Below are 115,343 nucleotides of genomic sequence, written 5' to 3' on the forward strand. Positions count from 1 at the left end.
ATAAGATTTGTTAAAATTTATGGTCGGCAAGATAGAGAAATCGGCATGGATACTAGCACCTGAATCATTAATTAACGACCGTAAGGAATGGATCACATCGTTAAAACAATCGTTAAAATCTAACTCCTCAGTATGAATGGTTAATATATCTTTTTGACTCAGATCTTCAACATAACCGTTTAACGTATTCTTTAAATTTTCAGTAGCCAGCTTAAGTACTTCTATAAATTCTAGTGTCTCCTTATCTTGAATTTTAGTTGTGTCCAGGATATTAAAAACGGAAAGTAAATTGTTAACAGGCGACCTCAAATTGTGGGAAGTGGTATAATTTAATTGCTTCAGGTTATTATTTACCTGTGTTAAATTGGCTAGTAGGTTATTTCTGTCTTCTTCCGTTTTCTTTTTGTGAGTAATGTTTTTAGCAATGGCAAAAACCAGCTGTTCGGTATCTAAAGGCATAGAAGTCCAGGAGAGCCATACAATCTCTCCGCTTTTGGTTACATAGCGGTTCTCAAAATTTAAAAGTGGTTCATTCCTGGTCAGGTTCTTACGGTTTTCGGCAGTAATCAGCTTGTCGTCAGGATGGATAAACGTATGTATGGGTACAGCAAATAGTTCTTCATTGGTGTAGCCCAGTGTTTTGGAAACAATTGGATTTATTCTTCTAAAGTATCCATCGTACCCGGCTACACATAGCAGGTCGGCAGATAACTCGAAAAATACTTCCAGGTTAAAGATCCCATTATTATCCACGTTAGTAGTATTAACTATATAAGTCATTTGTTAACAAAGTTATATATCTACATAGAGGTAGGGGATACCCGTTGTAAATCGCTCGGTATTGATGTAATTCAGTATTGATGTAATATTACCAATATAAAAACTATGAATCGATATTTTATATGAATTAACGAGAATGTGTGGAGATTTAACTCGATTATTAGCGATGTTGGAGAAAGGTTGAGGAAATTTCTGGATGGTGATTAACGTAAGATGCGGTAATATATAAACGCAGGGCGACATGAATGCGATTATTTAAGGAATGCAGGATTTTTTGTTAAAAAGTTAACTGGCTGATATAGAGAAAAAAGGCTGTTTTTCGGTATTAAAGACGAATTATTTATGAAAATTGGCTTCAATAAGTTTGCGGCAATTTGATTTTTTTATATCTTTGCGCCCTTGGTAATTATAACTGAATGTTAAAATGAAATATAATTACTGCAATGTTAGCAATTGTGATTTTAAATTCTAACTTTGCAATCCCTTCGAAAAAGGGAAAAAAGGAGATACCAGTTTCGGGGTGTAGCGTAGCCCGGTATCGCGCCTGCTTTGGGAGCAGGAGGTCGTAGGTTCGAATCCTGCCACCCCGACAAAATGCTTAGATGAGCATTTTAAAATTGACCAGTAAAACAGATACCATTTCGGGGTGTAGCGTAGCCCGGTATCGCGCCTGCTTTGGGAGCAGGAGGTCGTAGGTTCGAATCCTGCCACCCCGACTTTAAACGTGCTAACGCATACTAAAAGCCCTTAAAATCAATGATTTAAGGGCTTTTTTAATTTATTTTCAGCCAACTCATATCAAGTTTTATCAAAGAAAATGTGCCCTATTGGGTGCTCCAATCTAATTATTTATATTTGGGCACAAAATGGTAATAACTTGTTGATTATAAATAGATTACTTAATTTATTTTGTCTTGTTTTTGTCGACTTTGTGCCTTGTTCAAATATGGGCACAAAAATCTTTGAGCCAAAGAAAGACATTGTTAAACAAATTTTATTGAAATGAGTATGCAATCGGTACCGACAACTGTTCAGTTTATGGCAACAAGCAATAACTTCTTTGGTACTTCAACCGCATACGCACTATTTTTATACATTTGGATTGAGGAGCCTTAGTGGGAAACCACGGAAGATGGATATGAAACCTTGCGTATTTTCTTACGATGTTCCCAAAATCTGTTTTTCTTGGAAAGACAGAGGCGAATATTTCGAATTGGCCTATCGGTTTAAAGTTGGAAATAAGATAATGAAACCTTCGCTGGACAATACCATTTTTTTTATCAATGATGAAGCAGATCCAATGACCTTTTATTTGTTTGCTTCATTTTCTGATTGTTAATTACTTCATTTTTTGCAGAGAGGAAGTTTAAGATTTTTGTGCTTAAAGCACATTTTAACAAGGATTTTAATGGGTTTTTTACGCAACTTAAGAAAGTATATGAGTTTTGTTGAGTTCGAGTTTGGTTGAATTTTGCCGTTAACCAAATCAGGTTTTAGGCCAAATTTAATTTTAAAGACTACAAAATCATAAGATAGTTATTTAGTACTATTTAAGCAGTTAATTATGGAAATGGATCTCTTAGCCTCTTCATCTAAATCAAGATCATATCCTAAAATCTAATAATTTGTTATCTTTATCATCTTAGGTTGTTAACGCTATAGTATGAAAAAAATCAAATCCATCGAAGTAAGAAATTCTAGATTCTACCAAGATTTCCGTATAGAATTCTCAGATAAGTTGACTTGTATTATGGGGGGGCGTGGTACAGGTAAAACAACTCTTCTAAATTTCATGAAAGTGGCCTTGGGATATCCTGATTTTGAAGATAAGCAACTTGGTAACTTACTAAGAAGTAATCTTGGCGCCGGCACAATTACATTAGAAATCCAAGGAGAGACCAATCAAATTTACAACTTAGTTAAGACTTTAGAAGATGCGCCCCAATCTTTTATTTTACCAAAATTAGATTTTATTCCACTTAGTAAAATTTTCAACGACATTGAATGTGATTTTTATGAAGCGGGGCGCATCGAAGAAATCGGCCGTAGTAGTAGAGATCGCTTAGCACTGATTGACAAAAAAATAAAAAATGAAATATCAGTTTTGATGACCTCGATGAAAAATATGCAAATAGAGTTAGAAAGTAATGCTCTAGACATCAAATCATTCAGTAAGAAAATCAAGCAATTCGACGATGTACTTAGTCAATATTCGGATGTCGAACTTGAATTTGAAACATTCAAGAAACAAAAGCCTCTCGAAATAGGTGAAACGGAAAATAAGACTTTTGAAGATGCGGATAGAAATGAGGGAATAAGACTACAAGAGACCAGATTTTATAATCGTTCCGTAGATGTCTTTAAAAAATTCCAAAAGGATTTGGTTGAAACATATAGGCCATTAAAAAATTTTATTGACAGTGAAACTCAAAATCCAGAGGTTTTCCAAAATTCTGGATTGATGAAAGAGGCGCAAGAATTAATGACTAAAACGGTTGAAGATATAAGGCAAGCATTTGGCAAAGTCGCTGGGATGGTTAAAAATAAGCAAAACGATCTTGATATTTCATTTAGTAAGCTTATAGATATTCATACTGAACAGCAAGCTAGTTTTGTTACGATTAAGCAACAATTCGATCAAAATAGAGAGTATATAAATAAGTACAATCTACTTTCAAAACGAATTACGGACAAATCTATCTTGATGAAAGATCAAGACGACATGGGTAAACGTTTGAAGCAAGTTAAAGAGGTACGCAGCCAATTGCTCGAAAGATTGAACGAATACAAAAAGTCAATTTTCGGACTCCGATTAAAAACCGTTAATGAATTAAATCAAATTTTCAATAACGAGGTTGTTATCACGTTAACATATGCTGGAATCCGAGATGATTTTCAAGAAAAGCTTCGATCTGCGCTGAAAGGTTCAGGAATTCAGTATAATGTGATTGTCTTGAAAATAGCTGAAAGATTTACTCCTGAACAATTTGCCCAAGTCGTTCATGATAGAAATGCGTCTACATTAATGTCAATTAAAGAAATTGACCAAACTCGTGCTCTTTTGATTATTAGTACACTTTACGAAACTGAATTGTTATATGAAATAGAAACAATGTATTGTGACGATCTACCAGAGTTTAAACTCAAAATTGCAAGTGATTCCGCTAATCTTGAAAATAATTATCGACGTACTGATGAGCTTTCTATGGGGCAAAGGTGTACTACAGTTTTGCCAATAATTTTTGCAGTATCGACAAATCCACTGATTATTGATCAGCCAGAGGATAATTTAGATAATAAATATATTACTCAAAGTATTCATGAGACAATCAGGCAACAAAAGACAAATAGGCAATTAATATTTATCACACACAATCCTAATATACCTGTACTTTCAGATGCCGACCATAATATCTTTCTCGAGTATGAAAATAGGCAATCAAAGATTCTACATGAGGGTACAATTCTAGAAGTTAAGCAGGATATAATAAACTTATTGGAAGGAGGAGCTCTTGCTTTTGAACGTAGGATGGAAACTTATGGCTATGAAAATAATTTGTAGCTATGAATAGTCAAGAAAACAAGACTCTCCTAACCAAGGTTCAGGAAATGGAAAAATTGGCTTTTAAGAATGAAGCGCCAGATATGTCAATTGTTCATGAAATTGCTGAAGAACTTAAAGCACTTCCCAAAACAAGGCGTAATTTTTTTTATGATTATGTTGAAGGTCTAAAAAACAGGCTGTTTAAATTTGGAATTGGCTCTGATTTCTTAGATTTAAACTCTTTCCAACTAGCAGTCGAAGAACAAGAAGCGAGTGCATTGCCACAGCCATTGATTCCTGTAGAAGCAATATCGAAAGTATCTGCCATTCAAAACAATGAAGTCATTCAAATAAAAGGTTATAAAGAAACTTTTATTGAGCTTATTAACCATTTACAAGATGAACTAAAATCAATTAAAGGCTACTTTTTTCTCCAATTGCAGAGAAACGAAAAAGCTCATTATGCCCCATTGATTCTACATGATGATAAATGTTTTTATCATTCGATTAAAAAGAAATTGCAATCTGTCGTAGAAAACTGCGAGTGCCATTCTTTAGAAGTTTACAAAAAGCAGATTGAAGAAGGAAGTTCAGTAAACGAAAACAATGCGGTTTTACTAATCCTTTCTACGAAAATTAATGATAAAACTTTTTTAGATGAAGTTAAATCCAGTTTAGATTACATTATTAGTAGCTATGATGACTATAGCTTTATTACATTAAAACCGACTGAAGAGCTTAAGAAAACTGATTTTATCACCAATAACGACAAGACTAGTTTTTTAGCAGAGATAGAATTTGTAACATCTACTTTTTTAACAAATGCAGATCTTTCAAATGAAGAGGAAAAATTGGTGAAGAGCCTTTTTAAGCATATAAAGTCCAGCCCTATATTAGAATATAAAATTCTAAAAGGTGGTAAGAGTGGTTCAAAAGTATTAGAAATAAAGCCTAAACTAAATTTTAATAATGAAATTGCTAAACGTTATGTGACTAAGTTCGGAAGGAAGGATGGAAATGAAAAGATTAAAAGGGAAATGGAGGCTTACTCGGAACATATAGAAAACTATGCTACGGGTTTATATGACTCTGCTCACTATCAGGAGACATCCAGTATGGAAGGCATGAAATATTCTTACGCATCAAAAGATGCAGTTCAGGCTTCATTTTCTTACGCTACTATACTAGAAAATTCTGAAAATAAATTTTATTCTGAACGAGCAAATACAATTGAAAAGTTGTTCGATTTGCAACCTTTCAATATGTGGCAAGCTTCTATTGAAAAAGGTCAGTTTTCTGTTAGAGAGTTATATGAACGATTTATAGTTCCTGAAAAATTTATTAAGGCAGTAATGAAGGTCAAATGCTTAACCGAACAAGAAGTTGAAGACACAGAACTTATTAAAACATTTAAAGAGGTATTTGAATACAAATTAGAAACAAATAAAAAGGTATGTCACGGTGATTTGCATTCCGAAAATTTTTTTATTGACTCAAATGGCATCTATTTAATTGATTTTGGATTTACGGGCACACTCCATTCATTGGTAGATCACACTGCTTTAGAGTGCAGTATAAAATTCAAACATATACCATTTTATGTTGACATAGAAACTCTAGTAAATATTGAAAATCAACTTACAAGTGACGATTCTTTCAATCCATCATTTCAAGCTATTTGTCCAAGAAAAGATGTAGAGGATTATTTCGAAATTATTAATAAAATAAGAGTGAAAAGTAGCTCGGGGCTATCTGTAAATCCATCTAGTAGACTGGAGTATTTGATTTCACTTTTTGTTATGACATGTAGGCAAGTCCAGTACTCAGATTTAAATCAACTTTATGCGCTTAATTCGGCAGAAATCATTGGTCAAAGGATAAAACAACTCATCGCTAAATAATAACTCAATTTTGAAGACTTAGCAAACATTGATTTAAAATGCAGTAATTTACTTTGGCCTAAATATAATCTAACGACGTGATAAGAAAAATAACACTCTCAATACTTCTCATAACTACATTCTATGCCCTAACTGGGTGTAAAAGTGGTATCAACAAAGCTTTCAAATCAATACAACAGTCAAATGAACGATCAAATCAAATATTGATCGATTCAAATAAAACTCTATTAACATCTATAAAACAACTCAACAATAAAATTTTCGTAAACCAAGCAGATTCAATAAACAATGCTAATTATGGTCTCAATGTTCTAGTTGATACCTACAAAAAGGACATAAGCAATCTTGCCCTAGTCCATAAAGATGAAGATGTAGCCTATGAAGTTGTAGCAACGCCCGATTTGTTAAAGGGTGTGCTGATATCCGCAAGTATGGAGGTCAATAAACAAGTTTCAAAAATAAGCCTAAAAGTAAAAAATGCTAGTTTGGATAGCTTGCTAACTGAATTGCATCTCGTTAGCATGGATGAAGATTATTTTGAAAAAACTTTTAAAAACGTTCCATCGGCAAATGCGCTAGCGATTTTGTCGAGTTTGCAAGTTAAAAGCTCTGATGCATCCAATACAGCGTTACATTTAATTTTGTCGTTAAGCAATGAAAATCCTAGTATTGATGTTTTACCAGTTCGGAAATGAAACGCAGGAAGTATTTTTTCATCGTGCTGGCTATAGTTGTCTTTTCAATTACATTGTTTATTTTGTACAAATGGGTTCTGCATGAATTTGCACAATCGTTTTACAAAGGCTATCTCGTTGGGTAGCTAAAATTGTTTGATTCGTGAAGCCGTAAATGATAAAAGCCACGCTAAAAATTGAAAAACACAATTTCCAGTTTAATAATAAAAAGAAAGATGTATTATTTAATGTTTAAATATTACCATTACATTTTAATTTCTTAATATGACCATAAAAGAAGCAATTTTAAAAGTTTTAGAAGAATATAATGGCTCACTGACCTATCTGCAAGTGCTTGAGAAGGTTGATGAAAAAGAATATATAGATTGGAAAAATGCTAAAACTCCTGGAGATACGATAGCTGCACAGTTAGGGCATTTCATTCGTCAGAATGACTCGAGGATTAAGAGGATAAAAGGCAAAAAAGGTTTCGAATACTACTCTACAAAAAATGAGAAAGATATAAATTTAACCCAGATCATTGATGCTGAGAAAGCACCCGCAATAAGCAACCAGATAAAAAGTTATCAGGAACGCCATCTCCATAAGCTACTAAGTAGCTATCTGAAAAGTCAGGAAATAAATTGTAAAACAATATTTCACGAAAAATCTGCAAATAGCAGGGACGATCATCAAAAATGGATTCATCCAGATATGATTGGAATTGATTTCTTAAATCTTAAGAATAAATCCAGTAATGCACTGATGAAATTAATTAATAAGGCGGATGCTTTTAATTTGATATCATATGAAATTAAAAAAGAAATCAAAACCGATTATGAGCTAAAGAAGTATTTCTTTCAAGCAGTTTCAAATTCCAGCTGGGCGAATTATGGATATTTAGTTGCTTTCGATATTAGCAAGAACCTTATAGATGAGATGGAAAGATTATGCCAATCTTTTGGTATTGGAATTATAGAATTGAAGTCAAATCCTTATGAAAGTAATGTTTTGTTTGTTTCAAGATATAGAGAGCTAGACTTCAGGACTATAGATAAACTTTGCGAAATTAATGGTGATTTTGAAAGATTTATGAGCCAGACTGAAACGTTGCTTAGTGCAAGCGAGAAATACTTGAATGCGACTAAAAAAGAATTTGAAGAATTCTGCGATGTCTATTTTAAAACAGATTCTGAGATTGAAGTATATTGCAAAGAAAACTTTATTCCTTGGGAAGAAGAGAAAGAAGTTTATTAACTCTTATTTTAGGATTTACATCAATGGAATTTAACTATTCTATCAACACAAACAGAAGTTTTGCAAATTCATTGTTCCATACATTTGTTGTCTTGGCAATGATGGTTCTTCCTAATCCCACTTTTGGCCAAAAATCTTTGGCCAAAAAAGCTTTTGTCCTAAATTGTAAGCAAGCTGAAAAGAAGTGGAAGTTATTATCATTTGAAGGATATAAGGTCAACTACTTTTTTCTCAACAATAGTTATAAAGAAACAGATTCTAATGGGGTAGATAGTTTTACAGGAACAGTGCTAATGGATATCGACAAAAATACTATAGATAGTTTAACTGGTATAAAGATGTGCTATTTGATTAGCAAGAAATTAGGTCTTGAGGAGTTTACAGTGTTTAGGACATGTCAGGCCTATAAAATCTATATTTCATCTACTGGCTACAAGAATGAGGACGAAAAAACCTATTTAATAAATAACTATTTTGGTACTTATATTAGACCTCTGAAAAAAGATTGATAAATGTTTCTATAGAAGACTTGGCTTACATCTTTTAGAGGCAAGAGGGAATTGAAATATTTTAAAGATTTGAGTTTATAAAATGATGCGGTAACATGAACCTCACAGAATTAATTTCTGCCATAGAACAGAAACATAAAAACGATGGAATTGAAGTAAACCCACCGGCTAGTCAACAACAAATTGATGACTTTCAGCGAAAAATAGGTTTTCCGTTGCCTCATGATTTTATTGAGTTCTATAAAATTTGCAATGGATTTTATTGCAACGAGGATATTTTCAATATGAAATCAATTGAAGATATGTTGGAAGATCCAGATGATTATGTTCACAGCTGGTTTTATTTTTCAGATTATATGATCAACTCCGATTTGTGGTTACTAAGGCTTAATTCAGATGGACATTATGAAATATTTAATGTTAGCGACATAGAAATTGTTTTAACATCATCACTAAATGAATTTTTGGAACACTTTCTTCAAGGAAATGTATTTGATAAAGGCGGACTATATGACTGGCAGGAAAAGCTCAAAACTAGTCTAAAGTTGAAAGATATCAGTCACAGGGAAAATATTACTTTAATTGATATTATTAGAGAGTATCAAAGTTTGGCAGATAAGGCAGTTCAAATTTTTAAAAAGAAATACAAAGTTGATAATATCCTGGAAGCTTGGCATAGCCGTGTTTACGAACGAACAGGAAAGCTGATTGAAGAAGGGCTTTACTTTTATGCCTTTCATGGTATTGGTTTAAAGGCACATTTCAAACATAAAATTGTTGATTTTGATTTTGCATGGTTCCCTGAACCACGACATGACGGCTTCGATTTATGGAGATTAACAAGCTTTATAGAAAATCAACCTAATAAATACCCCGATTACCAAGATAAGAGGAAAGTCGAGAAAGAATTTACCCAACTCGTAAATGAGGGAATTATCGCAAAACCGATACTCGATCAATCAACAACGCTATACTTTTTTAAAAATACTTTAGATGAATCACAAGCAATTGATGAAGCGATAAGGTCAAATTTAAATAGCTATAATTCGCAGTATAGGGAGAGAAACTGGTTTCAAAAGCTATTTGGCATCAAGTAATATTCATAGATATAATTAAGACAAAAAATCATTTAATAGTTTATGATCAGAATTACAGCTATTATATCAATCTTTCTCTTCGCCTGCTATGGAATAGTTGGCAAAGAAAACAATGACAAAAACAGAATGAAATTTTAGAGCAATTAGACTTAGCATTCAACGGCACACCTTCAAAATACTATCCATTAGGACGCCCAGAAGATATCAAGTACAACTTTATCTCGAACATGGATATTTCGAAACAGCAGGAAGTAAAATTTATTTATATGCGGACAAAGAGAGGTGGGCAATCGTTTTTGAAAAAAGTGGCTACCAAAATAGAGGCACATCTGCTGAAATAGAACTGAATTACGTCGGGGATTGTGTTAACTACCCTGTTGATGCGTATCCCGGATCCAACATGCAATATCGGACAAACAGAGGCCGTATCTTTTTGATTTTTATAGGAACAATCATGGCGTTGGCAATTTCCCTTTGGGGAAACTACTCCTTATTGGTTAATAAATCAGCACTGCATGATAACGACATTAAATTCAGGATGGTTAGGCAATTGATGCCAGAACAGACATTGTTTATCGATTCACTTTATTACAAAAATTCCGATAGTTTGGAGATGAAAGTAGAAGAATTGGAATCCCGCCAGATTGCTATTCAGGTAGCTAGCGAAGCGGTTAAACAGAAAAAAGAAGAAGCAGAGAAAGCGGATAAAGAACTAAGACAGCTTAAAAAAGGAAACAGGATGAAGTAGGCGAAAGTATTTCGCTTTATTCCCCTCGCTCATTTGTGGCCTGCAAAAACCAGAGGTTTTTGCTTTGGTGTTTACGGTGACAATTTCCAAGGCTCCGCGGTTGGAAAACCGAGGGTGAATTCCAAGTAGGCAAACCGTTGCAAGAATTTGTTAAGGTTTACTATTTAAGAAATAAAGTTCGTTTTTACGGTTACCCGTATTCATTTGTAGTGAGAAATGAAGTTTTTTACATTTCATTTATTAATAAATCATTATGACAAAAGTAGCTGCATTTCATTCAATTAAACAAAATGTTTACCACGACAACAACAAGTGTACAGAAGGTAACAACATTGAAAAAGAAAATTTGCGCCAAGGAACTGGCGGTAAAGCTAAATGTTCTCATTGCATTAGACTGAACTAGTTTAATCATTAGCCCTTAATCTTTGACTGCCCTTGGCGATGAACCAAGGGCTTTATTAGTTAATATAACACTGTATAGAGAAATAGAATAGCAAATTATTTCTACATCTTATTGATTAAAAGGAACTTGTATAATAAAATCAAATTGATTATATTTGTACTATAAGTTCATTGAAACATCAAAAACAGATAAAATAAACAAGCCAAATTGTGCCGAAACGTATCTAACGATATGTGCCCAATTAGGTGCCCATTTTATTTTTTATCTTGATAAGTGATTATAAATCAATATTTTAAAGGTGAAAAAAACATCCTGCCACCCCGATTTCTTTTTTGTTTTATCTAAATCCTTTTTAATCAGATATTAAATTCACTACAACGTTTACTGATGACTTTGCAACTGCTAAGAAAATAAGAGAAACTTATCAATATTGGAACTGTACTCGTTTCGGATATTGTCAATAATGGTGTTGATGACAGTTTCCTCTTTTTGCCATCGATGTGTTTCATAAGAAGTCTGAATGAAAGTTTATCGCAGCTCGACCTAACATGAAAACCAGTTAATCTGGTGTAACGGTTTCTCCAGGCTTTACTATTTTTAATCTTTGATTTACTTTTTTTTCTTTAGCCAATATGCCTAGAATAGTCTCTGATTCTGATAAAGGTTCATCTGCCATATCAAAAGTGCCGTAATGAAACGGAACCATCATTTTTGCCCGGGTATCATTGAATGCCTGAACAGCTTGCTGGGGATCCTGATGGTTGGGCGACATAAACCACCGTGGCGAGTATGCACCAACCCCAATCAGAGCAACATCTATATCGGGAAACAGTTTGCCCGCTTCCTTGTAGTGACTTCCATATCCGGAATCGCCTCCGTAATAGATTGTTTTCCGCTTGCTTTTTAAAACGAAAGCACCCCACAAACGTTCGTTGACATCGTTGATAGAGCGTCTTGAACTGTGTCTTGCAGGTAAAAAGATAATATCTATATCATCATCGAGCTTATATTGCTGATACCAGCCAGCCTCCTGCACTTTATGATTCCCGACCCATTTGCTTAGTAAACTTTTCATGTTTAATCCCGCAAGGAATATCGCAGCAGGATTCTGACTTTGAATAATTTTTAAACTGGACTTGTCGCAATGGTCGTAATGGGAATGCGAAATCAATACATAATCGATATTCTTTAATTTGGCCGTTTCGATTGGGAATTCTGTATAACGGGTATGCAACGAAAGCTTACCAAAAATAGGGTCAATTAAGATTTGCTTACCATTTAAACGAATAAAAAACGTGGAGTGCCCCAGCAATACGATCACATCCTCTTTTGTATGGAGGAAGCTGTCATCTTTCACCACCTGCATTTGCCAGGTATCGTTTTTCTTAGTTTGCTTCTGTGGATTTTTTTCAAACATCCATTTTAAAGCATCACCAAAACTTTGCGTGCCCGGAAATTCGTGGTTCATGAAACGTCTCTTTTTATCCAGAGGAGTACCTTTCCAAGATGGCAGAATGGTTTTCAAATCCGGGTTGCTAATTCGGGAGACCACAACGGGCACTTCTGGTGAAGGCGCTCTGAATATCTTACAGGATATCATAATTGTTGCCGCCAATGCAGCTGATATTAAAAACGCGCTCTTGTTCATCTATTTTATCTTTAAATTTTAAGGGATATTTCAGCCAGACCAATACCAACAGCAAACGCTTTCAACTTGATATTGTGCGCTCCACCGCCGTTTTGTATGCTTTAGAATGCTGTGATATCGTTTTTACCCCTTACCTAATTTGTTATTGGTAGACCTGGATCTAATATACGTTCTGTAAGCAGATGTTGTACAATTATACCAATTGCATAGTTACTTATTGCCTTTTGAAAACGGGTTAAATGAGATACCCACACTTGCGTAAGGTGCCGGATCTGTTTTTGTTTTTTTAATTCGAGTACGGAGATGGACGATTTGGAAATATCTTTGTGTTGTAGATAGCGCGTAGAAACGGAAGGGCTAAAATTCAACTTTGGCTAGTGCTTGCGATAGCTCCCATAATTTTAAAGAAACTTTTAAGTCCTCCGCCTGTGACGGTATTTTTGCGGCAGATGGATAGCCCCGGGTCTCCATCATTTTATCCGGCCCATAATAGAAACCACCTTTAGCCTCTGGAGAAGTGGCTGCATATAGTGTTGGCAAGGCTCCCTGTGCAGATGGCTGGAATAAAAACGGTAGAAAAGTTCTCGCCATTCCTGCGGCACTCCATCGCCCTGCACCGGTAATAAGTAGATTTGTCCGGGAAACACCTGGATGGGTAGCCATACTCAGTATACCCCAGCCATGCTTTTCACTTTTTCGCTGAAGTTCTAAAGCAAACATCAGGTTCGCAAGTTTTGCCTGACTGTATGCTTTCCCTGGAGCGTACGATGATTCTGATTGAAGATCATCAAAGTTGATGATCCCTTCACGATTTGCTATGCTTGAAACGGTTACAACACGGGCATCAGATGATTTACGTAATAATGGAAGAAGTTGTGCTGTCAATGCAAAGTGACCAAGATGGTTTGTGCCGAACTGTAACTCAAACCCATCAGCCGTTTCGAGCCGTTTGGGCGGTGTCATTACACCCGCATTATTGATCAGAAGATCTATGGCTTGCCCGTTTGAAATCATTCTTGAAGCAAAGGCTTTGACTGACGATAGGTTAGCAAGGTCTATTTTTTCAAAACTCACTTTTGCATTAGGGTCAATCTGATGAATTTTAGCAATTGACTCAGCCCCTTTTTGCGCGTTACGCCCCATCATTATTACATTCCACCCTGAAGATGACAATGCCAATGCATCTTCATATCCAATTCCTTCCGTACTGCCCGTAATGACAGCTAAACCACCGTTTCTTGGAGGAATATCAGCAACTGTCCAATTTTTAGTTCCGTTTTGCATTTAAATTGTTTTTCTTAATGCAAAGATGGGCTGCAATTATAGGACAGATGTAGCCAAAAGTCGTATTGTTGTAGTACAAAGTAATGTATTGACGAAGACATTGATGATTTGCCAGTTTATTTCATGGGTAATCGACCACTTCATGGAGGGCTTGTACAACATTCAGCTAATTTTCAGTTTTGTTGAGCCTGTTGGGTAACCTTAAAAGCTTATCGTTCATGTATAATAGAACCTCTGATTACTGAACAACAAATAAAACCCGGCCTTTATTGGTATATATCGCTGGTATACATTTCTTTGAAACAGTAAGACAATAAGGAGATGGAAGTATTCGATGTTAAAATCCGGTTTTAGATGCCTTTCGAATATCGCTTGGGCTTTTGACCAAGATGTTCTTCAAAAACCTTGGTAAAATGGCTAAGACTGGTAAAACCAACATGATGTCCAGCCTGCGAAACGGAAAATTTTTTCTCTCTGATTAGGTATGCCGCTTCCATCATTCTGAAATATTGATAATAGTTGTAAATACTTTTACCAAATATTTGTTTAAAGAGCTTTTTCATTTTGCTCTCGCTCATACACGCAGATCTGGCCAGCTCTGATAAGTTTGGTGACTCGCTAAAATTCTGGATTAGAAGTCCTCTTATATCGTAAATCACTTTTACATCCTCATTGTTAAATGGATAATTGAAAATATCTTTTCTTTTTAATAAGACCTGAAAAAATAAATAAATCATCTCTTCCGCTTTAACTCTGCAGTAAAAGAGACTGAGGGGGTCAGTTGTCTGCACTTTTTGCAGCTGGTTGCCGATCACTTTTATTTCCACTGGTAAGATCTCTTCAAAATGAAAAGGTTTATCCATTGAAAAGATGGGTTGTAGCTGCGAAATCATACTTTCGTCAGCATAGAGCATCTTTTTTAATAAGCTGACATCAATAATGATAATTATTAAATCAATATAGGTATTGGCAGGATATATAAATTCAATTTTAAAAGCTGTTTGGGACACAAACACAGATGGTAATTGTTTTATAAAATTACTGTCTTCAGGGCGATCATGAAACACATTACGAAATCCAAAGCTGATTATTTCTTCTTTCTCCACGGAATGACGTTCAAAAGTTACCAACTCGTATAGAACGCAGCGAACGATGATCATCTTCATAGACGAAGAAAAGTCGAACCGTTTGATATAACCACTTCCTAAACCGTCGGGAATAACGATGGTATCATCTTCAATTGTGGTTCCAATCACTTTAGCCACAGCATCCAGGTCATTGTTAGATCCTGAGATATTAATATTCATATGAACCGTATTGGATTATTTTTATGTCTAAAGTAGTTATTTTTATCTATTTAAGTTCAATAAATTTGCGTTATTCCCAAAACGATCGGTTCCTTCTATCACTTAAATATCCCCATCTATTTAAAACCAAAGTATATCTTAAAGCCATATGTTAAACAAACGAAATTAAACCATGTATATTAAACAAAACCAGGCGGAACAGTGCAGCATAACATTGGACTATCCTACAATGTCTTTAAGCAGAAACCAAAAGGCTACTTACTGCCACGGTTTACTTCAGCTAACAATTATGAAATATATTTTGAAAATTACCGCAGTAATAGCCGCGCTGATATTGATTTTCGGTACAGTAGCTTATTTCGTTGTGAATTCGGGTGACAATATTAAGCCACTTAACCTATTAGCTAACAGTTCACTGTGGTCCAGGCATCCTACCCGCCAGCCAATCCTGATCAAAAACGTGACCATCGTCGACACAAAAACTGGAAAACTTCTGCAGAACATGGATATTTTGCTTGCTGATGGCGAAATTCGTAAGATATCGCCAACCGGGCAGGTAGCTCCTCCACAGCATGTGCAGGTAGTTGAAGCATCTGGCAAGTATGTTATCCCCGGGCTAATAAATATGCACATGCATGTAATTGACTACCCGAACCCATCAGAAAATATGGCGCTCATGTTAACGAACGGAATTACCGGCTTTCGCCAAATGAGTGGATCATCAGAACTTTTAAAGCTTAGAAAAGAACACGGACTCTCCATTCAAGAACAGCAACCGGCTATGTTTGGGATGCCTGGCAGTGTATTAACACCAGTAAATACGCATAACATAAAAGCAGCACAGAGAAATGTACGCCAACAAAAAGCTGAAGGGGCTGATTTTATAAAAATAGGAATGCTATCTCCCAATATCTTCTTTGCAACTTTATCTGAAGGAAAACGCATCGGGATTCCAGTACTGGGACACGTCACTGCAGATGCGAATATGATCGCGGCCTCAGACTCAGGGTTCAGGAGCATGGAGCATCTGGGACTAAATTATGGAGAATTGACCGCTTGCTCTACAGAAGAATCTGATTTGAGAAATATGGCGCCTAAGGAACCTGCAATACTACATTACCTGCCTGCCTTTATGGATAAGTTGTCTATGAAACTATTGCAGAAAACCTTAATGAACCCGGCGGTTGGAACCTCCGACAAAGAATATCAACGAATCAGCCGTATCGTTCGTACTTTCAGCGAGGCCAAAGCAAGGAAAAACGCGAGGAGATATCTGGCCAACGGCACCTGGCAGTGTCCTACAGTGTCTCATTTACGACAATACCAACTGGCCTTCTTACCGGAAATAAAAATGGAGCCAGGTTATAGCTATGACAATGCAAAAAGAGAGCAAAAACACAAAGAGGTTACCGAAAAATTTGAAAAGGAATTAACTCCCGAGCGAAAGGAAATACTAATAAATGCGTATAATCTTCAGTTAAAGCTTGTGAAAATATATGATACCATGGGTATAAAACTTCTGGCAGGCACGGATGACCAAAACGGCAATGCGCTGCAGCTTGAGTTTGAAGAGTTTGCCAAAGCAGGTTTGTCCCCACTACACATTTTACAAACAGCAACAACTAATGCCGCAGAATTTATAGGCCGCACAGCTGATATGGGTACCGTAGAGCAAAATAAAATTGCAGACCTGGTACTTCTTGATGCCAATCCGCTGGAAGACATACGGCATTTGCGTAAGATTAACGCAGTAATACGTAACGGTTATTTTTACAGCAAAGAAGAATTAGCCGATTTAAAAACAAAAGCATTGAAAATGTTAAAGTAAATAAGTGATAGAACAGCGCAATGCCAGACTATTTTCCTATGTGGTTCTTTGTTTTATCTTTGCACGGAGATGAAAAGTGAGCGAATTAAGGAAATCTTCGGAGACATTGATATTTATTTATTTGATCAGCTGACGAAAGGCACCTACGATCAGTGTAACACTATTTTAGATGCTGGCTGTGGAACAGGCAGAAATTTGGTTTACTTTTTAAAGAGTGATGCTCAGGTGTTCGGTGTGGATATGAGTGAGCAGGCGATAACGCAACTTAGAAACCTGGCTGCTACAATCTCGGAGCTTAGCCCGGAAGAAAATTTTAAGGTGGCAAATGTGGAGGAACTTCCCTTTGAAGACGAAAGTTTTGATCTGGTGATCAGCAGTGCCGTACTTCATTTTGCTAAAGATCTTAACCATTTCGAAGCCATGCTCAATTCGATGTGGCGCGTCCTTCGGCCCGGAGGATATTTCTTCTGCCGTCTGGCCTCAGAAATCGGCATTGAATCTCTGGTTGGTTTCATTGGGAACGGAAGGTATATCCTTCCGGATGGATCAGAACGGTTTTTGGTCAATCAGGAAATGTTGGTTCGCTTCACTAAGAAATTAGGCGGGGAACTCCATGAACCCATAAAAACCACCAATGTACACAATATGCGGGCCATGACCACCTGGTGCGTGCGCAAATAGCGCTTGTTTAGCAATATAGTTCAGAACCCCTTTCAGAAGTTAAAAGCCGCTGATCAAAAAAGTCCTCAGGCCATACATACCGTAGGTGAAAGGGGTGCTGAACGTATTATGAGGTTGGCATTATGCCAAAAGTTCCTTCATTCCAAATGCGGTCAAAACTTTTCCATATTCAACTTTTACAGCTTTGTTAGCCGCTTCAATAATTTCTCCTGTGGATGAGTCAACAACTGTTCTCAATGGCCTTTGTCCCTTTGGTAAATTGATCAGGTTTACTACTGCATCTGCAACATCCTGAGGATTAGGTTTAGCAGTTTCAAACATCTGACCAATGGCACCAAACATTTTATCCGGAAATTCAGCTATCGCTTTATAATCGTCAACAACTGATGTATCAGAACCAAATTGAACCTTTTGGGACATTTCAGTAGGAAAGGCTCCGGGTTGAATAATTGCTACATCAACACCTAAAGGTCGTGATTCATAATGTAAGCCTTCACTTAAACCTTCCAGCGCAAATTTTGAAGCGCTGTACACTGCTGAAAAAGGCGCAGCGAATCTACCCCAGCCGCTGGAAACATTGATGATCAAACCTTCCGATTGTTTACGCATAAATGGTAAAGCCAATTTCATCAGTCTCCAGGGAGCGATCACATTGACATCAAACATGCGCTGCAGATCAGCAGGAGTAGCACTTTCAGCCACGCCAAACATCGCAATACCTGCATTATTTACCAATACATCAATTGTTCCTTCTGCAGCGATGATGGTGTCGATCGCATTTTTCACACTGTTCTCGTCAGTGAGTGACACATCCAGTACGGTTACATGCTCTACCTGGGCCAGGGCTTTTGCCTGATCAGCATTCTTTCCGTCGATATCTCTCATGGTGGCATAAACTTTATGCCCCAAAGCGGCAACACTATTGGCCGTAAGCCATCCAAAACCACTATTTGTTCCTGTTATTAATACGACTTTTTTGTCCATTTTTTTGTCTGTTTAAATAATGATACAAATGTCGATATCAAAAAAAAGAAACCATTTACCATATGGTAAAAAGCAATTTTAACGGATGTTTTTTCTTATCCTGCTTAATGATTGTTGGGTAATTCCAAGGTAAGAAGCGATATAAGACAGAGGAATACGATTGACAAGGTTGGGGAAATTTTCGATAAAGGATAAATAACGCGTAGTAGCATCTTCCGAAACCAGCGGGCTTCTTCTTTCAATTGTTTTTAACAAACAATTTTTTAATATCAATCCTGTAATATTGTCCCAGCCAACAATGGTATTTCCGATGTCGTCCCAGTCTTTCTTTGAAAAAACAAGCAATTTGCAGTCGGTAACTGTCTGTATGTACTCCGAAGCTACTACTTGTGCCTCAAATTTTTGTTGGTCTGAAACAAAATTGTTCTCGTCAATGAAGTGATGGGTAATCTCCTGGCCTTTATTGTTGTAATAGCAGAAACGAACAATACCTTCGAGAATAAACCCAACTTGCCTGGGGATCTTTCCCGCTTCCGAAAAATATTCGTCCTTATGAAGTTCCAGCATTTTTGCCTTGCTCATGATGAGGTCTGTCTGCTGCTTGTTCAGATTGCCAAACTGTAATACGTAATCAATAAAAGCTTTCATAGTCGAAAGGTAGTAGTTATTGTTAGCAGTTTATTTACCATATGGTAAAAACGTTAGTGATTTCTTATCCTACATCAATTATAGTTACGTGAAATAGCTGCACATTTGTTTAACCAACAAAAGCAAAACTTAAAACTAAGAACATGAACACAATCACAACAAAAGACGGTACCGAAATTTATTATAAAGACTGGGGAACAGGACAACCACTTGTATTTCATCATGGCTGGCCATTGTCTGGCGATGATTGGGATGCGCAGATGATGTTTTTTCTTGAAAAAGGATATAGGGTTATCGCGCACGACCGCAGAGGTCACGGAAGATCAAGCCAGGTTTCGGGCGGACATGATATGGATACTTATGCTTCTGACGTGGCAGCACTTACAGAGGCGCTGGATCTAAGAGATGCCATACATATCGGCCATTCAACAGGCGGTGGAGAAGCCATTCATTATGCAGCAAATCTTGGAAAAGATCGCGTAGCCAAAGTGGTATTGATTAGTGCCGTAACGCCACTGATGGTGCAAACAGAAAATAATCCAGATGGTGTACCAATGGCTGTATTTGATGAAATACGTCAGGGAACTGCATTTAACAGACCACAGTATTTTGAAGATTTTACCATCCCATTTTATGGATACAACCGCGAGGGTGCTAAGATATCACAAGGTGTAATAGACAACTGGTGGCGCCAGGGAATGATGGGAAGCGTAAAAGCACATCATGACGGCATCAAGGCATTTTCAGAAACAGACTTTTCCGAAGACCTTAAAAGTGTAGATATTCCAGTACTGGTTTTACATGGTGAAGATGACCAGATCGTTCCATTTCCAATCTCTGGAGCAAAGGCCATTAAATTATTGAAAAAGGGAACGTTGATCTCTTATCCGGGTTTCCCTCATGGTATGCCCACTACTGAGGCTGACACCATCAATAAAGATCTTTTAGCTTTTATACAATCTTAAACCCGATAATAGGTTCGTTTATATTAACGGACCAGCAGATAAAAACAGAATCCAGTGGTGAGCGCCACTGGGTTCTGTTTTACGCTAACTTCCCGGATCTGCATCTTTTCTCAATCCTTCGGGTCGTCTCTCTCATCAGGTTTCTCGTCTTTCCCCTTACCAGTTTCATCTGCTGCCCGATTTCCGAGTAGTTCGATAAGTGCTTTAGCAGTAGGTCCTGCGGAAAGCGGGTTTTGGCCGGTAATGAGCAGACCATCGTGTTCAACATGTGAAAGAAACGGAATAAGGGCTGTTTTTACTGCTGCACCTAATTCTTCCAAACGGCTTTGCAGCAGATAGGGCACATTGCCACTTCGCCCAACCATGCTTTCTTCGGTATTGCTGAATGCGGAGATGGTTTTACCATTTAGTAATCCGGGTCTATGCCGCTCTGCACTGATCAGCGCCGCAGGTCCGTGACAAACCGCGCCAACAGGTTTGCCTGCATCCAGGAAATCCAGTATCAGAAGTCCACTGTTGTTGTCAACTGCCAAATCCCAGATCGGACCGTGCCCGCCTGGATAAAATACCGCGTCGTAATCCGTGTGCCGGATCTGGTCCAATACGGTAGTTTGTGAAAAAGCTGTTTTGGCGGACTCATCATCCTGGAAACGGCGGTTAGATCCGGTAATATTTTCCGTCAGTTCACTCATCGGGTCAACAGGTGGCCTGCCGCCTTTAGGGCTGGTCAGGGTTACCGTGTATCCGGCATCAATGAATTCGTAATAAGGGTCAGTAAACTCACCCAGCCAAACCCCTGTTTTGCCATCGGTATTTTCCATCGCACTGTGCGAAGTCAATACCATCAGAATATTTTTCATATCAATCTTATTTAATATCTTCCGGATCGAGTTCATTGCCTTCCTCATCTACCTGCTGGTGTTCGTCCCAATTCGCGTCTTGTGTATTTTTGGATTTTTGTTCAGCAGTTTCGTCAGTTGATTGCTGTGCCTGCTTATCTTTTTCTTTAGGATCTGTCATGATGATATATTTTAGTTTCAATAGATAACAATGCAGCGCGTTAAAGGTTCGTTAAACTTAAGCCCTAAAAATTATATGGTAGGTATGGTACCTCCGTCAATTACGTATTCTGTTCCCGTTAAGTAAGCTGCGCGTGGCGAAACCAGGAAACCGACCAGCTCAGCAACCTCTTCCGGCTCAGCAGGTCTGCCCATAGGTATACCACCTAAAGAGTCCATTACACCTTCTGTTGCTTTTTCAATACTAACATTTGCGCTTTCTGCTAAGCGCTCCATCATCCTGATCGCAGAGGTAGTTTTGATCCAGCCCGGGGACACGGTCAGCACGCGCACGCCTTTTGGTGCAACTTCGTTTGACAAGCTTTTACTGTAATTGATCAACGCGGCCTTAGCTGCAGCATAAGGTAAGGTAGAATCATATAAAGGAAGCCTCCCTTGTATTGAAGCAATGTGGATGATACACCCCGAAGCCTTTTTCAGCATATAGGGTAACAGTCCCTTATCGAGCCGGATAGGTGCCAGTAAATTGGTCTGCAGGGTATCTTCCCAGTGTTTGTCCGTTAGTGCACTGAAGCCTCCTCCTGGAGTTTCAGAGCCGCCCATGTTATTGATCAGAACATCAACTCCGCCAAATTCTTTCATAATCCGGTCAATCACCTGTGTGGTTCCGGCAGCTGTACCCAGATGAGCTGCGATAAATGTAAAACTATTATTCATCGTTTCAGGTTCGTTACGGGCAGTAATAATGATTTTGGCTCCCGCCTGGGCAAGCCGTTCTGCAATCGCTTTACCCGCACCCTTAGTGCCGCCGGTAACCAATGCAATTTTCCCTGAAAGTTCGTTGTTGAAATTATACAGATTCATATCTTTTGTTTTTATAAGACAAAATTGGACGATATGCGCTGTTCAAACAAGTACGGAAAAACGATTCAATAGGGATAAATTTATCCGTATGGACGTATTCACAGCAATACACTATCTTCGTAAATGGCTTATCAAAAGAAATTACAACCGTCGCTAAATTGTGGGCTTGATGTACTTGGAGAAGTACTTTACGGTAAATGGAAAATACGTCTGTTATACTTTATTCATGAAGGTCATAAACGACCCGGTGAATTACAGCGTAAGATTCCCGACGCATCGAGACGTGTGCTGAATATGCAGCTGAATGAACTGGAGGCACATGAATTGGTAACGAAAAAGATCTTTGCCCAATTGCCGCCTAAGGTAGAATACGCGTTAACGGATATGGGCATTAGCCTGATTCCGGTAATTCATGCACTTGGCGACTGGGGCGACGAAAACCAGGAGCGTTTAGTACATGCGATTAGAAGGGCGGCTCAGGTCAATGGCACCGTTGATGAAATGAATAACGAGTTATAGATGAGTACAATACGTTACTTTACTTCGTCAGTCAACGGATCTGGTGCTGCCGGATGGGCAGGGTCATAAACCGCTACGCCTACTTTTGAATCTGCACAGCCATAATATAAATACCATTTATTTTTGAACCAGGCCATCCCTTCTATAAAAACAGTTCCGTTAACATATTGGCCGCTTTTTTCGAAAGCCTCCATAGGTCGTAAAAAGGGAACATTCAGCCGGTCTAAAAGCTGGGTAGGGTCTGATTTGCTAAAAAGCATTTGACCGGCACAGTATGCGTTTCCATTAAATCTTCGGTCGCCAGCATCACCAGGACGGTTTTTGCCATTATACAATAAGATGATTCCTTTTTCAGTGAGTAATGCCGGAGGGCCGCATTCGGTTAAGCCGCTATCAAAATGACCTGGCCTGGTTGAAGCGAGTATTTGAAGTTCACCGTTTTTATCTACAATCGGAGACCAGTCTGTTAAGTTCACAGATGTTGCACCGTATACAGCCGATTCGCCCCAATACATAAAGTACTTACCGTTAATCCTGGTGATCACCTGCTTATCGCCCTTGATCCTGGTTAGGATCGATGCCGATTTATGAGAGATATTAAAGAATTTACCATTATAGGCTTTTTGAAATATCGGGCCTTCCTTTTTCCAGTTGATCAAATCTTTAGAAGTAGCCACGCCGAGTCTCGGTGTTTTGCGGTTCCATTGGGTATAAAAAACAACGTAAGTGCCGTTTTCGGTAACAGACACCCTCGGATCTTCACAGCCGCCCGGCCACTCATATTCTTTTTGCGAATCATCCGCCGGAAAAAATACAGGCTCAGTTTTGCGTGTAAAATTTAAACCATCTGAGCTTTCGGCATAACCGAGGCGCGATGTGCGCGAACCTATTCCTTTTCCAAAGTTATCCTCAGAACGGTACAATACGATTATCTTACCGTTTTTAACAGCGGCGGCTGGATTAAAGGTATCATTAGCTTCCCAATAGATTAATTTTTTACTCATGGGATCGTAAAATTCAGAGGCAGGGTTTGGCGATATGATTGGATTGATTCCTGTGGGCCTGGCAAATCCCCCTAGTGCCCATGCTGGTAGTACATTCTTATCTTGCGCGGTAGCAAGCTGGGTAAATAAAAGGAGCGTAATTAGCCAGGTTAGTTGCTGTAATGATCGGTTCATTTATTTAGATGCTAAAAGATGTTTGGTATTTTATGCCTTGCGTTTAATGATGAATGCATGATGTACGGTGTCCATGCCGATTTTTGGGTAATAGTTTATAGCTTCGGGTGCTGCAACCAGTAGCAGCATACATTGGTCACCTATGGCTTCTTTAGTTAATGAAACCAATTTTTTCCCGATTCCCAGCTTTTGATATTCTGCGCTGATGGCAAGATCCGAGAGGTAGCAACTGTAGTTGAAATCAGTTAAAGCCCGAGATATCCCAATCAGCAATTCTCCATCCCAGGCGGTCAGCACCAAATTGGAGTTGGCAAACATACTGGCAATTCTTTCCGGATCATCAATAGGCCTATTGATTCCAGAGCTGCGGTAAACGGATATGATAGCATCCGTATCTGGGATTAGGTTAGTTTTGTAGACGAGGTTCATGGAATAAATGTACGTTTTTAAATTAAACGTCACATAGGTACAATTTTACCCTTCTCTGCAGGTGTAATTTTGCATATTTTGCTATTTATGAATTGCTTACAGATTGGTACTTAATTTTATTACTCGGCTATAAGATCGGGGCCATCAAAATAAGATAGCTGCCTTTCATACCGCTTTTTAAAAGATGCATCTTTCCCACTATCAGTTTTTGAAACTAAAATGAATAGTTGGGCAGAAAGCCAAAAGTAAAATAAGAAACAGTCTGATCCTTGAAATGTATAAGGGATCAGTGCAAAAGTATAAATCACCGTGCACACTTAATCCCACCTTTGCTTTACAATTAAAACATAAAGCAAAATGAATAAGACCGTATTAATAACAGGAGCATCATCAGGATTTGGAAAGGCAACCGTTAAATTATTTCATAACAAGGGTTGGAACGTAATTGCTACTATGCGTTCACCTGAAAAAGAAAACGAATTATCCGCGCTTGATAAGGTACTGGTTACCCAATTGGATGTTACCAGTAATCAAACCATACAAAATGCCATTCAAGAAGGTATAGCAAAATTCGGGCACATTGATGTGCTGGTAAACAATGCCGGATACGGTGCAATGGGCGCACTGGAAGCTGCCAGTGAAGAAGAAGTGAAAAAGCAATTTGATGTCAACTTTTTTGGACTAATAGCCGTAACAAAGGCCGTTTTGCCAGGGATGCGCCAGCAAAGATCAGGTATCATAATCAATGTTTCTTCTGTTGGCGGAAGGATCACTTTCCCGTTTGCCTCTCTTTACCATGCAACCAAATTCGCAGTAGAAGGTTTAACGGAATCTATGCAGTACGAATTGAATCCATTAGGCATCCAATTAAAGGTCATTGAACCGGGTGGTTACAGGACTGAGTTTGCCGGCCGTTCCATGTCTATTTTTGGAGGTAATGGAATGGAAGATTATCAACCTGGATTTGATCAGTTCATGAATATGTTTGAGCACTGGCCGATGTCTGAAGATCTTAGTGAAGTGGCCAGTGCCATTTATGAAGCCGCTACAGATGGAACAGAAAAATTGCGTTATCCTGTTGGCCATGATGCCGTACAATTGATCGGGACCAGACACCAAATGGATGATGTTGATTTTAAGAAAATGATGGTGGCCCAAATGGGCATGTAAAAAATATGGCTGCCCAATTTAGGCAGCCATATTTTTATACTAACTTTAAAACAGAATCATAACATGTCTCCAAAGTACCACGACCTTCAATCAATCAGTGACCTGCACAAGCTGGTCAACTATTCCCCACCAAAACACCCGTTGATCAGTGTGATTGATCACAAAGACTTTTACGCAAAGCGACCTGCAGAGGAAGCGCTGTACCGGTTTGGGTTTTATACCATTTCCTGCAAAAAGATGGAAGGCATGTTGAAGTATGGCAAGGGATATTACGACTTTAGTGAAGGATCCTTGCTGTTTACCGCCCCGGATCAGGTAATCGCTCCAGGTTTAGATGTGACTGTTGAAGAGGGCTGGGCGCTGTTTATTCATCCGGATCTGATCCATGGAACTGATCTCGCGAAGAAGATGCATCAGTATTCCTTTTTTAATTATGAAGCCAATGAAGCCCTGCACATTTCGGAGGAAGAAAAACTAACCATTGAAGATGGTATAGCGAAAATTGAAAGAGAATATTCACAAAATATAGATAAGCATTCGCAAGGCCTGATTGTAAGTAATATAGAACTCCTGCTAAATTACTGCAATCGTTTTTACGACCGGCAATTCTATACCAGGGCAAAAGTTAACTCAGACGTTGTGCAGCAGTTTGAAAAGTTGCTGAATGATTACTTCTCGCAATCTTCTCTGATTGATGTTGGGTTGCCAAATGTTAAATATTTTGCTTCACAACTTCATCTTTCCCCCAACTATCTGACAGATCTGCTGAACAAATTCACAGGCAAAAGTACGCAAGAGCACATACACCATGCGCTCATAGATAAAGCCAAAACGTTGTTGTGGAGTACAGATCATACCATCAGTGAGATTGCCTATGGGTTGGGATTTGATCATCCTTCACATTTTACCAAGATCTTTAAATCAAAAACAGGGAAATCTCCCAGCGAATACAGACACCTCAATTGATCTGGTTATATGATGGTGTACCAGCATTATTATCTTTGCCGGTAGCCAGCCTGGATTGAATAAAAATGTTAAACATCAGGAAGAAGCATGATCAACATTTGGTATTCCAGAAATACATTGTACAGCAAGCCAAATAGTAAACAATACCACAACAGATCAATTTGCTTTCTCAATTTAATCCAGGCTACGATTATAATAAACAGTGGGAGCGTAACGATATAAATGAGAAAGATGTTAAAAATAAAATCGAAAGTTTCGGTATAATGGTCTGTGATGAATACGGCAATGCCGATATGCATTAGCCAGACAAAGAAGGGAAGGATAAAGCATAAAAGATATTTCCAGACCAGTTTTATTTTCAATACTTCCGGATAGGCAGCACGATAGTTTCTGATGATCAGTACAATCATCAACACCGCGAGGGCCGTCAAAACTCCAAGCTGAATATACTTTAAAGTAATTGTATCTGCCCGGGTATTAATCCTGTTGGAAGAAATCAGCTTGTCAGTATCAAATTTCTGAATTTGAGTTCTTTCACCATTAACAAATGTCTTTTTAATAACGGTAGTGCTTGCTGTATCCAGATAAGTCCATACAGAATCTTCAATTCCATTTTTATAAAAACCTGTTATAAGTAAGTGATTTCCACTTTTCCTAATAAATTTACCATCCAAACGCGCTCCCTTAAATCGGAGTAAGTCCTGGTAACCTGGTGTTCTTAGCGTGAGAAAAGTAATCTTATCAAACGGCATTTCGCCTTGAATGGCGGGCATCTGTATGGGTATGTCCTTATCTATTTCTGTAAGGAAAAGGTTTTTATTGTAGTCATCTGATTTAACAGGCCGTTTGGTGGTTGTTATTTGATTAACTTCAACCACAGTTAGCGAATCAAAGCGATGGATAGTATATTCACCTTCATAGTCATTTGAATCCAGTAAAGCCTTTGAGTTAAAGAGTACGTACTGTGGTTGATCGAAAGTTTGAACATATCTTGGCATGCTAGTCGCACAAAATGCAAAAAGTACCACTATCGAAATCACATAGGGATGGATGAATTTGAGGTAAGGGGTAAAATCAATTGCTGTAATACGACGATTTACACTGTACCAGGCCAGTGGCAGAATGACCATAGCCACTAGATCAGTAGGGTCCACTATTCGTTGAACAGGCCAGAAATGAGCGCTGAAAAAATCAATAAATGTAGTAGCACAATCACTTTTCCAATAGGTAAACAATAGTCCGGTGAGGAAAAATATGAGCAACTTACGTTTAGGAAGTAAAGCCGACCAAAAAATAGGAAAGATAAATAACCCGCAAAAATCCGACAGTTTTCCTGTAAGAGTATTATGAAAAGCTCCTTTCAGGTAAAAATCGTTGACCATGAGCAGTAAAAGACAAGTGATGAAAGGTAAGGTAGTTAGCGGTTTTAATTGATTGGACATACGCATACTTAATTGGCTTTTCAATTGATACCGAAAAATAACTTTGGTAACCCATTTTATCAGTATCCTTCATTTTATCCTGGTAATAGTGAAATTATAAAACAAATGGTCTGAAAATTAGGTTCAATAAACTAAGAAAACTACCAGCCATCGATGCAAACCTAACACTTCCGGTTACTACTCTTGAAATATTTAAATGAGGCACAATATTTTGATTTTGAGAGAAAACGTGTGGAAGGGTATGAGAATATGAAGAAATCAACCAAATAATAGATACTTAAAGACTTATGAGAATAGAACTTCGAAAATCAACCTTAATATTATTGATGATGCTGGCATCAGCATCGCTTTACGCACAACTGCCGGAAGAAATACAGTGGAAATATCTGGTTAAAACTTACACGCCTGATAGTAGCCAAATGGTGCTTAGTCTGAACGGAAAACCACTGGATGGGAAATACAAAATCCCATTGGATGAGAATAGTTTTGCCTTATACACGATAAAAGACGGGATGATTAACGGGCAGGCCTTTTGGTATTCCAATGGTGGTCATTTAGAAGGTAAGCTCTATTACAAAAAGGGTGTAAGGGATGGCGTGAAAGAGAATTATGATAGCGATGGTAAGGTTTGGCTGCGCCAGGAATATAAAGATGGTAAGCAGCACGGCATTAATGAAATGTACGGTAATGGAAAGCTTGTCAATAAAACTGAATACAAAAATGGGAAGAAACATGGCTGGCATTACTCATACACGGATGAAAGGGTTACAACCGAGAGTTATTATGAAGATGGCATGCAGAATGGAGCTTACAAAAGTTACATGAGGGATGGTAAGCTTTCTATAGAAGCAAACTATAAAGATGATCAAAGACATGGCTTAACAACCATGTACGCAAATGGAGTCAAAAATATGGACTTTAACTATGAAAATGGCCAAAAGAATGGAGTTTCACATATGTACAAGCCTGATGGAAGCGTTATTTTTGAAAGCTATTATGTACTCGATAAAAAAGTAAGCAAGGCTGATTTTGAGAAATATCAGGAAGATTTAAAAAGGAAAACGGGAAAGAAATTGTAAGAACAAATTGTGGAATTTGAACTGATTAACTCGTTTTTGAAAAAATAATTTATGAGGAATACCTTGGTTCTGTAATATCTGATCATATATAAACTATTAATCGGTAATTAATAGTTTGAAATTTATATATTTATCTAACTTATGAATTAAATTAATAATTAACGATGGACAAAAGAGAGTACACGCTCAACGAATTTATTCTGGAAGCAGCAGAAGATCCCAATGAAAATGATTTCTTTGAATTAGAAAAACCAGCTTTACTGGAGGTCAACCTTAAAAACCAAAAGATCATGGCTAAGGCAGGATCAATGGTCGCCTACATTGGTAACATTGATTTCAAAAGAGAAGGTATGTTAAGTAAAGGACTGGGTGGATTGCTGAAAAAAGCAATATCCGGCGAAGGTACCTCTTTAATGTACGCCACCGGAAGCGGAAAGTTGTATTTGGCCGATGAAGGTAAAAAGGTGAAAATTATAAAACTGCAGAATGAAGCCATCTTTGTAAACGGAAACGATGTTCTGGCAATGGAAGAAAGCATTACAAATGAGATCAAAATGCTAAAAAGCGTAGCAGGAATGATGTCTGGCGGTCTGTTCCAGGTAAGGCTTTCTGGATCTGGTTACATTGCGATCACTACTCATGGAGAACCAATTCTACTTAAAGTAACTCCTGGTCAGCCCGTTTTTACCGATCCAAATGCGACCGTAGCATGGTCTGAGAACTTATCTCCACAAATAAAAACCAACTTAACCTTCGGCTCATTCATTGGCAGAGGTAGTGGCGAATCCTTTCAGCTCGAATTTATTGGCGAGGGATGGGTTTTGGTACAACCCTACGAAGAGGTAAAGTACGCGGCAAAATCTTAAGCTAAACAAAAGCGTTTCAGAATATTCTGGAACGCTTTTGTTTTAAAATGATAAATATTAGAAAAAACCCGCAACAGCATGTGGCTGGTTTTATTCTGTATGGGTGATTGATTCAATTAAAGCTTTATCGCAGTACAGGTGAGTACAGGATGGAAAATTGGTTTAAGCTTAATATTTTAGACTGAATAAGCGTTTCTTAAACCTGATAACCAATTTAACCAAATCAATATGCGATCCACTACTTCTATTAAACATGCTAAATGGTTTGCTAAAATCCTCCTGGTTTTTCTCTTCGCCGCTGTTACAGAAGATACACAGGCTGCTGGTTCTGATAAGATTGATCGTAAGGCGCTGGTAAGCCGTCACAATATAACAATCACTGATAAAAATCTAAAAGGACCTACACAAGTCGGCAATGGCGAGTTCGCCTATGGCTTCGATATCACAGGCATGCAAACCTTTACTGCTGCCGGAAATACCATGTCCAACTGGGGATGGCATGAGTTTCCTCTGCCAACAGCCGAAAAACCTACTGACTTTAAAGGCGGTAATTGGGACACTCAGGGAAGAATGATCCGTTATGACGTGTTCAACCCTTCACAAAATAAATTAATGAACTGGATGTGGGGCAATCCTCAACGGCTAAATTTAGGCAGATTCGGACTGGTACTTAAAAAGAAAGACGGTTCGCAAGCGGTATTGGCAGATCTGCAAAATGCCATTCAGCAAGTTAACCTGTGGACAGGCATTGTAACAAGCACTTTTGAGCTGGAAGGTAAAAAGATCAAAGTAACTACAGTAGGAGATCCTAAGCTGGACGCAGTAGCTGTGAAAATAGAGGCGGATGAACTGGGTGATGGCCGTATAGGGGTTTTTGTAGAATTTCCATATGCTTCCAGAGGTGAATTTGGTAATGGCGCAGATTGGAATAATCAGGATAAGCACCAAACGGATGCCATCTTGAAAAGTGATCATGCCAGCTTTCACCGCAAACTGGATAACGCGGAATATGATGTGAAACTACAATGGAAAACTAGAGCGAGTATTAAAAACACCAGAACCCATCGATATGAACTGACGCTTTCCGGAAATGAACCACTGGAAATTGGGATCTCATTTACTAAGATACCGGTTCAAACTGCATTGCCATCTTTCGATAAAACTCAGAATGAAAGCATTAAAAAATGGGAGAAGTTTTGGAACAGCGGTGGGGCAATAGATTTATCGGGCAGTAAAGATCCAAGGTGGAAGGAACTGGAACGCCGTATTGTGCTGTCGCAATATACAATGGCGATGAATGAGGCTGGCTCACTGCCTCCGCAAGAGAGTGGCTTGGTGAATAATGGCTGGTATGGCAAGTTTCACTTTGAAATGATCTGGTGGCACAGTACACACTATGCGTTATGGAACCGCTGGTCGCTGGTTAATCCTGGCTTGGATGTTTATGCTGATCATTTGGAATCCTCAAAGGAAAGAGCAAAAAATCAAGGTTATGAAGGTGCACGATGGCCTAAAACGATTGGCGATAAGACCAGGTGGGAGTGGCCAAACGAAATCAATCCGCTACTGATCTGGCAGCAGCCTCATCCCATTTTCTTTGCAGAACTGGATTACAGGGCACATCCAAATGCAAAGACATTGGCAAAATGGAAGGATATTGTCATGCAATCGGCCGATTTTATGGCTTCTTACGCATTTCTTAATAAAGAACAGGACCGTTATATTTTGGGTTATCCGCTACAGGTTGTTTCTGAGAATGCCGACCCGCGTACTACTTATAACCCAACATTTGAACTGAGCTACTGGCGTACGGGCTTGCGACTGGCCCAGGAATGGAGAAAGCGGTTGGGCATAGAAGAAAACCTGAAGTATGCAGAGGTGCTGAATAAACTATCGCCACTTCCTGTAAAAGATGGTTTCTATGTGTCCTGGGAGAACATTAACGACATGTGGAAGAACTATACATTTGAACATCCTGCACTTATTGGCGCCTATGGTATGCTTCCCGGTGACGGTGTGGATACAGCGACGATGAAAAGAACGTTAAAGAAAGTAGGAGAAACCTGGAAATTTGACCACACCTGGGGTTGGGATTTTCCTATGCTGTCTATGTGTGCTGCCAGATTGGGAGCGGGTGATAAAGCCGTCGACTATTTATTAAACTACCCGGGTTTTAGACTCGAAGAACATGGTTTGGTAGATGGAGGTGGTCCATTTCCTTATTTTCCGGGTAATGGTGGTTTACTTTATGCTGTCGCTATGATGGCTGCCGGATGGGATGGTGCCCCCGGTGGCAATGCCCCCGGCTTCCCTAAAGATGGATCCTGGACCGTTAAATGGGAGGGATTGAAAAAGGCACTTTGATATTAAATCCCTTAAATAGCTATAAAACAGATCTTATTTCTCTATATTGGCTTACTACTTAACTCAAAATTATGAAACTCTCCCTATTGTTTTTGCTGCTATGCTGCTTTACCGCATCCAATGCCCAGCTGTTAAAGCTCAAAAAGAAGCAGAAATTCAGCTATGAAGTTACCCGTTCAGATTTCATGAACAGCAGTCAATCCAGTATAAATCATACGTATAAAACCATCAATTTAGAGGTCGTAAACGCATCCGGAGGTGAATATTTACTTAAAGTAACCGAACCGATCCTCATAGAATCGACCTTTGGTAGGATCATAAACAGCAATTTACCGCTTAAGGAGCAAGACATCACATTTTCATCTGTCATGAACAAGATTCTGAGTGCCTCTGTTTATTATGTCAGAATAGACGAACATGCCAATATAAAGCGTATTGTTGGAGTTGACAGCATCAAAGAAAATATATTAAAAACGCTGAACGAGTTCAATGTGACTACGGGTATAGATCAAAAAATCCTGAGCGAACAGGGATTTAAAGACAGGCTGAGAATTATATTTCCAAATATGACGGTCATGGATAAAGACAGTGCCAGTTATGCAAAAGGTAAAACGGATGGGTTTGGATTTATAAATAATGCATCCGTAAAAAAAGAATATGAAACCCTGGATACCAATCGTTTTGTACAGAAAATTAGCAGAGATTCGAAAACAGGTCTGCTGGTTAACTTTCTATCAAACAACGAGTGGGTCACGAAGATGATCAGCAATGGGATTGTCCGTTATACAAGATCTGTTAAAAAAGTGAATTTACAGTCGTCAACGATAAAAAAACTAGGTTCAGGCCCGCTATTGTTGACGGAGACTAAGAAAACTTTAGACCTCGATAATTATTATACCCCGGCGTATGCCGCAGCAAGAAAAGTAGAAGACCTTAAAAATAAATTTCTCCAAAATAACGGAAAACCAGGGATGGATAAAGAGATCCAGCAGGAGCTGGATGTAATGGATCAGTCCTTTTCAAAATCTGACTATCCCTATTGGGCAGCACGTGTCGAGATCGCCGGCTACATTCATGACGAAAATTATAAGAACTACTACAGTATGGTGCCATACGAATACTTCAGGAGGGATTTCTTTGTCATGCAGAAAATGCTTTATGAATTCAGGGACAACAATACTGAAAAGCTCAATACAGGCTTAAAGATCGTTTTCACGAAATTTGCGGAAGACAGCAAACATGGGTATCCGTTAAATGTACATATATTGGATGAATTGGTTCACAATGCCATGGCGGAGAAAATACGGACGACCAGCCAGGCAGATTCAATCCAGGCCATGCTCAATTTAATCAAAGGGACAGAGCAGCTGCAAATCAGCCAGGTAAATACTTTGTTTGCGGGTCTTAAGGCGTATGCAGAAGCTAAACTCGCCAGTAACGAAAAAGAGCTTACTGCCTTGGCTAACCTACCGCTCAATGGGGTTTATGATAAGCATTCCAGATACCGTTTGCTGATCTATGATGAGATGACAAAAAAGAAGGTGTCAGATTCTATCCGGAGTACCTATCTGGACTATACCATTGAACAGCTTAAAAATGAACTGTCAGATCAATCGTTAATAGAACAGCTGTCCATCAATCGTAAATTTCTTTCTGATGCCTATTACAGAAAAAGCACGTCAGATCAAAAGTCACGCGCTTCTTACCTGGGCCTGGCAAGCGACTATATGCCCAGTCTGAGCGACAGAACAAATGGAAGTGGAGAACTGGACCGTGAATTTGCGTTCCTGCCTGAAATAAACTATACCCAATTATTACTTGCAGAATCGGGCAATGGAAAAATGTCAGAAGCGCAAAAACTGGAGAAATTTGTAGACCTGGTTATCCTTGAGCCTGAACGTTATGCCGCCCTGAAAGAAAGCTATCATCGGGCATTTCCAAACGGTAATTTTAAAGATTTTTTTAATAAGGCACTTAAAACAAAGCTTCCTCAAACACCTCCTTTTGAACTTAACGAGATCTCAGGTAAAAAGCTCAGCAATAAAGACCAGCAGCGCAAGTTTATCTTTGTTGATTTCTGGGGTACCTGGTGTGGTGCCTGTATTCAGGAAATTCATAAAATAGATGCCCTTTATCTGACTAATAAGCAACCTGAAAAATTAATGGTTACTACCATCGCCTGCCTCAACAAAGAAGAAGATGTTAAAGCATTTATGAAGCAGAAAAAATACAGTTACCCGGTATTGATGTCTTCCGGATTTACAGAGCAGGACTTTAAAATAAGTGCTTATCCTACTAAACTCCTATTGCTTCCAAATGGCGTGTATGTGGATATTCCTTTTAACAACGATTACCAGGCGGTATTGGATAAATACATGAATTGGGATATTTAATAACTATAAAAAGCGCAGCTTTTCCTCTTCCAGATCGAGGTAATTGAGCTGTTTTCGGATCACATCTTCATCAAGGGTCTCTTCTTCACTGTTTTTCTTCAGCAGCCATTGTCTTTGCTGATTGATCAGATCAAGATATACAGCTTTAGACTCTTTAGCTAAATGACCATCATCAGCCAGCTGATCCTTGCTTTCCCACTTTTTTGCAACCTGTTGAAGAAAGGGCTGCTGGCTTAACTGTTCTTTGTAATTTGTCTTTAAATGGGACAGTGCGAATTCGGCCATTTGTTTCCGGATCAGTGCATCTGCCTCTTCTTCAGGTAGGGTATTGTCAAAGTTAGGCAGCCTGATCTTTTTAAGGAGGTAAGGCAAAGTAAGTCCCTGCAATAACAAGGTAACCAGAATAACAATAAAGGTGATGAAAAGGATTAGGTTACGCTGAGGGAATGCTGTGCCATCTGCCAGGTGGACGGGTATTGATAACGCAGCTGCCAATGATACCACACCCCGCATACCTGTCCAGCCGAGAACCAGGGGAACCTTGTAACCCGGATTTCTATCATCAGCCACAGTAATAAAATTTCTGGCAATAAGTGTAACAAGGACTGCCCCATAGGCTGATAACATTCTGCCCACTATTAAAACAGCAGTAATCAATAGACCATAACCAATAGCAGAAGAAATACTGACCTCGCCAAGTCCGGCTGTAATTTCCGGAAGCTCCAGTCCGATAAGGGTGAAAACCAAACCATTTAATATAAAACAGAAACTTTCCCAGACATTGACTCCCCGCAGACGGGAACTGTTGCTTAGAAAAACGTGCCGCTTTTGTGATAACAACAATCCTCCGCTTACAACCGCCAGTACACCAGAAGTATGGACTTCTTCTGCAGCAATATACATAAGGTAAGGCGTGATAATGCTCAGTGCAGTATCTGTATTTGCATCTGTCGGCAAATATTTATGGATCTTCATAAATATGAAGCCTACTGCCAAACCGATACCAACACCACCGATCAGCATCCAGGAGAAACTCAGTGCAGCCTCAGTCCAGATAAACTGGCCGGTAGCCACTGCAATCAATGCAAAACGGAAGATGATCAGTGATGAAGCATCATTTAGCAGGCTTTCACCTTCCAGCACGGATGACATGCGTTTGGGTACCTTAACAAACTTCAATATTGCACTTGCGCTTACCGCATCTGGCGGGGAGACAATACCGCCAAGTAAAAATCCCAATGCCAGCGAAAAGCCCGGGATAAAATGATTGGCTGCAAAGGCAATCGAGAGTGCCGTAAGAAATACCACTACAAAAGCAAAGCTGCCGATGATACGCCGCCATCTCCAGAGCTCTTTCCATGAAATGGCCCATGAGGCTTCGTAAAGCAAAGGCGGCAAAAAAATGATAAAGATCAGCTCGGGATCAATATGAACTACTGGAAAGCCGGGAACAAAACTAATGCCCAGACCGGCCACAACCAATAGGACAGGATAAGCCACCTTTATTTTGTTGGCCAGCATAATGAGCAGTACAATCGCTACAATAAGCCCCAGGTAAAATGGAAAGTCTTCCAGCATTTAATGTTTTTGTCCTTTGTTGATTTTAAATAAATGTAATATTTGGGGAAACAGCGCATCCATACTTTCCGCTACACCGCTTTTTGATCCCGGAAAGGTAAGCACAAGTGTTTCGCCAATAAACCCTGCAATGCCCCTTGATAACATCGCATAAGGCATCCGTTCCTGGCCATATCTCCGGGCAGTTTCCATAATACCGTCAATCTTGCGCTCAATCAATGGGGCAATGGCGTCCGGAGTAACATCTCTGGGAGATAATCCTGTTCCACCGGTAAATAGCAAAAGCTGGTGCTCCGGCCCCGAAAGTGCTGCTGCCTTTTCGCGGATCAGGTCAGCATGGTCCGGTAAAATTTCATAATGGATGGTATCAATTCCGAATTGCTCCAGTCTGGAGATTATGGCCTTGCCGGAAACGTCTTCAGCATTCTTTTCAAAAATAGAATCAGAGCATACGATAACAGCCGCTTTAATTTCCGGGAACAGGGAGTTTTTAAGATCTGATTTTCCGCCAGACTTTTTAAGCAGGCGTATATTCTGGATCTCAACACCTTTGTCAATCGGTTTAAGCATGTCATACATGGTGAGCGCTGTTACAGACGCACCATGCATGGCTTCAACCTCAACACCGGTTTTGTAAATGGTATGCACTTCAACGGTTATAATAATATTGAGCCCCTCAATTTCATAACTGATCGCAGTATATTCAATAGGGAGCGGGTGGCAATCCGGAATTACATCGCTGGTTCTTTTTACGCCAAATAAACCTGCCGCACGGGCAAATTCAAAAACATCCCCTTTAGGTATTTTTCGTTGTATAATGGCATCCACAGTTTCCTGTTTAGAAACTTTAACCGTTGCCGTTGCAATAGCGATCCTTAGCGTGCTCGATTTCTTTGTTATGTTTACCATGTCAGATGTTCTCTTTCCATTGATGCGTATCGTTATCGAATAGTTCTTTACCCCAGATCGGTAGTTCTGCCTTTAACCGTTCAACAAGCTCTGAACACGCATCAATTGCAGGTTTTCGATGTGCCGATGAGGTAAATACAAACAAGCAGATCTGTCCGGCTTTGACTGTGCCAAGGCTATGGTATACATGCATACAGTTAAGGGGATATTTCTCAAAAATATCTTCACGGATCTGATGCATCTTTTCTAAAGCAAGTTCTTCATAAGCGGTATAAGCAATGGCATCAACAAGCTTGCCGTCTACCTCATCCCTTCTTACCTGCCCCATAAATATACTGTGACCGCCAATTGCTGTTTTTGAACCGTGTTTGGCGATGCTGTCGGCTATGAATGCCGGATCAATTGGTCCGGCAACAAATATGTTCTTGATTTTTTTCTCGCTCATATCAGGTCGTTGAAAAGTAATCTCTCCATTTAATGATCCCGCCTTTCAGGCTGTATAAATTTTTACTGTCACCATATTTCTCCTGCAGTGCTTCGGCTGCGGCAACACTTCTTATTCCATGCTGACAGATCAATACAATATTTTCTGCATCAATATCAGCCAATAGAAAATTGTCAAATTCAGACATGGGGACCTGGGTAAATATTTCTTTGTTTAAAATAGGAACCTCATGGCGTTCACGCACATCGATGAGTAATACTGATCTTTCCTGCTGCAGTGCCTGCAGCTGATCCGCATTGATTTCTGTATAACCTGTAGATAACCCACAGGAGTCCTGGTATTCCATTTTTAGAAAGTCTGTTTTAGTTTTTGGCAGTGTATAATCCTGGGCTGGGCTGATGCTCATTTTATACTGTGCCTGTGTTAATAAATTGTAGTGCAGAAGTTCGTTAATTAGCGGCTTTCCGATGCCTGTGATTAATTTAATGGTCTCTGCAGCAGCCATAGTCCCTATAATTCCAGGTAGTACACCTAAAACTCCATTTTCGGCACAGTTTGGAATTTCTCCTGCTCCTGGCTGCACAGGAAACAGATCCCGGTAATTCGTACGCAGACCCTGATCATCAGCAACATTAAGTATGGCCAGTTGTCCCTCGTATCCCGAAACGGCAGCAAATACCAAAGGTTTGCTGAGCAGGGCGCAGGCATCATTGATCAGGTATCTCGATTCAAAGTTATCCGTTCCGTCCAGAATAAGGTCATAGTTTTCCAATAGGTCCAGTACATTATTTTTGGTAACAGAAATGGGATAGGTAACGATATCAATCCCGGGATTCATCTCCCGTAGTCTATTCGCAGCAACAGCTGTCTTTAACTGCCCTACATCAGCAGTGCTGAACAAGATCTGGCGGTGTAAATTGGATAAGGAAATGTGATCATCATCAGCAATACCGATGTGGCCCACACCTGCGGCGGCAAGATACTGAAGGGCCGGACAGCCAAGGCCACCCGCTCCAATGACCAGCACTTTTGCAGCTAACAACCGAAGCTGCGCTTCTTTACCAAATCCACTGAGGATAATCTGCCTGTTGTATCTTTCTGATTCCATTATATTTATCCTCCGGAAAATGGCGGCATGATCGCTACAGTATCGTGGTTGGCAATTTCACAATTTTGCTGAACAATCTGCTTGTTTAGGGCCAGTTTATATTTCATGCCCGATAATTTAGGAAAGGAACTTTCCAGGTATACTTTCAGATCATCGGTATGGGTAATGCCAGAAATCTCAAGCTTTTGAGGTTTTATAAACTCAGATATCTTTCCAAAACTAATGATCTCAATTTCCATAGTGCTAATTTATAACTTTTCCCTGATCCGGACACGGCCTTCACCTTTGTATTTGCAGATCCAAAGAATAAGGTGGAGCGTATGGATGCAATTTTAATCCGGTAATAGCATCACAGTTACCGAATCTCCGGCGTTAAATTCCTGCTGCTCTTCATTTAATAGTATGAGGCAATTTGCTTGTGCAAAAGAACTTAAACGGAAAGATTCCTGCGCATTTAGCGGAGTTGCTTTGCCATGCTCATATTTACCCTTTAAGAAGTGAGTGAGTCCGGCCGGCTTTTTATGATCCTGACTAAGTTCTGCTGTGATCTCTTTTACAGTGTTTTGTTTTTGCGATAGATCTTTTAGCGCAGGTAACACATAATTGTAATAACAGCTCAGCACGGAGGATGGATTTCCCGGTAATCCGAAGATGAGTTTCTGATCCTTCCTGCCAAAAAATAGCGGCTTGCCAGGCTTTTGCTTTACTTTATGGAATATTTGTTCAATGCCGCATCGCGTTGAGGCTTCAATCACAAAGTCGTAATCTCCTACACTTACCCCGCCGGTAAGGAGAACAACATCACTATTTTCTAACGCAGACTGGAGGATGTTTGTTAATATCTCCAGGTTATCATCGGCCTCCATAACTTCGACCATATGAATACCTTCGCCTTTTAAGGCTGCAGAAAGGGAGTAGGAATTGGATTCATACACCTGACCAAGGCTCAATTCGAGTCCGGGTTGCTGCAGCTCTTTGCCGGTAACGATAATGGCCACTTTTGGCATCGGGAAAACCACAACCGTTGTAATACCAATTCCAGCAAGAAAACCAATGGCTGCAGGGCTAAGCAGATTTCCTTGCTGCATGGCAAGTTCACCGGCTTTAACCTCAGAGCCTATACCACGCACATTTGATCCCAACCGGAGCTGCACATCGTGAAGAATGATCTTGCCATTGGCCTTACTGATCTTTTCCTGCATAACCACGGTATCTGCCCCGTCTGGAAGCGGTGCGCCTGTAAATATTCTGCTGGTTTCACCGCTTTTAATGGGAAAGGAGTGAGGTGTTCCCGCAGCCATTTCGCCAACCAGGTTCAGCTCCTTTTTATGGTCCTCAAAAATAAGTGCGTAACCATCCATAGACGACTGCCTAAACGCAGGAATGTCATAACGGGCAAAGATATCCGCTGCCAAAACATATCCGGAAGCATCTTTTAGACTTACCTCAATGGGCATCAATGGCGTGGTACATTCAGAAATCAGTTGTTTGGCTTCACTAACAGTTATCATATTTAATTTATCCTCCAATGGTAATCATTGATCTGTTATGGATTAAATCGGCTTCAAGTTTTTCAAAATGAGTGGTTAACTGACCACCAAGTTCTTTTTTCTTGCTCCATATAGATGCCCTGATCAGCGGAAGCACGTCTTCCTGTTTTCTCAGTGCACTGAGCAGATCGGTTTCGCCATCAGAAAAAAGACAGTTTTTGAGTTTCCCATCTGCCGTTAGCCTCATCCTGTTGCAGGTGCTGCAAAAAGGGGCAGTCATGGTACTGATGATCGCAAATGAACCTTCATGTCCCGGGATCATAAAGCTTTTAGCCGTATCGTTTGGTTCCGCCTTAACAGGAAGCACAGTAAAATCCTTTTCTATGGCCGCCAGGATCTCTTCCAGCGAGAACATCTTGTTACTTGTCCATTTGTTTCCGCTAAATGGCATAAATTCAATAAAGCGGATCTGTATGGGATTGTGTTTGGTCCAGGTGATAAAGTCCGTAATTTCCAGATCATTAAGACCTTTCATAACCACCATATTGATCTTCACTTTGATCTTGTGCTGTAAAAGCAATTCAATGTTTGCCCGGATCTGGTGAAACAGGTCTCTGCGGGTAATCATGAAAAACTTCTCGGGCTGGAGTGTGTCCAGGCTAATGTTTATGGTTTTTATCCCTGCTTCTTTTAATACAGGCAGCATCTCAGCAATGCGTGTCCCATTGGTGGTCATGACCAGTTCTACAGGAAGCTTTCCCAGCGCAGAAATGATCTCCGCAGCATCTTTACGTACCAGGGGTTCTCCGCCGGTAAGCCTTATTTTTTTTACCCCTTGCGCGACAAATATTTTCGCAAGCTGAATGATCTCCTGGGTCTGCATGAGCCTGGATGCAGGGGTAAAGTCATATTCCTCTTCAGGCATACAATAAAAGCAGCGAAAGTTACAGTTATCGGTTAGCGATATCCGCAGGTAATCATGCACACGTCCAAAAGAATCCGCTATCATTTATTGTGAATTAAATTAGTATAATCTGTTTCCGTATCGATATCAATATGACCAAGCTCAAACGCAATGGTGTCAATGTCGTCAGGATGTTGTTTAAGTATATGTTTTGCACCATGATTTCCGGTTAGCGATAAAAGCTGATGAAAATACTTTTTGTTAAACAGTACGGGGCTGCCTATTGTTTGTGCATAACTGCTGGCAACCATGCTTTTACCATTGAGTTCGCGCTGGGCAACGAGTTTTTCAAAAATAGCATGGGTTATAAAGACCTGATCAGCAACAGCAATGATTACATTTTGGATGTCCGGTTGGCTATTTAACAGGGCCAGGATCCCGGCAGAAATACTGGATGACATACCATCCTGCCAACGCTCATTGATGATGCAGGTGATGCCTTCCTGGCTTTGCTGTTCTAAAATAGTATCTGAATATGCACCAAGAACGACAATGACAGGTTTATAAGTCGTTTTTAAAGCTTCATCACAAACAATTTGCAGCAGTGTTTTACCCTGGTACGTTAAAAGCTGTTTAGGCTTTCCCAGTCTGCTGGAATTGCCGGCAGCCAGTATGATGATGCCCGTACTCATAAGCTGGCTTTAACCTGCTGGAAGTGAATAGATTCTTTTTTTTCTTTCAGGAACCTGGCAGATGCACCGGTAAAAACGGATTTAATTTCTGAAATGATAGAAATGGCGATCTCTTCGGCGGTCTCCGCACCAATGTCAAGTCCCACCGGGCCATGTATTCTGGATGCGTGTTCCGGAGTATTCAGGTTCAGTTCATCCAGCATTCTAACCAGTTTCTTTTTAGGTCCCAAAGTTCCGATGTAAGGAGCCTTAGTGTTTAAAAGAAAATTTAGTAATTCAGTGTCATAGTTATAGTTGTGCGTCATCAGCACAAAAGCAGTTTGTTCGTCGATCTCAATTTGTGATAAAAGCTGGGCTGGCTTAACCACCAATACCTGGCTGGCGTTTGGAAAACGTTGTGAAGACGCATGTGCCGGTCGCCCGTCAGCAACAATTACATTCCAGCCCAGTAGGTAAGCTATTTCAGCCAAAGGCTGCGCGTCATTTCCAGCACCTGCAATAACCAGTGAGATAGGCGGTCTAATAAATTCTAAGAACGCATCTACAGGTCCGCTTTCCAAAGTATAAACTTTAAAAGCTGTAGTTTTATTAGACAGTGCTTCGATTGAATCTTCAATAATCTCCTTATGAAGGAGGACAGGAGCTTTTGATTGTAAGCTTTTTTCCCGGTAAAGCATGCTGGTTCCTGGATGCGTTTTACTTTCAAGTGAAAATAAGGTGGTCAATACACCATTTTCCCGTTCGCGATGTAATGAACTTAAGAAAGAGATTGGGTTATGTTCATCTGATGAATTAATGGGCTCAAAAAGAATATGGACAATGCCATTACATCCAAGCTGCACACCAAATTTTGCATCATCTTCATCTGTTGTATCATACGTAACCAATTTATTCTCTTGTTGTACAATGGCAGAAAGTGCTTTTCTCAACGCATCGCCTTCCAGGCAGCCACCGCTAATTGCACCAGTCAATTGGCCATCTTCTGTAATGAGCATTCGCGCACCAGGCCGCCTGTAAGAAGATCCTTCAACTTTTACAACAGTGGCAAGGGCAGCACGTTTATTTTCTTTTTCTGCTTTTTGGTAAGCCTTAAGTATATCAGCGATTTCTTTCATAGAATAATCAATGGATACTGCAATTTAACCATTTCAATACACAGTACCGATATTTCATTGATTAAATTATCCTTGATACTGATTTACAGTCAATCTCTTTTTTCAAAGGTAGGAGGTATGAATTTACTTTTTTACGATTTTCATGCAGATGCTTATGAAACAGAAGGATACAGGAAATAAATTATATGGAATTTAAAGCACGCTCGATGTAAGGCTATTTATAAAATCTTTAGCATCTTTAACACGCTCTGGAAATAAAATCCTGCCTTTTAGTTTATCTGCAACTAAAGATAATAGTTGCGCATCGGATAGTTTAATAACGCCTATTTTGGTTTCTTTAATTTTCATATAGTAAAATTAATATTTTTTAGTTAAAAGTACCGTATCGTATAGTATTTTCTTTTATAAAATCTTCAATTATAACACTTTTTATGGTTTTAACACCACCAAAGAATGCGTAATCCTTAGTAAGTTCGTCGTAGTTTTTATTCACATATCTGGTATAAGACTTAATTCTGCGATTCTGATTTTTACATATATCTTCACACCGTTTCCTGCAAGTTGACTTACACGTCTTGTGAAAATCAGGATTACTGTCACTCCCTTGGACAATTATTATTGATCCAGGAAATGCTTTGAAAAAAATCGGCACAGTGCTCAATACGGTATTAAATACTTTATAAATATCAACATTGTTAGTATTTACCTTGTCGTCAATTTCATCAATATCTAATTGGTAGTCGCCAAACCCCAGATTATATATTTTCTGTTGATAAATGTTACTGTTATACATATAATGAACAGCCTTTACTACATCTTTTTTGCCTTTGCTAATGAAAAAATATTTTATACCTTTTTCTGATTTATCAGATTCCTTATATTCATAAGATGAAAGTAAAGCCATTGATTATTGGGTTTCACTAACTTATATAATATTTTGTTCAAGTGGTGACTTTTAGAAAAAATAACTTATACAGGTGCAAGCTTTACTTCCAGAGCTTTAACATGATCCCGGTATACAAACTTAATACCCCGGCAACATAGAGAAACAATTCAAACTCAGTTTCCGGAAAACGACGGGGCGATTGAAAAACATAAGCACCAGCCAGCAGGAACAGCAAAAGCGCAGTGCTCAAAGAAAGTATACCCTTTTGAATCACATTTAACCCCGCAGGAATAACAGTTTCGACTTTTTCAGTATGCTCAAGTGTAAACCCCAGATGATCTGATAACATTTTCAGTGTATACATTCTCGGCAAAACCTCTGCATTCTCAATGCGCTGAATAGATCTGAGACTGATCCCTGCAATCACTGAAAGTTCTTGCTGGGTATATTTCTTTTGAAGCCGGTGCGCTTTAACCAGTTGTGCGATCTCTTCTACGTTGCTGCGGTCCATAATGGATTAATTTAGGTGACACTTTACGCCATTTAAACGCCATTTAACATGGCGTACAAGAATTAGATTTTGCGACAATATATTTGTTACATGACAAATAAAGCCATGAATTTTAAAGCCGGGCCCTTCATTAAAAGTATACTGTTTATTGGACTTTTTATCATGTTGCTGGTTATAGGCTCCATCATACAAAGTATGCTCCAGCCCGAAAAATCAATGCTGATCTATGGGTTTATCGGCATATTAGCCGGACTTTTAACCGTATGCATATTTTTAAAAGCAGAAAAAGAACCCTTTGCATCTTCCGGATTAACAGGAGAAAGGAAAACACCGGTCAGATTTGTGTATGGTCTGCTAATTGGAACGGCAATCTTTGCAGCTATGATCTTTGTGCTTTTAAGCTGCACTTCCCTAAGCATTCAGTACGATCCTAAAGGGTTTAATATACAATCTCTGCAAACTTATTTGCCACTTATACCCCTGGTGCTCATGGAAGAGATCGGGTTTAGATCTTATCCGCAAAAAAAGCTGAATGGTGCATACGGCGTTTGGATCAGCCAGATTGTTGTTGCCGCTGCATTTGGTTTGTATCACGTTTTAAATGGGTGGACACTTTACATGGCATTCACAGGAACATTTGTTTGGGCATTTGTATTCGGGCTTTCTGCACTGTGGTCAGGCGGTATAGCTATGCCCACCGGAATACATCTGGCAGTAAATATACTACAGAATTTAACCGGGCTAAAGGGAGGGGAGCACTCCGTTTGGAAAATAGTGGATACAACAAATGCAGCCCAATCCGAAATGGGGAAAACGGAATATGCCGGACTTGTTACACATGCTTTCCTGCTGCTGGCCGCTTTATTGGCAACAAGCTGGTATATTAAACAAAGAAAACAGGCTGTCTGTCAGGCAAAAAAATGAAAAGGATTTAATGGAAAAGATCTAATAGGTCAATCCGAATTCTTCCAGTTTCTTTTTGGTATCCTCATAACTTGTATGATAAATACCACGAACACCCAGTCCCTCTGCAATCTGTACAAAAAGCATGCGGTCGTCAATATAAATACTTCGCGAAATGTCACTCTGCGAAATGTCAATGGCTACCTTAAAAATATCGGCATCTGGTTTACGGAAATGAACAAAGCTGGAAGAGATGAAAAAGTCTATAAATTCGTTAAGACGAAACGTATTGATGCGGTATTGGTTTAGTTCCCTGCCTTCGTTGCTGATTACTGCAACTTTTAGATTGTACTTCTTTTTTAAGCCGCAGATCAATTCGATCATATCGTTGTACGGAAGAGATTTACTGAACATGAACTCTTTAAACTCAATCCTGTCGAAGTGGCGTTCCTCATAGAAAACGAGCCGGTCTAAATATTCATCAAGTGAGATCTTTCCAACTTCATACGTGTCAAAAGTCAGATGATGCCTTTCTTCAACTTCAACCAGGTCCAGGTGGAAGCGCTGTGCGGCTTCTGCCCGTGCAGCCCTGTCCCAGCCGTTAGTAAGCAATACACCGCCAATATCAGTAAATAAGGTAGTAATTTGTTGATCATTCATATTTGTTCAATTTAGAATATCGTTCTGCAATGTTGAATTAGTCAGCAATAAAATAATCGTCGGATGCATCTGCTAATGGTATGTAGACACGGATCCATTCCGGGTTACCAATAAGTTCCCAGCTATGTCCTTCACCCAAAGTGTCTGCAGCAATTAAAATAACACCGGGCTCAAGGATAAAAGTATCTCCATTGCTCACCCTGAATTTAAGTTTACCTTTTAAGGTGATCACATATTGCCTTCGGGGAGCCGGATGAGTAAGATGTTCATAGCTTACATCGGTCTTCGTAAAAAAATGGGTTGCATCCAGGTGCTTTCCAAGCGGGATTGATCCAGTTTCAAAACTGCAAAGCTGGTTGACGGTATTGATTAAACGAATTGCTGGTAAATAACCTTCATGAATTGGGGATGTGGCAGGATCAGTTGTCATAGTGGCTGCAAAATAGGGAATAATAAAAGATCACCCCAATTTAAATTACAAATAATCACAGTCCAGCCCCAGAAGCATGTGTTCCAGGATCGGTTCACATTTTTCACGGCAGCAGGGATAAAAATGCCCATGTTTCCAGGTATCAGATTTTGGTGATTGCCCCCACCAGAATTCAGCAAGAGCAACAGGTTTCATTTTGTGTTGAAATGCATATTGCAGCAGTTTAATGCCTGCACATTCTCCAGCCCCGGCAGGGGGGTTCTTGTGGGTAAGGCCTTTGAAAATATCAACGAGGCTTTTTTCTGCACCCGCCTGATTTAAGAAATGATAATGTTCAAAGATCTGCGTCTGCAATGCAACGGAATGCGCCTTCCTAAATCTTTTTAAGCGAACTAAGGTTTCTGCGGTTGTTCCAGGCGTTAGTTTAAGGGTGTTAATTTCTCCGCTAAGCCTGGCCAGTTCCTGCATGCCCAGGTTCAAGAAGCTGTTTTCTGTTAACAGGTCAAAAACCGGGGGAACAAATTTAGTGTACTGGTTTGTACCTGCCATCTTACCGGAAAATGCGGATAAGTACCCGATCTCATGCTGTGGTGTTTCAACAACTAAGACCCCAAACATCTTTCCAATAACGGTTCCTGTATTGTGCGCTGCAAGTCCAAAGTTATGCTTCCATTCTTGTTGAGTATTTAAGTACTGCTGTAACGAGTTGGCGGCCAGCAGGCAGAGCGGATGTGGTTCATTGCCAAGCATTAATGTAAACCTTTCAGGTAACACCGCGTGATCTGCATCATCTTTTAGCGATATGACCGGGTACGTCCCTGGGGGTGTTCTCAAAGACGTTCTCAATGACGTTCTCAATAACGTTCTCAATGGCGTGAAAAATTGAGACTCAGCGGCTACAACAGGAATCACCAGGTTAGGGAGATTAGGATCTGGTTCTTATCTAAGCAAACGGTGCATAGCAGTTTTTTAAATAAGAACAGCGCGGCATTGGAAATGGTCATTGCGTAGGATCAATGTTATAAATTGGAAAAATGCAAAAATAGCGATCCTTACTTACTTTTTATGAAGCATGCTGATGAAAAGATCTAATATTGTATTTTTGACAATAAAAAGCAGGTTAGCACAACCTGATTGAACTATAGTATAATAAAATGGGTTTTATAATAGATATTGAAGACATCATCAGCATGCTGGTATCCATCATTTGCGGAGGGATCATCGGTTTTGAACGCGAGTATAAAAGCAAATCGGCGGGTTTTAGGACCATAATCCTCATTTCACTTGGCTCAACCATATTTACCATCGTATCCAGACACGGTGCCGGTGCCGACGATCGCATCTCTGCCAACATCATTACCGGCATCGGCTTTATCGGGGCTGGTGTTATTTTTAAAGACCAGATCTCTATACGTGGTCTAACTACGGCCGCCGTGATCTGGACCTCTGCAGCCATTGGTATGACCACAGGGATAGGATACCATACGTTAGCCGTGGTATTTACCATAATCACACTTGGAATCCTGTTGATGGTCAGTAAAATTGAAAAACTGATCGGAAAGCTTCAAAAGCAAAAGATCGTTAGTGTAACCTTTAGAAATCCGGAGTTTAGCCAGATTACGGCATTAGAAATGAAATTGAGATCTGACGAGTTAAATATTGACCGGCTTGAAGTGAGTAAGAAAGATGATACCATTACTGTAGTGTGGCAGGTATCAGCTAAAAAAAGACAACTGATCCAGTTGAGCGAAACGCTTGCCGGCATTCCGGACATTATTAGCTTTATGTAGTTAAATAAACGCAGTTATTATAGTGCCTATTTTCATTTCAATTACTTTTTATATCTTGCATTAAAATTGTCTTTATCATTTTGCAAATCATATTTACCAATAGTGCTATATAAAAAATGTTAACAAATATTCTCGAATGGAGTGGTTTCAGTTCACTGGTTGAGGCATCTCCAATGCCTACCGCAATCTATGAAGGACCAGATATGATCATTAAAATAGCCAATCAGGCTATGCTTGATCTTTGGGGAAAAGATGCTTCCAGCATAGGAAAACCATTAAGTGTGGCTGTTCCTGAATTGGAAAATCAGCCTTTTTTCGGGCTATTGGCAGAAGTATTAAAAACCGGTGTTACCTATCAGGCTAAAGAAGACCGTGCCGATCTGATTGTAAATGGAAAAATACAGACCTTTTATTTTACATTTACCTATAAGGCAATAAAAGATGCAGAGGGAAAGACTGTGGCGATTTTTAATACCGCTGCAGACGTTACTGAACTGGTAAATACCCGTAAACAAATTATAGAAACGAAGGACAGGTTATCTTTTGCCCTGCAATCTGCAGAGGTTGGTACCTGGGACCTTGATCCCATCAATAACCACGTGGTTTGGGACAACAGATGTAAGGAGCTGTTTGGGTTTTCAGGCGATACGGAGGTTTTATATGCAGACGTATTGAACTGTATCCATCCGGAAGATGAAGACCGCGTTCAGCAGGCAGTAGCAAAGGCAATTGATCCTGCCAAGACAGGTGCTTATGACATCAGATATAGAACAGTTGATCGAAACCATCAGCAGATTCGATGGGTCCATTGTAAAGGAAAAGCCTATTTTAACAAAGATAACGTCGCTTACCGTTTTGCAGGAACTGCAGTAGACATTACTGCTGAAGTGTCTGGCAGGAGACGCGAGCAGCAGCTGCTGAGCCTGGTTGATCACAATATCGATCACATGTCCATTGCAGATATGGACGGAAATCTGATTTACATGAACAATGCAGCACGCAGGATGCTCGGGGTAGATCAGAATGCAGACATTGCTCAATATTCAGCGATAGATTTTTATACCCCTAAAGAATTGGCCAGGGTTCAGGGTGAAATTATTCATGCCATTAGTCACCAGTCAGGCTGGCAAGGGGTCATCAGTCTCAAAAACCGGTTAACGGATGATCACATTCCTTGTCAGGTAAATTATATTTTGATTAAAGATCCTGTATCAGGAGAAGTAATCGGAAGGGGCGCCACCGCAAGAGATCTGAGGCCGGAATTAAAAGCCAAAGCAGACTTACAAAGACTGGCCACCATTGTAGAAATAAGCGAAGATTTTTGTAATTACTGCGATATTCAGGGAAATACCATTTACCTGAATCGGGCCGGAAGTAAACTGATCGGGCTTTACAATGATGATGTACACACAAAAACGTTATACGATTACCACACCACCTCATCAAATCAGCTGATCAATGAGGTCGTTCTGGATGAATTAAAAAGATCAGGAAAATGGTCAGGACGGCTGGAACTCATTCATCAGGAAACAGGAGAGATCATACCCATTCATAAACAGATGTTTATGATCTATGAAGAGATTACCAATGAACCGGTTGCCATTGCAGGTATTGCACGCGATCTCCGGCCTGAAATTGCCGCGCGAAGACTCATAGACGAAAAGAATGCAGAACTCAATAATCTGGTTAAGGAACTGAACTTCCTGGCAGATTCACAGCCGGCAGTGGTATGGACCAGTACCCCTGACGGGAACCTGGATTATATCAATCAGCGCTGGTCAGAACGTGGAAGCATTCCTGTAGAAGAAGCACTCGGTTCCGGATGGACAACCACCATGCACCCGGATGATGTTCCGGTAACGGTAAAGACCTGGGAGTATTCACTGGAATCCGGAGACCCTTACCAGGCAGAGTTCCGGTTAAAGGATAAAGATGGAAACTATCGCTGGTGGCTCGTTCGGGCATTGCCTTTAAAAGATGAAGATGGTAACGTCATCAAGTGGTATGGTTCTAATATGGATATTAGCGACCAAAAAGAACTCGAGAAACAAAAAGATAATTTCCTTGCCGTTGCCAGTCATGAATTAAAGACCCCGGTAACGAGTATTAAGGCCTATGCCCAGGTGATGGAAACACTGTTCCGCCGTTCCGGTGATACCAGAAATGCAGATCTCGTTGGTAAAATGGATAAACAGGTAAACCGCCTGAACAGCCTGATCGGAGATTTGCTGGATGTAACCAAGATCAACAGTGGCAGAATGCAGTTTAACCACACTACATTTGATTTCAATGAGCTGGTAGAAGAGATCTCAGAAACCATTCAGCTGACAACCCAAAAGCACATCATTCACCGGGAACTAAAATATAACCGGCCAATTACCGGTGATAAGGAACGGATCGGGCAGGTAATTGTAAATCTGCTAAGCAATGCCGTGAAGTATTCTCCGGATGCAAACCGCATTGTGGTCTATACCGAAGATCAGGGGAGCAATGTGCAGCTTTGTGTTCAGGATTTCGGAATAGGGATCAGTAAGGAAAAACAGGATAAGGTTTTTGAACAGTTCTACAGGGTTAGCGGTACCAGGGAGCATACCTTCCCCGGACTGGGGCTCGGGCTTTATATTTCTTCAGAAATTGTAAAGCGGATGGGAGGGGAGATCTCCGTAAAATCGGTAAAAGGGAAAGGATCAACTTTTTGCTTTACCTTGCCGATAGAATAATTTAGTGCCTAAAAAGACATCTTAAGAATAGAAATGGCCAACGAGATAAAAAAAATATTTATAGCTGATGATGATGAAGCCATTGTGGACGCTACCGTGATGATGCTGGAAGTGATGGGCTATGAGGTAAAATATACATTTAATGGGGCAACAGTTACCGAAGCCATTAACGATAGGCCAGACCTGGTGCTGCTTGATATATGGATGTCTGGAATAGACGGGAGGGATATCTGTAAACAGATCAAAGCCAACCCGAAAACCAGCCAGATTCCGGTGATCATGGTATCTGCAAGTCGTGATATTGCCCAATCTGCCCTTGATGCTGGTGCAGATGGATTTTTAGAAAAACCATTTGAAATGGATGCGCTGATCAATAAGATCGAATCGCTGCTTACTTAATATCCTGCATAAACTGGGTTGGCGTTTTGCCAAATTCCTTCTTAAATGCCTTGGTGAAATAGGATTGTGTCTGGATGCCGATCCGGTACATGACCTCCGTGAGCAGTACATCTTCCTGCGTCATGATCTCAATCGCTTTTCTAAGCCGTATAGAACGGATAAATTCACCAATGGACTGACCGGTTATGGTCTTGATCTTTTGATAAAGCTTGGTTCTGCTCATCCCAATCTCCGTGCATAAATATTCAATATCCAAATCCGGGTTGATCAGCTGATCGTCAATAATGCGCAGCAGTTTACTCATAAAATCCCGGTCCCTGGAAGAATGTACCAGGTCGATCAGTTCGGTCCGGTGGTCTTTAGAATAATGGTCTTTAAGCTTTTGCCGCTGCTCAAATATATTCTTAATCGTAATCAGCAGCAGGTTGATGTTAATTGGTTTGGTAAAATAAAGGTCGGCACCAGATTCTATACCTTCAATTTCTGCTTCTATGCCATTTTTAGCGGTGAGCATCAGGAAAGGGATGTGGCTGGTCTCCAGGTCTTCTTTCAAGAGTTTACAAAACTGGGTACCCGTCATTCCAGGCATCATGATGTCACTGATCACCAGGTCAGGAAATTCCTCTTTCGCCTTATTTAAACCGGAAAATCCATCTTCTGCTTCTGAAATGTGATAAGCAGGACTCAGCGTATCTTTTAGAAAAGAGCGGAGTTCCTCATTATCGTCCACAATTAAGATATGCCTGGTGGTTGCAGCTTCAGTACTGATGGCTGCATTTTCAGCAATAGGAATAGGGTCAGATTTGTAGCTGATGCTTTCCAGGCGCGTCCCGCCCTGTTCACTGCTTTGTCCCCAGAGTTCATCCCTGCTGTAATCGTATTTACTGCAGGGTAAGCCAATGATGATTTCGGTTCCCTGGTGTTTCTCACTTGAAACCAGGATCATCCCTTTATGCAGCATGGTCAGGCTTTTTACAAAAGCCAGGCCCACACCAGAGCCCAGATGTGATTCGGTAATTCTATAGTAGCGTTCAAAGAGATGGTGGATCGAATCTTTAGAGATCCCTATTCCGGTGTCGGCCACCCGGATGTATACCTGTTTCTGAGCGGTATAGTTACTTTTAATATGCAGCTGGTTTTCAAAGCAAGGGCTAAAGTTATCGAGGGATGTTAAGATCTCCAGCGTAACCTCACCACCGGGTTTGGTATATTTTAACGAATTGTTGATCAGGTTTAAAATGATCTTTTCAATCACATGCCTGTCAAACCAGGTATCAGTATCCGGCAATCCGGTTTTTTTAACGGTAAAGGTGATGTCTTTTTCAAGCGCCATTTCGTTAAACTCTTCGGCCACCTCATCAATGAACAGGTTGATGTTTCCCTGGATCACTTTGAGCTTAAGTGCGCCAGACTCGATCTTTCTAAAGTCCATCAACTCATTGATCAGGCTTAACAAACGGTTGGCATTGCGGTATATGGTACGGTAGTAATTTTGAAAGGCAGCCTTAGAATCTTCTTTTAAAAGCCGGTCAATCGGCCCCAGGATCAAAGAGAGCGGGGTTCGGAATTCATGAGAGATATTGGTAAAGAACTGCAGCTGGATCTGGTGCATCTCTTCCCTTTTCCGTTCTTCCAGTTCCCTGATCTCCAGTTTCCGCTTAAAGCTGAGCAGTACATAGGTAATTAGCAACAGAACAGCAACAATAAGCGTCCTAAACCACCAGGTAGACCAAAAAGGCGGCGATATCACAATCTGAACAGACGTGCCTGCAGCATTCCAGTTGTTGTCATTATTAGAAGCCTTTACCTTAAACGTATAGGTTCCTGGATCCAGATTGGTATAAAAGGCTTTTTTAGCACTTCCAGCATAACTCCAGTCCTTGTCAAAGCCTTCCAGCTTGTAAATGTATTTGTTGTTTTCAGGAGCCGTATAATTTAATCCCGCAAAGCTGAAAGAAAAGGTAGACTGGGTATGGGAGAGCTCGATCTTCTTCGTAAAGCTAATGTCCTGGTCTAACGGAGAATCTTTAGTTCCGGGAACGATCTTATTGTTAAAGATTTGAAATTCCGTAAGGTAAACCGGCGGAATGAACCTGTTGATCTTAATGTCATTGGGGAAAAAGGAATTAAATCCATTTACCCCGCCAAAAAATAGTTCACCATTCCTTGCCTTTAAGCAGGCATTGGCTTCAAATTCTAAGCCCTGCAGGCCATCAGCAGTATTGTACTTATGGAAACTTAAATTTTCAGGGTTAAACTTGGTGAGCCCCCTGGATGTAGAGATCCAGAAGTTTCCATGGGCATCTTCAGCAATCCCCTTGATAAATTCGGTGGCAAGGCCAGCTTTGGTTGTGTAAACAGAGAAGGTCTTTTTAATTGGGTTAAACAGGTACAATCCATTTTGACCTATCCACAGCCGGTTTTTGCTGTCCGTAAATATCACCCGCAAATCCGGTTTCTTCTCCTCATTTAAAAAGTAGTGCGAAAAAACTTTGGTTCGCAAATTATAACAATTTAATCCACCATCATCCGTACCGATCCAAAGGTTCTGGTCATCATCTTCCTGTATAGATATAATGTTATTCCCAATCAATTTGCTGCGGTTTGACCCGTATCTGAGCCTGGTAAACGTATTTGTCTTCCTGTTGAACAGGTTTAATCCGCCATAGTAGGTGCCAATCCATAAATTGCCCTGGCTATCTTCATAGGTTTTCTGAACAAAATCGGATGAGATAGACCCGGGATTGACCGAATTGTACAAAAACCGGGTAAACGTAGCCGATTGCCTGTTGAATAAGTTCAACCCGCCAGCCCAGGTACCTACCCAAATATTTTGATCGCTATCCTCCATAATATCAAGAACGGCATCAGATCCAAGACTTTTTGGGTTAAAAGGGTCGTTCCGGTAATGCGTAAACCTGTTGGTAGTCCGGTTTAAAAGATTTAATCCGCCGCCATCCGTACCAATCCATAGATTGCCATTCCTGTCTTCATGAAAAGCTTTAACATCATTATAACTGAGGCTGTTTTTACTGGGCTCCTGCTGTACCAGTTTAAATTTTTCAGAATCCGGACTGTATAAGTTTATGCCGCCGCGGTGGGTTCCGATCCAGAGATTGCCCTGCCTGTCTTCAAATATGGCAGACACCGTTCGCTGTGACAGGCTGGTAGGATTACCAGGCTCATTCTGATAATTGTGAAAAGCCGATAGCTGCGGTTTAAAGATGTCAAGGCCACCGTTAATGCCGCCAATCCAGATGTTGTTCTTTTTGTCTATAATGATAGACCGTACCAAATCACTTCCGAGGCTGTTGCTGTTCTTCTCCTCACGTCTGTAATTCTTGATCTGTCCGCTTCGCGGATTAAAAAATACCAATCCTTTCTCTTCTGTACCCAGCCATAAATTCCCGTCAGGAGATTCTGCGATTACGCGGATCACATATTTTTTAAGTGCCGGAATGCTGCTGAATACAGCATTTTTAAGATCCAGTCTGTTTAATCCGCTGTCTGAGGCAATCCATATATTCCCTGATTTGTCGGTATGAATATCATTGACATGATTGTCGTTGATGCCTGATGGCTTAGCCGTACGTTTGTAATGCTTAAAATTTCCGGTCTTTAGATCTAAAAGATCCAGGCCGCCGCCATAGGTGCCAATCCAAAGTCCGGTTTTACCTTCTTCTATAGAAGTGACGGTATTATTGCTTAACGACTGTGCTGATTGATGTTTTGATTTATAACGGATAAAGTTGTTGGTTTCCGGATTAAACCGGTTAAGGCCATTGGAAGTTCCGATCCAGAGCGTCTTGTCTTTATCTTCATAGATACAGCGGATGTAGTTATCGGTTAAGCTCGCAGTATCTTTTGTATTCTTATAAACGGTGATCTGGTTGCCGTCATATTTGTTCAGTCCGTCCCGTGTACCAAACCAAATGAAACCCCGGTAGTCCTGAAAGATGCATTCAATGGTACTGTTCGATAAACCATCTGCTATGCCTATATGTTTAAATTTTAAATTTTGGGCATAGAGCGTACCACAGATCAGGCAAAGAAAAAAGAAGATCAAGCATTTAAAAAAAGAAGCCATTTGGTCAGAAAAGGGTAGTCGGTTTATTTCATAAAGTTAGGAGAAATTACGAGTTTAATGTAGGTTTAGCGATGTTTAATTCAATATAGACGATTATTATGTCGATTAGAACAAAATTTATGTACGATAGAACAAGTAAAAAAGCCGGATAAACTTTTCATTTGTACCAGTAAAAAAACCTAACCAAATATTGTATGCACAATTTTACTTTTTATGTTAAGCTCAATGTATCCGTATTGATGCTCTTTCTTTTTACTGCACTAAACGGATATGCACAACAGCCGGTAACCATTACCGGAACGGTTAGATCTGCATCAGACAATTTAGGTCTTCCGGGAGTTAGTGTCATGTTAAAAGGAACTTCTACCGGTGTAGTTACTGATCCAAACGGGAAATTTACCCTTCGGATCCCTGGTAATACCGGCATCCTCGAATTTACCTCCATAGGCTATAAGAAACAAGAAGTCAGCATTTCAGACTCAAAGAACCTGAACATCCTGCTGGTTGAAGATGCTGCCGCACTAAATGAAGTAGTGGTGGTGGGCTACGGAACCACACGGAAACAGGATCTTACCGGGTCTGTAGCAGTAGTGTCTGCAAAAGATTTCCAGAAAGGAAGTATCACCACACCGGAGCAAATGCTTTCCGGAAAGGTTTCGGGGGTATCCATTACCTCAAACAGCGGACAGCCGGGAAGCGGTAGTACCATTCGCATCCGTGGCGGTTCTTCTTTAAGCGCCAGCAATGACCCCTTAATTGTAATTGATGGGGTACTGCTGGAAAACAGCGCGGTAGGTGGTGCATCCAATCCGTTAAGCTTTATCAATCCAAATGATATTGAATCATTTACCGTATTGAAGGATGCATCTGCAGCAGCAATCTATGGGGCACGGGCATCCAATGGTGTAATCATTGTAACCACTAAGAAGGGGATTAGCGGAGATCTGAAGGTAGGCTTCAGTTCGGTAAATTCACTGACCAAATTAACCAGCAAAGTAGATGTGCTGAGTTCAGCGCAATTAAGGGAAATTGTAAATGCCAATGGAACCACAGCACAAAAGGATATGCTTGGTGCCTTTGATACCGATTGGCAAGATATCATTTATCAGGATGGTATGGCCTCAGACAATAACCTGAGCATTAGCGGCGGTATTAAGAACTTTCCATACCGCTTGTCACTGGGCTATCAAAATCAAACCGGGGTATTGAGAACAGATATGCTGGAGAAAACTTCAGCCGCATTTGTATTGAACCCTGCGTTCTTTGACAATCATTTAAAACTTTCCATTAACCTGAAAGGGAGTATGCAGAAAACCAGGTTTGCCAACCAGGCTGCAATAGGAGGAGCGGTAAGCTTCGATCCTACACAAGCAGTATACACCAACCGGGAAGATTATAATGGGTATTGGGAATGGCTGGATCCGTCAACTCCCAGCGGACTGGTAAACCTGGTTGGAAGAAATCCACTGGGCTTATTGGAACAGCGTGCAGACCGGTCAAAACCTTACCGCAGCATCGGTAATGTCCAGCTGGATTATAAATTTCATTTCTTACCAGACCTGCATGCCAACCTGAATTTAGGATATGATGTAGCATCCGGTAAAGGAACTGTATTTGTAGATCAGAATGCTGCAGAACTGATCAACAGACTGGGTGTTAACAATCAGTACAAGCAAAACCGGATGAATACGCTTGCCGATTTCTATCTGAACTATATTAAGGAAATAAAGTCCATTAAAAGCAGGATAGATGTTACTGCTGGTTATTCATACAACGATTACCTGACCAAATTTTATAATTTCGCAGACTTTGATGCCAATGGCACTAAGATTGCCGGAACAGATCCCGACTTTCCTTTTAATAAACCACAAAACAGGCTCATCTCTTATTTTAGCCGGTTAAACTATAGCTTTGATGAGCGTTTTCTGCTTACCGCAACTTTAAGACGCGACGGATCGTCAAGGTTTGGGCCTGATTATAAAAATGGGTACTTCCCATCAGTGGCCCTGGCCTGGACCGTGAACAATGAGGGTTTCCTTAAAGAGAATAAAACGATTTCAGCACTTAAAATCCGCGCCAGTTATGGGATTACCGGGCAGCAGGACGGTATCGATAATTATGGTTACCTGTCTACCTATGGCTTAAGTACGCCAAATGCTTCGTACCAGTTTGGAGATACCTTTTACCAGATGTACCGCCCTAGTGCCTACATTCCGGATATTAAATGGGAAGAAACCGCGACCACCAATATCGGTGTAGATGTTGGCTTTCTGGATAACCGCATTACCGGTAGCCTGGACTGGTATTACCGCAAAACAAGCGACTTGCTAAACCGGGTACCACAACCGGCAGGAACAAATTTCAATGCATCTGCAATTGTCAATGTGGGCGATATGCTGAATGAAGGACTGGAGATGACCGTAAATTTTAATCCGATTAAAAGATCAGACTTTAACTGGGATTTCAGCCTGAATGCAACCTATAATAAAAATACCATTACCAATCTAACGATCATTCCGAATGATCCGAATTACAAAGGGTTTCCTAGCGGAACCATTGCAGGGGGAGTAGGCGGACAAAATGCATTTATCAATGCAGTTGGCGGACCCAAAAGTACATTTAACCTGTTTCAGCAAGTTTATGATGCGGCAGGGAATCCCATTGAAGGGGTTTACGTAGACCTGAACGGGGATGGCGTGATCAGTGAAAATGATTTTACAAAAGGAAAATCTGCTGATCCCAAGGTATTCCTTGGGTTTAGCAATAACCTGAGCTATAAAAAATGGAACCTTAGTTTTACCATTCGTGCCAACCTCGGTAACTATGTATACAACAACTCCTTTAGCCAGCGTGGTAACTTAACGCAGATCTTAGGTACGGCAACGCTGCTCAATGCATCTCCCAACTACCTGGTAACCAATTTTAAGGGACAGCAGTTGTTGAGTGATTATTATGTGGAAAATGCATCTTTCGTAAGGATGGATAACATTAACCTGGGCTATACATTCGGTAACATTTTCAAAAACAAAGGAAATTTACAGTTGAATGCAAGTTTTCAAAATGTATTCGTGATCACCAAATACAAAGGACTTGATCCGGAAGTAACATCAGGAGTAGACAATAATCTTTATCCAAGACCCCGGGTATTTTCTTTGGGCTTAAACCTTAACTATTAATCCGATGAACAGGACGATGAAGAACATGACAAAAAGATATTATACACTAAACGTGTCAAAAATAATAGGATTGGCCTGCCTGGTAATGATGGGGATGGTTTCCTGTAATAAGCTGGATCTGACACCAACAAATGACCTGACTGCAGAAAAAGTATATGCAACCCCCGCCGGATATAAACAGGCACTGGCAAAGGTCTATGGAGCGTTCGCCTTAACCGGAAACGCCGCTACCGGGCAACAGGACATTCCGGTTGAGATCATCAAGGATGAAGGTAACTCAGACTTTTTAAGGTTGTACTGGAACCTCCAGGAACTGACTACCGATGAAGCAGCATGGTCATGGCAAAATGATGCCGGTGTACAGGGTCTCCACGAAATTAGCTGGTCGTCCATAAACTCCATCATTAACGGACTCTACTACCGTTCATATTTCCAGATCACCTTGTGCAATGATTTCATCAGGCAATCTTCCGATGATAAATTATCTGAAAGGGGAATTACGGGTACAGACGCAGATAACATCCGTAAATACAGGGCAGAGGCCCGCTTTATCCGGGCCTATCAGTATTGGGTATTGATGGATCTGTATGCAAATCCACCCATGGTAACTGAAGAAACACAAATTGCTGCTAAAGATTTTCCGAAACGTATTCTTCGTAAAGACCTCTTTAATTATGTAGAATCAGAATTGCTGGCCCTGGAAAATGAGCTTGTGGCACCAAAAGGTAACGAATATGGCAGAGCTGATAAAGCTGCTGCCTGGGCACTCCTTTCCAGGATGTACCTGAATGCCGTGGTATATACCGGAACGCCAAAATATACGGAAGCCATTACCTATTGCAACAAAATTACAGGAGCCGGTTATACCCTGCATGGTAACTATAGAGAACTGACTATTGCAGATAACCACCTGAATACCGACGAGAATATCCTGACCATCAATTACGATGGAACGAATACGCAAAACTTTGGCGGTACAACCTACCTGATGCATGGACCGGCAAACGTGCCTGCAGATGTTTCCGGATCAAACGGAGATTGGGGCGGTTTACGAATGACCCATCAATTTGTAAACCTGTTTGCAGATAAAACAGGTACTACCGATACCAGGGCACAGTTTTATATGTCCGGTCAAAGTCTCGAAATGACTGATCTTTATGTATCTACTTCTGGTTATTCAAGCACCAAATACAGGAATAAAACAAGATCAGGGGCAGCAGCTCCGCATCAGGATGCAGCAAAGGATTTTTCAGACATTGATTTTCCACTGTTCAGGCTGGGAGAGGTTTACCTGACCTATGCAGAAGCCGTATTGAGAGGCGGTAATGGCGGAAGCCTTCCCACTGCATTAACCTATGTGAATGCGTTGCGTACCCGCGCTTATAACGGCAGCACTGCAGGCAATATCAGTTCAACCGCACTGAATACCGATTTTATTTTAGATGAAAGAGGCAGGGAGCTGTATTATGAAGCCATCCGCAGAACAGATTTAATCCGTTATGGGAAATTTACTTCCAATACCTACCTCTGGGCATGGAAAGGCGGTGTAAGCGGAGGCACAGCCGTAGCAGATAAATACAATATATTTCCGTTGCCGCCAACAGACCTTTCTGCCAACCCTAACCTAATTCAAAACACAGGATATTAATGTTAATACATATGAGAACGTTATTGAACCAGTTTTTATTGACCATGATTATTGCCCTTCTTTTTTGCAGCTGCGAAAAGGAAGCCAGTCAAAATATAATCGCTGCACCTGTTTCAGGGATCCAGGGCTTTGCAGCTTCTGCAACCAGCCTGGTGCTTTCATCAGCAACAGACACCCGCAATGTGGTCACATTTAGTTTTAACGCTCCTGATTATGGGGTAAAGGTAGTGCCTTCGTACACGTTACAGTTCGATGTGCCTTCAGATACATCAGGCGTAAATGGATGGGCAAATGCGATAGACGTTAAACTCGCTGGTGACAGCTTGAAAAAGACTTTTTTGGGTGCTGATTTTAACGCACTGCTATCGGTACAGCTGATGCTGCCAACCGGTACAAACAGCACAATTGTTGTCCGTTTAAGATCTGAAGTAAAACAAAATTCAGGACTTTCTTCTACAGTTAAACCTGTTTATTCGGTACTTACCATGACCGTTAACCCTTACAAGTCCTTTGTAGAGTATCCGGCACTAATGGTTAAGGGAGGTAACTCCTGGAGAACACCGGCAACCAGAACCAATGGCCTTATCTTAACCTCGGCCAAATTTAATGCTAAATATGAAGGCTATCTGGATTTGCCCAATGCAGATGGATGGGGTGGTGATGCCTTTACACTGGTATCTTCAAGGGATGCCAAAGTATATGGCTGGGGTACCAGTGCAACCACGCTGAGCGAAGGCGGCGGAAATCTATGGTTATCGCCAAGTCCGAATCATATGAAAGTGAATGTGGACCTGGATGCACTAACCATAACCTACACCCCGGTAAAGTTCTTTATCTCAGGAGATGACAATGCATGGAGTTTATCTGGAACACCAATGGTTTACAATGCTGCTACAAAGGTTTGGACGGCTTCTAATGTGGCACTTACCGCAGGTAAAACCTTTGTATTTACCGTTAACGGCGGATACGAGATTAGCTACAAGCTGGACAAGGCAGAAAATGGCAGCCTGATGTTTGCCGGCGCACCTGCGTGGGGCGGTGTCAATATCCCGGTTGCCAAGACCGGAGTGTTCACGGTAACCTTAGACATGAGTGCCGGAGATGGTAACTACACCTATTCTGTTAAATAATGACCTTAAAATTTAGAAAGATGAATAGAATTAAAGGATTCGGAATATTGTTTCTCCTGATCATACTTCATACGGCTTGTAAAAAATCTCCAGAAGGGGCAACACAGATCTATCCGGATCCATTGCCGCCAGGTACGTTTGCAAAAGGTGCCGATGTAAGCTGGCTTACAGAAATGGAAGCCTCCGGTAAAAAGTTCTATACCAATGAAGGCGTAGAGCAGGATCTTTTGAAGATCTTAAGCAGCAAAGGCATCAATACCGTCCGCCTTCGGGTATGGGTAGACCCAGCCGGTGGATGGTGTAATACGGCAGATGTGCTGACGAAAGCCAAACGTGCAAAGGCAATGAACATGCGGGTATTGTTAGACTTTCATTACAGTGATTCCTGGGCTGATCCCGGACAACAAAATAAACCGGCTGCATGGGCCGGGCAGAACATTACTGCACTAAAAACTTCCGTGTACAACCATACCGTAGCTGTACTCACTGAATTGAAAAACAATAAGATCATTCCAGAGTGGGTACAGGTAGGTAATGAGACCAACAATGGGATGCTCTGGGAAGAGGGCAAAGCATCTGCAAGTATGAAGAACTTTGCTGAGCTCGTCCTGTCCGGTTACAATGCGGTAAAATTTGTGAACCCGGATTCAAAGGTTGTGGTTCATATTTCTAATGGTTATGACAACGCGTTGTTCAGGTGGATGTTTGACGGGCTGAAAAATAATGGTGCCAAATGGGACGTGATTGGAATGTCTCTGTACCCGACTGCTGCCGACTGGGCGACTAAGAATACACAATGTTTGGCAAATATGACCGACATGGTTTCCCGTTACGGATCTGAAATTATGATTTGCGAGATTGGTATGCCTGCTGCAGAAGCAGCGGCTTCTAAGTTGTTCATTGCCGATATCATTGCCAAAAATAAATCACTGCCAAACAGTAAGGGGCTTGGTGTTTTCTATTGGGAACCACAATCTTATAACAGTTGGAGCGGTTATAAATTGGGTGCCTTTGATGACACCGGTAAGCCAACGGTTGCAATGGACGCTTTTTTACCTTAATAATGATGATGCTTTATAAAAGATTTGTGCTGAGCCTGGTTTTCCTGTTAATTGCCACTTCCTCATTTGCCCAACAACCCCTTAGCTCTAAGAAAACAGGAATATATGTCGACCAATATGGGGTGATCCGCTGGGAAAAAGGCAATAAGGAAGCTGCATTTTTTGGTGTAAATTATACCGTACCCTTTGCTTATGGATACCGCTCTGTGAAAAGAACAGGCATTACTGCAGAGCAGGCCATAAGAGACGATGTATACCATTTCTCACGTCTCGGATTAGATGCATTTAGGGTTCATGTATGGGATACCGAAATTTCTGATTCGGCAGGCAATCTTTTGAATAATGAACATCTGCGCTTATTTGATTTTCTGATCGCAGAACTCAAAAAGAGAAATATTAAAACGCTGGTTACGCCAATAGCCTATTGGGGTAACGGTTATCCGGAGAAAGATGAAGACCGCGGAGGGTTCTCCAGCAAATACGGCAAGCAGCGTGCATTGGTTGAAGAAGCTGCATTTGTTGCGCAGGAACGTTATCTAAAGCAGTTTTTTCAGCATAAAAATCCGTATACCGGTCTCATTTATCAGGATGATCCGGATATTCTGGCCGCTGAAGTAAATAATGAACCCCAGCATAGCGGACCCAAAGAAAGAGCAACGGAATATGTTAACCGGATGGTAAAGGCAATTCGCGGAACAGGCTGGACAAAACCGATCTTCTACAACATCAGTGAATCTCCTAAATATGCAGATGCCATTGTAAAAGCAGACGTTCAGGGCCATAGTTTTCAGTGGTATCCTACAGGCCTGGTATCCGGACATACCTTAAAAGGGAACTATTTGCCAAATGTATCTAAATATGTGATTCCTTTTGATACGATCCCGGCTTTTAAAAACAGGGCAAAGATCGTTTATGAGTTTGATGCCGGAGATATTCTGGATTCTTATATGTACCCGGCTATGGCCAAAAGCTTCAGGATGGCCGGTTTTCAGTGGGCTACACAATTTGCCTACGATCCCATGGCTACTGCTTATGGAAATACAGAGTACCAAACGCACTATTTGAACCTGGCTTATACGCCTTCAAAAGCAATCAGCTTGTTAATTGCATCCAAAGCCTTTCATGACTTGCCAAGGTCAAAAGTACAAACATCCGATACGTTATTTGCTGCATTCCGGCTGAGTTATAAATTGTCGCTCAGCGAGATGAATACAGAAAAAGAATTTTATTATTCAAATACGACGACAAGCATACCTTTAAATATCAGCAAGTTGAAGCACATGGCCGGTGTGGGGAACTCTGCTGCAGTAGTATATCAAGGTTCCGGAGCCTATTTTCTGGATAAGATAGAAACCGGGGTATGGAGACTGGAAGTAATGCCTGATGCAATTAAAATCCGCGATCCATTTGCAAAGACCGCCGAAGACCGGGCTGTAACCGGAATTGACTGGCAGCAGCAGGCGATGCAATTGAATTTTCCTGATCTGGGCAGTGATTTTACCATCAAGGCAATGAATACAGGAAATGTTTTTGGTACAACTGCAGTGCAGCAGAAATTTAATATACAACCGGGAACCTATTTGGTCATTAAAAAAGGTAAAAAAACCAGTATAACGGCAAATACGCCATATGCATCATTAAAGATGGGTGAATATGTTGCCCCTGCAGCATCTGCTAAAGAGTTTTTAGAAAGATCGGCTGCACAAATAATACAAGAATCAAAACAGACTGTTGCAGGCTCGAAAAGCATTAAGGATGTTAACGATTTGAGACCATTGGGCATCTTGAGAGCAGTTAGAGCGTTGACAACATTGGGAGAAAACTTCCTGCCTTTGTTTGATCCGGCATTAGATCAGGAATACCTTACTTTGTACAACCCGGACTGGAAAAATAATGGACTTCAGTATATTCCCGGTGAAACTTCATCGCAGCAATTGCTGAAATTGACGGTATCTAAAACCGGGGAAAGTTCCTTACTGGGCTTTCAAAGTTATGTAGGTGATCATCTTAAATTAAATCCGGGAAATTTGCGGCAATTAACCACACTGGTGATCCGTGTAAAGACAACCGGGGCAAATCCGGCGAAGATTAAAATAGGACTGATTGATGCTGATGCGCATTTCTTCTCTACTGAAGTATCTGTTGGATCTGAACTGAAAGATATTGAAATTCCGTTGAGCAGTTTAAAGCAGGATTCGCAATTGCTGCTGCCCAGACCATATCCTGGCTTCCTGCCCCTATATTATAGAACACCCGAAAGTGCTTCGTTCCAGTTAAAGACAGTTGAAAAACTGGAGGTTTCGTTTAATCAAGATCTGGAAATCGCTTCTGTTTACCTAAAATAATTTATTATGCGCCGTACTTTAGGATTTATCCTCATTTTAAGCACTATGCTGTTGTCCAGGTCAACTGTATTTGCACAACAAACGCCAACACCAACAAAGATGAACTTTGATGAAGATTGGAAATTCAGCCTTGGGCATGCAGCAGATCCTGAAAAAGATTTTAACTATAAGATTGCAAACCTTTTTGCCAAATCAGGAAAAGCAGAGAAAACCGCTATAGATCCAAAGTTTGATGATAAAAACTGGAGAGGTTTATCCGTTCCGCACGATTGGGCTGTTGAATTGCCTTTTACAAAATCAGCAAATGTTGATGTGCTGGCACATGGCTATAAGCCGGTTGGCGGACTTTTTCCGGAAACGAGTATTGGCTGGTATCGTAAGCACTTTAATATAGCCAAAGCAGATTCAGGACACCGGATACAGATCCAGTTTGATGGTATTTTCAGAGATGCACAGATCTGGATCAATGGATTTTATTTAGGGAACCATCAAAGCGGGTATCTGGGCGTAAATTATGACCTGACCGACTATCTTAATTTTGGCGGAGAAAATGTTTTAGTGGTTCGTGCAGATGCCACACAATATGAAGGCTGGTTTTACGAAGGTGCCGGTATTTACCGTCACGTATGGCTAAACCATTTTGACAATACGCATATTGTACCGGATGGAGTATTTGTACACGCAGAAGTTAATCCTGTAAATGCAGCAGTTCGTATTGAAACTGTGGTAGAGAACCTGGGCTTAACCGATCAGAAAGTATCGGTCTTAAATTATATAACGGACCGGAACGGTAAAAAAATAGCCGCTGGTATTTCGCAGCCATTAAACCTGGCCGTAAATGGACGAACTACAGCTACCCAGACTATTGAACTGAACAACCCGAGACTTTGGTCTCTGGAAGACCCATATCTGTATAAAGTAGTCACCGTAATAAGTGTAGATCAGAAAAAAGTAGACAGTGTAACTACACGCTATGGCATACGTACAATAACTATAGATGCGTCAAAAGGCCTGTTTCTAAATGGAAAGCACGTAAAGATCCAGGGAACCAATAACCACCAGGACCATGCCGGTTTAGGAAGTGCCTTACCAGATGCACTGCAGTATTACCGCATCAGCCTTTTAAAGGAAATGGGATCCAATGCGTACCGCACCAGTCACCATGCACCAACACCAGAATTGCTGGATGCCTGTGATAGCCTTGGCATGCTGGTTATGGATGAGCAGCGGCTTTTAAACAGCAGTCCGGAGTATATGAACCAGTTTGAACAACTCATTAAACGCGATAGAAACCATCCGAGCATATTCATGTGGTCTATTGGTAATGAAGAAGGCCTCATCCAAACCACATCAATCGGTAAGCGGATTGCACAAACCCTGATTGCAAAACAAAAGGAACTGGATCCTTACCGTACCAGTACCTACGCAGCAGATCTGGCAAACGTGGCGACAGGTGTAAATGAAGTGATCCCGGTTCGGGCATTTAACTACCGCCAGTTTGCGGTAGCAGATTACCACAGAGACCATCCCAACCAACCATTAATTGGAACGGAAATGGGAAGTACGGTTACCACAAGGGGTATTTATGAGAAGGATTCTATAGCCGGGTATGTTCCCGATCAGGATATCACCGCACCATGGTGGGCTAGTAAAGCAGAAACCTGGTGGTCATTGGCAGCAGAAAATCCATTTTGGATGGGTGGCTTTATCTGGACAGGTTTCGATTATCGCGGAGAGCCAACACCTTACGAATGGCCGAATATCAATTCTCATTTTGGTGTAATGGATGTGTGCGGGTTTCCTAAAAACATCTACTATTATTACCAGTCCTGGTGGACGGACAAAGACATACTGCATCTGTCGCCACACTGGAACTGGAAAGGCAAAGAAGGTACTCCGGTAGACGTGTGGGTAAATACCAATGCAGACCGGGTGGAGCTTTTTCTGAATGGTAAAAGTCTTGGAAAAAAAGAGATGCCAAGAAACAGCCATTTGAAATGGAGTGTTCCATATCAGCCAGGTACTTTATCCGCGGTAGCCTATAAAAAGGGAAAAAAAATAACGGCAAGTGTCCAGACTACAGGAACATCCTATGCCATCCGGGTAACCCCGGTTAAAAATACGATTCTGGCAGATGGAAAGGATCTAGCTATTGTTAACATCACCGTGGTAGACCAAAAAGGAAGGGAAGTTCCGGATGCCTCAAACCTGGTGGAATTTACCGTGTCCGGAAATGTAAAAATTATTGGGGTAGGTAATGGAGATCCAAGCAGCCATGAACCGGATCAGTATCTTGCCGGCGGATGGAAAAGGCACTTATTCAATGGTAAATGCCAGGTCATCCTGCAATCGGGCAAGGATCAGGGAACGGTTAAGTTTGAAGCGGTATCGAAAGGTTTAACTACCGGAAGTGCAAAAATTAATGTGCAATAAGAATATTTATTTAGATTGATTCCAGATTAAATTGTAGCTTTGAAAAAAATCTACACACGTGTTCGGGGAAAATTCAGATGCTAATGATCAGGTAATAAAAAACATCCAGGTTTTGGATGGAAAAACCTTTGAAAGGCTGTATCTGGATTGCTGGGAAAAAGTTTTTGGAATCATCTTTAATTACACCAGAGATGAAGAGATTGCTGAAGAGATTAGTCAGGATCTCTTCGCATCAATATGGGAACGCAAGGACCGTATAATGGTCCGTACAACTTTTGAGCAGTATCTTTACCGTGCGGCAAAACTCGAAGCCTTTGAATACCTTCGCACCAGCATCAGGCACCGTGAACATGTGGATTGCGCATTGCAGAATTATTGCGCTGCTGATCTGTGTACAGAAGAAAGAGTATATTTTAATGAATTGAACGGCAGTGTGAATTTGTTGGTTGACCAGCTTCCATGCCGATGCCGGGAGGTTTACCGGTTAAGTCAGCAACAAGGCTTAACGAATAAAGCAATCGCCTCTAAATTGCTGATCTCAGAGAAAACTGTTGAATATCATTTATATAAGGCGATGAGCTTTTTAAGAAGCAACTTAAAAGCCTATCAATAGTTGAAATTAATCCTGTTGATAATCAGTTTTTTATAGAAATAATTGATTTTTTATGTTTTGCGGCCTGGGAGAAATCTACTGTTATCCGGCTTATTGGTATATGGGAACATTTACACCCGGTACTTATGCAGGTAAATAAAGAATTAATACAACGCTACCACCTAGGGGAATGCAGTCCGGACGAACAACGGTTGGTTGAGGCCTGGCTGGATTCTGATGAGGCAGAAATGAGCTTTCCCGAAGAAACCGATCTAACCGCACTTAAACATAAAGGGTGGAAAAAGATCTCTGCCCGTTACGGACTATCAGCAGAGAAAACAGAAAGCCTAAAGCTAAAAAAATCATATCATCTTAAAATATGGCAGTATGCCGCTGCGGTTGCAGTGCTTGTTTTTGCCGCATTTCTATTTTCAAACCAACCTTTAAAAAATAGCCGTGTCGCTTATAACCATACCACAGCTAAAAAGGGACAAAAGCTGCAGGTTACCTTGTCTGATGGTACCATCGTATGGCTAAATTCTGAGAGCACAATGAGTTATCCGGCTCAGTTTTACGGCCGTAACAGAAGCGTAAAGTTTGTTGGCGAAGCCTACTTTAGTGTAGCCAAAGATTCAAAACATCCATTTATCATAACCACCTCAAAAACGCAGATCCAGGTGCTTGGAACAAAATTCAATGTTCGGGCTTATCCCTCAGAGGCGGCAAACGCGGTAGTTGTGGAAGAGGGTAAGGTAAGTTTTGCTGCCAATCATTCTAACAGAAAAATCATACTTACTGCCAATCAGCAGGGTATCTATGTGTTGAATCGCAACGGAAATATCATGCTGGACAAAACGGATGCCTATGTTGGTAAACACCTGGCGTGGAAAAATAATGAACTCATTCTTGACAATCAAAGTGTTGCAGAGATCAGTACAACGCTCGAACGCTGGTATAATGTAAAGATCGGAATTCATTCTGAAAAGCTGCTCAGAGAACGTTACACGGGGAGCTTTTCAAATCCTTCACTGAAACAGGTTTTGGAAAGTATCAGCTTCGCGTTAAAATGCAGCTATACCCAACATGGAAATGTATTTACCCTTTATTAAAATAAAAAACCCGGTTTCAGTCGGCCAACTTCACACCGGGCTATTGCAAATCAATTCATCATTAATTTAAACAACAAACAAAAGTATGTACAAAGCATGTACCCCAAAGAAAAAATCCGTAACAATACTCACTTTATTTTGTATACTCCTGTTTTGCCACTTCAGTACAATTGCCCAACAGGCATCCGTACTCGATAAAACGATCACCTTAAAGCTTTCCGGAGCTCGGATTGCTGACGCGCTGACTGCAATCACTGAACAAAGCACTGTACGTTTTTCATACAGCAGCACCCAGCTGGATGTAGAAAGAAAAGTAACGGTTAACTTTAATAACAAGCCATTGAAGGAAGCCCTTGCTGAACTGTTGGGTAAACAATTGAAAGGGCTAAGCGTTAACGGGCAGCTCGTTACCATTCAGACGTCATCAGCAAAGGGCACCATCAAAGGGAAGGTAAAGACCCGTGATGGTAAGGCCGGAGAATTTGTTACTGTAGGCATTAAGGGAGGGAGAGCGGTACAGGTAGATGCCCGTGGAAATTACATGCTTAAAGATGTTGAGGCGGGCACCTATACCTTAACAGCCAGTTTTGTGGGGCTTACCCCTCAGCAAAAAGATGTTAAGCTAACTTCCGGAGAAACGGTTGTTCTTGATTTCATCCTGTCGGAAAACAATGAACAGCTGCAGGAAGTGGTGATCAATGGCGGCAGTACCAATAAGTTCTCAGTAAAAAAAACAACAACCTCTGCTAAAATGCCATTGGGTAATTTGGAAAACCCACAAGTATATACCACCATTCCAAAAGCATTGCTGAATGAACAAATGGTTACAGAGTTTAGTATGTCACTTAAAAATAGCCCGGGTGTATATAAGATTCAGGGCAGCAGGGGGATAAATAGTGATGGAGCGTCATTTTACAGCATGCGCGGGTTTCGTACCGAAGCCGCATTGATGGATGGTGTACCATCTCAAACCAATGGAGAAATTGAACCTGCCAATATTGAACGCGTAGAGTTGATCAAAGGACCTTCAGGTACTTTATTTGGCGGTGCTGTTGTTTCATTTGGCGGACTGATTAATATCGTTACCAAAAAGCCTGTAGATACGTTAGGCGGAGAGATTGCCTATACCACCGGAAGTTATAACCTGAACCGGTTAACCGCTGATGTATATGGGCCGTTAAGTACAGATAAGAAACTATTGTTCCGCATGAATGCAGCCTATCAGAACCAGAATAGCTTTCAGGATGTTGGCTTTAAAAAATCAACCTTCATCTCACCCGCAATAGAATACCGCGCAAATGAAAGATTAAACATCAGTTTAAATGCTGGTTTCTATGAATTACAGGGCACAAGCCCGGCAGCAGTGTTTCTAAATCGCGTGCGTCCGTATATTGCAACAACACCTCAGGAGTTGAATTTTGACTGGAACCGTTCCTACAGCAGCAATGACCTGGTGATGAAAAATCCGACAGTAAACGTGAAGGGACAGATCAATTATAAAATCTCAGACAACTGGACCTCTCAAACCATTTATTCAAGCAATACCCGGAAATCGGACGGTTTTTATCAATATCAGTTTATCCGCGGCGCAGCATCTGACGAAATGCTCGAGCGCAATATCTCACTACAGAATTCTGTAAATACTTCGACCGACATTCAGCAAAACTTCATTGGCGATTTTAAAGTACTCGGATTGCGTAACCGTTTGGTAGCCGGGCTGGATTATTTAAACCAAACCGTTAACAACAGCAATTCGCCATACCTGGTATTTGACAATGTAAGCGGACTGGTACCGGATGCCAATTATGTGAAGATCTCACGGCCTGCCGTAGAAGCAAGGCTTGCTGCGAGCACGGCGTTACCAACCAAGAATACGGGCAAAAATAACATTTATAGTGTATACGCGTCAGATGTTTTAAATCTGTCTGACCGTTTGATGGCCATGCTTAGCCTTCGTGTAGACCGTTTTCAAAATAAAGGTCTGCTGAATCAAAATGATATGAAGCTTTCTGGCTTTTACATGCAGACAGCATTTTCACCAAAGTTGGGAATGGTTTACCAGGTGTTGAGAGACCGGCTTTCTGTATTCGGGAATTATATGAATGGATTTAGTAATGTTGCCCCGGTTTCACAACCAGAAGGTTCAGGTGCGTCCAATACCTTTAAGCCCCAGCAGGCAAACCAGTTTGAAGGTGGTGCGAAATTGGATATGTTTGATGGAAAGCTCAGCTTTACAGCCAGTTACTATGATATTAAAGTTACGAATATGACGCGGACAGAAGGCGTTAATGTGAACAATGTAAATTATAACATTACCGTGCAAAATGGTACCCAGGAAAGTCATGGTGTAGAGTTTGAGCTGATCACAAATCCGGTTGAAGGCTTAAATGTTATTGCTGGTTACAGCTATAATTATAGTAAGCTGACCAAATCAACTGCAGCATTGGAAAATCGCAGACCAGCCTCTGCCGGACCAGGCAACTTATTCAATTCCTGGGCAAGTTACACTGTTCCTAAAGGAACCTATAAAGGACTGGGTTTAGGATTTGGCGCGAACTTTATTGGCGAACATTTGACTGGTAACTCTGCCGTAACCGGCGTATTTATACTTCCTTCTTACTTACTGGTTACCACAACCGCGTTCTATGACACGCCACGATACCGGTTGGGAGTGAAAATAGATAACCTTACTGATGAACTTTATTTTACCGGACAAGGTGTACTTACAGCACAGATGCCTAGAACAATAGCTGCCAATGTTACCATTAAGTTTTAAAAAATATACAACACTCTTACACCTCTGGCTCGGATTAATTTCCGGGCTGGTGGTGTTTATATTGGGCATCACGGGGGCAATGTATGCATTTCAGGAAGAGATCAAAGACGTTTTGTATAAAGACCGTTTGTATGTACCCGTTCCTCCTGATGGCAAAAAATTACCATTAAGCCATCTTATAACTAAAGCAGAATCTGCATTGGGTAAAACACGTAAGATCAGTCGTGTTGAAATTTCTCAAAAGCCAGGCCGTACCTATATGTTTCGATCGTTAAAAGTGAATAAAGACGGTTTTGGATATTGGAACTATTATGCGCATTACCAAAAAGTATATCTCAATCCATATACCGGAAAGGTAGTCTTTGTGGAAAATGCAGCGAAAGAATTTTTTACAGTCGTACTCGCCCTGCATATGAACCTGCTGCTTGGTGATCAGGTTGGACACCAGGTTGCGCGTTGGTCTGTAGTATGCTTTGTATTGCTGCTCATTACCGGTATGATACTTTGGTGGCCGAAGAAATGGAAGCGTAAACAGCTGAAAACGAATTTTACCATCAAATGGAATGCAAAATTTAAGCGCCTCAATTATGACCTGCACAAAGTTTTCGGATTTTATGCATTCCTCCTGTTATTGATCATCAGCCTAACAGGCCTGATGTGGTCTTTTGATGTTGTTGCGGAAAAGAAGTCTAAAGTTTTATCTGATACGACTCAAGTTATGGGGAAAAGTCCGTCAGACCTGATCTTTAAACAAGCAATGGGGTCAGCTCCGCAAACCGCCTATTTCCTGTACAACTTTCCTGCGTTAAAAAGCGGAACGGTGAACGTATCCGCATATTTAAGTGAGGATCATTTGTATGATCGTATTCAATTTAAATATGACCGGTATAATGGAAAACTGCTGCATACCGGTGATTCTTTCGAAGTTCTTTCTACAGTGCCGAGGATCAAAGCCATGAATTATGACCTGCATACCGGAACTCTATTCGGATTGGCCGGAAAAATAATGGCTTTTATTGCAGGTTTGATTGCTGCCGCATTGCCGGTAACTGGATTTTTGATGTGGTACTGGAAAAGATATTGTTAAGTTATTGTGAAAAGAAAAAATACTACCTGTAAGAATATATTTTGTGGATAGGATTTGCTATGTTTATGGCACCAAACCAACCACCAAATCTCTTTTATGGCCACCACTTCTATTCAGGATAAGATAGATACAAAAATTGCGGAGATTGCTTTATTTGCAGATTCACTACCAGCAGTAGTTACACTTCATGACATGAGAACCGGCTGTATTTGCTGGATGTCTCCGCGCGGATTAAAGGATATAGGAGTCTCTTTAAAAGAACTTAGGGCCTTAAATGCAGAAGAGTATTATTCACGCTTTTTCAATGAAGAGGACGCAAAAGATTACGTACCTAAAATATTCGGCTTTATTCAGCGAAACAATGACGACGAGATATTAACCTTCCTCCAGCAGGTACGCTTTAAGGCTACAAAAGACTGGAACTGGCACATGAGCAGTGTACGCATCCTGATGCGGGACGATGAGCATAAACCTTTACTTTTAATTGTGATGTCGTTTCCCATAGATTCTATGCACCACATGACCGTAAAAGCATCCAGGTTATTGGAAGAAAACAATTTCCTCCGGAAGAATTTTCAGAATTTCGATAAGCTGAGCGATCGGGAACGGGAGGTGCTCCGGTTGCTTGCATTGGGTAAAAGCTCAATAGATACCGCTTCAGAGCTATTTATTTCACAACATACCGTAGAGGCCCACCGTAAAAATATCCGCCAAAAGCTCAATTCAAATTCTTACTATGAATTGTGTCAGTATGCGCGTGCATTTGATTTAATCTAATAAATAACTGCTGATTAATGTTTTTTTATTAGATTCACTCCTGTATTCATAGAAGCAGGTTAGATCCTGCTGTCATCGGTGCAAGATTAGTTATTTAACCAAATTATAAATGAAAAGATCAGTAAAAACAATTTTTGCAATCGCGCTGTCCGTTGCAGTTGCTGCATGTAACCCTACAGAAAAAAAAGAAGCCACAACCACTCCAGGTGATTCAGCCCAAACAGTTACGCTGTTAGACAGCACAAAATTCCAGAAAGAAATTGATGGCAAGAAAACCAATCTCTACATCTTAAAAAATAAAAACAACATGCAGGCTGCGTTTACCAATTATGGCGGCAGGATTGTAAGCTTATTGGTGCCGGACAGTGCTGGTAAACTTGTCGATGTGGTTACCGGATTTGAAAGCGTAGATGCATTTGAAAAAGCTACAGAACCATATTTCGGTGCTACAATTGGCCGTTATGGTAACCGGATTGCCAAAGGTAAGTTTAGCCTCGATGGTAAAGCCTATACACTTTTTACCAATAATGGACAAAATACACTTCATGGTGGAAAAAAAGGATTTCAGTACGTAGTATGGGATGCTGCTCAACCCGATGCACATACCTTAGTACTTACCTATCTGTCAAAAGATATGGAAGAAGGCTATCCCGGTAACCTGAATGTAAAAGTAACTTATAGTTTAACGGACAATAACGAATTAAAGATGGATTATGAAGCCACAACGGATAAGAAAACCGTGGTGAACTTAACCAATCATGCGTTCTTTAATTTAAATGGAGAAGGTTCTGGTTCAATCTTAAACCACAGCCTTCAGATCTATGCAGATCAGTATACACCTGTAGACAGCACATTGATCCCGTTGGGTAAAAATGCGGCAGTTAAAGGCACTCCATTTGATTTTACAACGGCGACTACCATTGGTAAACGTGTTGAAGAAAAAAACGAGCAATTGAAAAATGGAACCGGTTACGATCATAACTATGTACTAAACGGAACAAAGGGAATGGGAATGACCCATGCAGCAACCATTAGCGGAGATCTTACCGGGATTAAAATGGATATTTATACCCAGGAACCTGGTCTTCAGTTTTACAGCGGTAATTTTATGCAGGGAAAAAATACGTTTAAAGGTGGTGCTAAAGATGATTTCAGGACCGCATTTGCTTTAGAAACGCAGCATTTTCCGGATTCTCCAAACCAGCCGGCTTTCCCTTCAACAGTTCTGAACCCTGGTCAGCAGTATAAAACATCTTCAATCTACACGTTCAGTAAATAAGAATATATTAAAACCGATTAAATACTTAAAGGCTGTGTGGAGATCCATACAGCCTTTAAATAAATACAATAGATGCTATTTGAACAAAATGGATTAGTCGTAAGTAAAGGTGAGATCTGGGCTTTAACCGGACCTGCGGGTTCTGGTAAAACGACACTGCTCAAAGCGATTGTAGCGCATATTAAAACATTAAACAACCTCCCGGTTGATGTAGCGGTAGTTTCTGCCCGGCATAATTTCCGCAATCTTTCCAATACCAAAGATCTATATTACCAGCAGCGCTTTAATTCGATGGATGCAGAAGATTCAGAGACGGTTGAAGTCTATCTGTCTGCAGTAGAAAGCAAAAAAAAAAATGGGGACTGGAACCTTCCAAAGGTAATCACGCGGTTAAACCTGCAGCACTTAAAGGATAAGGAGCTGATCAAACTTTCAAATGGTGAAACCAAGCGCTTGTTAATCGCTTCAGCATTGCTTAAGAATCCGGATCTATTACTGCTGGATAACCCGTTAACCGGTTTAGACGTACAAACCCGTGCAGATTTTGATGTGCTGCTAAAGGAGATCTCAGACTCTGGGATAACCATTGTTCTGGCAAGCTCCTCAACGGTCTTACCTGCTGCAATTTCTCATGTAGCCATACTCGATCAGGGCATCGTAGTACGAAGCATGCCCATACATGAGTTTGCAGCAGATGAATACCAGCCAGTGCAAAATAATAGCATTGATGAAGCAGAATTGCAATCCCTGCTTTCCGTAAAAAGCATGGACGTATATGAAACCATTGTTGGGATGGAAAATATTCATATCCAATATGGAGATAAAACCATACTGAATGCAGTGGACTGGCAGATCAAACAAGGAGAACACTGGGCCTTACTGGGGCACAATGGTGCCGGAAAATCTACTTTACTGAGTTTGATCAATGGAGATAATCCGCAGGCTTATGCGAATAAGATTGTTCTTTTTGATAAGAGAAGAGGTACAGGAGAAAGCATTTGGGATATAAAAAAGAAGATCGGATTTGTATCTCCTGAGTTTTTCCAATATTTTGATTCCAGTACTTCCTGTCTGGAAGTAATAGAATCAGGTTTTTACGATACGCTGGGATTATTCAGGCCATCAAACCCAAAATTAGCTTCGGTATGCAAAAGATGGATGGCTGTATTGGAAATTGAAGGCTATGCAGCCAAATTATTTAAAAATGTTCCGGTAAGTATCCAGCGTTTATGTTTACTGGCGAGGGCATTGGTTAAAAACCCACCGCTATTGATCTTTGATGAACCATGTCAGGGACTGGATCCGCAACAGGCAGAACATTTTAAGCGATTGGTAGACAGTATATGTACGTATTCCAATGCGACACTGATTTATGTGAGCCATTATGCGCATGAAATTCCTGATCGCGTTACGCGGACGCTAACATTGGATATGGGGAATGTTGTAAATAATGGTTAAAATCATTCAACATCTTTAGAAATATGTTATAAACAGTGCGTATGTGGATAAAAACAGGTGAATATTCTTTAATATTCATTTGGCACAAATCCAATAATTATTACCTTAGTGCGTTGTTAAATCAAATAATAAATCTAAACACAAGAAAGACATGGAAAAATTTTCAAAACTAAAAGAACTTATCTCAGGAGTTGAAGCAGACGTAGAAAAATTTTATAATTCAGGTAATGGCGCTGCTGGTACCAGAGTTCGTAAAGCAATGCAAGACTTAAAAGGACTAGCTCAGGACATCCGTACTGAAGTTACAGAGAAAAAAAATACTAAATAGTATTTGAGTTATACATGGAGAAGCCCGCTATACGCGGGCTTTTTTATTTTCAGACCATTTCTTTTTCAAAGATCTGTTCAATGGTCTTAATCTGCTCTGCATAAATTGATTTCTTGCGCGTTCCAAAATATAAGGTGTTCTCGATCACATGTGTACCTTCCCACAAGATCCGGATGTTCCCGGCATCAAGTTCTTTGGCAGACAGAAAATCCGGGATCACCGCTACGCCTTTATTGCCGCTCAGGCAACGGATAATGGAACTTAAATTAGGCACGATATAATTGGGTTTGAAATCTGGCCTTTTGCCGAAGTTGTTGTGCCAAAACCTGCGCAAATGTTCCATATCACCAGTAGTGCCATACCAGGTTTGCTGCTTTAACCAATTATGGATCCCTTCTTCATCATTAGCACTAACCATCTCTTCAAATCCATCGGTTACCGTAGCCGATCCACAGGCCAGTACGATCTTTTCTTTGAAAAATGGTTTGTAAGACAATCCTTTATAATCTCCTTTTTGAGGGGTAATGATCAGGTCCAGGATTCCACCATCCAGATCACTTAGCATTTGCGGATAGTCACCAAACTTAATGATCACATTGAATGGCAAGGTTGGCAAATACGGTTCCAGTGTAAATTGAAAAGTCTCAAAGCACATCCCAATACTGATGGTAGGCACATCTTTCTCAGAGCTCCTGTGGAAGTGCCGCTCGGCATCTTCCAGTTTGGAAAGCGGTTCCAGGATGTAATTGTACAATACTTTTCCCCTTTCAGTAGAGATCATTCTTCGGGATGTACGGTCGAACAGCTTGTATCCCACATAAGATTCCAGTGAACTTAAATGCAGACTAACACCAGGCTGTGAAATGAACAAAGATTCTGCTGCACCGGTAAGGGTGCCCGTTTCATAGATCGCTTTAAAAGTTCTAAACCATTCCAGATTGATCATACTATTATAATTATGATACAAATGTATGAATTATATAATTTTATTAATCCTTTAAGTGGTTGTAATTTTGTACCGGTAATCACAAAAGAACATCGGGCGGATAATCGCCTGATCACAAAATAAAAAAAATAAACCATGAAAAATATATTTGTTATTAACGGGGGACAGGTTTTTGGTCACTCTGGCGGACTTTTCAATAAATCAATCACTGCGGCCACCGTAGATTTTTTTAAAAATAATCCCGACTTTGAAATCAGATCTACTGATATCAATGAGGTTTATGATACAAAACAAGAAGTGGAGAATTATAAATGGGCAGATGTAGTGATCTATCATACACCTGTATGGTGGTTTCAGCTTCCACATGGATTTAAGAAATACATCGATGAGGTATTTACAGAAGGACATCAAAATGGAATCTATAAAAGCGACGGCCGCTCATCTGCCAATCCGGCCGTAAACTATGGTACTGGCGGCTTGCTCCATGGAAAAAAATATATGCTTACTACTTCTTGGAATGCACCAAAAGAAGCCTTTACGCTGCCTGGTGAATTCTTTAACCAGCACAGTGTGGATGAAGGGCCAATGTTCGGTTTTCACCGGATGAATGCATTTACCGGAATGGAAAAGATTGCCGGCATGCACTTTCATGACGTAGAGAAAAATGCGGATATTTTAAGAGATCTGGATCGGTATGAGACGCACTTAACAGAAACCTTTATCGATAGCGTTGCAGAATAAGTAAACAATTAAAAGGCTGTGCTGTTCTTGTTTCGACATCTACGCACAGCCTATGAAAATTTTATTAACGGGTACCACCGGTTACATCGGTAAGCGGTTATTGCCACAACTGCTTGAAAAAGGGCATCATGTAACCTGTTGTGTGCGGGATAAAAGCAGGTTTGATGTTCTTGCCTATAAAAGCTTAAACATCACTGTCATTGAGGTAGACCTGTTAAAGGAAGAAACTTTAAAAGACATTCCAGATGATATCGATGCCGCATATTACCTGGTTCATTCGATGTCCGGAGGCGGCGACTTTAGTAAACTGGAGGCGCAAAGCGCAGAGAACTTTAGCAGGAGAATGAACAAAACGACTGCCCGGCAGCTGATTTACCTGAGCGGGATTACCAGTGAACAAAAACTTTCCAAACACCTTTCATCACGCAAAAACGTAGAAGATATTTTTAAAAAAGGGAGTACCCCCTTAACGGTACTGCATGCAGGTATTATTGTTGGCTCCGGAAGTGCATCCTTTGAGATCATCCGTGACCTTGTAGAAAAGTTACCCGTTATGATTGCACCAAAATGGGTACATACCAAGTGCCAGCCGGTAGCCATAAGGAATGTTCTTGAGTTTTTATCTGGCGTATTACTCAGGGCAGATACCTTTAACCATTCTTTTGATATCTATGGGCCGGACATCCTGACCTATAAAGAAATGCTGATGGAATTTGCAGCATCAAGAAAATTGAAGCGAAAGATTTGGGTAGTTCCTGTAATGACGCCAAGACTTTCTTCCTACTGGCTTTATTTTGTGACCTCAACTTCTTATTCTTTGGCTAAGAACCTGGTAGAAAGCATGAAGATCGATGTAGTGGCAAAACCAAATGATCTTTCAGAACGTTTATCCATAAATTTATTGAGCTATAGAGAGGCTTTAGAGATCGCTTTTGATAAAATAGAACAGAACCAAATCTTATCCAGCTGGACAGATGCCCTTAGCGGGAGAACATTTAGCACCGGACTTTCCAGGCATATTGAAGTACCATTGCATGGCTGTATGCGGGATGTTAAAAAGATAAAGATAAAAGATGTTGAACCCGTATTGGACAGGATCTTTTCCATTGGCGGTAGTTCCGGATGGTATTATGCAGACTGGCTTTGGGGCATCCGCGGATTTATTGATAAGCTATTTGGGGGTGTGGGACTAAGAAGGGGAAGGCGTAACCGGTCGGTGATCTCTGCTGGAGAATCGCTGGATTTCTGGCGTGTACTGTATGCAAACAGGGAGGAACGCAGGTTGTTGTTATATGCGGAAATGAAACTTCCGGGAGAAGCCTGGCTGGAATTTAAAATTGGCAAAGATCTTGTACTGGAGCAAACGGCTACTTTCCGTCCACTTGGCATTATGGGCAGATTATATTGGTATAGCGTACTGCCTTTTCATGGATTTATTTTTAAGGGAATGATCCGCAGACTAGCGGGACTGATCCGTTAAAAATATCTCAAAAAATACCTTGATGGATGTTTTAAATTTTTAAAATTCTAATAGTTTTGTAAAACTGACGATTGTCAGCATATAATAGTTTATGAATAATTACCAAGTTGACCTAACGAACTGTGATAAAGAGCCGATCCATATACCTGGTAAAGTTCAGTCACACGGATTTCTTATAGCCATAAGTTCTTTAACCTTTCAGGTTACTTATGTAAGTGAAAATGTAACGGAGTTTCTGGATCTGTCTGCTGTGAAAATATTAGATATGGATGCATCCGCACTTGGTGCATTCTTTTCAAAAGATGGCGAAGATATAGATTTGGGCCAGCTCCTTAAACTGGGAAAGAGTCAAAATAGCTTTGATATTATTAATCCGTATAAATTCAGGATCAAAGATGAACCGTATTACCTGATCATTCACCAGTCGGCAGACGATTTTGTATTGGAATTTGAGCAGATCACCCTGGAGTATGACATTCAAAATATCATAGGTAGGTCCATATCTCAGATCCTAACGAACAAATCGCTTATCGGGCTTCTCAGTAATGCTGCGCAGGAAGTTAAAAACATCATCGAATATGACAGGGTCATGATCTATCGTTTTCTGGATGATGGTCATGGTGAAGTGGTGGCTGAAGTGAAGAACGAAGACCTGGAGCCATTTTTTGGCTTACACTATCCGGCATCTGATATTCCAAAACAAGCCAGGGAACTGTATAAATTGAATTATACACGCATCATTGCAGATGTAGAAACGACAAGTTCTGCCATTGCTACCTATATTCTGGATAAACCGCTGGATTTGACAAATTCCGGTCTCCGTGCCGTATCACCCATACACATCCAGTATTTGAAAAATATGGGTGTTGCATCTAGTTTTAGTATTTCACTAATGGCTAATGGAGAATTATGGGGATTAATTGCCTGTCATAATTATAGCCCTAAATTTATTGATTATAAGGCAAGGGAAGGGGCTAAGCTAATTGGACAGATTCTGTCGTCCGCATTAGAATACCGGCAGGGAGAAGAAGATACGGAAAAAAGCAATCTGTTAAATGAAGCGGTTCAGGATCTTTCTGGTTATTTGGAAAAAGATCCGGATCTGATCTCGGCATTGACCCGTCATAAAGTTTCTTTACTGGATGTGACGCACAGCTCTGGCGTTGCTTTTTTTTATGAGAAACAGTTATATACCATGGGGCAGACTCCTGCCATAGATGACCTCAATGAACTTTGCAGATGGCTAAAACAAACCATGCAGGAATCTGTTTACCACACCCATCAGCTGCCTGAAGTTTATAAACCCGCAAGGGATTATGCAGATCTTGCAAGTGGTATCCTGGCGTGTATGCTTTCTAAAGAATTGGGAGAACTCATTATCTGGTTTAAACCGGAGCAAATTGAAACGATAAACTGGGCTGGTAATCCGGAAAAACCCGCAGAGCCTGATGTTGATGGTAATATCATACTTTCACCAAGACATTCATTTGAAAGCTGGGCGCAGATCGTTAAAAATACATCCTCAAGATGGCGTGGGTCGGAGATTTCCGGTGTCTTAAAACTTCGGGAACGGGTATTGGCTGCTATCCATAAGAAAGCCAATGAGATCAGGATCTTAAATGAACGTTTAAAGCTGGCGTACGATGAACTGGACACTTTTAGCTACACGATCTCACACGATCTAAGGACCCCGCTGACTTCTATAAAAAGCTATACAGAACTTTTTCTGGCACAAAATAAGGAGTTGGATGAGAAGGGGAAAAAATTACTCGATCGCGTAGTTAGCGGTGCAGATAAGATGGCGTTTCTGATCAATGAAATTTTGAAACTGGCCAGGGTGGGAAGATCTGATATTCAATTTGCGACAATAAATGCTCAGAAACTGGTTCAGGAAATTACATTAGAGGTGATTTCGGCTTTAAATGCACCACATGTGAAAGTGGTTGTAGGGGACTGCCCTGATCTGACAGGAGATCAAACTTTAATCACACAGGTATTCACCAACCTGATCAGCAATGCCATAAAGTATTCTGAAAAGTCTCCGGATCCTGAGGTTTATATAGAAGGAAAGCTAGTGGGTGATGAAGTAATTTACAGTATTAAAGATAATGGCATTGGTATTGATGTAAATTATCACGATAAGGTGTTTGAGCTTTTCAAACGCATGGATAATGTTAGGGATTACGAAGGCACGGGAGTAGGCTTGGCTATTGTTAAGCGTATTATAGAACGTCACAATGGGAGAATTTGGTTTGAGAGTGAGTTAAAAGTGGGTACAGTATTTTATATCGCATTTAAAAAATAGGATTATGGTTTCGCCGGATATATTTTATGTTGAGGATGATCAGGACTTTGCGTTTATCCTGGAACATGCTGTAAAGGAAGTTAGGGACGACCTGACGCTCAGTGTGGTGGAAGATGGGAGAGATGCCATCCAGGCTCTTGAACGTTTCGCAGAAGATAAGCTGAGGCCTAAAATAATTCTGTTAGATCTTAACCTGCCTGGTCTTTCTGGTTTGGATGTACTAAAAAGAATTAAGGAGATCCCTTATCTTAGACATACACCGGTTATTTTATTCTCCACATCCGATGATCCTATGGATGTTAAAGCATCGTATGAATTTGGTGCAAATGCATACATTACGAAACCATCAGGATATAATAATTTAATTACCTGCATACGGTCCTTACATGAATTCTGGTTCAATCAGAATAAGACGATCAATTAGATCATAATCATTTAAATCCAGATCATAATAACTTAAATTATACAACCCTGAATTGAAAAATTCAGGGTTTTTTGTAATCATTTAAATATTCAGGCTCAGATCATCATCTTCGTCATGATTCAGATCTGAATCGTCATCGTAATCAAAGTCGGTTTCTTCAGGCTCTGCATCTCCTTCAAAATCTTCATCAATATTCTCTCCATACAGATCATCATCCTCCAAAACATCGTCATCATCTTCGGGGTCTGACGGAGGAGGGACTTGCTGGTTTATTTTAAGATCTAAATCGTCAGTTTCTGCAGTAAGTGCTGGATCAGTGATCACTTTTTGTTCAAGGGTTTCCATAACAGTATTTATTTAATGAAATAACGAATAAACGGTTCAGAGGATTCTAAATTTAACGTCTTTTAAGCAGCAGGCAGGAATTGATTTACTTTTTCCAGCATGATACTGAGATCAAATGGTTTTGGAAGAAAACCATCTGCACAGGATTTTTTACGCATCAGATCTTCTGGAAAATGTGCCGACATCATCAAAACAGGGATCTTTCCGGATTTCTCCCTGTTTTTAATAGCTGCGCAAACTTCAAGTCCATCACCATCAGGAAGTCTCACATCCAGTAAGAACAGGTCTGGTAAGGTCTTATTAACTGCTTTATTAAATGCAGAAACGGTTTCAAATAAGTGGACATCAAAACCTTCTTCACTTAGATAATATTGAAGGATATACCCAATATCCTCATTGTCTTCTACGATATATATGCACTTTTTCATGACTTTCAATTTAATGATAACCAATAATTTAGGTATTTTTAAATAGAACACTTCGAAAGACAGAAAGTTTTGAACAGGTGTTTGTTAGATGCTATTGCTTATTTAACCTGGCCTCTTCAAGATCCAGGTTATCTTCCATATCGCGGAGTACTTCATGATCAAATTCTTTGGTGGTCTTGATCTTTCTAAGTCCTGCCCGTCTAAGGTCAATCAGTTCCAGCATAATATCGCGGTATAATTTTCTTACCGACGTAACCTGTTCTTTCTGAGTCTGTTCGATCCTTGTTCGCTCTGTGGCGTTGATACTGCGCTCCAGTTGCTCTTTGATCCGTGCAATGGTTTCAAACTGGCTCATTTCACTGCTGTATTTTTTATTCAGGTGCAGAACAGATTCTTTGGCCAGCTGCAGGCGTATCGACTCCATCTGATCTCCTTCAGGTACATGTTCGTCAATCTCCTCTACTTTTAGCCATTTTAATACGAGCGGAAGGGTTAATCCCTGGAAAACCAGGGTGACCAATATGACGATGAACGTAATAAATAAGATCATATTCCGATGTGGAAAAGGATCACCATTATTTAAGGTAAGCGGAATGGCAAGTGCAGAAGCTAAAGAGACCACGCCCCGCATGCCCGCCCATCCAATAATAAAGGGAAGCTTTAATCCCGGGCTTTTCTCTCTTCTCCTGATGCCTGCACTTAAAAACCTTGGAATGAAACCTGCTGCATACACCAATACGATCCGTGCAACAATTACAATCGCACTGATGATCAATGCGTACTTAATTGCATCTTCCATTGAATATTCTTCCAGTCCGTTAATGATGACGGGCAGTTCCAATCCAATCAGGATAAATACAAAACCGTTTAGCAGAAATCCCAGGGTAGCCCAAACTTCTTTGGTTTGAAGACGTGTATGGTAGTTTAAGAAATCATTGGACCGAAAGGACAAAAACAGACCACCACTAACTACTGCCAATACGCCAGACCAATGAAACTCTTCTGCAACGATGTACATCAGGTACGGTGCAATTAAAGTGATTGGTGTAGTGATACTTGATGATTTAGCCCAGTGTTTAAGAACGAAATATAAGATGTGCGCAATAACCAAACCCACTACAACACCCATAACTGCAAGGATCAGAAAGTCTGTAGCCGCTTTTTGAAATACAAACTGTCCGGTTAATATCGCTGCAATGGCGAAACGGAATACCGTTAACGAGGCTGCGTCATTAACCAGGCTTTCGCCTTCAAGCATGGTTAATCCTCTTCTTGGCATCTTTACACCTTTCAACACTGATGTGGCTGCAACGGCATCGGGTGGAGAGATGACACCTCCAAGTAAAAAGCCAAATGCGAGTGTAAAGCCCGGAATGATACTGACCGAAAAATAAGCGATGGCCAGTGAGGTGATCAGTACAAGCCCAAAACCCAATAGAAAGATAGATCTTTTCCACTTCCAGAAATCATTCCAGGAAGTATACCAGGCCGCTTCAAATAAAAGAGGAGGCAGGAAAATGAGAAATACCATATCCGGATCAATGCTTACTGCAGGAATTCCAGGTATAAAACTAATGCCTAAGCCGCCTATAACCAGAAAAATAGGATAGGAGATCTTCCAGCGCTGGCTAAGCAGGTAAAGCATGGCCATGGCAAAGAATAAGGCAAGGATTAAAAGCAGGTTGGCATGTATCATCCCGTAAAAATAGCAAAATGCCTGAAGATAGTGCCAATCTGTACAGTTAAGGCATTATTATTCTGATTTAATTGCTTCTGCAGGATTAGCAGTTGCTGCTTTATAAGCTTGCTGACTTACCGTTAGAAATGCAATGACCAATGTAAATAATGAAGATAAAATAAGTATAAACCAGTTGATTGCAATGTGAAAATCAAATTTAGACAACCAGATATTCATCAATATGTAAGTAACAGGTAAAGCGATCAGAATGGCAAGCAAGACCATTTTAATAAATTCAAACGATAGTAGCTGGATGAGGCTTTTTGTAGATGCGCCGAGTACTTTTCTAATCCCAATTTCTTTAGTGCGCAGTTCAGCGCTGTATGCCGATAACCCAAGTAAACCGAGACAGGAAATAAAAATAGATAGTCCACTGAATAAGTTCGATAAAATAGAAAGAACACGCTCCTGATCTAATTTAGATTGATACAATTCATCGACAAACTTAATGTCGACCGGATATGCCGGATTAATTTCCTTACTGATCTTCCGGATCGTTTCCATTTGATCTGCAATATTTCCAGAGCTATTTAGCCGCATGGTAATTACTTCGGTATTAAATTTCCCATAGGCAATGACCATTGGCATTTCTTGCCTGGATGGGTTACCCCAGATGATATCTTCAAATACGCCAACTACCGTTCTTTTAATTCCTTGAAATAAAATCAATTTTCCGATCGGATCTTTGAGGTTCATTTGTTTTATGGCAGTGTGGTTGAGTAATATTGAAGTGTTATCAGATACACTGTTTTCCTGGAAATCCCTGCCGCTGATCAATTTTACACCTGTTGTCTTTACGAAATCAGTTCCCGTAAAAATTTGATTAAAGCCAATTGTTTTATCTAATTCAGACATACCCGGCCATTCTACTCCTTGTGTTGATGAATTTTGCAATGCAATGCTTCCGGAGGTTTGACATATAGAGGTAACGGCTCCGGTAACAAGCAGTTTTGTTTTAAACAGGTCGTATTTTTGAAGCAAGGCACCTTCCTGCGGCATTTGTATCAATGCATGGTTATCGTATCCGGTAGGCCTGTTTTTAATGTGCTGTAGTTGTTTGTAAATGATTATTGTTCCTGTGATCAGGAAAACAGCAAATCCAAATTGTACGATCACCAATGCTTTTCTAAAGTTTATTGAAAATGAGGAACCCGATTTGATGTTATTTTTTAATGTTTGTACAGGTTCGAAAGCTGAAAGGTAAAATGCAGGGTAGCTACCCGAAAGAATGCCCGTGATTCCTGCTGTCAGGATAATCCATGCCCAATTTAGAGCGCTTAATGAACCAAGTTTCAGCTGCATACTGATTAGGCTATTTAAAGTTGGTAGCGTAATTTCCACCAGGATAATGGCAATGATTAAACTGCAAAATACCAATATTGTTGATTCAAGCAGGTATTGACTAATTAAAGAGATTTTTGTAGCTCCGATCGTTTTTCGGATACCTACCTCTTTTGCCCTTTTGGTAGAACGTGCAGTGGCGAGGTTCATGAAATTGATGCAGGCAATAAGTAGTATTCCAATACCCAGTCCGATGAAGATTTTTACCTGTTCAAAACGTCCGCCGCTTGGCTGACCATTTATAAATTCACCATTGAGGTGGTTTGCCAAGAGCGGATAGATAAATGGTTCATTCCTTGAGTTTTGGTCATGTTTTTTTAAAAAGTTCCTGAAGCCCGGGTTGAATTCTGCCACATTAACATGATCATTGAGTGTTAGCAAGGTATAAAAAGAATAATTTCCCCATTGCGGCCCTTTTGGCCATAGTCCCAGGTTTTCATTTAGCGATACCAGTGATTCAAAGCGATAGCTTACATTATCAGGCAAGTCCCGGATGATGCCGGTGACGTTCAAATCTGCCGAATTTTCAAACCTGATCACCTGGTTTAACACATCGGTACTGCCAAATAGTCTTTTTGCTGCGGTTTCAGATAGAATAATGGAATTTGGTTCTGAGAATGCCTTTTCCGGATTTCCACTGAGAAATTCAAACGTGAATATTTTGAGTATATCAGGATCTGCGAATCTGTTATCTACCTTAATGCTGTTGTTGTTATTTCCGATCAGGCTTTTCTGTGGCCAGGTGATTTTTGCAATATTCTTAATCCCTGAAAGCTCTTGTCTCATGGTTTCTGCTAAGACGTCAGGAGTTTGTGCGCCTGTACCAATAATATGATTTGAATGGTCATTGAAGTTCACTTTAACCTCGTAAATGTGCTCAGAATTTTTATAATACCTGTCAAATTTATATTCACCGGAAACATAAAGGAAAAGTATTAGACAGGCACTTAAACCTATTGCAAAACCACCTAAATTGATGAAAGTAAATCCTTTGTTCCTTAATAGGTTTCTTACTGCGATTTTAAAACTGAGTAGATGCATATTTTTTCAAGTTTAAGTTGCGGGTAGCAGGTAACTAAACTTATGCCAAGGCCATGTATTGTGTTAAAAGCTGTATTGCAAGCCGTTTCACCAATTTTGATACCGAATAAGAACACTATACTGTTCGATTATGTACAGCAGGCGTTCGTTAACGGTCAGGTTGGTCTACTGATAATCTTTTATCTAAAAAAATGATAAGCCTTTAGTTAAGGTGTGTGTTTAGGTGTCTTAATTTATAAGTAATTTAAATGTTGTTGTTTAATGTAATTGGTTTTTTATTTAATATCTTGCTTCATATCAAATGAATTATTTAAATCAAATTAACGTATGAAGAATTTATTCTTAAATGATATATTGATTATTCTGGAAATGCAAACACTTGTCTATTCGGAAAAATAAATGTGATTAAACTCTTAATTAACGCTAAAATCTATGAAAATTTCCAACAATGACCCTTTTGATCTCCATCTTTGTATGCGGGGATTGGGTAATTTAATCACTCACATGCATTCTGAATTGTATGAATATTTATACTATTTCACCTTTAAAAAAAGCATGAAAGCTTATGCTGGTGAATTTAATGATGCATGGGATCAAGGAATAAATGATCTTGACTTTTTTAAGGAAATTGAAGATCCTTTTGTTCAGAATTGCTTTCTGGCAGAAATCATGCTGATCGACTGCAAAAATGAAATGGTCAGAAGATTTGGGATTGATGAAATAGAAGATCTTAATGATGAACATATTCTATTGCAATCTGAGCGTTTCAAACCTTATTTTTTAGTGTATAAAAATTCCAAGAGTTATAAAAAACTGCGGTTATTTTATATCAGGGCCTTAACCGATCATATTAAAAGCCTGCATCTGTATGCCAGTGCAATAACTGCTCAAAGCTATAAAGTGCCAAAGGTGCTCAGACAACAGTTAGACCTTCCGGGTGAGGAATCGATGAAGTTTCTGAATCATGAAGATAATAATGTGATCCTGCTAATGGAATTGATGACCGGATTAAAAAAGATCCTTGAAGATTTTAAAGTCTTAAATATGCCAAAGCCTCCCCGGGGTAAAGGGAATTCAAAAACTACTCCAACGGGTAGCCCTAAAACATAAGACAGAAATAACCCTTTTAACCCATTATCTTCCTTTTTAATACTTTAATAAAAGAGGTTAAAAAAGGCATGGTCTTTAAACTGCTCATGATCTTTAAGTCGCCCGTCAAAGTGCTTTCAGCATCCAGAAAAGAGAAAACCATTTTGGCATTGGTTCTTTTAAAAAGATCAGTGAATAGCTGGTGGCCTTTGTATTTACCGGAATCCAGTACATCAAGAAGAGTCGCATCGTACAGCTTTTCCTTTTTTCCTATATGCTCGTGTTTGAAAAAAGGCTGACCGGTTGTATTCCATGCTTCCAATATCCGGGTGATTGTTTTTTGTACGTTTGAAAATGTATATCCTGTAGAACCCCTGGTATCACCTCCAATGGTTCCGATGTACATTACATTTCCAGTGCTCCGGTCAAAAATATGATCCGTCATAGGAATTACGCCAAACTCAGTCTCCAGTATCTCATAGTTTTTGACACCCAATACTTCCTGCAGGTATTTAGCTATTTTAACATCATATTCTTCGGCATCAAGGAGCTGTTTTGAAAACAAGGTATACTCAATAAAAACCTCATTTTGAGCCATAGGCAGGGTATAGAAAAAAGTAGTACCATGTTCCTGACTGGTTCTGAAGTCCATCAGATAAGCTTCACTGACCTCAAAATCCCTGTCTGCAGTTTTAATCCTGATCCCCTTAAAGTGCTGCATGAAATAGTGTCCGCCTTTTTTTGATTCAGGTTTCTGAAAGATAGAACTAAAAGCATATCTGCACCAATAAGAACCTGTTGAAGTTTTCACTTTGCAGCCATACGTTTCAGAAACTACGGATTCTACAGCTTCAATTCGCCATTCTATTCTGCCCAGATCAGCAAGTTCTTTCCGGATATACTGATAAAAATCTTTACTACGGATGGTATTATAAGTATATGGCAGATGATTCAATTCCAGCCGCTCACCGCTATTGGCGTAAAAAACAAGCTGCTGCCACTTATGATCAATTAGGTTTTCAAATACAGAAGGTTCTTTTTCCCAGAATGACCAGGTTCTGTCGTTGCTTTCCTTAGTCTCCTGATCAATGATCAGCACACGTTCGTTCTTCCAGGTGCCTGATTTAAAAGCCCTGAATACCAGGCTTAATCCAGCAAGCCCGCCTCCGCAAACAATGATGTCGTAGTCCTGAACGTGTTCGTTTTTAATTTGATCTGCCACAGGCATAAACATAATTAAAAAGCTTGGAAATGCTAGGAACAGATATTCTTTAATCTAAAAATAGTCGCATGAGGCGTATAACTTAATATAAAATTAATTATACCAATTGGTATAATTAAACTAAGTTTGTATAAACAATTGAATAGATATGAATTTAAAAAGGGTAGTTGTTACAGGACTTGGAGCATTAACTCCGCTTGGTAACGATGTAAAAACTTTCTGGAAGAATATTGTAGCCGGCAAAAGCGGCGCTGCAGACATTACACGTTTTGATGCTACTTTGTTCAGGGCACGTTTTGCCTGTGAACTGAAAGACTTCAATGCAGCAGATTACCTGGACAGGAATGATCTGAAAAGAACAGATGCCTTTACTCAATATGCATTGGTGGCATCAGACGAAGCCATTAAAGATTCCGGTTTCGAACTTTCTAAAATGGATCCTTTTGATATAGGCGTGATCTGGGGTTCAGGACAAGGGGGTATGGAAACTTTTGAGCAGCAGATCAGTGAATTTGCACTTGGAAACGGACAGCCGCGATTTAGCCCGTTCTTTATTCCAAAACTGATCTCCAATATGTCATCAGGTTTGATTTCCATCCGTAATGGCTATATGGGCATCAACTATACCACCGTTTCTGCATGTGCCACATCCAATACGGCAATCATGGATGCCTTTAATTACATTAGATTAGGTAAAGCTAAGATCATCATCACTGGTGGTTCAGAAGCGCCCATTACTACAGCGTCACTGGGTGGTTTTAATTCAATGAAAGCGATGTCCATCCGCAATGATGATCCGCAGGCAGCCTCCAGACCATTTGACGTGGACCGTGATGGGTTTGTAATTGGTGAAGGCGCTGGTGCGCTCGTATTGGAAGATTATGACCATGCTGTAAAAAGAGGTGCGCACATTTATGGTGAAATTACAGGTGCCGCGATGACAGCCGATGCATATCACATGACAGCTACCCATCCTCAGGGACTGGGTGCAGCCAAGGCGATGGAACTGGCACTTACAGAAGCAGGGATCTCTATTGCGGATGTGGATTATCTGAATGCACATGCTACTTCAACTCCGGTTGGAGATCTGTCAGAGATCAATGCGATCCTGTCGCTCACGGGAGGTGAGAAGTCGAAACTGATGATCAGTTCTACCAAATCAATGACCGGACATTTGCTGGGTGCTGCAGGAGCTATTGAGGCCATTGTTGCATTAATGTCCATCGCAGATAATGTAATACCACCAACCATCAATACGACAAACATTGATCCTGCCATTCCTGCACATTTAAATATTGTTACGGGACAAGCTGAAGCCAGAGCGGTGAATGTGGCTATGAGCAATACCTTCGGTTTTGGCGGACATAACGGTATTGTCGTGTTTCAATCGGTTTAAGTTTTAACCATGAGCAATCCAGCATCATCCTCTAAAGCAGAACGAACAAGGACGTTTATTATTGAAAAAACAGCAGATGTGTTCAATAAAAAAGGATATGCAGGTACTTCCCTTTCTGATTTAACCGGAGTAACCGGGTTAACAAAGGGAAGTATCTATGGAAACTTTGAAAGTAAGGAAGAAGTTGCCTTAGCCGTTTTTGATTACAATTATGAACGGATCGTACGCATAACCCAGGAAGAAATCTTAAAGGCTGATACCTTTCATGCCCGGCTGATGGTTTATGCCCGCGTATACAAAAATATGATACTTGATCCGCTTCATCCTGGTGGCTGCCCAATCCTGAATACAGCAATTGAAGCTGATGATACCAATCCTCAACTCAGGGAAAAGGCGGCTAAAGCAATTGACAGCTGGCAGCAGCGTATTTCCTGGATCATCAATGATGGAATAGCTGCTGGTGAATTTAAGGCAGATGTTCCCGTTTCACGGGTTGCCCTTTCTATAATTGCACTAATTGAAGGAGCAGTGATGATTGCGAAGGTAACCGGTGACCCGGCGCGGATGGATGAAATTATGCGCACTGTAGCCACGCTTATTGAAGAAATGAAAAGTAAATAAAGAGGAATTTAAATAGTAACTTTTAATTATAAAATCGTATATTAGATTCATCTTCTGGCGATTTATCACGCTGACCTTCAAACCCATTTTTTGTCTCCATATTGGATAGTAAGTGTTCGACTGCTGTTCGACTCCGCTTCGGGTACGCTTGCTATCTTGTTGCTGTCTTCCTGCTGTCTCCTTCGTGTTTCGTTCGGGTCTTGTTCTGCTATTGCCCTATTAAACCCATATTTAACCACTACGGATGCAGTAATATAGTGCTGCCTGGTGTAGGCCCAGCGTATCCCGTCTCCAATACCATAGTTCATACAGCCATCCTGAAAGCTGTAGAAAATGTGTTTGGATAGAATAATTGAAAGATTTCCGGAATATATTAATAACTAATGATGCTTCCCTGCCGTAAAGTTTCTTCTGTGTGTATTTTAAGCCTTTCCAGGTGATTTAAATAGCTTGATGCATACTTGTCCTCATTCCCAGTCTTTTGAAGCTGTGCAGCCGTTGTTTTTTAATTTTGAATTACATGTTGGAATCTGTTTCAGAAATTTTTTAATTATAACTGAAATGGGAGTGAATCTTTATATATTTGCTCAGTCAGATCAGTTAACGATCTTCCTGGAACACATGAAAACAAACAAACTTTTTGTAGCCACACTATTTATTTTTTTAGCAGCTGCCCTGAATGCTGCAGCGGTTAAGATCGGTAGTCCGAAGAGTACCCTTAAAGTCCTTTATGTAGGATATAGTCCGGATAAACCCATGCCTGCAAACGTGGTTTATTACAGTACCTCAGTTCCGGTAGTTGAACAGGTTTACAAAGCCAGGATGGCTGATTTTAAAACTTTTCTGGAAAGCCGGTTTAGCCAGGTAGAAATAGTCGACGTAAGAAACTATACTCCAGCCATGTCTGACCGGGCTGATGTAACGATCATGGATGCTGGTCCGGTAAACCTGCCTGCTGACTTTGACCGCCCAATGATCCTGATGCATGCGATGGCCCCAAATGTTGGATTGCCAATTGGTTTGAAGTTCGACTGGTATTGCCAGTGCCTGGATGACGATGCACTAAATATCAATACCAAGCATGAAATATTTAACAGCCCCAATAAAGTTAAACTGACCATGGTTAACAGACCAACTCCAGGTTCTTTCTTTAACGGCTTTCAGGGTGCAAATACCCCTAAAGAAATGCCGATGTGGAAAGTTGTAAAAGAAGAGGCTTCTGCGAACGGTAAATATGTGATTGGTATGGTTGCGCATGGTGAGGGTTTTAATGACTCCCCGGATGCAGAAGCAATCTCTGGTGGTGTTTGTCTGAAAAATGCGGAAGCTGTTTCTTTAGGCAGACAGGGTAATTATTTTATGTGGGGCTTCTCTGCTTCCCCGGATTATATGACGGACGAAGCCAAAGATGTATTTGTGAACACGGTAGCCTATATCAAAAAATATGATCACATGCCTGCCATTGTGAAGAAAGTACAAATTACAACGCGTGAGGGTATCGATGAAATGATCTATCGCACAGACCGTAAATTATATGATAATGCAATCGTTTCAAGAAAAGAAGGGAATGCCCGGATGCTTAAAATGCAAAAGGACCTTCTGGATAGAAAAGCAGCAGGTGAGGATATAGGCCGTGGAAATGAAATGTTTCTTAAAATGCCCATTACCAATGATGTAGAAAGTTTTGAAGATTATCTGAAGACTCAAAATTGTATTGAGATGTTCAATAAGTTTGGAACAAATACGGCTGGATACATTAAATATTATAAAGATAATTATGAATACTATTATCCTTCAGGTACCTATTCATTGCAGCTGGATGAAGATGCTCAAAAGCTGGGGATCTCTAACCGTAAGGTGGAACTTTTAGAAAAATGTGTCCGGATGCTGGAGAAAAATGAAAATGCTGCGTCTGCTCAAAAGCTCCTGGAGCGGTATACAGTAGAAAAGTTCAGTACAGCAGCAGAATGGAGAACCTGGCTTACTAAAAATAAAGGTAACCTGTTCTTTACCGAAGCCGGTGGGTTTAAATTCATGGTAAATACTTATGGCAAACGTATTCCTGTATCAGTAGAAACAACCCAGGTTAAGGAAGTTGAAACTAAGGCAGATAAACCGACTTTGGATGATCCCGTAGCTGTTTCAGCAAAGTTTGTTTACTCAGCAGATAAGAAAAGTGGGGAGCTGATCGTCAATGCAGCCCTTTTAAAAGGATGGCATATTTATGCGTTGGTTCCTTCTGACAGCCCATTTATACCAACAGAAACCAAGATTGAACTACCAGAGGGTGCTGTTTTGAAATCTGACTGGCAAACATCAGCTGCTTTGCCTTTTCCTGGTAATGATGGTGTTTATGTATTCGAAGATCAGGTATCCTTTAAGATCAGTATTGACATGACCAATGTTAAATCAAACGGCCTTATAAAATGTGGTTTGTTTTACCAGACCTGTGATGAGAACAAATGCTTTCCGCCTGTAACAAAAATGGTTGAAGTACGCGTACCTCAATCGGCCAATAAAGCCATTTAAGTGAAATAAAAAATGCGGTAATAAAAGAGGGTGAGTGGATTACTGGTCTTCTTTCTGATAGACGTGGTCTGCGAGCTTATAACCGGTATTGGCGCGCTTAATGTTCACGTCGTTCTCAACGCTCTCAACGTTCTCCTCATTTTTGTCATCCAGAAAAACAAGTATGATCAGGGAGATGATGGGAATTAGAAAGGAAATAAAGAACCAGAACCAGAAACTTCTGCCCAGGCTTTTTGCGAATATTCCGGCAATGGTTTGAGGTAAGATAAGGCCCAATAGTAAAAGAAGTTCAACCATAACGAATCCCGTAAATCTATTACAAACTTAGTAAAAAGAACGTTTAAATATAGCTTTCTTTTACTGCTGAAGTGAGTATGCTTACCGCCTCTTCCAGTTCGGGAATGGTTAAGTTGCCGAAACCAAGCCGCATGGCAGTAAAGGTATCGGTTTGATACAAGAGCTCTTGTGGTAAATATAGATTCTTCTTAAGGCAGTTTTTACTAATGCGCATCAGGTTGAGCTTGGGATTCCACCGGGTCCATACGGAAAGTCCGCCCGGAGGAGAGCTGAAGTCGACTTCTTCCTTCAACTGATCCTGCAGCAGGGTGGTAAAATAATCTCTTCGTTCCTGGTAAATTTTAACTGCTTTTTTCAAATGCCGCTGTATTTCTTTTTCCTCCAGAAGTTCAGCAAGCGCCTGTTCCATGAGCATATCTCCCTGCCTGTCTACCAATCGCCGAAACTTAGCCATCTCTGCGATCAGATTTTCCGGTGCGATCAGGTATCCCGAACGAAAGCCAGGTGCCAGTGATTTGCAGAACGAACCAATATATACCACCATTCCATTGGTATCGGCACTGGCTAAGGGAAGTACAGAGTTTCCGTTATAATGGAAATCATAATCATAATCATCCTCAAGGATAATGAACCCATAGGCAGATGCCAGGTTGAGCAATTCAACCCGTCGTTCTGCACTTAAGGTTACTGTTGTTGGGTAATGATGGTGTGGGGTTAGGTACAATAACCGGATCTTTTTTGTCTGGCATAGCTTACGGATCGCTTCTACAGAAATCCCTTCATTATCCACGGGAACAGAGATGATCTTTCCGCCCGACTGCTGAAAACACATATTCGCAAGGTAATAGCTTAGGTTGCCCACTACCACCAAATCGCCCGGTTCAATGAGCATACTTGAGGCCATATAGATGCTCATGTGGATTCCCCTTGTGGTTAGGATGTTATTTTTATTAATGTGCAATCCCCTGGTATTGTTCAGGTAGGCGGCCAGTGTTTCGCGAAAAAACTCATTCCCTTCTACATGACTGTAGCCAAAATGCCTGTAATTGGTCTTGCTTTTTAGAATGCCGCCATAGACTTTGGATAATCTGTTTAGTGGGAGCAGCCTGATATCAGGAAGGCCATCGTTAAACTCCAGCCCGGGAGATGAATTTATGCGGATTGCATCCAGCAGGATACTTTGCTTAAATGCGTAACCCGTTTGAGCGGGATAGCTGGTCAGTATATTTTCCAAATGCGGCAGTTCACGCTGCGTATTTTTGATCCCGTCGTTATTGCGTATAAAAGTTCCTTTATTAGGCCTGATCTCTGTCCAGCCCTGTGCATCAAGTTCATCATATGCGGCAATGATCGTTTTGCGATGAACCTGAAGGTCTGTTGAAAGGCTTCTGGTTCCGGGCAACTGCACCCCCGGTTGCAATACACCTCTTTGTATCGCATTGATCATTTGATGGGCAATCTGAAGATATACGGGTCTGTCTATCGATTTATCGATATGGATCACGCTTGGAAATGGAATTTTAACCGGACTACTCATAAACTAAAAACTGGTACCATTGGACTATCCGGCAATATAATACTTTTGGCGAACATACATCAGCATGGAACTAGAAGAACTTCTTTTACAAATCGTCAGTAATGATGAAATACATTCCCGTTTTTTAAATACACTATCCTTACAGGAAAATATAGGGGCGAGGAAGATCTCAGCAAATGAGCAGCCGGATACTTCTACCTATATGGTGCTTAAACATGCTGCTGAAGAGCACAGACATGCTTTTTATCTTAAAAAGCAGCTCATTAAGCTTGGTGAAAAGGGTTGTCCTACTTACGAGCCGAAATATCTTCTGGCACCATACAGCAGCAGATACTATTTAAATAAACTGGATCTTTTAACCAGCCGGTATTTAAGGGATCATTTAAAACTGGAACGTACCGCACTTAAATTTGGGGCTTATCTGCTGGTTACCTATGCCATAGAGCTTAGAGCAGATGAACTTTACCCGGTCTACCAAAGTATATTAAATAAAACCCGCAGTAAGGTGAGTGTACGTTCTATTATCCTGGAAGAGCAGGGGCATCTGGAAGAGATGATCGTGCAGCTGAAAGCATTTTCTCCGGAATGGGAAGTTCATGCGGGGTATATCGTTTTATTGGAAAAGGAGTTGTATGAAAACTGGATCAAAGATTTAGCGGCTGCATTGTAATGAATTGGGATCCGGCAGTAACAATGCGTACTAAACTGAACTTAAGGGCTGCTGAGGGCACCCTGCGTAAGCTGGATGTAACCCATACGCGGTTTGATTTTAGCTCTAATGACTATTTTGGTTTTGCACGCAGTACTGAACTGCAGCTGTTGATTGCTGATGAGCTCAGGAAATATCCTGAAGCCCCGCTTTCGCTGGGTGCTACCGGATCAAGATTGCTGAGCGGTAATACCCCATTTGCAATGGAACTGGAGCAGGAGCTTGCAGGATACCATGGTGCAGAGAGCGGATTGATCTTTAATTCCGGCTATGCGGCTAATGTATCGCTTTTCTCCAGTGTACTTAAAAAAGGAGATACAGTGATCCATGACGCTTATATCCATGCTTCAGTAATTGATGGGATCCGGCTAAGTACTGCACGGCGGCTTAAGTTTAAACACAATGATCCCGAAGACCTGGAAAAGAAACTTAAAGTAGCAGGCGGACCATGTTATGTGGCTGTAGAAAGTGTGTATTCAATGGATGGGGACACCGCCGATCTGGCAGGTATCGTAGCACTTTGCCGGAAGTATGCAGCACATTTGATCGTAGATGAAGCCCATGCATTTGGGATTTATGGAACCGGACTTGTTGATCAGCTGCACCTTCAGGATGCCGTTTTTGCACGGGTTGTTACCTTTGGAAAAACGCTCGGATTATCTGGCGCAGTGGTACTGGGAACAGGATTGTTAAAGGAATACCTGGTCAATTTTGCCCGTCCGTTCATTTACAGTACGGCGATTCCATTTTTACATCTTTTATCTATCCGGGTAGCTTACCGGTATTTCTTAACCACGCAAGACGTGAATAGAAAAATACTGCTTGAAAAATGTGAACTGCTGAAGTCAGGTTTATCGGAATCCGATCGGTTAAAAACCAGCAGGAATAATTCGGCCATTCAATGTCTGTATACAACTGGTAATGAAGAGGCAGTAAGGTACAGTTGTGAGCTACAGGAAAAAGGCTTTGATGTAAGGGCAATCCGTAGCCCTACAGTTCCTAAAAGTACAGAACGTCTCCGGATCTGTGTTCATACCTATAATACCAATCCGGAGATTCTTGAATTGTGCCATCACATCAGCCAATTAACAACCATAAGATGAAAGATAAACCTTTATTTGTTACCGGAATAGGTACAGACGTTGGAAAAACAATTTGTTCCGCGGTATTGTGTGAACAGCTGAAGGCGGATTACTGGAAGCCGGTTCAGGCTGGTGATCTGGGTTTTACAGATAGTGACCGGGTGAGGAAAATGGTACGTAACCCGTTAACAAAGATCCATCCCGAAGCCTTCCGGTTAAAACTGGCTGCATCCCCGCACCATTCTGCGCTGGTGGAAGGTATAGAGATCTGCCGGGAAAGTTTTAAACTTCCGGAAACTGACCGTCTTTTACTGATAGAAGGAGCAGGAGGCTTATTTGTACCCTTATCCAGTTCTTTCTTTATGATAGACCTCATCATCCAGTTTGAGGCAGAGGCTGTTTTGGTAGTGAGAAATTATCTGGGCTGCATTAACCACACCTTACTGAGTATAGAAGCCCTTAAGCAAAAGAATATTGTACTAAAATATATCGTGCTGAACGGGAATTTTCCGGAAGCAACAAAAGCGATCATCCTGGAACAGTTTCCTGAAGAAACTACCCTTATAGAGATTCCTGAATTTTAGATCAGATCAATAAAATAGAAAATATGGATACAATTAGAAATGACTGGAGCATCCAGGAAATAAAAGACATTTATCATCAACCGGTGTTGGAATTGGTTTACAGGGCGGCGACGGTACACCGTAACTGGCATAAACCAGATGAGGTCCAGGTATGTACTTTATTGTCCATTAAGACTGGCGGTTGTACAGAAGATTGCGCTTACTGCGGACAAGCTGCGCGGTACCATACCGGGATTCGTGTAAAATCACTAATGTCTAAAGAAGATGTAGTGGCCATTGCACAACGTGCAAAGGACGCTGGTTCATCACGTTTCTGCATGGCTGCGGCCTGGCGGGAAGTTAGGGATAACCGTGATTTTGAAACCATTTTAGAGATGGTTGAAGGCGTGAATGATTTGGGCTTGGAAGTATGCTGTACACTTGGTATGCTCACCGAATCCCAGGCAGGGCGTTTGCAGGAAGCCGGATTATATGCGTACAACCATAATCTGGATTCATCAAAAGAATATTATAAAGAAATTATCAGCACCCGGACGTATGATGACCGTTTAAATACACTAACTCATGTACGTAAAGCAGGTATTACGGTCTGTTCAGGTGGTATTATCGGATTGGGGGAAAGCCATGAAGACAGGATCCAAATGCTGCATACCCTGGCTACCTTACCAAAACATCCGGAATCTGTACCTGTAAATGCACTGGCAAGGGTACAGGGAACGCCATTGGCAGATCTGCCTAAAATAGATTCCTGGGAGATGGTGCGCATGATTGCAACGGCGAGGATCTTAATGCCGAAATCTATGGTTCGTCTTAGTGCTGGCCGCTCAGAAATGACTACTGAAGAACAGTCCTGGTGTTTTATGGCAGGCGCAAACTCAATCTTTACAAGTGAGAGTGAAGAGCTGCTGGTTACACCTAACCCAAGGCTGGATGACGATCGTAAAATGTTTGATCTGTTGGGCTTGAAGCCAATGGTTAAAGAAAAGGTTGAAAATTCAACGCTATAGCATGACATTAACTGAAAGAGATGCCCGAAATATTTGGCATCCTTATACGCAGCAAATGGGCGCTTTACATCCTGTACCCATAATAAGGGCTGAGGGTTGTTACTTGTATGATGAGCATGACAAAAGGATCATCGATGCGGTTTCTTCCTGGTGGGTAATCCTTCATGGACATTCTCATCCCTATATTGTTGCGCGTGTAACTGCACAGCTTAAAAAACTGGACCAGGTTATTTTTGCCGGGTTTACCCATGAGCCTGCTATTGAACTTGCAGAAAACCTGCTGGCTTTACTTCCGGATGCACAGGAAAAGGTTTTTTATAGTGATAATGGTTCAACAGCGGTCGAAGTTGCCTTAAAAATGTGCCTGCAGTATTGGTACAATCAAGGTATCCCGCGCAGAAAGGTCCTGGCTTTTAGAAAGGGGTACCATGGCGATACTTTTGGCGCCATGTCGGTAAGCGGCAGAAGTGCATGGACCGCTCCGTTTGATACATTGCTGTTTGAAGTGATCTTTATAGATACACCCACACCAAAAAATCTGGCATCAGTTAAGGCATTAATCTCCGGATGTGCCGAAGAAATAGCATGTTTTATTTATGAACCCCTGGTTCAGGGCTCTGCAGGGATGCTGATGTACAATGCTGAAGACTTAGATCAGTTGATGGCACATTGCCGTGCTGAAGGGATCTTAATGATCCAGGATGAAGTTTTTACAGGATTTGGCCGTACGGGTAAAAACTTTGCTGCGGATCACCTGGAGGAACAGCCTGATCTGATGTGTTTCTCTAAGGGACTTACCGGCGGAACTATGCCGCTGGGTATTACTACCTGCACATCCGGGATCTATGAAGCTTTTTTATCTGAAGATAAAATGAAAACTCTTTTTCACGGACATTCCTTTACGGCAAACCCACTGGCCTGCACCGCTGCATTGGCCAGTATTGAATTGCTGAAGAAAGAAGATACACAACATGCTATTGAGCGAATCTGTAAGCAGCATGGTACTTTTTTGCAAAAGATCAGTTTGCACCCAAAGGTTCGGGAAGTCCGGCAAACGGGAACCATATTGGCTATAGAATGGGAGACAGGAGATCGCAGTTCGTATTTTAGCCAACTTAGAGATCAGTTGTACCTTTATTTTCTGGAACATGGAATACTCATGCGGCCATTGGGCAACGTCATTTACATTTTGCCTCCCTATTGTATGAGCAACGAAGATCTGGCAGAGGTCTATGAACGTATTGAAGGGGCACTGGATTTTTTTAGCAGCAACATTTAGTGTGTTTTCATCCGATGCAATTTTATAACCCTGGGTGCCATAAGTTTTTAGTGGATTGTTGAAAATCTGATTTGGCAAACCAAAAAGCCAATTGTCCATCGGAAATGGTCATGTTTTGTAAATCTACTTTATAGGTTTCTGATCCCTGATCGATAAATACAAAACAGTAATGTGCCAGCTTGTGTGGTTGAAGCAACTTTTGCAGGATGTCATCTGGTAAGGCGATCGCACAGTTTTCATTTACCGTGATTAATAATTTGTCATGGTGCTTAATCCGGTCTAGTAATTCTTTAGTTTCTTGCAATGCCATTTATATATGCACAAAGATAAATCGTTATTTCTATTCACCAAATATGGCTGTATTTAGTGAGTTACATTTGCAGAAATTCCGATACTACGGAAGCTTTTTCTCTACAATTTACGAACAGGCTTATCATACCATTTCAATGCAAATATATTTAGAACCTTACTTTTACATAGCGGTGTTACGGAAGCTAAACTTATTCCCGCCAGATTTTAATTGGTAAGTCTTTCTTTTCCAAATAAAAGTGCCGGTTGTTTGCTCAGGCAGATCGATCTGAATATCCCATTCACTGCCCTTTAAGGTATAAGCCACATCTACCTTGCCACCTGGATGCGGCATTGAGCCACTAATTGATGTGATGTCGCCAAGGTGGGGGACGATTTTTATTTTTTTAAACCCAGGTGAATCACTGTCTATTCCGAGTAATGTGCGGTATATCTCAATATTCGGACTGGCACCCCAGGCATGGCAATCTGATCGGCTGTGCAGCACGTCCGGCTCTTCGGCCCATGTGGTAAGTCCCAGATCCATATTACTGCGCCATGCATCCAGCCAGGAAAGATAATCATTACCGCGACCCGCCTTAACAAGTGCCATGTGCATATAATATCTGAAATAAATAGAGCATTGCGTAAGCGTGGTATCGTTTAGCATTTTCTTTCCCAGCTCAGGCCATTGCTCTTTTGGTGCGGCACCCGTTAATATTGCCAGACTATTGGTATGCTGTGAAAAGGTGTTTTTCTCTACTGTTTCTGCAAAAAGCTGTTTGGATTTGCTCCAGTACTTGCTGCGTATCGTCTGTATAAGTTGAGTTGCCTTTTTACTATATAAATCTGCAATAGCCGGCATTCCCAACTGCGCTTCCATTTCTGCGCCCCATTGGTATGCCCAAAGCAATTGGAGATCAAAACCCGCTGAGCTGCCGTCAGTACCCTTTGGCGGTCCGCCGGCACTCCACCCATTACGGCCTGCCCAGTCCATAAAAGTCCAGAATGGAACATCTTTTAATGAACCGTCTGCTTGCTGGTATCTACCGAAAAAGTCAAGTATAGCACGGGAGCCGGAAAGCTTATCCTTTACAAAATTTTGATCATTGCGGTACATCCAGTAATCGTGCAGCATTCCAATATACCATAATGAAAAGCCAGGTATCACCTGGTTTTCACGGCTTGGCCAGCGGCTTTGCGTTACGCCTTCCGGCAGACGGGAATGATCTATCTGGCTGATTGCATTGCGGGCCAGTGTATCATTCCCTGCATTGAAATAAGATACCATTGCCTGGATCCGGGTATCACCTACATATTGAAGCTGCTCATAATAGGGGCAGTCAAAATAGGTTTCTACAGCGCAAAGCCGGGCGGTGCGCCATCCAATTGAGACTATCTTTTTAATTTCAGCGTTGGTCGTATTCAGTGTGGCCTTTAATTTAAAAGGGTAACCTGTAAATGTTCCGTAAAGGTCGTTGATGGTAAGTGGGTCGTTACCTGTTCTGATGCTGACTTGTATATAACGATAAGTACGATAGTTCAGGGTAGTAAATGTTTGGTCAGCTTTGCCATTGGCAATGATACTATCTGCGCGACCGGAAAAACTCTTACCTTCTACTTCGTTACGGTTTCCTTTTCCCCTTCCTGTTTTATTATTCTCCAATAGTGATTCTGCATAACGGATGGTGACACTACCATCCTTACCACCGCTGCAATTCAGGTTGAGGTATGCATTGGTCAACGTATCCTGGTCCAGCAAAAGGGTTACCACACTTTGGGCAGGTACCGTAAGTGCAACTTTATTTTTTGGAAATCCGGAAGGAACATTCATTCCCGTCGCTTTGCGCAATGTTGAGATCCGCTGGTAGCTAAGCTCCATCTGCGGTAAAGATGAAGGAACCAGCATTAATCCAAATCCATCGGTTTTACCTTTCGGACGTGCCTGTGATAAGTCTTTTGCGAATGGCCATTTGCTGTCGTCATAATTATTTTTATTCCAGTCGCCCAGGGCCAGGTTCATGTCAACGATTTCTCCCTTGGTCGCTGCATAGGGAAACCAGCCAGGAAATGGCTGATGTGATTTATCATTGAAGCATCTCCAGCTCTTATTGGTGTTTACGACATCCTCGGCTTTGCTGCTTCCTTGAAGCATTAGGGCAGTTCTGAAGCTGATCTGTGCTACAGGCTGGTAAGGACCTTCGTTAAATACCAATGCAGCAAGCGTGTTTGCTCCTTGTTTGAGATATGGTGCAAGATCCACAGTTTCATAGTTCCAGTTATAGGTGTCGCCACGGGCAGGCCCCATGCTAACGAGTACTTCGTTTACATAAAGTTTATACCTGTTGTCTGCAGAAACATGTACTTTAAAAGAGCCAGGTTTAGAATCTAAAGTAATGGTTTTACGGAAATAGTAGACGCCATATTCTGTACCCGTATTGCCCTGGGTACCTATCCAGTTTGCTGTCCAGCTATGCTGCGGACCGGCCTGTACCTGTGAATATACGCTGAAGGAAAAAAATGGTGATATCAGTAATAATAGTAAAACGCGGTAAAATGTAGATTTGAAACAAGGAAGCATGACGAGTGGGTTATATTCACAAGTATAGATATTTTTCATGATGTGTTCAGTATGTGAAACACTTATCGGGTTTTATTTTTGTAATAAGTGATCCTGTTTTAAATTAAGACCGGCTGTATTGTTTTGGCTTCATTCCCAGATGTTCTCTAAAGACTCTTGAGAAATGGCTAAGGTTTGTAAAACCGAGTCTATAACCCACATCAGAAACAGATAGCTTTTCATTTTTCAATAATATCGCGGCTTCTTTCATCCTGAATTCCTGATAGTAATTAAATATGCTGCTGCCGAAAATTTGCTTGAATAAACGTTTCAGTTTGGTGGGACTCATACCTGCATATACTGCCAAATTATTGATGCGCGGTGGAGTTTCCGGATGTTTAAGGATTTCTTCTTTTACTTTGTAAATAGTTTGTATATCCTGAGTATTTAAATCATAAAGACGTTTTTCATCTCGCTTTTCCAGTTCTATTAATAGTCTGCAAATCAGTTCTTCTGCTTTTACCCTCAGAAAAAATAGTTTGAAAGCTTGATCAACCGATTCTGATAGGATTTCATCCACAATTTTCTGTAAAGAAGGATAAATCAGTTGTTCGAATAGTAAGGGCTGTGTATTTTGTAACAGGCTCTTTAAAACCGGTGATTTTTCTGACGAGTCGAACAGGCCGTTTAAATAACTGACGTCTACGTCTATATTGATCGTCGACATGTTGGTATGGATAGGAATAATTACTTCAGGATTTAAACTTTTTGTCGCAATTAAAACCGAAGGTGTCTCTGCTAAGTGATTGCCCTCCCGTTGTGCCGCTGTTTTATTGAAAATGTTCCGGAACTTAAAAAGGATCGTTCTCGCAGAACCATTAACATCCGGATTTTCAACAAGCAAGTCTTCATTGAGTTCATAATTAAGGATCAGCATCCGGATATTCTCATTAAATACGAATCCTGTACAATACCCCTGGCCAAATTTTTCAGGGATATCTAATCTGTTGTTTTTTACTTCTGTCCCTAATAAACGAGCAAGCCTTTGCAGAATATATGGCTCTGATTGTTTTTTCATAGAAGTCTTTTACGACTGTTTTTGAGTCTAATGTGATTATTTTATCTCTAAGATAAGCATCAATTTCGTATTATAATTGAAAATATAGAATCATGTTAATGAAAAATAAAAAAGTGGCCGTCATAGGTGGCGGTCCGGGCGGATTAACTTTAGCCAGACTTCTACAGCTTAAGGGCGTCCATGTAAAACTATATGAACGGGATGCTAACCCAGCTGCCCGTGTTCAGGGTTCACCACTTGATCTGCATGAGTCATCGGGATGGGAGGCACTGCGCAAAGCAAATTTAGTAGCTGCATTTCAAAAGAGTATCCATCGGGGTGCAGATAAAAAGATCATCGTCAATGAACGTGCAGAGATTATTTTTAGCGACCACGAGGCCCAATCAGATGAAGATCCTGACAGTGAAACTATCCGTCCTGAAATAGACCGCGGTGCATTAAGAAAAATATTTTTGGAGTCTTTACAACCGGAAACTGTAGTATGGGACAGTCAATTTGTTTCCATGGAGAAAGAAATTGAAGGCTGGATCTTACATTTTAAAGATGGTTCATCTGATTACGCAGATCTTGTAATTGCAGCTGATGGTGCTCATTCGAGAATCCGCCCGTACGTCACAGCTATCAAAGCTTTTTATTCCGGTGTGACCATGGTTGAAATCAATATCGACAATGCAGCAGTGGCAATACCGAATATCCATGCCATGTTAAAGGGCGGTAAGATCATGGCTTTTGGAAATGAAAAGAATATATTGGGTGGTCAGAAAGAGAATGGTGGCCTGGGGTTTTATTTAAGCTTTAAACCCAATGAAAACTGGGCTTCAAATAGTGGCTTGGATTTTTCTGACAAAACACAATTGCTGGCTTGGTTTGAAAGTGAGTACAGCGAATGGAGTGACATCTGGTATGAATTGTTTGAAAATGCATCAATGCCTGTTATACCGCGTCCAATTTATTGTATGCCCCTGGATCAAACATGGGAAACCCTGCCCAATTTAACTTTACTCGGAGACGCCGCACATGTTATGCCGCCATTTGCAGGTGAAGGCGCAAACACAGCTATGTTTGATGCTTTAGAATTGAGCGAATGTTTAACGTCTGATCAATTTCACAATTTGCAGGAAGCCTTATTTTTTTATGAAGTGAGTATGCGCAAAAGGGCAGCGGTAGCCGCAGAGCAATCGCTTGAAAATGGCAAAAGGATGCATGCTAAAGACGCGCTCGGAAAAATGCTGGCTGTTTTTGGTATAAAGTAACTCTTAATATTCAAAGTCATTACCACTGGTTACGGGGCAACCATAAGATATTCTTCAGATCTTCTTTCTTTGTTTTCCTGGTATTCAATGGTGTAATATGTGAAATAGATATTAAAATACCTGTTATCGCTGGTATAGAAAATATTCCGATTCTAGTGGATATAAATAGCAGTTTGATATAATTACAGGCGACCTCGGTCCAGAACCCTTTTAACAAAAAAAAGCGACGTCTGGAGCAACGTCGCCTTTAATTAAGAGATAAATCTCTTGTACACCCAATAGGATTCGAACCTATGACCTACGGTTTAGAAAACCGTTGCTCTATCCAGCTGAGCTATGGATGCATTTCCTTATTTAGGAGGGGCAAATATAGAATTTATGATGGAAATGCGCAAATCTATTTAAGATTTATTGGAAAAATATCTGCACCATTAAATGGCTATTTTCTTTTGCGGGAACTGCTCTGCATGCGTCCGGATCATATGAAGTATGTAATCATTTGAGGCAAAGGGCTGTAACGCTGATTTTAATTGTCCGGGTTCATGAATATCGGCATAGTTTGAGATGTAGCCCATGCCGTAAAATTTGCCTTGCTCCACCAGGAGACAGCTTTGTTCATCCTCATTTCTGCCTTTATCAATCACTGCAAACGTTGGAAGCATCGTTTCCAGTTGTTTGATCGCATATTTTACGCGTACGTTATAAGATGCGGCTGATTCTTTATGGACACAGGCACCCGCACAATTTCCTTCTTCATGTGCCGTACAGGCTTGCCGGTTCTTTTGAATGAAACACAGTTTTTCACAAAGCAAGTGCTCTTTGATCAGCAGCTTTAAAAGATTATGTCCTTCCAATATGGTATTAAAACTGTAAAGTGCAGGCGTATGCTTTCTGTGCTTGTCAATACCTAACCTGAAATAGCCGCTCTGGTCTTCAAAAACATACAATCCATATTTCTGTTCAAAGCGCTTTAACGCCCGGTTGTTCTCTGGCCAGTGTTTTTTAATCTCAGATTCCTCTAATATAAAAGCCATTAGTTCGGTACCGCAAACTTCAAAGTCTATACTGTGAATGTCCTTTAAGAAATTCTGACGCTGCCTCCCGGTATTTGTGCCCGTAAAGTGTGAGCATACCCTTTTTCTAATGCTCTTTGCCTTGCCAATATAAATGATCTTTCCTTTCTGATCCTTGAAATAATATACCCCCGGACAAAGTGGCAATTTATCAATCTGTGCACGCGATAAATTAGGAGGGAGGGCCTGTTCTTTAGAATTCCGGCTCAGCATCTGGCTGATGATGCCTTCATGGTCACTTTCCAGCAGGAGTGTTAACAATTCGGCAGTAGCCTCTGCATCCCCACCGGCACGATGCCTGTTATTGATGCCAATATTTAAGGCGTTGCAAAGTTTTCCCAAACTGTAAGAACTGTGCCCCGGAAGTATTTTACGGCTTAAACGTACCGTACAGATTTTTTTACACTGCAAATCGAACCCGCTTAAAGAAAGCTGGTGTTTAATGAATGAAAAATCAAAATTAACATTGTGTGCCACGAAGATCTTGTCGTGCAGATAATTGTAAATGATCTCAGCTACTTCACTAAATACCGGCGCATTTCTAACCATAGCATTACTAATGCCTGTTAATGCTTCAATATACTCCGGGATATCCTGTTGGGGATTGATCAGGGTTTCATAGCTGTCAATTATCGATACGCCATCATGTACCTGTATGGACAACTCAGTGATCCCATTTCCGGATGCAAAGCCACCTGTGGTTTCGATATCTACTACTGCATATAACACGTTGTAAAGATGCTAATAAATTTAGTAATTAGCCAAATAATTTATATGTATCAATATTATTATTGATTAATTCGTCTCTAAATCAAATCATGGCATATTAATAGTGCACTATTATGCAAATGAGTAAAAAAAATGTCAAGGAAAATATTAGCAGTTGATGATGATAGCGATATAGTCGATATCATTAAGATTATTTTGGAGGATGAGGGCTATGAAGTTTCCACGTTAACAAGCGGAAAAAACGTATTGAGTGTCATTTCTTCTTTAATGCCGGATTTGATCCTGCTCGATGTGATGTTGGGTGGAATGGACGGCAGAGAGATCTGTAAAGAGATAAAAGAGCATGATTTGTATAAATCAATCCCTATCGTGATGATTTCTGCAAGCCATAACTTACATAACATTCTGGAACAGCCCGGATCTCCAAATGATTTTCTGGCCAAACCATTTGATATCGATAGTTTGATCAATAAAGTGAAAGCACAGCTTGCCGCATAAAACAAAACTGTACTAATTAATGTAATTATAGTACTAAATTCTGTATGGCGATGCGTTAGCTGGTTTCAATCTTAATTGGATTGCTGAGCAATCTATGGATTGGGCATTTATCTGCAATCTGCATCAACCGCTGATGAACATCATCTGAAAAATCTCCTTTAAGTTCTATCTTACGGGTAATGGTTGTTTCCTTACTCATTTCCTCTTCCTTACAGATCGCTAAATCTATTTTAATGCTGTCGAGGTTAATCCCTTTACGGTCGGCATACATCCGGATCGTTATTGCGGTACAACTTCCCAAACTTGCCAGAAGTAATGCTCCCGGGGTCATACCCTCATCTGTTCCGCCCACCTCTTCAGGTTCATCCGAATAAATGAAATGTCCACCTGCATATACCTTGGTTTTATAATGTGACCGGTCCAGTTCTGTAACTGCTGTAATTTGGTTGTTCGCCATAAATTATATTAAAATGATAAAACTACCAATATTTAACAATAACTTGTTATGTATTTAAAACTAGTGAAACATTTTTTGTGGAGCTTTGTTATGGATATAATAAGCCAAATATGAATATGTTAAGTAATTGTCTAAACTTCCAGTTTGATGTTCAGGGTAAACCTGTTAACGGTTTCTGTATGCAGATACAGGATGATTTTCATGAAACGTATGCAGTCATTGTAGACGGCTATCACTCTTTTTGTGTATGGCTGGATGCATCAGCTACCTGGAGAACGTCCAGGCATACCAGTGTTGAACCTACCATTTTAGCACAAATATTGAATAAGCTGAGTACCAGTAAGCAGCTCGCTTAACTTTCTTTTTATCCAAAGAACATATAGCACAATCCAATGGCGGTACATACGCCTACCAAATCTGCCAGCAGCATCGCACCAATCGTATATCTTGTATTCTTAACATTTACTGCTCCGAAATAAACAGCGATTACGTAAAACGTAGTATCTGATGATCCCTGGAGGATGCTGGATAATCTGCCCGCAAAAGAATCTGCACCATGTGTTGTAATGGTATCCACCATCATGCCCCTTGCACCGCCTCCGCTTAAAGGCTTGATCAGCGCAGTCGGGATCCCGTCAATGAACCTGGAGTCTGTGCCCAGAAAGGTACATACACTTTTTAATCCATTGATAATGATGTCAAATGTACCGCTGGTACGTAACAGGCTGATTGCAATTAACATCCCTACCAGGTAAGGAATGATCCGGATGGCGGTCTCAAATCCGCCCCTGGCACCCTCAATAAATGCATCAAATACATCGATCTTTTTATACACGCCTCCCAGAACGATCAGCAGGAATATAAACAGCAATAAGCCATTACTCAAAATTCCTGAAAAAGACTGCAGCTCTGTGGTGCTTAATTTTACAAGATATAGAACCAGTAGTGCGATTACAATTGAAATTCCAAGTACCCAGCTTAATATGGCCGGTTGAAGGATGTTGATCTTCTGCTTAAACGAAACGATCAGCATGGCTGCCATAGTGGCTACGAAAGTAGCAATCATGCAGGGAATGAAAATTTCTGTAGGGTTTGCCGAGTTTAGCGATGCACGGATGGCGATGATGCTGACCGGGATCAGCGTTAATCCGGACGCATGTAAACACAGGAACATGATCTGCGCATTGGATGCGGTGTCTTTACTGGGGTTTAATTCCTGCAGACTTTCCATCGCTTTCAATCCGAAGGGAGTGGCCGCATTATCCAGTCCCAATAAGTTTGCCGAGAAATTCATTACCATGTGCCCGGTAGCCGGATGGCCTTTTGGAACGTCCGGAAATAGTTTGGAAAAGAATGGCCCAATGATCCTGGACAGTAAACGGATGCCTCCTGCTTTTTCTGCGATACTCATAAAGCCCATAAATAAAGCCATGATACCGATCAGTTTCAGACAGATATTAACTGCTGTCCAGCAGGTTTCAATCACGCCGTCAATCTTTAATGGGTTGGCTGCATCGTCTGCTTTACCAATGATCATCCAGTTAAAGATGTCTGTTTGTCCAAAAAAGAAACACTTAATACTTGCTACAACGATAGCTACAATAATAAATGCAGACCATATTCTACTTAATGCCATTAGACGGTTTATTTTTAAGGTGTTAATGTAGGGTTTTAAAGCAATATTCCATTGCTGAAACTTAAAATAATTTGATTCCCATCCAGCAATCTGAAATTTGCGTTTGCGTTGAAAATAATTGTACCCTCAATGGTATAAGATCCCAATGAATGCATTTCATAACCATGACAGTAGCTTAAATCACCAATATCCTGGATTGTGTAACATTTTCTGGTGCTGCTCCCATTTTCATTGGGCAGTTCATCATAGTTGATACCGATACTTACCCATGTTCCATTTAAAAGGACCTGATGGATCAGGATATGAAAGATCTGCTTATCATTTTTTGGGATGCAGAAATAATTTGAAGTTTGCTGTTCCAGGTAAGTTCTTTTGGCGATGGACCGTAACCCTGATAGAATAGACAGAAAGTAATATTTTCGGATCTGTTGCTTTTCAGGATCGCCAGCCAGTCCGCCTGCTTCGATCAATATCGTGGCAGTGCCTTCTTTTTGAAAGTTATCACCAAATGCCCTTGGTTCATATTCATCATTGAACAGTCCAATGTGTCCGGGAAGGATTGGGTCTATTGCTTTAAAGATATCGGCAATAACCAACATTGCTCTTTCCCTGGTCTCATTGATCGATAGACTTTCGTCTAATGCAGGAGCGAGGAAAGAAAGTGTGGCCGGTTTCTGGTTGTGCTTTACACTCCATAAGGTAGTTTGATCATGCAGATTGAATCCGAAATGCGGGTCAATATCTTCCCTGCATTGTTTTAAAAGGAGCGCCTCTGCACTTACAGTTTGTAAATAATCGCGGTTAATATCAATCTGCTGAGCATTTCTGCGAGTAAACCTTTCTGCTCCATCCGGATTAACCATAGGCAGCATATACAGGGTACAGCTTTCTTTTAGAAGATTGACATCATCTGAGAACTGTTCCTGCTGTAAAAAATTGAACAGGTCCAGGATTGCCATTGTGCCGGTAGCTTCATCGCCATGCATCTGACTCCAGATAAAGATCCGGGTAGGACCAGAACCCCATTTTATGAGGCTGATACTTCTGTTTTCAACAGAGTTACCCTGCAGACCTACCTCAAATTCTGATGGTAAGTCTGCAAGTAACCGAATTACATCTTTATGCTTTAAAAAGCGGTCAGTGACCGATGATTCAATGAATGTAGAATATCGATCCAGTACGACTGCTGTTTCCATTGATCTTAAGGCTTCTCATCGGTTAGTTCAAAACCCCATGTTCTTCCTTTTTCTGTTGCTGGTATACCATTAACCATCCATACCGGGGCTTTTGCGCCTTTAAGATAATAGTCAAAGAATTGCTGCTCACGAATCTGGATATCTTTCCGGTTTTGACGCTGTACCAGGTTATGGGCCTCATTATTATAGTTTAATAACCATACTGGCTTGCTTAATCTTTTTAAACCAGTGAACATTTCTATACCCTGATACCATGGCACAGCTCCATCCGCATCGTTAGACATGATCACTACCGGCGTATTTACCTTGGGTAAAAAGAACAATGGAGAGTTTTCTATATACAGATCTGGTTTTTCCCATAAGGTAGCGCCAATTCTGCTTTGTGTTTTTTCATACTGGAACTGCCTGTTCATACCGCTTTCCCAACGGATTCCGCCATAGGCTGAAGTCATGTTGGCAACTGGTGCGCCTGCCCATGCAGCAGCATACATATTGGTTCTGGTAATGAGGTGTGCCACCTGGTAACCACCCCAGCTCTGACCCTGGATCCCGATCTTTGTTCCATCTACCCATGGGTTTTGCTTTAAGGATTCTACTCCGGAATTGATAAATTCTTCTGCGGACTTGCCCGGATAGCCCGTTTCGTAGCTAATGTCTGGTGCAAATACCAGGTAACCATTACTTACAAAATAAGAGATATTTAACCGGGATGGGGTAGGTGCAGGTGCCTGGTAAGTGTATAACCCTTCTGATAATTTTTCATAGAAATATACGATCATCGGGTATTTTTTAGCCGGGTCAAAATCTTCTGGCTTGTAAAGGATCCCTTCGGATTTAAATCCTTTTGGTGTAGTCCATTTTACCAGTTCTGCGGTACCCCAGTTATAAGTTGCCTGTTGCGGATTGGTATTGCTTAGCTTAACGTCTGTTTTAAGATCTGCAGAAACAAATACATTTGGTGAATTGGTATAATTGCTTTTATCAAAAATATAGCGTTCGGCATCTTTAGCTTTTACCAGGTTTGAATATTTCATTTTGGCCATTACCACAAGCTCCGGGTTTTTGCTGTCGCCAATGTTCTTTTTGTAAAAACCGTTTTCTTTGGTGGTATTGTTAAAGGCATCCAGCCAAACGATTTCTTTTTTTCCGATGAAACGGCTTTCAGGATCGGTCTTTTGATAACGGAAAGTGATGGTGCTTTGTCTTCCAAATCCGTTGGTGATATTTTTGGCTGCAGTTTTTCCATCCGGAGAAAATTCCCAAATGTCGTAACGATCATATAACAATACGGCTTTATCGTCTTCAGTCCATGCAGCGATGCCATATGGAGATGGATCATCTGGTACATCATTATCCTCATCAACAAATTTAACGGACATTCCATTGTTCAAATGGGTTATTTTGGCAGTTTGAAGGTTGTAAGTATACCAGTTACCGGTTTTCTTATCAAAATAGATCACATATTTTCCCGAAGGGGATGCCATTGCATTTCCGGAAAGACCTTCAATGATCTTCTTTCTTGCCCCCGTCTTTACGTCAACCAGGTAGTAATCGCGGATGGATCCGGCTGTCCATTGCGACTGGATCCTGTTTCCGAAATCGGTTGACGCCAATACGAAGTTTGAATTTCCTTCATTGATCGGGCTTGCTTCAGGAAGTTTTAGATCGGTTAGCGGTATTATTTTAGCATCTCCATCAAAGATGTCAATGGCTGTTAAATACGTTCTCTTTGACTCTCTGTCTGCATTTTTCAGCTGCATAGGCTGCAGGTAATCATCTTTATATCCCCAGATGTCGAGTTTTGCATTTTCAAAATCCACTAAGGTGGTATCTTTTGGTGTTTTAACTGGTGCAATGCCAAAGAAAAGCTTAGTGCCATCTTTGCTAAAGTTTAATCTGCCTTCTCCGCTTACGGCCCATTTAGCAGGCATTCCTGGAATGTCAGCATCAACCAGAATTTGTGCTGTATCCAGCGACAGGGAATTATAGTATACAAAGTAATCTTTGATCTCTGCTTTCTCCGGGCTATTTTCTCCGAGAAAGGCCAGGGATTCTCCTTCGTCATCAAATGCAAATCCTTTAAAGTTGCCTTTGCTGTTTACCAGGGTCTTAACGGTTCCTTTTACAGTATTTAAAACGAAGACACCGGTAGCGGCTGCTTTATCTTTTTTAGATCCGGTAGATGCAAATACCAGTTGCTTGCCATCTTTTGTAAAGCTATATTCAGTAACATATTTGAATGTACGTTCCACACCAGTTAACAGGTTCCTTACGATCAGATCTGTACCTTCCTGTTTAGCAGAAGCTCCGGGAACTTCATCTGCCAGATAATCTTCATCATCTTTTTTTGGTACAGTTCCAGCTGCAGGGCTTGTTTTCTTTGCCGTATCTATTGGTTTTTCCAATTGATAGGCAAGTAGTGCCATGCCTGTTTCAGGAATTTTAAAGGATTTAACTTTTGGAATCTTTACGATTGCAAGCGTAGTAAGGTTGGCAATGCCCAGGGTATCTTTGGTCATTTCATCCGGCTTTTTCTTTTTGATCTTTGCCAGACGGGTTTCTTTATAAAATGGTTTTATGGTAAACGCAGCAAATTTAGAATCTGCACTAAATGCTGCACTTTCAGAGCGGTTTACTTTGATCTTCGAATTGCTAAGGAGGTTTGATAAATATAGGGTGCCGTCACCTTCCTGCTGAGCTATTCCAAACGCTGCCCAATTTCCATTATTTGACAGTTTTTTTGATGAAATAGATTCCCAGGAATCATAAACTGTATGGTTTAATGGCTTTTTTTGCGCAAAGCTTGCGCCGCCCAAAAATAATAAAGCAATGGTAAGATATTTCTGCATGTTTTAAGATTGTTTTTATCCCGGTTTATTGTCTAGCCTTAAAAATTGCAATTTTTTACCGGATTCTTATCATTGTACGTCAAATTTTACATTTTATCTATGCCGGATATCCTAAGGCGTGCGAAATTTTATTAAATGAAAAGCCTCCAATAAGTATTTGCTTATTGGAGGCTTTCAATTTATGTTGCTTTAAGACAGCATTATTTTTTCTTTTTTTCCTGCGTTTTAACCTGTTGCTGCTGACGCATATAGTCGTCCAGTCTGGTTTGAAACTTAGATTTCTTTTTTTGTTCTACCGGTTTTGTTTTATTTTCCTGCAAGGTTCTATGGATCTTTTCATCATCTACCATAGATTTGATCAGGAACTGTTGTGCAAAGGTCAACATATTCGCCAGGAAGTAGTAATAGTTTAATCCTGATGGATAGCTGTTCAGTACACCCAGGAATACAATTGGCATGATATAACCGATGTATTTCATTTGTCCGGTTGCTCCGGAGATCTGGTTGTTAAAATAGGTATAGATCAGTGTAGAAACCGTCATCAGGATACACATTAAACTCAAGTGGTTACCCAGGAAAGGAATATCTACCCCAAATTTAATGAAATCATCATAGGTTGACAGATCCTTCATCCATAAGAAACTTTCGCCTCTCAACTCAAACAGGTTGGGGAAGAAGAAGAAGAATGCCATTACAAATGGTAACTGAAGCAGCATCGGTAAGCATCCGCCCATAGGGTTAACACCTACCTGTTTATACAATTTTAAGTATTCCTGTTGCAGCAGGGTAGGATTATCATCACCAACTTTTGCTTTGATCACATCCATCTCCGGCTTTAAAATTCTCATTTTAGCCATAGAGATATATGATTTATACGTTAACGGCGACATGGCCAGTTTAAGCATAATTGTTAAAACAAGGATGATCAAACCATAGTTCCATCCAAAACCTTCTAAGAAGTTAAATACCGGCAATACGATGAACCTGTTGATGTATTTTAGCGGCCAATAGCCCATATCTACTTGTTTCTCCAAATCATACCCCTGAGCCTTTAAGGTAGAGAACTTATTTGTTCCAAAATAAAAGTCCATGGAGTAGTTCTGCGCAGCAAGCTGATTGAAAGGCATGATCATATTTGCACCGTACCATTTTACCTGTCCCGGAGCTGTACTTACCTTAACCTCCAGATTTCCTTTTTCAAAAGGTACTTTA

At 40.7% G+C, this 115,343-nt stretch carries 97 protein-coding genes, 3 tRNA genes and 1 pseudogene (2 of these 101 cut by a window edge); 54 read left to right on the forward strand and 47 right to left on the reverse strand.

The features are described 5' to 3' along the window. Positions 1-780, reverse strand: partial view of a PAS domain-containing sensor histidine kinase gene (locus ATK78_RS00575; RefSeq protein WP_133574127.1) — the 5' portion only. 318 nt of this gene lie to the left of the window's left edge; only the first 780 of its 1,098 coding nucleotides appear in the window; it begins with the start codon at positions 778-780; its stop codon lies beyond the left edge, outside the window. Between the two features lie 516 nt (positions 781-1,296). Between ATK78_RS00575 and ATK78_RS00580 the strand changes: the two genes are divergently transcribed. From ATK78_RS00580 to ATK78_RS00620, 10 genes and pseudogenes are all read left to right on the forward strand, one after another. After that, positions 1,297-1,370, forward strand: a tRNA-Pro gene (locus ATK78_RS00580). 52 nt (positions 1,371-1,422) lie between these two features. After that, positions 1,423-1,496, forward strand: a tRNA-Pro gene (locus ATK78_RS00585). A gap of 947 nt (positions 1,497-2,443) precedes the next feature. Continuing rightward, on the forward strand, positions 2,444-4,342 hold the full coding sequence (locus tag ATK78_RS00590; protein ID WP_133574128.1) for an AAA family ATPase: 1,899 nt from the start codon (positions 2,444-2,446) through the stop codon (positions 4,340-4,342). Between the two features lie 2 nt (positions 4,343-4,344). Next, the gene (locus ATK78_RS00595) at positions 4,345-6,225 is read left to right on the forward strand and encodes a phosphotransferase (protein ID WP_133574129.1); all 1,881 of its coding nucleotides are present in this window, start codon (positions 4,345-4,347) and stop codon (positions 6,223-6,225) included. A gap of 77 nt (positions 6,226-6,302) precedes the next feature. Then, positions 6,303-6,920, forward strand: coding sequence for a hypothetical protein (locus tag ATK78_RS00600; protein ID WP_133574130.1), 618 nt, complete (start codon positions 6,303-6,305; stop codon positions 6,918-6,920). A gap of 264 nt (positions 6,921-7,184) precedes the next feature. Next, positions 7,185-8,156, forward strand: coding sequence for an HTH domain-containing protein (locus ATK78_RS00605; protein WP_133574131.1), 972 nt, complete (start codon positions 7,185-7,187; stop codon positions 8,154-8,156). Beyond that, the gene (locus ATK78_RS00610) at positions 8,129-8,665 is read left to right on the forward strand and encodes a hypothetical protein (protein WP_133574132.1); all 537 of its coding nucleotides are present in this window, start codon (positions 8,129-8,131) and stop codon (positions 8,663-8,665) included. The genes ATK78_RS00605 and ATK78_RS00610 overlap by 28 nt, the downstream gene beginning before the upstream one ends. 95 nt (positions 8,666-8,760) lie before the next feature. Further along, positions 8,761-9,762 (forward strand): DUF6896 domain-containing protein, encoded by a 1,002-nt coding sequence (locus tag ATK78_RS00615; RefSeq protein WP_133574133.1) that lies wholly within the window; start codon positions 8,761-8,763, stop codon positions 9,760-9,762. A 184-nt stretch (positions 9,763-9,946) separates the two neighbouring features. After that, positions 9,947-10,174 (forward strand): annotated as a pseudogene (locus ATK78_RS23095) (DUF7003 family protein); the annotation flags it as partial. Between the two features lie 42 nt (positions 10,175-10,216). After that, a complete protein-coding gene (locus ATK78_RS00620; protein ID WP_133574134.1) occupies positions 10,217-10,510 on the forward strand; it encodes a hypothetical protein in 294 nt (97 codons plus the stop codon). Positions 10,511-11,472: 962 nt separating this feature from the next. Here the strand turns inward: ATK78_RS00620 and ATK78_RS00625 are convergent. The 3 genes from ATK78_RS00625 to ATK78_RS00635 form a co-directional block, all read right to left on the reverse strand. Continuing rightward, on the reverse strand, positions 11,473-12,561 hold the full coding sequence (locus tag ATK78_RS00625) for an MBL fold metallo-hydrolase (RefSeq protein ID WP_208112278.1): 1,089 nt from the start codon (positions 12,559-12,561) through the stop codon (positions 11,473-11,475). A 357-nt stretch (positions 12,562-12,918) separates the two neighbouring features. Next, complete coding sequence (locus ATK78_RS00630) at positions 12,919-13,845, reverse strand: SDR family oxidoreductase (RefSeq protein WP_133574135.1); 927 nt, start codon at positions 13,843-13,845, stop codon at positions 12,919-12,921. A gap of 350 nt (positions 13,846-14,195) precedes the next feature. Continuing rightward, complete coding sequence (locus tag ATK78_RS00635) at positions 14,196-15,152, reverse strand: helix-turn-helix domain-containing protein (RefSeq protein WP_133574136.1); 957 nt, start codon at positions 15,150-15,152, stop codon at positions 14,196-14,198. 172 nt (positions 15,153-15,324) lie between these two features. On the opposite strand from ATK78_RS00635, the gene ATK78_RS00640 reads away from it, so the two are divergent. Continuing rightward, entirely contained in the window at positions 15,325-16,980 is a 1,656-nt protein-coding gene (locus ATK78_RS00640) for an amidohydrolase family protein (RefSeq protein ID WP_133574137.1), read from the forward strand. Positions 16,981-17,049: 69 nt separating this feature from the next. Then, complete coding sequence (locus ATK78_RS00645; protein ID WP_133574138.1) at positions 17,050-17,661, forward strand: class I SAM-dependent methyltransferase; 612 nt, start codon at positions 17,050-17,052, stop codon at positions 17,659-17,661. 120 nt (positions 17,662-17,781) lie between these two features. On the opposite strand, the gene ATK78_RS00650 is transcribed toward ATK78_RS00645, so the two are convergent. Both ATK78_RS00650 and ATK78_RS00655 read right to left on the reverse strand, forming a co-directional pair. Beyond that, positions 17,782-18,645: an SDR family oxidoreductase gene (locus ATK78_RS00650; protein ID WP_133574139.1), complete on the reverse strand. Its 864-nt coding sequence runs from the start codon at positions 18,643-18,645 to the stop codon at positions 17,782-17,784. Positions 18,646-18,723: 78 nt separating this feature from the next. Then, positions 18,724-19,293, reverse strand: a complete 570-nt coding sequence (locus tag ATK78_RS00655) for a Crp/Fnr family transcriptional regulator (protein ID WP_133574140.1) — start codon at positions 19,291-19,293, stop codon at positions 18,724-18,726. A 143-nt stretch (positions 19,294-19,436) separates the two neighbouring features. Here ATK78_RS00655 and ATK78_RS00660 point away from each other — a divergent pair, with 143 nt between their 5' ends. Next, on the forward strand, positions 19,437-20,258 hold the full coding sequence (locus ATK78_RS00660) for an alpha/beta fold hydrolase (RefSeq protein ID WP_133574141.1): 822 nt from the start codon (positions 19,437-19,439) through the stop codon (positions 20,256-20,258). Positions 20,259-20,368: 110 nt separating this feature from the next. Here ATK78_RS00660 and ATK78_RS00665 read toward each other — a convergent pair whose 3' ends face one another. From ATK78_RS00665 to ATK78_RS00670, 3 genes are all read right to left on the reverse strand, one after another. Then, positions 20,369-21,118 (reverse strand): type 1 glutamine amidotransferase domain-containing protein, encoded by a 750-nt coding sequence (locus ATK78_RS00665; RefSeq protein WP_133574142.1) that lies wholly within the window; start codon positions 21,116-21,118, stop codon positions 20,369-20,371. Between the two features lie 7 nt (positions 21,119-21,125). Continuing rightward, positions 21,126-21,278: a hypothetical protein gene (locus ATK78_RS22640; RefSeq protein ID WP_166664785.1), complete on the reverse strand. Its 153-nt coding sequence runs from the start codon at positions 21,276-21,278 to the stop codon at positions 21,126-21,128. 71 nt (positions 21,279-21,349) lie between these two features. Further along, complete coding sequence (locus ATK78_RS00670; protein ID WP_133574143.1) at positions 21,350-22,141, reverse strand: SDR family oxidoreductase; 792 nt, start codon at positions 22,139-22,141, stop codon at positions 21,350-21,352. A gap of 123 nt (positions 22,142-22,264) precedes the next feature. Between ATK78_RS00670 and ATK78_RS00675 the strand changes: the two genes are divergently transcribed. Next, positions 22,265-22,660: a winged helix-turn-helix transcriptional regulator gene (locus ATK78_RS00675; protein WP_133574144.1), complete on the forward strand. Its 396-nt coding sequence runs from the start codon at positions 22,265-22,267 to the stop codon at positions 22,658-22,660. A gap of 14 nt (positions 22,661-22,674) precedes the next feature. On the opposite strand, the gene ATK78_RS00680 is transcribed toward ATK78_RS00675, so the two are convergent. Together ATK78_RS00680 and ATK78_RS00685 are read right to left on the reverse strand one after the other, a co-directional pair. After that, entirely contained in the window at positions 22,675-23,838 is a 1,164-nt protein-coding gene (locus ATK78_RS00680) for a glycoside hydrolase family 130 protein (protein WP_133574145.1), read from the reverse strand. Positions 23,839-23,868: 30 nt separating this feature from the next. Beyond that, positions 23,869-24,267 (reverse strand): GNAT family N-acetyltransferase, encoded by a 399-nt coding sequence (locus ATK78_RS00685; protein WP_133574146.1) that lies wholly within the window; start codon positions 24,265-24,267, stop codon positions 23,869-23,871. Between the two features lie 357 nt (positions 24,268-24,624). Here ATK78_RS00685 and ATK78_RS00690 point away from each other — a divergent pair, with 357 nt between their 5' ends. Next, complete coding sequence (locus ATK78_RS00690; RefSeq protein WP_133574147.1) at positions 24,625-25,437, forward strand: SDR family oxidoreductase; 813 nt, start codon at positions 24,625-24,627, stop codon at positions 25,435-25,437. Positions 25,438-25,500: 63 nt separating this feature from the next. Beyond that, positions 25,501-26,403 carry a helix-turn-helix domain-containing protein gene (locus tag ATK78_RS00695; protein WP_133574148.1) on the forward strand — a complete coding sequence of 301 codons (903 nt, stop codon included), beginning with the start codon at positions 25,501-25,503 and terminating at the stop codon, positions 26,401-26,403. Between the two features lie 68 nt (positions 26,404-26,471). On the opposite strand, the gene ATK78_RS00700 is transcribed toward ATK78_RS00695, so the two are convergent. After that, a complete protein-coding gene (locus ATK78_RS00700) occupies positions 26,472-27,845 on the reverse strand; it encodes a hypothetical protein (protein ID WP_133574149.1) in 1,374 nt (457 codons plus the stop codon). 287 nt (positions 27,846-28,132) lie between these two features. Here ATK78_RS00700 and ATK78_RS00705 point away from each other — a divergent pair, with 287 nt between their 5' ends. The 4 genes from ATK78_RS00705 to ATK78_RS00720 all read left to right on the forward strand — a co-directional run bounded on the left by ATK78_RS00705 (position 28,133) and on the right by ATK78_RS00720 (position 34,547). Next, positions 28,133-28,924, forward strand: a complete 792-nt coding sequence (locus tag ATK78_RS00705) for a toxin-antitoxin system YwqK family antitoxin (RefSeq protein WP_243732394.1) — start codon at positions 28,133-28,135, stop codon at positions 28,922-28,924. A 164-nt stretch (positions 28,925-29,088) separates the two neighbouring features. Continuing rightward, positions 29,089-29,790, forward strand: a complete 702-nt coding sequence (locus ATK78_RS00710) for an AIM24 family protein (RefSeq protein WP_133574150.1) — start codon at positions 29,089-29,091, stop codon at positions 29,788-29,790. Positions 29,791-30,018: 228 nt separating this feature from the next. Next, positions 30,019-32,154, forward strand: coding sequence for a hypothetical protein (locus ATK78_RS00715; RefSeq protein ID WP_133574151.1), 2,136 nt, complete (start codon positions 30,019-30,021; stop codon positions 32,152-32,154). Between the two features lie 71 nt (positions 32,155-32,225). Then, on the forward strand, positions 32,226-34,547 hold the full coding sequence (locus ATK78_RS00720) for a TlpA family protein disulfide reductase (RefSeq protein WP_133574152.1): 2,322 nt from the start codon (positions 32,226-32,228) through the stop codon (positions 34,545-34,547). A 3-nt stretch (positions 34,548-34,550) separates the two neighbouring features. Here the strand turns inward: ATK78_RS00720 and ATK78_RS00725 are convergent, their stop codons facing one another. The 12 genes from ATK78_RS00725 to ATK78_RS00775 all read right to left on the reverse strand — a co-directional run bounded on the left by ATK78_RS00725 (position 34,551) and on the right by ATK78_RS00775 (position 44,185). Beyond that, on the reverse strand, positions 34,551-36,125 hold the full coding sequence (locus tag ATK78_RS00725) for a Na+/H+ antiporter (protein ID WP_133574153.1): 1,575 nt from the start codon (positions 36,123-36,125) through the stop codon (positions 34,551-34,553). Continuing rightward, entirely contained in the window at positions 36,126-37,034 is a 909-nt protein-coding gene (moaCB, locus tag ATK78_RS00730; RefSeq protein ID WP_133574154.1) for a bifunctional molybdenum cofactor biosynthesis protein MoaC/MoaB, read from the reverse strand. 1 nt (position 37,035) lies between these two features. After that, positions 37,036-37,479 carry a molybdenum cofactor biosynthesis protein MoaE gene (locus ATK78_RS00735; protein ID WP_133574155.1) on the reverse strand — a complete coding sequence of 148 codons (444 nt, stop codon included), beginning with the start codon at positions 37,477-37,479 and terminating at the stop codon, positions 37,036-37,038. Position 37,480: 1 nt separating this feature from the next. Next, the gene (locus tag ATK78_RS00740; RefSeq protein ID WP_133574156.1) at positions 37,481-38,587 is read right to left on the reverse strand and encodes a ThiF family adenylyltransferase; all 1,107 of its coding nucleotides are present in this window, start codon (positions 38,585-38,587) and stop codon (positions 37,481-37,483) included. 5 nt (positions 38,588-38,592) lie between these two features. Continuing rightward, positions 38,593-38,826 (reverse strand): MoaD/ThiS family protein, encoded by a 234-nt coding sequence (locus tag ATK78_RS00745; RefSeq protein WP_133574157.1) that lies wholly within the window; start codon positions 38,824-38,826, stop codon positions 38,593-38,595. Between the two features lie 93 nt (positions 38,827-38,919). Next, a complete protein-coding gene (locus ATK78_RS00750; RefSeq protein WP_133574158.1) occupies positions 38,920-40,098 on the reverse strand; it encodes a molybdopterin molybdotransferase MoeA in 1,179 nt (392 codons plus the stop codon). A 7-nt stretch (positions 40,099-40,105) separates the two neighbouring features. Next, positions 40,106-41,086 carry a GTP 3',8-cyclase MoaA gene (gene moaA, locus ATK78_RS00755; RefSeq protein WP_133574159.1) on the reverse strand — a complete coding sequence of 327 codons (981 nt, stop codon included), beginning with the start codon at positions 41,084-41,086 and terminating at the stop codon, positions 40,106-40,108. Next, positions 41,083-41,673, reverse strand: a complete 591-nt coding sequence (locus ATK78_RS00760) for a nucleotidyltransferase family protein (protein WP_133574160.1) — start codon at positions 41,671-41,673, stop codon at positions 41,083-41,085. The genes moaA and ATK78_RS00760 overlap by 4 nt, the downstream gene beginning before the upstream one ends. Continuing rightward, the gene (locus tag ATK78_RS00765) at positions 41,670-42,788 is read right to left on the reverse strand and encodes an XdhC family protein (RefSeq protein ID WP_133574161.1); all 1,119 of its coding nucleotides are present in this window, start codon (positions 42,786-42,788) and stop codon (positions 41,670-41,672) included. Before ATK78_RS00765 ends, ATK78_RS00760 begins: the two co-directional genes overlap by 4 nt. A 192-nt stretch (positions 42,789-42,980) precedes the next feature. After that, on the reverse strand, positions 42,981-43,136 hold the full coding sequence (locus ATK78_RS22645) for a hypothetical protein (RefSeq protein ID WP_166664786.1): 156 nt from the start codon (positions 43,134-43,136) through the stop codon (positions 42,981-42,983). A gap of 19 nt (positions 43,137-43,155) precedes the next feature. After that, positions 43,156-43,692: a DUF6934 family protein gene (locus ATK78_RS00770; RefSeq protein ID WP_133574162.1), complete on the reverse strand. Its 537-nt coding sequence runs from the start codon at positions 43,690-43,692 to the stop codon at positions 43,156-43,158. Between the two features lie 82 nt (positions 43,693-43,774). Further along, the gene (locus ATK78_RS00775; RefSeq protein WP_133574163.1) at positions 43,775-44,185 is read right to left on the reverse strand and encodes a helix-turn-helix domain-containing protein; all 411 of its coding nucleotides are present in this window, start codon (positions 44,183-44,185) and stop codon (positions 43,775-43,777) included. Between the two features lie 90 nt (positions 44,186-44,275). Between ATK78_RS00775 and ATK78_RS00780 the strand changes: the two genes are divergently transcribed. Beyond that, positions 44,276-45,109, forward strand: coding sequence for a CPBP family intramembrane glutamic endopeptidase (locus tag ATK78_RS00780; protein WP_133574164.1), 834 nt, complete (start codon positions 44,276-44,278; stop codon positions 45,107-45,109). A 21-nt stretch (positions 45,110-45,130) separates the two neighbouring features. Here ATK78_RS00780 and ATK78_RS00785 read toward each other — a convergent pair whose 3' ends face one another. From ATK78_RS00785 to ATK78_RS00795, 3 genes are read right to left on the reverse strand one after another with little or no spacing between them, the layout of a single operon-like run. Further along, a complete protein-coding gene (locus tag ATK78_RS00785) occupies positions 45,131-45,748 on the reverse strand; it encodes an HAD family hydrolase (RefSeq protein WP_133574165.1) in 618 nt (205 codons plus the stop codon). A gap of 37 nt (positions 45,749-45,785) precedes the next feature. Beyond that, complete coding sequence (locus ATK78_RS00790) at positions 45,786-46,178, reverse strand: cupin domain-containing protein (RefSeq protein ID WP_133574166.1); 393 nt, start codon at positions 46,176-46,178, stop codon at positions 45,786-45,788. A gap of 45 nt (positions 46,179-46,223) precedes the next feature. Continuing rightward, on the reverse strand, positions 46,224-47,090 hold the full coding sequence (locus tag ATK78_RS00795) for a hypothetical protein (protein WP_208112279.1): 867 nt from the start codon (positions 47,088-47,090) through the stop codon (positions 46,224-46,226). 242 nt (positions 47,091-47,332) lie between these two features. On the opposite strand from ATK78_RS00795, the gene ATK78_RS00800 reads away from it, so the two are divergent. The 3 genes from ATK78_RS00800 (at position 47,333) to ATK78_RS00810 (ending at position 51,087) form a co-directional block, all read left to right on the forward strand. Further along, positions 47,333-47,968 carry an MgtC/SapB family protein gene (locus tag ATK78_RS00800; protein ID WP_133574167.1) on the forward strand — a complete coding sequence of 212 codons (636 nt, stop codon included), beginning with the start codon at positions 47,333-47,335 and terminating at the stop codon, positions 47,966-47,968. A 116-nt stretch (positions 47,969-48,084) separates the two neighbouring features. Further along, positions 48,085-50,688 (forward strand): PAS domain-containing protein, encoded by a 2,604-nt coding sequence (locus tag ATK78_RS00805; RefSeq protein WP_133574168.1) that lies wholly within the window; start codon positions 48,085-48,087, stop codon positions 50,686-50,688. Positions 50,689-50,721: 33 nt separating this feature from the next. Next, on the forward strand, positions 50,722-51,087 hold the full coding sequence (locus ATK78_RS00810) for a response regulator transcription factor (protein WP_133574169.1): 366 nt from the start codon (positions 50,722-50,724) through the stop codon (positions 51,085-51,087). Here the strand turns inward: ATK78_RS00810 and ATK78_RS00815 are convergent. Beyond that, positions 51,080-55,153, reverse strand: coding sequence for a hybrid sensor histidine kinase/response regulator transcription factor (locus tag ATK78_RS00815; protein WP_243732395.1), 4,074 nt, complete (start codon positions 55,151-55,153; stop codon positions 51,080-51,082). The genes ATK78_RS00810 and ATK78_RS00815 overlap by 8 nt on opposite strands. Positions 55,154-55,368: 215 nt before the next feature. Here ATK78_RS00815 and ATK78_RS00820 point away from each other — a divergent pair, with 215 nt between their 5' ends. The 14 genes from ATK78_RS00820 to ATK78_RS00885 all read left to right on the forward strand — a co-directional run bounded on the left by ATK78_RS00820 (position 55,369) and on the right by ATK78_RS00885 (position 76,373). Continuing rightward, positions 55,369-58,350 (forward strand): SusC/RagA family TonB-linked outer membrane protein, encoded by a 2,982-nt coding sequence (locus ATK78_RS00820; RefSeq protein WP_133574171.1) that lies wholly within the window; start codon positions 55,369-55,371, stop codon positions 58,348-58,350. A 4-nt stretch (positions 58,351-58,354) separates the two neighbouring features. Then, positions 58,355-59,998, forward strand: a complete 1,644-nt coding sequence (locus tag ATK78_RS00825) for a RagB/SusD family nutrient uptake outer membrane protein (RefSeq protein WP_243732396.1) — start codon at positions 58,355-58,357, stop codon at positions 59,996-59,998. Between the two features lie 11 nt (positions 59,999-60,009). Then, positions 60,010-61,128, forward strand: a complete 1,119-nt coding sequence (locus ATK78_RS00830) for a SusE domain-containing protein (RefSeq protein ID WP_133574172.1) — start codon at positions 60,010-60,012, stop codon at positions 61,126-61,128. A gap of 20 nt (positions 61,129-61,148) precedes the next feature. Next, positions 61,149-62,189: a glycoside hydrolase family 53 protein gene (locus ATK78_RS00835; protein WP_133574173.1), complete on the forward strand. Its 1,041-nt coding sequence runs from the start codon at positions 61,149-61,151 to the stop codon at positions 62,187-62,189. 2 nt (positions 62,190-62,191) lie between these two features. Next, the gene (locus ATK78_RS00840; RefSeq protein WP_208112280.1) at positions 62,192-64,534 is read left to right on the forward strand and encodes a glycoside hydrolase 5 family protein; all 2,343 of its coding nucleotides are present in this window, start codon (positions 62,192-62,194) and stop codon (positions 64,532-64,534) included. 6 nt (positions 64,535-64,540) lie between these two features. Then, a complete protein-coding gene (gene galA / locus ATK78_RS00845; protein WP_243732397.1) occupies positions 64,541-66,967 on the forward strand; it encodes a beta-galactosidase GalA in 2,427 nt (808 codons plus the stop codon). A 58-nt stretch (positions 66,968-67,025) separates the two neighbouring features. Beyond that, positions 67,026-67,580, forward strand: a complete 555-nt coding sequence (locus ATK78_RS00850; protein ID WP_133574174.1) for an RNA polymerase sigma-70 factor — start codon at positions 67,026-67,028, stop codon at positions 67,578-67,580. 125 nt (positions 67,581-67,705) lie between these two features. Then, positions 67,706-68,668, forward strand: coding sequence for a FecR family protein (locus tag ATK78_RS00855; RefSeq protein WP_133574175.1), 963 nt, complete (start codon positions 67,706-67,708; stop codon positions 68,666-68,668). 85 nt (positions 68,669-68,753) lie between these two features. Beyond that, a complete protein-coding gene (locus tag ATK78_RS00860) occupies positions 68,754-71,444 on the forward strand; it encodes a TonB-dependent siderophore receptor (RefSeq protein WP_133574176.1) in 2,691 nt (896 codons plus the stop codon). Continuing rightward, entirely contained in the window at positions 71,425-72,531 is a 1,107-nt protein-coding gene (locus ATK78_RS00865) for a PepSY-associated TM helix domain-containing protein (RefSeq protein WP_133574177.1), read from the forward strand. Before ATK78_RS00860 ends, ATK78_RS00865 begins: the two co-directional genes overlap by 20 nt. 96 nt (positions 72,532-72,627) lie before the next feature. Beyond that, entirely contained in the window at positions 72,628-73,308 is a 681-nt protein-coding gene (locus tag ATK78_RS00870) for a helix-turn-helix transcriptional regulator (protein WP_133574178.1), read from the forward strand. A gap of 109 nt (positions 73,309-73,417) precedes the next feature. Beyond that, positions 73,418-74,587: an aldose epimerase family protein gene (locus tag ATK78_RS00875; RefSeq protein ID WP_133574179.1), complete on the forward strand. Its 1,170-nt coding sequence runs from the start codon at positions 73,418-73,420 to the stop codon at positions 74,585-74,587. A gap of 72 nt (positions 74,588-74,659) precedes the next feature. Beyond that, the gene (locus ATK78_RS00880; protein WP_133574180.1) at positions 74,660-76,045 is read left to right on the forward strand and encodes an ATP-binding cassette domain-containing protein; all 1,386 of its coding nucleotides are present in this window, start codon (positions 74,660-74,662) and stop codon (positions 76,043-76,045) included. Between the two features lie 151 nt (positions 76,046-76,196). Further along, entirely contained in the window at positions 76,197-76,373 is a 177-nt protein-coding gene (locus tag ATK78_RS00885) for a histone H1 (RefSeq protein ID WP_133574181.1), read from the forward strand. 49 nt (positions 76,374-76,422) lie between these two features. Here ATK78_RS00885 and ATK78_RS00890 read toward each other — a convergent pair whose 3' ends face one another. Then, positions 76,423-77,319: a LysR family transcriptional regulator gene (locus tag ATK78_RS00890; protein ID WP_133574182.1), complete on the reverse strand. Its 897-nt coding sequence runs from the start codon at positions 77,317-77,319 to the stop codon at positions 76,423-76,425. A 135-nt stretch (positions 77,320-77,454) separates the two neighbouring features. Here ATK78_RS00890 and ATK78_RS00895 point away from each other — a divergent pair, with 135 nt between their 5' ends. From ATK78_RS00895 to ATK78_RS00910, 4 genes are all read left to right on the forward strand, one after another. Further along, positions 77,455-78,060, forward strand: a complete 606-nt coding sequence (locus tag ATK78_RS00895) for an NAD(P)H-dependent oxidoreductase (RefSeq protein ID WP_133574183.1) — start codon at positions 77,455-77,457, stop codon at positions 78,058-78,060. Positions 78,061-78,112: 52 nt separating this feature from the next. Beyond that, positions 78,113-79,540 (forward strand): SDR family oxidoreductase, encoded by a 1,428-nt coding sequence (locus ATK78_RS00900; RefSeq protein ID WP_133574184.1) that lies wholly within the window; start codon positions 78,113-78,115, stop codon positions 79,538-79,540. A gap of 91 nt (positions 79,541-79,631) precedes the next feature. Further along, on the forward strand, positions 79,632-81,845 hold the full coding sequence (locus ATK78_RS00905; RefSeq protein WP_133574185.1) for an ATP-binding protein: 2,214 nt from the start codon (positions 79,632-79,634) through the stop codon (positions 81,843-81,845). 4 nt (positions 81,846-81,849) lie between these two features. Further along, positions 81,850-82,269 (forward strand): response regulator, encoded by a 420-nt coding sequence (locus tag ATK78_RS00910; protein ID WP_133574186.1) that lies wholly within the window; start codon positions 81,850-81,852, stop codon positions 82,267-82,269. Between the two features lie 81 nt (positions 82,270-82,350). On the opposite strand, the gene ATK78_RS00915 is transcribed toward ATK78_RS00910, so the two are convergent. The 4 genes from ATK78_RS00915 to ATK78_RS00930 all read right to left on the reverse strand — a co-directional run bounded on the left by ATK78_RS00915 (position 82,351) and on the right by ATK78_RS00930 (position 87,162). Beyond that, on the reverse strand, positions 82,351-82,614 hold the full coding sequence (locus ATK78_RS00915; RefSeq protein WP_133574187.1) for a hypothetical protein: 264 nt from the start codon (positions 82,612-82,614) through the stop codon (positions 82,351-82,353). Between the two features lie 62 nt (positions 82,615-82,676). Next, a complete protein-coding gene (locus tag ATK78_RS00920) occupies positions 82,677-83,042 on the reverse strand; it encodes a response regulator transcription factor (RefSeq protein ID WP_133574188.1) in 366 nt (121 codons plus the stop codon). Between the two features lie 91 nt (positions 83,043-83,133). Then, on the reverse strand, positions 83,134-84,738 hold the full coding sequence (locus ATK78_RS00925) for a Na+/H+ antiporter (RefSeq protein WP_133574189.1): 1,605 nt from the start codon (positions 84,736-84,738) through the stop codon (positions 83,134-83,136). A gap of 57 nt (positions 84,739-84,795) precedes the next feature. Beyond that, positions 84,796-87,162: an ABC transporter permease gene (locus ATK78_RS00930; protein ID WP_133574190.1), complete on the reverse strand. Its 2,367-nt coding sequence runs from the start codon at positions 87,160-87,162 to the stop codon at positions 84,796-84,798. A 432-nt stretch (positions 87,163-87,594) separates the two neighbouring features. On the opposite strand from ATK78_RS00930, the gene ATK78_RS00935 reads away from it, so the two are divergent. Continuing rightward, positions 87,595-88,272, forward strand: coding sequence for a hypothetical protein (locus tag ATK78_RS00935; protein ID WP_133574191.1), 678 nt, complete (start codon positions 87,595-87,597; stop codon positions 88,270-88,272). A 16-nt stretch (positions 88,273-88,288) separates the two neighbouring features. Here the strand turns inward: ATK78_RS00935 and ATK78_RS00940 are convergent, their stop codons facing one another. Continuing rightward, a complete protein-coding gene (locus ATK78_RS00940) occupies positions 88,289-89,479 on the reverse strand; it encodes a lycopene cyclase family protein (protein WP_166664788.1) in 1,191 nt (396 codons plus the stop codon). Positions 89,480-89,621: 142 nt separating this feature from the next. Between ATK78_RS00940 and fabF the strand changes: the two genes are divergently transcribed. Beyond that, the gene (fabF, locus tag ATK78_RS00945; RefSeq protein WP_133574193.1) at positions 89,622-90,869 is read left to right on the forward strand and encodes a beta-ketoacyl-ACP synthase II; all 1,248 of its coding nucleotides are present in this window, start codon (positions 89,622-89,624) and stop codon (positions 90,867-90,869) included. 9 nt (positions 90,870-90,878) lie between these two features. After that, positions 90,879-91,490 carry a TetR/AcrR family transcriptional regulator gene (locus ATK78_RS00950; RefSeq protein WP_133574194.1) on the forward strand — a complete coding sequence of 204 codons (612 nt, stop codon included), beginning with the start codon at positions 90,879-90,881 and terminating at the stop codon, positions 91,488-91,490. A 77-nt stretch (positions 91,491-91,567) separates the two neighbouring features. On the opposite strand, the gene ATK78_RS00955 is transcribed toward ATK78_RS00950, so the two are convergent. After that, positions 91,568-91,798, reverse strand: a complete 231-nt coding sequence (locus ATK78_RS00955; RefSeq protein ID WP_133574195.1) for a hypothetical protein — start codon at positions 91,796-91,798, stop codon at positions 91,568-91,570. 253 nt (positions 91,799-92,051) lie between these two features. Between ATK78_RS00955 and ATK78_RS00960 the strand changes: the two genes are divergently transcribed. Next, positions 92,052-94,019 carry a protein-disulfide reductase DsbD N-terminal domain-containing protein gene (locus ATK78_RS00960; RefSeq protein WP_166664789.1) on the forward strand — a complete coding sequence of 656 codons (1,968 nt, stop codon included), beginning with the start codon at positions 92,052-92,054 and terminating at the stop codon, positions 94,017-94,019. Positions 94,020-94,058: 39 nt separating this feature from the next. On the opposite strand, the gene ATK78_RS00965 is transcribed toward ATK78_RS00960, so the two are convergent. Both ATK78_RS00965 and ATK78_RS00970 read right to left on the reverse strand, forming a co-directional pair. Next, a complete protein-coding gene (locus ATK78_RS00965; RefSeq protein ID WP_133574197.1) occupies positions 94,059-94,316 on the reverse strand; it encodes a hypothetical protein in 258 nt (85 codons plus the stop codon). Between the two features lie 43 nt (positions 94,317-94,359). Continuing rightward, positions 94,360-95,853, reverse strand: coding sequence for an aminotransferase-like domain-containing protein (locus ATK78_RS00970; protein ID WP_133574198.1), 1,494 nt, complete (start codon positions 95,851-95,853; stop codon positions 94,360-94,362). Positions 95,854-95,917: 64 nt separating this feature from the next. Here ATK78_RS00970 and ATK78_RS00975 point away from each other — a divergent pair, with 64 nt between their 5' ends. The 5 genes from ATK78_RS00975 to bioA are packed head-to-tail and all read left to right on the forward strand — an operon-like array spanning position 95,918 to position 100,514. Continuing rightward, positions 95,918-96,523, forward strand: a complete 606-nt coding sequence (locus ATK78_RS00975; RefSeq protein ID WP_133574199.1) for a hypothetical protein — start codon at positions 95,918-95,920, stop codon at positions 96,521-96,523. Continuing rightward, complete coding sequence (locus tag ATK78_RS00980) at positions 96,523-97,665, forward strand: aminotransferase class I/II-fold pyridoxal phosphate-dependent enzyme (RefSeq protein WP_133574200.1); 1,143 nt, start codon at positions 96,523-96,525, stop codon at positions 97,663-97,665. The genes ATK78_RS00975 and ATK78_RS00980 overlap by 1 nt, the downstream gene beginning before the upstream one ends. Further along, positions 97,662-98,228 carry a dethiobiotin synthase gene (gene bioD, locus ATK78_RS00985; RefSeq protein WP_133574201.1) on the forward strand — a complete coding sequence of 189 codons (567 nt, stop codon included), beginning with the start codon at positions 97,662-97,664 and terminating at the stop codon, positions 98,226-98,228. The genes ATK78_RS00980 and bioD overlap by 4 nt, the downstream gene beginning before the upstream one ends. Positions 98,229-98,251: 23 nt before the next feature. After that, on the forward strand, positions 98,252-99,235 hold the full coding sequence (bioB, locus tag ATK78_RS00990) for a biotin synthase BioB (protein WP_133574202.1): 984 nt from the start codon (positions 98,252-98,254) through the stop codon (positions 99,233-99,235). Position 99,236: 1 nt separating this feature from the next. Then, entirely contained in the window at positions 99,237-100,514 is a 1,278-nt protein-coding gene (bioA, locus tag ATK78_RS00995; protein ID WP_133574203.1) for an adenosylmethionine--8-amino-7-oxononanoate transaminase, read from the forward strand. 22 nt (positions 100,515-100,536) lie between these two features. Here bioA and ATK78_RS01000 read toward each other — a convergent pair whose 3' ends face one another. The 3 genes from ATK78_RS01000 to ATK78_RS01010 form a co-directional block, all read right to left on the reverse strand. Further along, complete coding sequence (locus tag ATK78_RS01000) at positions 100,537-100,824, reverse strand: hypothetical protein (RefSeq protein ID WP_133574204.1); 288 nt, start codon at positions 100,822-100,824, stop codon at positions 100,537-100,539. A 162-nt stretch (positions 100,825-100,986) separates the two neighbouring features. Next, complete coding sequence (locus ATK78_RS01005; protein WP_243732398.1) at positions 100,987-103,422, reverse strand: alpha-L-rhamnosidase-related protein; 2,436 nt, start codon at positions 103,420-103,422, stop codon at positions 100,987-100,989. Positions 103,423-103,486: 64 nt separating this feature from the next. Beyond that, positions 103,487-104,440, reverse strand: a complete 954-nt coding sequence (locus ATK78_RS01010; RefSeq protein WP_133574205.1) for a helix-turn-helix transcriptional regulator — start codon at positions 104,438-104,440, stop codon at positions 103,487-103,489. A 98-nt stretch (positions 104,441-104,538) separates the two neighbouring features. Between ATK78_RS01010 and ATK78_RS01015 the strand changes: the two genes are divergently transcribed. Continuing rightward, positions 104,539-105,693 carry an FAD-dependent oxidoreductase gene (locus ATK78_RS01015; protein ID WP_317126180.1) on the forward strand — a complete coding sequence of 385 codons (1,155 nt, stop codon included), beginning with the start codon at positions 104,539-104,541 and terminating at the stop codon, positions 105,691-105,693. Between the two features lie 270 nt (positions 105,694-105,963). On the opposite strand, the gene ATK78_RS01020 is transcribed toward ATK78_RS01015, so the two are convergent. Further along, a tRNA-Arg gene (locus ATK78_RS01020) sits at positions 105,964-106,037 on the reverse strand. Positions 106,038-106,124: 87 nt separating this feature from the next. Then, positions 106,125-107,495: an exonuclease domain-containing protein gene (locus ATK78_RS01025; RefSeq protein WP_133574207.1), complete on the reverse strand. Its 1,371-nt coding sequence runs from the start codon at positions 107,493-107,495 to the stop codon at positions 106,125-106,127. A gap of 132 nt (positions 107,496-107,627) precedes the next feature. On the opposite strand from ATK78_RS01025, the gene ATK78_RS01030 reads away from it, so the two are divergent. Beyond that, positions 107,628-107,993 (forward strand): response regulator transcription factor, encoded by a 366-nt coding sequence (locus ATK78_RS01030; protein ID WP_133574208.1) that lies wholly within the window; start codon positions 107,628-107,630, stop codon positions 107,991-107,993. A gap of 55 nt (positions 107,994-108,048) precedes the next feature. On the opposite strand, the gene ATK78_RS01035 is transcribed toward ATK78_RS01030, so the two are convergent. Beyond that, complete coding sequence (locus ATK78_RS01035; RefSeq protein WP_133574209.1) at positions 108,049-108,450, reverse strand: OsmC family protein; 402 nt, start codon at positions 108,448-108,450, stop codon at positions 108,049-108,051. A 116-nt stretch (positions 108,451-108,566) separates the two neighbouring features. On the opposite strand from ATK78_RS01035, the gene ATK78_RS01040 reads away from it, so the two are divergent. Then, a complete protein-coding gene (locus tag ATK78_RS01040; RefSeq protein ID WP_133574210.1) occupies positions 108,567-108,806 on the forward strand; it encodes a hypothetical protein in 240 nt (79 codons plus the stop codon). A gap of 8 nt (positions 108,807-108,814) precedes the next feature. Here the strand turns inward: ATK78_RS01040 and ATK78_RS01045 are convergent, their stop codons facing one another. The 4 genes from ATK78_RS01045 to yidC all read right to left on the reverse strand — a co-directional run. Beyond that, positions 108,815-110,086, reverse strand: a complete 1,272-nt coding sequence (locus ATK78_RS01045) for a nucleoside recognition domain-containing protein (RefSeq protein WP_133574211.1) — start codon at positions 110,084-110,086, stop codon at positions 108,815-108,817. A 35-nt stretch (positions 110,087-110,121) separates the two neighbouring features. Continuing rightward, positions 110,122-111,282 (reverse strand): M14 family zinc carboxypeptidase, encoded by a 1,161-nt coding sequence (locus tag ATK78_RS01050; protein WP_133574212.1) that lies wholly within the window; start codon positions 111,280-111,282, stop codon positions 110,122-110,124. 5 nt (positions 111,283-111,287) lie between these two features. Further along, positions 111,288-114,131 (reverse strand): S9 family peptidase, encoded by a 2,844-nt coding sequence (locus ATK78_RS01055; RefSeq protein ID WP_133574213.1) that lies wholly within the window; start codon positions 114,129-114,131, stop codon positions 111,288-111,290. Between the two features lie 200 nt (positions 114,132-114,331). Next, positions 114,332-115,343, reverse strand: partial view of a membrane protein insertase YidC gene (gene yidC, locus ATK78_RS01060; RefSeq protein ID WP_133574214.1) — the 3' portion only. It continues 794 nt past the right edge of the window; the window shows 1,012 of its 1,806 coding nt (coding positions 795-1,806); its start codon lies beyond the right edge, outside the window; it ends in the stop codon at positions 114,332-114,334.

This window comes from Pedobacter metabolipauper, from assembly GCF_004362715.1.
Classification (GTDB): Bacteria; Bacteroidota; Bacteroidia; order Sphingobacteriales; family Sphingobacteriaceae; genus Pedobacter; species Pedobacter metabolipauper.

Bases quoted from the DNA above. Each gene is read 5' to 3' on its own strand.
- ATK78_RS00835 (WP_133574173.1), top strand. From the start codon at position 61,149: ATGAATAGAATTAAAGGATTCGGAATATTGTTTCTCCTGATCATACTT.
- ATK78_RS00685 (WP_133574146.1), bottom strand. From the start codon at position 24,267: ATGAACCTCGTCTACAAAACTAACCTAATCCCAGATACGGATGCTATC.
- ATK78_RS00895 (WP_133574183.1), top strand. From the start codon at position 77,455: ATGAAAAATATATTTGTTATTAACGGGGGACAGGTTTTTGGTCACTCT.
- ATK78_RS00975 (WP_133574199.1), top strand. From the start codon at position 95,918: ATGGAACTAGAAGAACTTCTTTTACAAATCGTCAGTAATGATGAAATA.
- bioA (WP_133574203.1), top strand. From the start codon at position 99,237: ATGACATTAACTGAAAGAGATGCCCGAAATATTTGGCATCCTTATACG.
- ATK78_RS00925 (WP_133574189.1), bottom strand. From the start codon at position 84,738: ATGATACATGCCAACCTGCTTTTAATCCTTGCCTTATTCTTTGCCATG.
- ATK78_RS01055 (WP_133574213.1), bottom strand. From the start codon at position 114,131: ATGCAGAAATATCTTACCATTGCTTTATTATTTTTGGGCGGCGCAAGC.
- ATK78_RS00805 (WP_133574168.1), top strand. From the start codon at position 48,085: ATGTTAACAAATATTCTCGAATGGAGTGGTTTCAGTTCACTGGTTGAG.
- ATK78_RS00615 (WP_133574133.1), top strand. From the start codon at position 8,761: ATGAACCTCACAGAATTAATTTCTGCCATAGAACAGAAACATAAAAAC.
- ATK78_RS00720 (WP_133574152.1), top strand. From the start codon at position 32,226: ATGAAACTCTCCCTATTGTTTTTGCTGCTATGCTGCTTTACCGCATCC.
- ATK78_RS00780 (WP_133574164.1), top strand. From the start codon at position 44,276: ATGACAAATAAAGCCATGAATTTTAAAGCCGGGCCCTTCATTAAAAGT.
- ATK78_RS00920 (WP_133574188.1), bottom strand. From the start codon at position 83,042: ATGAAAAAGTGCATATATATCGTAGAAGACAATGAGGATATTGGGTAT.
- ATK78_RS01035 (WP_133574209.1), bottom strand. From the start codon at position 108,450: ATGGCGAACAACCAAATTACAGCAGTTACAGAACTGGACCGGTCACAT.
- ATK78_RS00620 (WP_133574134.1), top strand. From the start codon at position 10,217: ATGGCGTTGGCAATTTCCCTTTGGGGAAACTACTCCTTATTGGTTAAT.
- ATK78_RS00625 (WP_208112278.1), bottom strand. From the start codon at position 12,561: ATGAACAAGAGCGCGTTTTTAATATCAGCTGCATTGGCGGCAACAATT.
- ATK78_RS00715 (WP_133574151.1), top strand. From the start codon at position 30,019: ATGCGATCCACTACTTCTATTAAACATGCTAAATGGTTTGCTAAAATC.
- ATK78_RS00800 (WP_133574167.1), top strand. From the start codon at position 47,333: ATGGGTTTTATAATAGATATTGAAGACATCATCAGCATGCTGGTATCC.
- ATK78_RS01005 (WP_243732398.1), bottom strand. From the start codon at position 103,422: ATGAAAAATATCTATACTTGTGAATATAACCCACTCGTCATGCTTCCT.
- ATK78_RS00915 (WP_133574187.1), bottom strand. From the start codon at position 82,614: ATGGAAACCCTTGAACAAAAAGTGATCACTGATCCAGCACTTACTGCA.
- ATK78_RS00870 (WP_133574178.1), top strand. From the start codon at position 72,628: ATGGCCACCACTTCTATTCAGGATAAGATAGATACAAAAATTGCGGAG.
- galA (WP_243732397.1), top strand. From the start codon at position 64,541: ATGCGCCGTACTTTAGGATTTATCCTCATTTTAAGCACTATGCTGTTG.
- ATK78_RS00970 (WP_133574198.1), bottom strand. From the start codon at position 95,853: ATGAGTAGTCCGGTTAAAATTCCATTTCCAAGCGTGATCCATATCGAT.
- ATK78_RS00775 (WP_133574163.1), bottom strand. From the start codon at position 44,185: ATGGACCGCAGCAACGTAGAAGAGATCGCACAACTGGTTAAAGCGCAC.
- ATK78_RS00935 (WP_133574191.1), top strand. From the start codon at position 87,595: ATGAAAATTTCCAACAATGACCCTTTTGATCTCCATCTTTGTATGCGG.
- ATK78_RS00905 (WP_133574185.1), top strand. From the start codon at position 79,632: ATGAATAATTACCAAGTTGACCTAACGAACTGTGATAAAGAGCCGATC.
- ATK78_RS00680 (WP_133574145.1), bottom strand. From the start codon at position 23,838: ATGAACCGATCATTACAGCAACTAACCTGGCTAATTACGCTCCTTTTA.
- ATK78_RS00880 (WP_133574180.1), top strand. From the start codon at position 74,660: ATGCTATTTGAACAAAATGGATTAGTCGTAAGTAAAGGTGAGATCTGG.
- ATK78_RS00630 (WP_133574135.1), bottom strand. From the start codon at position 13,845: ATGCAAAACGGAACTAAAAATTGGACAGTTGCTGATATTCCTCCAAGA.
- ATK78_RS01050 (WP_133574212.1), bottom strand. From the start codon at position 111,282: ATGGAAACAGCAGTCGTACTGGATCGATATTCTACATTCATTGAATCA.
- ATK78_RS00790 (WP_133574166.1), bottom strand. From the start codon at position 46,178: ATGACAACTGATCCTGCCACATCCCCAATTCATGAAGGTTATTTACCA.
- ATK78_RS00765 (WP_133574161.1), bottom strand. From the start codon at position 42,788: ATGAAAGAAATCGCTGATATACTTAAGGCTTACCAAAAAGCAGAAAAA.
- ATK78_RS00930 (WP_133574190.1), bottom strand. From the start codon at position 87,162: ATGCATCTACTCAGTTTTAAAATCGCAGTAAGAAACCTATTAAGGAAC.
- ATK78_RS00840 (WP_208112280.1), top strand. From the start codon at position 62,192: ATGATGATGCTTTATAAAAGATTTGTGCTGAGCCTGGTTTTCCTGTTA.
- ATK78_RS00760 (WP_133574160.1), bottom strand. From the start codon at position 41,673: ATGAGTACGGGCATCATCATACTGGCTGCCGGCAATTCCAGCAGACTG.
- ATK78_RS00605 (WP_133574131.1), top strand. From the start codon at position 7,185: ATGACCATAAAAGAAGCAATTTTAAAAGTTTTAGAAGAATATAATGGC.
- ATK78_RS00785 (WP_133574165.1), bottom strand. From the start codon at position 45,748: ATGAATGATCAACAAATTACTACCTTATTTACTGATATTGGCGGTGTA.
- ATK78_RS00635 (WP_133574136.1), bottom strand. From the start codon at position 15,152: ATGAATATTAATATCTCAGGATCTAACAATGACCTGGATGCTGTGGCT.
- ATK78_RS00650 (WP_133574139.1), bottom strand. From the start codon at position 18,645: ATGGACAAAAAAGTCGTATTAATAACAGGAACAAATAGTGGTTTTGGA.
- ATK78_RS00980 (WP_133574200.1), top strand. From the start codon at position 96,523: ATGAATTGGGATCCGGCAGTAACAATGCGTACTAAACTGAACTTAAGG.
- ATK78_RS00860 (WP_133574176.1), top strand. From the start codon at position 68,754: ATGTACAAAGCATGTACCCCAAAGAAAAAATCCGTAACAATACTCACT.
- ATK78_RS01040 (WP_133574210.1), top strand. From the start codon at position 108,567: ATGTTAAGTAATTGTCTAAACTTCCAGTTTGATGTTCAGGGTAAACCT.
- ATK78_RS01045 (WP_133574211.1), bottom strand. From the start codon at position 110,086: ATGGCATTAAGTAGAATATGGTCTGCATTTATTATTGTAGCTATCGTT.
- ATK78_RS00830 (WP_133574172.1), top strand. From the start codon at position 60,010: ATGAGAACGTTATTGAACCAGTTTTTATTGACCATGATTATTGCCCTT.
- ATK78_RS01015 (WP_317126180.1), top strand. From the start codon at position 104,539: ATGAAAAATAAAAAAGTGGCCGTCATAGGTGGCGGTCCGGGCGGATTA.
- ATK78_RS00595 (WP_133574129.1), top strand. From the start codon at position 4,345: ATGAATAGTCAAGAAAACAAGACTCTCCTAACCAAGGTTCAGGAAATG.
- bioB (WP_133574202.1), top strand. From the start codon at position 98,252: ATGGATACAATTAGAAATGACTGGAGCATCCAGGAAATAAAAGACATT.
- ATK78_RS00810 (WP_133574169.1), top strand. From the start codon at position 50,722: ATGGCCAACGAGATAAAAAAAATATTTATAGCTGATGATGATGAAGCC.
- moaCB (WP_133574154.1), bottom strand. From the start codon at position 37,034: ATGGTAAACATAACAAAGAAATCGAGCACGCTAAGGATCGCTATTGCA.
- ATK78_RS00660 (WP_133574141.1), top strand. From the start codon at position 19,437: ATGAACACAATCACAACAAAAGACGGTACCGAAATTTATTATAAAGAC.
- ATK78_RS00940 (WP_166664788.1), bottom strand. From the start codon at position 89,479: ATGCCTGTGGCAGATCAAATTAAAAACGAACACGTTCAGGACTACGAC.
- ATK78_RS00725 (WP_133574153.1), bottom strand. From the start codon at position 36,125: ATGCTGGAAGACTTTCCATTTTACCTGGGGCTTATTGTAGCGATTGTA.
- ATK78_RS00875 (WP_133574179.1), top strand. From the start codon at position 73,418: ATGAAAAGATCAGTAAAAACAATTTTTGCAATCGCGCTGTCCGTTGCA.
- ATK78_RS00770 (WP_133574162.1), bottom strand. From the start codon at position 43,692: ATGGCTTTACTTTCATCTTATGAATATAAGGAATCTGATAAATCAGAA.
- ATK78_RS00825 (WP_243732396.1), top strand. From the start codon at position 58,355: ATGAACAGGACGATGAAGAACATGACAAAAAGATATTATACACTAAAC.
- ATK78_RS00710 (WP_133574150.1), top strand. From the start codon at position 29,089: ATGGACAAAAGAGAGTACACGCTCAACGAATTTATTCTGGAAGCAGCA.
- ATK78_RS00750 (WP_133574158.1), bottom strand. From the start codon at position 40,098: ATGATAACTGTTAGTGAAGCCAAACAACTGATTTCTGAATGTACCACG.
- ATK78_RS00885 (WP_133574181.1), top strand. From the start codon at position 76,197: ATGGAAAAATTTTCAAAACTAAAAGAACTTATCTCAGGAGTTGAAGCA.
- moaA (WP_133574159.1), bottom strand. From the start codon at position 41,086: ATGATAGCGGATTCTTTTGGACGTGTGCATGATTACCTGCGGATATCG.
- ATK78_RS00735 (WP_133574155.1), bottom strand. From the start codon at position 37,479: ATGAGCGAGAAAAAAATCAAGAACATATTTGTTGCCGGACCAATTGAT.
- ATK78_RS00655 (WP_133574140.1), bottom strand. From the start codon at position 19,293: ATGAAAGCTTTTATTGATTACGTATTACAGTTTGGCAATCTGAACAAG.
- ATK78_RS00690 (WP_133574147.1), top strand. From the start codon at position 24,625: ATGAATAAGACCGTATTAATAACAGGAGCATCATCAGGATTTGGAAAG.
- ATK78_RS00740 (WP_133574156.1), bottom strand. From the start codon at position 38,587: ATGGAATCAGAAAGATACAACAGGCAGATTATCCTCAGTGGATTTGGT.
- ATK78_RS00705 (WP_243732394.1), top strand. From the start codon at position 28,133: ATGAGAATAGAACTTCGAAAATCAACCTTAATATTATTGATGATGCTG.
- ATK78_RS00955 (WP_133574195.1), bottom strand. From the start codon at position 91,798: ATGAACTATGGTATTGGAGACGGGATACGCTGGGCCTACACCAGGCAG.
- ATK78_RS00965 (WP_133574197.1), bottom strand. From the start codon at position 94,316: ATGGTTGAACTTCTTTTACTATTGGGCCTTATCTTACCTCAAACCATT.
- ATK78_RS01030 (WP_133574208.1), top strand. From the start codon at position 107,628: ATGTCAAGGAAAATATTAGCAGTTGATGATGATAGCGATATAGTCGAT.
- ATK78_RS00960 (WP_166664789.1), top strand. From the start codon at position 92,052: ATGGGAGTGAATCTTTATATATTTGCTCAGTCAGATCAGTTAACGATC.
- ATK78_RS22640 (WP_166664785.1), bottom strand. From the start codon at position 21,278: ATGACAGATCCTAAAGAAAAAGATAAGCAGGCACAGCAATCAACTGAC.
- ATK78_RS01000 (WP_133574204.1), bottom strand. From the start codon at position 100,824: ATGGCATTGCAAGAAACTAAAGAATTACTAGACCGGATTAAGCACCAT.
- ATK78_RS00590 (WP_133574128.1), top strand. From the start codon at position 2,444: ATGAAAAAAATCAAATCCATCGAAGTAAGAAATTCTAGATTCTACCAA.
- ATK78_RS00675 (WP_133574144.1), top strand. From the start codon at position 22,265: ATGGCTTATCAAAAGAAATTACAACCGTCGCTAAATTGTGGGCTTGAT.
- ATK78_RS00645 (WP_133574138.1), top strand. From the start codon at position 17,050: ATGAAAAGTGAGCGAATTAAGGAAATCTTCGGAGACATTGATATTTAT.
- ATK78_RS00665 (WP_133574142.1), bottom strand. From the start codon at position 21,118: ATGAAAAATATTCTGATGGTATTGACTTCGCACAGTGCGATGGAAAAT.
- ATK78_RS00695 (WP_133574148.1), top strand. From the start codon at position 25,501: ATGTCTCCAAAGTACCACGACCTTCAATCAATCAGTGACCTGCACAAG.
- ATK78_RS00890 (WP_133574182.1), bottom strand. From the start codon at position 77,319: ATGATCAATCTGGAATGGTTTAGAACTTTTAAAGCGATCTATGAAACG.
- fabF (WP_133574193.1), top strand. From the start codon at position 89,622: ATGAATTTAAAAAGGGTAGTTGTTACAGGACTTGGAGCATTAACTCCG.
- ATK78_RS00700 (WP_133574149.1), bottom strand. From the start codon at position 27,845: ATGTCCAATCAATTAAAACCGCTAACTACCTTACCTTTCATCACTTGT.
- ATK78_RS00865 (WP_133574177.1), top strand. From the start codon at position 71,425: ATGTTACCATTAAGTTTTAAAAAATATACAACACTCTTACACCTCTGG.
- bioD (WP_133574201.1), top strand. From the start codon at position 97,662: ATGAAAGATAAACCTTTATTTGTTACCGGAATAGGTACAGACGTTGGA.
- ATK78_RS00900 (WP_133574184.1), top strand. From the start codon at position 78,113: ATGAAAATTTTATTAACGGGTACCACCGGTTACATCGGTAAGCGGTTA.
- ATK78_RS00855 (WP_133574175.1), top strand. From the start codon at position 67,706: ATGCAGGTAAATAAAGAATTAATACAACGCTACCACCTAGGGGAATGC.
- ATK78_RS00950 (WP_133574194.1), top strand. From the start codon at position 90,879: ATGAGCAATCCAGCATCATCCTCTAAAGCAGAACGAACAAGGACGTTT.
- ATK78_RS22645 (WP_166664786.1), bottom strand. From the start codon at position 43,136: ATGAAAATTAAAGAAACCAAAATAGGCGTTATTAAACTATCCGATGCG.
- ATK78_RS00745 (WP_133574157.1), bottom strand. From the start codon at position 38,826: ATGGAAATTGAGATCATTAGTTTTGGAAAGATATCTGAGTTTATAAAA.
- ATK78_RS00820 (WP_133574171.1), top strand. From the start codon at position 55,369: ATGCACAATTTTACTTTTTATGTTAAGCTCAATGTATCCGTATTGATG.
- ATK78_RS00910 (WP_133574186.1), top strand. From the start codon at position 81,850: ATGGTTTCGCCGGATATATTTTATGTTGAGGATGATCAGGACTTTGCG.
- ATK78_RS00670 (WP_133574143.1), bottom strand. From the start codon at position 22,141: ATGAATCTGTATAATTTCAACAACGAACTTTCAGGGAAAATTGCATTG.
- ATK78_RS01010 (WP_133574205.1), bottom strand. From the start codon at position 104,440: ATGAAAAAACAATCAGAGCCATATATTCTGCAAAGGCTTGCTCGTTTA.
- ATK78_RS00640 (WP_133574137.1), top strand. From the start codon at position 15,325: ATGTATATTAAACAAAACCAGGCGGAACAGTGCAGCATAACATTGGAC.